Origin of the sequence: Anaeromassilibacillus sp. 1001302B_160321_C8 (genome assembly GCF_015554745.1) — a bacterium.
Classification (GTDB): Bacteria; Bacillota; Clostridia; order Oscillospirales; family Acutalibacteraceae; genus Anaeromassilibacillus; species Anaeromassilibacillus stercoravium.
On sequence record NZ_JADNJD010000008.1, the window covers coordinates 1 to 115,343 of the forward strand.

107 protein-coding genes, 5 tRNA genes and 1 pseudogene (1 of these 113 running past the window's edge) are annotated in these 115,343 nt (G+C 52.5%); 84 read left to right on the top strand and 29 right to left on the bottom strand.

Annotated elements, in window-relative coordinates; translation table 11 throughout:
- The first annotated feature begins 287 nt into the window (after positions 1 to 287).
- Positions 288 to 797: a pyridoxamine 5'-phosphate oxidase family protein gene (locus tag I2E77_RS06960; RefSeq protein ID WP_087229083.1), complete on the top strand. Its 510-nt coding sequence runs from the start codon at positions 288 to 290 to the stop codon at positions 795 to 797.
- Between the two features lie 80 nt (positions 798 to 877).
- Positions 878 to 2,203 (top strand): MATE family efflux transporter, encoded by a 1,326-nt coding sequence (locus I2E77_RS06965; RefSeq protein WP_191362518.1) that lies wholly within the window; start codon positions 878 to 880, stop codon positions 2,201 to 2,203.
- Positions 2,204 to 2,494: 291 nt separating this feature from the next.
- Here I2E77_RS06965 and I2E77_RS06970 read toward each other — a convergent pair whose 3' ends face one another.
- Genes I2E77_RS06970 through I2E77_RS06980 form a run of 3 tightly spaced genes read right to left on the bottom strand, consistent with a single transcriptional unit; the run spans position 2,495 to position 4,373 of the window.
- Complete coding sequence (locus I2E77_RS06970; protein WP_172749486.1) at positions 2,495 to 3,124, bottom strand: ABC-2 transporter permease; 630 nt, start codon at positions 3,122 to 3,124, stop codon at positions 2,495 to 2,497.
- Positions 3,124 to 3,990 carry an ABC transporter ATP-binding protein gene (locus I2E77_RS06975; RefSeq protein WP_195450917.1) on the bottom strand — a complete coding sequence of 289 codons (867 nt, stop codon included), beginning with the start codon at positions 3,988 to 3,990 and terminating at the stop codon, positions 3,124 to 3,126. Before I2E77_RS06975 ends, I2E77_RS06970 begins: the two co-directional genes overlap by 1 nt.
- 8 nt (positions 3,991 to 3,998) lie before the next feature.
- On the bottom strand, positions 3,999 to 4,373 hold the full coding sequence (locus I2E77_RS06980; RefSeq protein ID WP_087229071.1) for a GntR family transcriptional regulator: 375 nt from the start codon (positions 4,371 to 4,373) through the stop codon (positions 3,999 to 4,001).
- 189 nt (positions 4,374 to 4,562) lie between these two features.
- Here I2E77_RS06980 and pyrE point away from each other — a divergent pair, with 189 nt between their 5' ends.
- The 8 genes from pyrE (at position 4,563) to I2E77_RS07020 (ending at position 13,971) form a co-directional block, all read left to right on the top strand.
- Positions 4,563 to 5,144 (top strand): orotate phosphoribosyltransferase, encoded by a 582-nt coding sequence (pyrE, locus tag I2E77_RS06985; RefSeq protein ID WP_191362464.1) that lies wholly within the window; start codon positions 4,563 to 4,565, stop codon positions 5,142 to 5,144.
- A 131-nt stretch (positions 5,145 to 5,275) separates the two neighbouring features.
- Entirely contained in the window at positions 5,276 to 6,070 is a 795-nt protein-coding gene (locus I2E77_RS06990) for a JAB domain-containing protein (RefSeq protein WP_195450918.1), read from the top strand.
- 10 nt (positions 6,071 to 6,080) lie between these two features.
- Positions 6,081 to 8,042: an excinuclease ABC subunit UvrB gene (gene uvrB / locus I2E77_RS06995; protein WP_087229065.1), complete on the top strand. Its 1,962-nt coding sequence runs from the start codon at positions 6,081 to 6,083 to the stop codon at positions 8,040 to 8,042.
- A gap of 22 nt (positions 8,043 to 8,064) precedes the next feature.
- The gene (gene uvrA / locus I2E77_RS07000; RefSeq protein WP_087229062.1) at positions 8,065 to 10,890 is read left to right on the top strand and encodes an excinuclease ABC subunit UvrA; all 2,826 of its coding nucleotides are present in this window, start codon (positions 8,065 to 8,067) and stop codon (positions 10,888 to 10,890) included.
- Between the two features lie 169 nt (positions 10,891 to 11,059).
- The gene (locus I2E77_RS07005; RefSeq protein WP_087229059.1) at positions 11,060 to 11,614 is read left to right on the top strand and encodes an RNA polymerase sigma factor; all 555 of its coding nucleotides are present in this window, start codon (positions 11,060 to 11,062) and stop codon (positions 11,612 to 11,614) included.
- A complete protein-coding gene (locus I2E77_RS07010; RefSeq protein WP_087229056.1) occupies positions 11,611 to 12,315 on the top strand; it encodes a DUF4367 domain-containing protein in 705 nt (234 codons plus the stop codon). The genes I2E77_RS07005 and I2E77_RS07010 overlap by 4 nt, the downstream gene beginning before the upstream one ends.
- 276 nt (positions 12,316 to 12,591) lie before the next feature.
- On the top strand, positions 12,592 to 13,359 hold the full coding sequence (locus tag I2E77_RS07015) for an EFR1 family ferrodoxin (RefSeq protein ID WP_279323486.1): 768 nt from the start codon (positions 12,592 to 12,594) through the stop codon (positions 13,357 to 13,359).
- 348 nt (positions 13,360 to 13,707) lie between these two features.
- Positions 13,708 to 13,971: a hypothetical protein gene (locus tag I2E77_RS07020; protein ID WP_195450920.1), complete on the top strand. Its 264-nt coding sequence runs from the start codon at positions 13,708 to 13,710 to the stop codon at positions 13,969 to 13,971.
- Positions 13,972 to 14,061: 90 nt separating this feature from the next.
- Here I2E77_RS07020 and I2E77_RS07025 read toward each other — a convergent pair whose 3' ends face one another.
- Complete coding sequence (locus I2E77_RS07025) at positions 14,062 to 14,436, bottom strand: hypothetical protein (protein WP_087229051.1); 375 nt, start codon at positions 14,434 to 14,436, stop codon at positions 14,062 to 14,064.
- A 215-nt stretch (positions 14,437 to 14,651) separates the two neighbouring features.
- Between I2E77_RS07025 and I2E77_RS07030 the strand changes: the two genes are divergently transcribed.
- A complete protein-coding gene (locus I2E77_RS07030; RefSeq protein ID WP_195450921.1) occupies positions 14,652 to 16,076 on the top strand; it encodes a spore germination protein in 1,425 nt (474 codons plus the stop codon).
- A 511-nt stretch (positions 16,077 to 16,587) separates the two neighbouring features.
- Here the strand turns inward: I2E77_RS07030 and I2E77_RS13915 are convergent.
- The 3 genes and pseudogenes from I2E77_RS13915 to I2E77_RS07040 form a co-directional block, all read right to left on the bottom strand.
- Entirely contained in the window at positions 16,588 to 17,028 is a 441-nt protein-coding gene (locus I2E77_RS13915) for a hypothetical protein (protein WP_191521137.1), read from the bottom strand.
- 36 nt (positions 17,029 to 17,064) lie between these two features.
- Positions 17,065 to 17,607: pseudogene (locus tag I2E77_RS14270) on the bottom strand (hypothetical protein); the annotation flags it as partial.
- 230 nt (positions 17,608 to 17,837) lie between these two features.
- Entirely contained in the window at positions 17,838 to 18,470 is a 633-nt protein-coding gene (locus I2E77_RS07040) for a hypothetical protein (RefSeq protein ID WP_087229042.1), read from the bottom strand.
- Positions 18,471 to 18,809: 339 nt separating this feature from the next.
- Here I2E77_RS07040 and I2E77_RS07045 point away from each other — a divergent pair, with 339 nt between their 5' ends.
- The 4 genes from I2E77_RS07045 (at position 18,810) to I2E77_RS07060 (ending at position 21,661) form a co-directional block, all read left to right on the top strand.
- Positions 18,810 to 19,310 (top strand): HD family phosphohydrolase, encoded by a 501-nt coding sequence (locus I2E77_RS07045; protein WP_191395552.1) that lies wholly within the window; start codon positions 18,810 to 18,812, stop codon positions 19,308 to 19,310.
- A 167-nt stretch (positions 19,311 to 19,477) separates the two neighbouring features.
- Positions 19,478 to 19,960 carry a hypothetical protein gene (locus I2E77_RS07050; protein WP_191395551.1) on the top strand — a complete coding sequence of 161 codons (483 nt, stop codon included), beginning with the start codon at positions 19,478 to 19,480 and terminating at the stop codon, positions 19,958 to 19,960.
- 146 nt (positions 19,961 to 20,106) lie between these two features.
- Positions 20,107 to 20,424, top strand: a complete 318-nt coding sequence (locus tag I2E77_RS07055) for a hypothetical protein (protein ID WP_087229039.1) — start codon at positions 20,107 to 20,109, stop codon at positions 20,422 to 20,424.
- Positions 20,425 to 20,560: 136 nt separating this feature from the next.
- Positions 20,561 to 21,661, top strand: a complete 1,101-nt coding sequence (locus I2E77_RS07060; RefSeq protein WP_087229036.1) for a DUF362 domain-containing protein — start codon at positions 20,561 to 20,563, stop codon at positions 21,659 to 21,661.
- A 73-nt stretch (positions 21,662 to 21,734) separates the two neighbouring features.
- Here I2E77_RS07060 and I2E77_RS07065 read toward each other — a convergent pair whose 3' ends face one another.
- The 3 genes from I2E77_RS07065 to I2E77_RS07075 form a co-directional block, all read right to left on the bottom strand.
- Positions 21,735 to 21,914, bottom strand: coding sequence for a hypothetical protein (locus I2E77_RS07065; protein WP_087229033.1), 180 nt, complete (start codon positions 21,912 to 21,914; stop codon positions 21,735 to 21,737).
- Between the two features lie 166 nt (positions 21,915 to 22,080).
- Positions 22,081 to 22,314: a hypothetical protein gene (locus I2E77_RS07070; RefSeq protein WP_191362398.1), complete on the bottom strand. Its 234-nt coding sequence runs from the start codon at positions 22,312 to 22,314 to the stop codon at positions 22,081 to 22,083.
- A 68-nt stretch (positions 22,315 to 22,382) separates the two neighbouring features.
- Entirely contained in the window at positions 22,383 to 23,555 is a 1,173-nt protein-coding gene (locus I2E77_RS07075) for a glycosyltransferase (protein WP_195450923.1), read from the bottom strand.
- A gap of 279 nt (positions 23,556 to 23,834) precedes the next feature.
- On the opposite strand from I2E77_RS07075, the gene hprK reads away from it, so the two are divergent.
- From hprK to I2E77_RS07135, 12 genes are all read left to right on the top strand, one after another.
- Entirely contained in the window at positions 23,835 to 24,806 is a 972-nt protein-coding gene (gene hprK, locus I2E77_RS07080; protein WP_442858893.1) for an HPr(Ser) kinase/phosphatase, read from the top strand.
- Between the two features lie 148 nt (positions 24,807 to 24,954).
- Positions 24,955 to 25,707, top strand: coding sequence for a phosphatase (locus I2E77_RS07085; RefSeq protein ID WP_191395548.1), 753 nt, complete (start codon positions 24,955 to 24,957; stop codon positions 25,705 to 25,707).
- A gap of 27 nt (positions 25,708 to 25,734) precedes the next feature.
- Positions 25,735 to 26,643, top strand: coding sequence for a UDP-N-acetylmuramate dehydrogenase (gene murB, locus I2E77_RS07090; protein WP_191395547.1), 909 nt, complete (start codon positions 25,735 to 25,737; stop codon positions 26,641 to 26,643).
- Between the two features lie 67 nt (positions 26,644 to 26,710).
- Positions 26,711 to 27,568 (top strand): RNase adapter RapZ, encoded by an 858-nt coding sequence (rapZ, locus tag I2E77_RS07095; RefSeq protein ID WP_191362394.1) that lies wholly within the window; start codon positions 26,711 to 26,713, stop codon positions 27,566 to 27,568.
- Positions 27,569 to 27,614: 46 nt separating this feature from the next.
- The gene (whiA, locus tag I2E77_RS07100; RefSeq protein WP_087229016.1) at positions 27,615 to 28,541 is read left to right on the top strand and encodes a DNA-binding protein WhiA; all 927 of its coding nucleotides are present in this window, start codon (positions 27,615 to 27,617) and stop codon (positions 28,539 to 28,541) included.
- 37 nt (positions 28,542 to 28,578) lie between these two features.
- Complete coding sequence (locus tag I2E77_RS07105) at positions 28,579 to 32,061, top strand: DNA polymerase III subunit alpha (protein ID WP_195450924.1); 3,483 nt, start codon at positions 28,579 to 28,581, stop codon at positions 32,059 to 32,061.
- Between the two features lie 161 nt (positions 32,062 to 32,222).
- On the top strand, positions 32,223 to 33,191 hold the full coding sequence (gene pfkA, locus I2E77_RS07110) for a 6-phosphofructokinase (protein ID WP_087229010.1): 969 nt from the start codon (positions 32,223 to 32,225) through the stop codon (positions 33,189 to 33,191).
- A gap of 170 nt (positions 33,192 to 33,361) precedes the next feature.
- Positions 33,362 to 33,437, top strand: a tRNA-Trp gene (locus I2E77_RS07115).
- A gap of 3 nt (positions 33,438 to 33,440) precedes the next feature.
- A tRNA-Asp gene (locus tag I2E77_RS07120) sits at positions 33,441 to 33,517 on the top strand.
- A gap of 4 nt (positions 33,518 to 33,521) precedes the next feature.
- Positions 33,522 to 33,597 (top strand) — tRNA-Thr (locus I2E77_RS07125).
- 79 nt (positions 33,598 to 33,676) lie between these two features.
- Positions 33,677 to 34,576, top strand: coding sequence for an SIR2 family protein (locus I2E77_RS07130; RefSeq protein ID WP_191362391.1), 900 nt, complete (start codon positions 33,677 to 33,679; stop codon positions 34,574 to 34,576).
- Between the two features lie 152 nt (positions 34,577 to 34,728).
- Entirely contained in the window at positions 34,729 to 35,175 is a 447-nt protein-coding gene (locus I2E77_RS07135) for a hypothetical protein (protein WP_191441471.1), read from the top strand.
- A gap of 118 nt (positions 35,176 to 35,293) precedes the next feature.
- Here I2E77_RS07135 and I2E77_RS07140 read toward each other — a convergent pair whose 3' ends face one another.
- Positions 35,294 to 35,476 carry a hypothetical protein gene (locus I2E77_RS07140; protein ID WP_195450925.1) on the bottom strand — a complete coding sequence of 61 codons (183 nt, stop codon included), beginning with the start codon at positions 35,474 to 35,476 and terminating at the stop codon, positions 35,294 to 35,296.
- An 82-nt stretch (positions 35,477 to 35,558) separates the two neighbouring features.
- Between I2E77_RS07140 and I2E77_RS07145 the strand changes: the two genes are divergently transcribed.
- Positions 35,559 to 35,813 (top strand): hypothetical protein, encoded by a 255-nt coding sequence (locus I2E77_RS07145; protein WP_191362390.1) that lies wholly within the window; start codon positions 35,559 to 35,561, stop codon positions 35,811 to 35,813.
- 7 nt (positions 35,814 to 35,820) lie between these two features.
- On the opposite strand, the gene I2E77_RS07150 is transcribed toward I2E77_RS07145, so the two are convergent.
- Positions 35,821 to 36,036 carry a hypothetical protein gene (locus I2E77_RS07150; protein WP_191362389.1) on the bottom strand — a complete coding sequence of 72 codons (216 nt, stop codon included), beginning with the start codon at positions 36,034 to 36,036 and terminating at the stop codon, positions 35,821 to 35,823.
- A 123-nt stretch (positions 36,037 to 36,159) separates the two neighbouring features.
- On the opposite strand from I2E77_RS07150, the gene I2E77_RS07155 reads away from it, so the two are divergent.
- Positions 36,160 to 36,807 (top strand): rhomboid family intramembrane serine protease, encoded by a 648-nt coding sequence (locus tag I2E77_RS07155; RefSeq protein ID WP_195450926.1) that lies wholly within the window; start codon positions 36,160 to 36,162, stop codon positions 36,805 to 36,807.
- Between the two features lie 99 nt (positions 36,808 to 36,906).
- A complete protein-coding gene (locus I2E77_RS07160) occupies positions 36,907 to 37,293 on the top strand; it encodes an SH3 domain-containing protein (RefSeq protein WP_195450927.1) in 387 nt (128 codons plus the stop codon).
- 57 nt (positions 37,294 to 37,350) lie between these two features.
- Here I2E77_RS07160 and I2E77_RS14090 read toward each other — a convergent pair whose 3' ends face one another.
- Together I2E77_RS14090 and I2E77_RS07165 are read right to left on the bottom strand one after the other, a co-directional pair.
- Positions 37,351 to 37,485, bottom strand: coding sequence for a hypothetical protein (locus I2E77_RS14090; protein ID WP_275532216.1), 135 nt, complete (start codon positions 37,483 to 37,485; stop codon positions 37,351 to 37,353).
- Between the two features lie 57 nt (positions 37,486 to 37,542).
- Positions 37,543 to 38,793: a glycosyltransferase gene (locus I2E77_RS07165; RefSeq protein WP_195450928.1), complete on the bottom strand. Its 1,251-nt coding sequence runs from the start codon at positions 38,791 to 38,793 to the stop codon at positions 37,543 to 37,545.
- A 244-nt stretch (positions 38,794 to 39,037) separates the two neighbouring features.
- On the opposite strand from I2E77_RS07165, the gene I2E77_RS07170 reads away from it, so the two are divergent.
- The 7 genes from I2E77_RS07170 (at position 39,038) to I2E77_RS07200 (ending at position 47,097) form a co-directional block, all read left to right on the top strand.
- Entirely contained in the window at positions 39,038 to 40,192 is a 1,155-nt protein-coding gene (locus I2E77_RS07170; RefSeq protein WP_191520981.1) for a glycosyltransferase family 4 protein, read from the top strand.
- Between the two features lie 24 nt (positions 40,193 to 40,216).
- Positions 40,217 to 41,281: a glycosyltransferase gene (locus I2E77_RS07175; protein ID WP_087228982.1), complete on the top strand. Its 1,065-nt coding sequence runs from the start codon at positions 40,217 to 40,219 to the stop codon at positions 41,279 to 41,281.
- A gap of 17 nt (positions 41,282 to 41,298) precedes the next feature.
- Complete coding sequence (locus I2E77_RS07180; RefSeq protein ID WP_191448385.1) at positions 41,299 to 42,495, top strand: glycosyltransferase; 1,197 nt, start codon at positions 41,299 to 41,301, stop codon at positions 42,493 to 42,495.
- Positions 42,496 to 42,567: 72 nt separating this feature from the next.
- Positions 42,568 to 44,028 carry a UDP-N-acetylmuramoyl-L-alanyl-D-glutamate--2,6-diaminopimelate ligase gene (locus I2E77_RS07185; RefSeq protein WP_191405517.1) on the top strand — a complete coding sequence of 487 codons (1,461 nt, stop codon included), beginning with the start codon at positions 42,568 to 42,570 and terminating at the stop codon, positions 44,026 to 44,028.
- A 44-nt stretch (positions 44,029 to 44,072) separates the two neighbouring features.
- Positions 44,073 to 45,449, top strand: coding sequence for a UDP-N-acetylmuramoyl-tripeptide--D-alanyl-D-alanine ligase (locus I2E77_RS07190; protein WP_195450929.1), 1,377 nt, complete (start codon positions 44,073 to 44,075; stop codon positions 45,447 to 45,449).
- 307 nt (positions 45,450 to 45,756) lie between these two features.
- Entirely contained in the window at positions 45,757 to 46,446 is a 690-nt protein-coding gene (locus tag I2E77_RS07195; RefSeq protein WP_243252558.1) for an NlpC/P60 family protein, read from the top strand.
- Between the two features lie 234 nt (positions 46,447 to 46,680).
- Positions 46,681 to 47,097, top strand: coding sequence for a hypothetical protein (locus I2E77_RS07200; RefSeq protein ID WP_087228969.1), 417 nt, complete (start codon positions 46,681 to 46,683; stop codon positions 47,095 to 47,097).
- 293 nt (positions 47,098 to 47,390) lie between these two features.
- On the opposite strand, the gene I2E77_RS07205 is transcribed toward I2E77_RS07200, so the two are convergent.
- A complete protein-coding gene (locus I2E77_RS07205; RefSeq protein WP_087228966.1) occupies positions 47,391 to 47,630 on the bottom strand; it encodes a hypothetical protein in 240 nt (79 codons plus the stop codon).
- Between the two features lie 102 nt (positions 47,631 to 47,732).
- Positions 47,733 to 47,999 carry a hypothetical protein gene (locus I2E77_RS07210; RefSeq protein WP_087228964.1) on the bottom strand — a complete coding sequence of 89 codons (267 nt, stop codon included), beginning with the start codon at positions 47,997 to 47,999 and terminating at the stop codon, positions 47,733 to 47,735.
- 311 nt (positions 48,000 to 48,310) lie between these two features.
- Between I2E77_RS07210 and I2E77_RS07215 the strand changes: the two genes are divergently transcribed.
- A complete protein-coding gene (locus I2E77_RS07215) occupies positions 48,311 to 48,622 on the top strand; it encodes a LysM peptidoglycan-binding domain-containing protein (protein WP_087228962.1) in 312 nt (103 codons plus the stop codon).
- Positions 48,623 to 48,689: 67 nt separating this feature from the next.
- Here the strand turns inward: I2E77_RS07215 and I2E77_RS07220 are convergent, their stop codons facing one another.
- Positions 48,690 to 49,286, bottom strand: a complete 597-nt coding sequence (locus I2E77_RS07220; protein WP_087229571.1) for a GNAT family N-acetyltransferase — start codon at positions 49,284 to 49,286, stop codon at positions 48,690 to 48,692.
- 390 nt (positions 49,287 to 49,676) lie between these two features.
- Here I2E77_RS07220 and I2E77_RS07225 point away from each other — a divergent pair, with 390 nt between their 5' ends.
- From I2E77_RS07225 to tuf, 23 genes are all read left to right on the top strand, one after another.
- Complete coding sequence (locus tag I2E77_RS07225) at positions 49,677 to 50,570, top strand: DUF5685 family protein (protein WP_191362381.1); 894 nt, start codon at positions 49,677 to 49,679, stop codon at positions 50,568 to 50,570.
- Entirely contained in the window at positions 50,563 to 51,189 is a 627-nt protein-coding gene (locus I2E77_RS07230) for a J domain-containing protein (protein ID WP_087228957.1), read from the top strand. Before I2E77_RS07225 ends, I2E77_RS07230 begins: the two co-directional genes overlap by 8 nt.
- Positions 51,186 to 51,728, top strand: a complete 543-nt coding sequence (locus tag I2E77_RS07235; protein WP_237966327.1) for a hypothetical protein — start codon at positions 51,186 to 51,188, stop codon at positions 51,726 to 51,728. The genes I2E77_RS07230 and I2E77_RS07235 overlap by 4 nt, the downstream gene beginning before the upstream one ends.
- A gap of 172 nt (positions 51,729 to 51,900) precedes the next feature.
- Positions 51,901 to 52,785 (top strand): MurR/RpiR family transcriptional regulator, encoded by an 885-nt coding sequence (locus I2E77_RS07240; protein WP_087229568.1) that lies wholly within the window; start codon positions 51,901 to 51,903, stop codon positions 52,783 to 52,785.
- Positions 52,757 to 54,007 carry an NAD(P)/FAD-dependent oxidoreductase gene (locus tag I2E77_RS07245; RefSeq protein ID WP_191362380.1) on the top strand — a complete coding sequence of 417 codons (1,251 nt, stop codon included), beginning with the start codon at positions 52,757 to 52,759 and terminating at the stop codon, positions 54,005 to 54,007. Before I2E77_RS07240 ends, I2E77_RS07245 begins: the two co-directional genes overlap by 29 nt.
- 12 nt (positions 54,008 to 54,019) lie before the next feature.
- The gene (cmk, locus tag I2E77_RS07250) at positions 54,020 to 54,685 is read left to right on the top strand and encodes a (d)CMP kinase (RefSeq protein WP_191362379.1); all 666 of its coding nucleotides are present in this window, start codon (positions 54,020 to 54,022) and stop codon (positions 54,683 to 54,685) included.
- 67 nt (positions 54,686 to 54,752) lie between these two features.
- Positions 54,753 to 55,379 (top strand): lysophospholipid acyltransferase family protein, encoded by a 627-nt coding sequence (locus I2E77_RS07255; protein ID WP_191362378.1) that lies wholly within the window; start codon positions 54,753 to 54,755, stop codon positions 55,377 to 55,379.
- A 54-nt stretch (positions 55,380 to 55,433) separates the two neighbouring features.
- Positions 55,434 to 56,033: a lysophospholipid acyltransferase family protein gene (locus tag I2E77_RS07260; protein ID WP_191362377.1), complete on the top strand. Its 600-nt coding sequence runs from the start codon at positions 55,434 to 55,436 to the stop codon at positions 56,031 to 56,033.
- A gap of 180 nt (positions 56,034 to 56,213) precedes the next feature.
- Positions 56,214 to 58,211, top strand: coding sequence for a bifunctional 4-hydroxy-3-methylbut-2-enyl diphosphate reductase/30S ribosomal protein S1 (locus I2E77_RS07265; RefSeq protein ID WP_191362376.1), 1,998 nt, complete (start codon positions 56,214 to 56,216; stop codon positions 58,209 to 58,211).
- A gap of 132 nt (positions 58,212 to 58,343) precedes the next feature.
- Positions 58,344 to 58,991 (top strand): sporulation protein YunB, encoded by a 648-nt coding sequence (yunB, locus tag I2E77_RS07270; RefSeq protein ID WP_191441858.1) that lies wholly within the window; start codon positions 58,344 to 58,346, stop codon positions 58,989 to 58,991.
- 144 nt (positions 58,992 to 59,135) lie between these two features.
- Complete coding sequence (gene ligA / locus I2E77_RS07275) at positions 59,136 to 61,115, top strand: NAD-dependent DNA ligase LigA (RefSeq protein ID WP_195450931.1); 1,980 nt, start codon at positions 59,136 to 59,138, stop codon at positions 61,113 to 61,115.
- 129 nt (positions 61,116 to 61,244) lie between these two features.
- Complete coding sequence (locus I2E77_RS07280) at positions 61,245 to 62,504, top strand: diaminopimelate decarboxylase (protein ID WP_195450932.1); 1,260 nt, start codon at positions 61,245 to 61,247, stop codon at positions 62,502 to 62,504.
- Between the two features lie 162 nt (positions 62,505 to 62,666).
- Positions 62,667 to 63,113 carry a DUF2975 domain-containing protein gene (locus I2E77_RS07285; RefSeq protein WP_087228937.1) on the top strand — a complete coding sequence of 149 codons (447 nt, stop codon included), beginning with the start codon at positions 62,667 to 62,669 and terminating at the stop codon, positions 63,111 to 63,113.
- 29 nt (positions 63,114 to 63,142) lie between these two features.
- Entirely contained in the window at positions 63,143 to 63,349 is a 207-nt protein-coding gene (locus tag I2E77_RS07290; RefSeq protein WP_087228936.1) for a helix-turn-helix domain-containing protein, read from the top strand.
- 28 nt (positions 63,350 to 63,377) lie between these two features.
- On the top strand, positions 63,378 to 64,985 hold the full coding sequence (locus I2E77_RS07295; protein WP_191441502.1) for a DUF4153 domain-containing protein: 1,608 nt from the start codon (positions 63,378 to 63,380) through the stop codon (positions 64,983 to 64,985).
- Positions 64,986 to 65,057: 72 nt separating this feature from the next.
- On the top strand, positions 65,058 to 65,630 hold the full coding sequence (locus I2E77_RS07300) for a chromate transporter (protein WP_087228930.1): 573 nt from the start codon (positions 65,058 to 65,060) through the stop codon (positions 65,628 to 65,630).
- The gene (locus I2E77_RS07305; RefSeq protein ID WP_087228927.1) at positions 65,627 to 66,190 is read left to right on the top strand and encodes a chromate transporter; all 564 of its coding nucleotides are present in this window, start codon (positions 65,627 to 65,629) and stop codon (positions 66,188 to 66,190) included. Before I2E77_RS07300 ends, I2E77_RS07305 begins: the two co-directional genes overlap by 4 nt.
- Before the next feature lie 360 nt (positions 66,191 to 66,550).
- Positions 66,551 to 70,294, top strand: a complete 3,744-nt coding sequence (gene rpoB, locus I2E77_RS07310) for a DNA-directed RNA polymerase subunit beta (RefSeq protein WP_191395561.1) — start codon at positions 66,551 to 66,553, stop codon at positions 70,292 to 70,294.
- Between the two features lie 18 nt (positions 70,295 to 70,312).
- The gene (gene rpoC / locus I2E77_RS07315; RefSeq protein WP_191395532.1) at positions 70,313 to 73,855 is read left to right on the top strand and encodes a DNA-directed RNA polymerase subunit beta'; all 3,543 of its coding nucleotides are present in this window, start codon (positions 70,313 to 70,315) and stop codon (positions 73,853 to 73,855) included.
- Between the two features lie 261 nt (positions 73,856 to 74,116).
- On the top strand, positions 74,117 to 74,545 hold the full coding sequence (gene rpsL, locus I2E77_RS07320) for a 30S ribosomal protein S12 (protein WP_054324206.1): 429 nt from the start codon (positions 74,117 to 74,119) through the stop codon (positions 74,543 to 74,545).
- Positions 74,546 to 74,717: 172 nt separating this feature from the next.
- On the top strand, positions 74,718 to 75,188 hold the full coding sequence (rpsG, locus tag I2E77_RS07325) for a 30S ribosomal protein S7 (protein WP_191362370.1): 471 nt from the start codon (positions 74,718 to 74,720) through the stop codon (positions 75,186 to 75,188).
- Between the two features lie 45 nt (positions 75,189 to 75,233).
- The gene (fusA, locus tag I2E77_RS07330) at positions 75,234 to 77,315 is read left to right on the top strand and encodes an elongation factor G (protein ID WP_087228914.1); all 2,082 of its coding nucleotides are present in this window, start codon (positions 75,234 to 75,236) and stop codon (positions 77,313 to 77,315) included.
- 105 nt (positions 77,316 to 77,420) lie between these two features.
- Entirely contained in the window at positions 77,421 to 78,623 is a 1,203-nt protein-coding gene (tuf, locus tag I2E77_RS07335) for an elongation factor Tu (RefSeq protein ID WP_087228911.1), read from the top strand.
- A 99-nt stretch (positions 78,624 to 78,722) separates the two neighbouring features.
- Here the strand turns inward: tuf and I2E77_RS07340 are convergent, their stop codons facing one another.
- Together I2E77_RS07340 and I2E77_RS07345 are read right to left on the bottom strand one after the other, a co-directional pair.
- A complete protein-coding gene (locus I2E77_RS07340) occupies positions 78,723 to 79,631 on the bottom strand; it encodes an SDR family oxidoreductase (protein ID WP_195450933.1) in 909 nt (302 codons plus the stop codon).
- 130 nt (positions 79,632 to 79,761) lie between these two features.
- The gene (locus I2E77_RS07345; RefSeq protein WP_195450934.1) at positions 79,762 to 80,433 is read right to left on the bottom strand and encodes a hypothetical protein; all 672 of its coding nucleotides are present in this window, start codon (positions 80,431 to 80,433) and stop codon (positions 79,762 to 79,764) included.
- Between the two features lie 62 nt (positions 80,434 to 80,495).
- Here I2E77_RS07345 and I2E77_RS07350 point away from each other — a divergent pair, with 62 nt between their 5' ends.
- A complete protein-coding gene (locus tag I2E77_RS07350) occupies positions 80,496 to 81,245 on the top strand; it encodes a nitroreductase family protein (protein WP_087228902.1) in 750 nt (249 codons plus the stop codon).
- Between the two features lie 379 nt (positions 81,246 to 81,624).
- On the opposite strand, the gene I2E77_RS07355 is transcribed toward I2E77_RS07350, so the two are convergent.
- Positions 81,625 to 81,807: a hypothetical protein gene (locus I2E77_RS07355; protein WP_191520971.1), complete on the bottom strand. Its 183-nt coding sequence runs from the start codon at positions 81,805 to 81,807 to the stop codon at positions 81,625 to 81,627.
- Between the two features lie 179 nt (positions 81,808 to 81,986).
- On the opposite strand from I2E77_RS07355, the gene I2E77_RS07360 reads away from it, so the two are divergent.
- The 3 genes from I2E77_RS07360 to I2E77_RS07370 all read left to right on the top strand — a co-directional run bounded on the left by I2E77_RS07360 (position 81,987) and on the right by I2E77_RS07370 (position 86,061).
- The gene (locus I2E77_RS07360) at positions 81,987 to 82,781 is read left to right on the top strand and encodes a M15 family metallopeptidase (protein WP_195450935.1); all 795 of its coding nucleotides are present in this window, start codon (positions 81,987 to 81,989) and stop codon (positions 82,779 to 82,781) included.
- A 118-nt stretch (positions 82,782 to 82,899) separates the two neighbouring features.
- Positions 82,900 to 84,357, top strand: coding sequence for a glutamate--tRNA ligase (gltX, locus tag I2E77_RS07365; RefSeq protein WP_195450936.1), 1,458 nt, complete (start codon positions 82,900 to 82,902; stop codon positions 84,355 to 84,357).
- Between the two features lie 15 nt (positions 84,358 to 84,372).
- Entirely contained in the window at positions 84,373 to 86,061 is a 1,689-nt protein-coding gene (locus tag I2E77_RS07370) for a glutamine--tRNA ligase/YqeY domain fusion protein (protein WP_087228889.1), read from the top strand.
- Positions 86,062 to 86,242: 181 nt separating this feature from the next.
- Here I2E77_RS07370 and I2E77_RS07375 read toward each other — a convergent pair whose 3' ends face one another.
- A complete protein-coding gene (locus I2E77_RS07375; protein WP_087228886.1) occupies positions 86,243 to 87,259 on the bottom strand; it encodes a biotin--[acetyl-CoA-carboxylase] ligase in 1,017 nt (338 codons plus the stop codon).
- A 180-nt stretch (positions 87,260 to 87,439) separates the two neighbouring features.
- Between I2E77_RS07375 and I2E77_RS07380 the strand changes: the two genes are divergently transcribed.
- From I2E77_RS07380 to I2E77_RS07405, 6 genes are read left to right on the top strand one after another with little or no spacing between them, the layout of a single operon-like run.
- Complete coding sequence (locus I2E77_RS07380; protein WP_087229560.1) at positions 87,440 to 87,637, top strand: DUF951 domain-containing protein; 198 nt, start codon at positions 87,440 to 87,442, stop codon at positions 87,635 to 87,637.
- 45 nt (positions 87,638 to 87,682) lie between these two features.
- Positions 87,683 to 88,765 carry a peptide chain release factor 1 gene (gene prfA / locus I2E77_RS07385; protein WP_191395526.1) on the top strand — a complete coding sequence of 361 codons (1,083 nt, stop codon included), beginning with the start codon at positions 87,683 to 87,685 and terminating at the stop codon, positions 88,763 to 88,765.
- A gap of 12 nt (positions 88,766 to 88,777) precedes the next feature.
- The gene (locus tag I2E77_RS07390; RefSeq protein WP_087228881.1) at positions 88,778 to 89,803 is read left to right on the top strand and encodes an L-threonylcarbamoyladenylate synthase; all 1,026 of its coding nucleotides are present in this window, start codon (positions 88,778 to 88,780) and stop codon (positions 89,801 to 89,803) included.
- Positions 89,796 to 90,389 (top strand): dephospho-CoA kinase, encoded by a 594-nt coding sequence (gene coaE, locus I2E77_RS07395; RefSeq protein ID WP_195450937.1) that lies wholly within the window; start codon positions 89,796 to 89,798, stop codon positions 90,387 to 90,389. The genes I2E77_RS07390 and coaE overlap by 8 nt, the downstream gene beginning before the upstream one ends.
- Positions 90,390 to 90,403: 14 nt before the next feature.
- Complete coding sequence (locus I2E77_RS07400; RefSeq protein WP_195450938.1) at positions 90,404 to 90,994, top strand: lytic transglycosylase domain-containing protein; 591 nt, start codon at positions 90,404 to 90,406, stop codon at positions 90,992 to 90,994.
- The gene (locus I2E77_RS07405; RefSeq protein WP_195450939.1) at positions 90,987 to 92,402 is read left to right on the top strand and encodes an aminopeptidase; all 1,416 of its coding nucleotides are present in this window, start codon (positions 90,987 to 90,989) and stop codon (positions 92,400 to 92,402) included. Before I2E77_RS07400 ends, I2E77_RS07405 begins: the two co-directional genes overlap by 8 nt.
- A 165-nt stretch (positions 92,403 to 92,567) precedes the next feature.
- Here I2E77_RS07405 and hydF read toward each other — a convergent pair whose 3' ends face one another.
- The 5 genes from hydF to dtd form a co-directional block, all read right to left on the bottom strand.
- The gene (gene hydF / locus I2E77_RS07410) at positions 92,568 to 93,758 is read right to left on the bottom strand and encodes a [FeFe] hydrogenase H-cluster maturation GTPase HydF (protein ID WP_195450940.1); all 1,191 of its coding nucleotides are present in this window, start codon (positions 93,756 to 93,758) and stop codon (positions 92,568 to 92,570) included.
- Between the two features lie 70 nt (positions 93,759 to 93,828).
- Positions 93,829 to 95,247 carry a [FeFe] hydrogenase H-cluster radical SAM maturase HydG gene (gene hydG / locus I2E77_RS07415; RefSeq protein ID WP_191395521.1) on the bottom strand — a complete coding sequence of 473 codons (1,419 nt, stop codon included), beginning with the start codon at positions 95,245 to 95,247 and terminating at the stop codon, positions 93,829 to 93,831.
- Between the two features lie 49 nt (positions 95,248 to 95,296).
- The gene (gene hydE, locus I2E77_RS07420) at positions 95,297 to 96,256 is read right to left on the bottom strand and encodes a [FeFe] hydrogenase H-cluster radical SAM maturase HydE (protein ID WP_191405280.1); all 960 of its coding nucleotides are present in this window, start codon (positions 96,254 to 96,256) and stop codon (positions 95,297 to 95,299) included.
- On the bottom strand, positions 96,253 to 96,510 hold the full coding sequence (locus tag I2E77_RS07425) for a TM1266 family iron-only hydrogenase system putative regulator (RefSeq protein WP_087228861.1): 258 nt from the start codon (positions 96,508 to 96,510) through the stop codon (positions 96,253 to 96,255). The genes hydE and I2E77_RS07425 overlap by 4 nt, the downstream gene beginning before the upstream one ends.
- A 235-nt stretch (positions 96,511 to 96,745) precedes the next feature.
- The gene (gene dtd, locus I2E77_RS07430) at positions 96,746 to 97,222 is read right to left on the bottom strand and encodes a D-aminoacyl-tRNA deacylase (protein ID WP_195450941.1); all 477 of its coding nucleotides are present in this window, start codon (positions 97,220 to 97,222) and stop codon (positions 96,746 to 96,748) included.
- Positions 97,223 to 97,413: 191 nt separating this feature from the next.
- Here dtd and I2E77_RS07435 point away from each other — a divergent pair, with 191 nt between their 5' ends.
- The 11 genes from I2E77_RS07435 to spo0A all read left to right on the top strand — a co-directional run bounded on the left by I2E77_RS07435 (position 97,414) and on the right by spo0A (position 106,683).
- Complete coding sequence (locus tag I2E77_RS07435) at positions 97,414 to 97,911, top strand: HD family phosphohydrolase (RefSeq protein ID WP_195450942.1); 498 nt, start codon at positions 97,414 to 97,416, stop codon at positions 97,909 to 97,911.
- Between the two features lie 214 nt (positions 97,912 to 98,125).
- Positions 98,126 to 98,199: transfer RNA gene (locus tag I2E77_RS07440), tRNA-Gln, on the top strand.
- A gap of 1 nt (position 98,200) precedes the next feature.
- Positions 98,201 to 98,277, top strand: a tRNA-Pro gene (locus tag I2E77_RS07445).
- Positions 98,278 to 98,922: 645 nt separating this feature from the next.
- Positions 98,923 to 100,065 (top strand): spermidine/putrescine ABC transporter ATP-binding protein, encoded by a 1,143-nt coding sequence (gene potA, locus I2E77_RS07450; RefSeq protein WP_087228852.1) that lies wholly within the window; start codon positions 98,923 to 98,925, stop codon positions 100,063 to 100,065.
- Positions 100,055 to 100,873, top strand: coding sequence for an ABC transporter permease (locus tag I2E77_RS07455; RefSeq protein WP_191362353.1), 819 nt, complete (start codon positions 100,055 to 100,057; stop codon positions 100,871 to 100,873). Before potA ends, I2E77_RS07455 begins: the two co-directional genes overlap by 11 nt.
- Positions 100,870 to 101,688, top strand: coding sequence for an ABC transporter permease (locus I2E77_RS07460; protein WP_191405279.1), 819 nt, complete (start codon positions 100,870 to 100,872; stop codon positions 101,686 to 101,688). The genes I2E77_RS07455 and I2E77_RS07460 overlap by 4 nt, the downstream gene beginning before the upstream one ends.
- On the top strand, positions 101,685 to 102,890 hold the full coding sequence (locus I2E77_RS07465; RefSeq protein WP_330608915.1) for an ABC transporter substrate-binding protein: 1,206 nt from the start codon (positions 101,685 to 101,687) through the stop codon (positions 102,888 to 102,890). The genes I2E77_RS07460 and I2E77_RS07465 overlap by 4 nt, the downstream gene beginning before the upstream one ends.
- 108 nt (positions 102,891 to 102,998) lie before the next feature.
- Entirely contained in the window at positions 102,999 to 103,286 is a 288-nt protein-coding gene (locus I2E77_RS07470; RefSeq protein ID WP_087228846.1) for a hypothetical protein, read from the top strand.
- A 117-nt stretch (positions 103,287 to 103,403) separates the two neighbouring features.
- A complete protein-coding gene (locus tag I2E77_RS07475) occupies positions 103,404 to 104,282 on the top strand; it encodes an aldose 1-epimerase family protein (protein ID WP_195450943.1) in 879 nt (292 codons plus the stop codon).
- 259 nt (positions 104,283 to 104,541) lie between these two features.
- Complete coding sequence (gene spoIVB / locus I2E77_RS07480) at positions 104,542 to 105,807, top strand: SpoIVB peptidase (protein ID WP_195450944.1); 1,266 nt, start codon at positions 104,542 to 104,544, stop codon at positions 105,805 to 105,807.
- A 117-nt stretch (positions 105,808 to 105,924) separates the two neighbouring features.
- Complete coding sequence (gene spo0A, locus I2E77_RS07485; protein ID WP_087228838.1) at positions 105,925 to 106,683, top strand: sporulation transcription factor Spo0A; 759 nt, start codon at positions 105,925 to 105,927, stop codon at positions 106,681 to 106,683.
- 104 nt (positions 106,684 to 106,787) lie between these two features.
- Here spo0A and I2E77_RS07490 read toward each other — a convergent pair whose 3' ends face one another.
- Entirely contained in the window at positions 106,788 to 107,207 is a 420-nt protein-coding gene (locus I2E77_RS07490) for an acyl-CoA thioesterase (protein WP_191405276.1), read from the bottom strand.
- Between the two features lie 344 nt (positions 107,208 to 107,551).
- On the opposite strand from I2E77_RS07490, the gene I2E77_RS07495 reads away from it, so the two are divergent.
- Positions 107,552 to 113,785 (top strand): putative Ig domain-containing protein, encoded by a 6,234-nt coding sequence (locus I2E77_RS07495; RefSeq protein WP_195450945.1) that lies wholly within the window; start codon positions 107,552 to 107,554, stop codon positions 113,783 to 113,785.
- A 73-nt stretch (positions 113,786 to 113,858) separates the two neighbouring features.
- On the top strand, positions 113,859 to 114,077 hold the full coding sequence (locus tag I2E77_RS07500; RefSeq protein ID WP_195450946.1) for a hypothetical protein: 219 nt from the start codon (positions 113,859 to 113,861) through the stop codon (positions 114,075 to 114,077).
- Positions 114,078 to 114,331: 254 nt separating this feature from the next.
- Here the strand turns inward: I2E77_RS07500 and I2E77_RS07505 are convergent, their stop codons facing one another.
- Entirely contained in the window at positions 114,332 to 115,006 is a 675-nt protein-coding gene (locus tag I2E77_RS07505) for a PepSY domain-containing protein (protein WP_191362351.1), read from the bottom strand.
- 93 nt (positions 115,007 to 115,099) lie between these two features.
- On the bottom strand, positions 115,100 to 115,343 hold the final stretch of the coding sequence (aguB, locus tag I2E77_RS07510; RefSeq protein ID WP_191405273.1) for an N-carbamoylputrescine amidase. It continues 632 nt past the right edge of the window; only the last 244 of its 876 coding nucleotides appear in the window; its start codon lies beyond the right edge, outside the window; the stop codon is at positions 115,100 to 115,102.

The window sequence follows — 115,343 nt, forward strand, 5'->3', positions numbered from 1 at the left end:
CCTATGAAGGCTCTGTCCTTCTACTTTTTTATTTGCTTTTACTTGCTCTTCTGTCCAACATGTATTGTAGCTCTACAATCAGTCCATAGGATAGCCGAAGGATAGAATTGACATGCAAAGAAAAGCATGCTATAATATCCTGGCATAAATGGACGCTGTTTGCCGCCGGGTAAACAATCAAGCATTGATCTTCCGTATCGTTAGGCCATAGAAGATACGGAAGTCAATGCTTTTGTTTTGTCAGAAGAGCGGGGATTAGGTATCAGGCTGGAAAGGGATGAATCGCTATGTTTCGAGAAATGCGCAGGAACGGGCAAGAGCTGCCCTTGGAAGAATGTACAGCTATCTTAAATCGGGGGACTTCTGGTGTACTGGCCCTTTCGGGGGATGACAATTATCCGTATGCGGTGCCGGTCAGTTATGCCTACGATGGCTATAAGTTGTACTTCCATTGTGCAAAAAGCGGCCATAAGATCGATGCCATCCGGCGAAACGCGAAAGCGTCTTTTTGCGTGATTGACCAGGACCTCGTTGTGCCGGAAGAATATACTTCCTATTTTCGGAGCATCATTGCCTTTGGAACGATTCGCATTCTGGAGGACAGCCAGGAAAAGCGGGAGGCTATCGAAAAGCTCGCGGTCAAATATGCGCCAGATGACAATGATGCCCACCGTCAGGCGGCCATTGACCGGGATTGGGTTCCTTTATGTATGCTGGAAATGACCATCGAGCATATGACCGGAAAAGAAGCGAAAGAACTTATAAAAGAAAAACAGCAAAGGAACAAATCTTGCTGATGAACCCGCCGGGGTTTTTCTTGTGCAATAGGCCTGCGTAGCACAACGTGGGCCTTTATTTTTTATGGAGGTTATCCGGAATGGTGAAAACAAATTGTTTTAAAGAATTCGCAAAATATGTATCGTTGAATGTGATGGGGATGATCGGCCTATCGTGTTATATATTGGCCGACACATATTTTGTATCGCAGGGGCTTGGCACATACGGGCTTACAGCTTTGAACCTCGCAATCCCCATATACAGTTTTATCCATGGCAGCGGTCTGATGATCGGCATGGGAGGAGGTACAAGATATTCCATTCAAAGAAGCCAACGGGATCAGCAGTCTGCTAACCGTACCTTCACCAATGCGGTTTACCTTGCGGCCCTATTTGCTGTGTTGTTCGTATCGATAGGAGTTTTCTTTTCAGGGACAATTGTAACGCTGTTTGGAGCTGATGAGCATGTTTATGCGATGTCAAAAACCTATTTGCAGGTCATTCTCCTATTTGCACCTGCTTTTTTGATGAATAATGTATTGCTGTGCTTTGTCCGTAACGACGGGGCGCCACAGCTTTCAATGGCCGCGATGATTGGCGGAAGCCTCTCCAATGTCGTGTTGGATTGGGTGTTTATTTTCCCTTGCCAAATGGGAATCTTTGGGGCGGCTTTTGCAACCGGCCTTGCCCCGATCATTAGTATGATGATCCTGTCCCCTCATTTTATCAGAAAGAACAATCAGTTTCACTTTGCAAAGTGTATGCCCGAAATACGGCGGTTTGTAAGGATTTTGTCCAGCGGTGTTCCATCGTTGGTGACGGAAGTCTCGTCCGGTATCGTTATCATTGTATTTAACTCGATCCTATTGAACTTGGCAGGAAATGTTGGCGTGGCGGCATATGGTGTGATTGCAAATCTATCTTTGGTCATTATTGCCATCTATACAGGGATTGCGCAAGGCATTCAACCAATTATCAGCAGCAATTACGGAGCCAAAAATACCCGAAATATCAAGTTGATCCTAAAATATGCCATGACAACCATGCTGATCCTTTCGGTTTTGATTTACGTGACCGTATTTTTGGGAGCTTCACAAATTGCAGGCATCTTTAACAGCGAAGGGGACGCTGTGTTGCAAAACATTGCCACAGAGGGGATGCGGCTCTACTTTACCGCCTGCCCGTTCGCAGGGTTTAATATCCTAATTTCGATCTGCTTTACTTCTACAGAGCACCTACGCCCTGCACATATGATTTCCCTGTTGCGTGGTTTTTTGCTCATTATCCCAATGGCGTTTTTGCTTTCCTGGCTTGCGAATATTTACGGTGTTTGGTGTGCTTTCCCAACGACAGAACTGCTGGTTGCGGCAATAGGGTTGCTATTTTACATTGCTATTCAGAAAAAGCAGAAGTTGGCCAACATCTGAGAAGAATTATAAATGCGCTCGTTTCTAAAGTCATAAGATGCAGTGGAAACCACATAGAAGTGCACGTTCCCACCGGAGGAATGGCAATGTTGTAAGATAGAAGGTAAGTCATGAATTGCCCAACCAATTGCTAACAATATAAACGCACTGCGTCCAACGGAATTTGCAGGTTCCGTTGGACGCAGTGCGTTTGTGCCATATTTTTTCCAATGTAGATTTACGTTTTTTGGCGTCCCCCGGTGTAAGGGGAAAGCGAAGGCAACGCGCCCGAGGATGGGTGGGTTCCGTTGGTTAGAAATCCTTGTGTGTGTAAATTGCCTTGGAAATGAAATAGGAGGGGAAAAGCAGTAGGATACCAAAGACAGGAAACAGTGCTAACATATTCATGATGGTTGCTTCGTCCACGGAGGCGATGGCGGGCAATTGGCCTTGGAGCAAGACTGCAAGGCAGGTAGGTATAAAAACCAAAACCATGAAAATGATGCGGGAACGTTCAGCGCCAAAACGGTATGTCAGTGGCAGCAAGACGGCATTCATACAGCACGCCAAGCCAACAGATGCTAGAAAGGTAAGGGTGACTTCCAGGGACCATGTTTCGCTGCGGATGAGTAAGGCAACAACTGCAGCGATGGCAGAAAAGGCGGCCCCGATCGCAATCAGGATCGAAGAGGAAAGGTATTTAGACAGGACAATACGCCGCTTAGCCGGTGGGGTACATAGTACGTATACATCCCATTTGGCTGTGTCGTCGAGGGCAAACGTACCCAGGATGAGAATCGAAAAGGCGATTGGTATCATAGCCATCCCAGCGGAAGCGCCCATACTCGCGCTGAAAACAATCACCAGGAATGCGAGAATCAGCATAGTGGTTCCCATACTCCTTTTTATCAGCAGAAGATCCTTTTGAATCAAACCGATCATCATTTTTCCCCCTTCACATGAAATAGCATGATTTCTTCCAGGCTAGCGTTGTCGACCAAAAGCTCCGGATAGAGGTGGCGAACGGCGGCTTTGTTGTTGACCAGTATTTCGCAGCCAAAAGGCCCTGTGCGCTGTTTGACAATCCATTTAGGGTCGATGCGTTTTCGCTCGCTTGCGTTGCACTTTACAATGCCATGGCTATCCAGTAGGTCGTCTTTCACGCCGCTGAATACCAGCCTTCCTTGGTGTAGGAAGGTGACATAGTCGGCAATCTTTTCCAAGTCTCCGGTAATGTGAGAGGACATTAGGATCGTGCGTTCCTCGTCTTGGATAAAGTCAAAAAAGATGGAGAGAATTTCGTCACGGACCACTGGATCAAGGCCGCTGGTAGGTTCATCCAACAGCAAGAGCTTGGGATGATGTGCAAGTGCAGAAGCAATAGAAAGCTTCACCTTCATGCCGCGCGAATAAGTTTTGATCGGTTTATCCGCGGGCAATTGGAAGCGTCTGAGGTATTGCTGGAACAGGTTATCGTCCCATTTTTGGTATAGGCTTCGTAGGATTTTTGCAATGTCGGCCGGTGAAAACAATTCGTGGAAATGGTTTTCGTCGAACACGACACCAATTTGTTGCTTAATCGCTCCTTCATCACGGATATTGTCCAGTCCAAAGAGCTTTATAGTTCCTGCGTCTCTCCGCATCAAATTTAAGATTAATTTCAAAGTAGTGGTTTTTCCAGCGCCATTTTCACCAATTAGCCCCATAACGCTGCCATAAGGAACTTTGAAGTTCAGATGATCCAGAGAAAATTCACTGGCGTCATAGCGTTTTGTTAGGTCTTGTACTTCTAAGCAAAGCTTTTCCATAGAATCACTCAGTCCTCTCCATATAAAATGAGCAGGGATTCCTGCAATTCTTCCAATGAAATGCCATAGTTTTTAGCACTTTCTACTGCCTTTGCAAGGGAGTCCTCAACGATGCGGCGTTGTTGTTCCCGCAGAAGGTCGGGGTTTTTGGCTGCTACAAAGCTTCCTTTTCCCACCACGGTACATAAAAATCCCTCCCGCTCCAATTCTTCATAGGCCCGCTTGGTTGTGATAACACTGATGCGCAGCTCTTTTGCAAGAAGCCGCATCGAGGGAAGAGCCTCGCCGTCCTGAAGGGCGCCGTTCAGAATGAGGTTCTTAATCTGCGTGACCAATTGTTCGTAGATGGGAATGCCGCTCGAATTGCTGATATGGATTTCCACGCGACCCCTTCTTTCTGTTATATTGTATATGTACTATATATACAATATAACACGAAGGGGCGTTTGTCAAGGGGGAAAATGCATATTCCCTTTTTTCCAACAGGAAAGGATAAAAAGCTTCCCAAATTCAATCTTTTGGTATATAATAAGAACATAATTTCTATTGATCAGGAAAAGGAGAAGATTGCTATGATTACGCAGGAAAGAGTTTTGGAAATTTTAAAAGAGGCCGGCGTACTGCTGGAAGGCCATTTCCGCCTGACTTCTGGACGTCACAGCAATAAGTATTTGCAGTGTGCAAAAATATTCCGTAACACAAAATATAGCGAAGAACTCTGTGGCGCGCTGGCGGAGCAGTATCAGAACGATGGCGTAGAAGTCGTGATCGGGCCGGCGATGGGCGCGGTTCAGATGGCATATGAGGTAAGCCGCCCGCTCAAGTGCGAGAACTATTTCACCGAACGGGACGAAGAGGGGAAAATGGCCCTGCGCCGTGGGTTTGTTGTGAACCCGGGCATGAAAGTCCTAATTGTGGAGGATGTGGTGACCACAGGTGGTTCGGTTCGCGAGGTCATTGATTTGGTGAAGGCTGCTGGCGGCGTCGTGGTTGGCGTCGGGTCGATTGTGGACCGCACGGGCGGGAAGATCGACTTTGGCGTACCATTTAAGTCCGTCATTTCTATGGAAGTGGAGTCCTGGGAGCCGCAGGATTGCCCGCTTTGCAAAGCAGGTGCTGGCGAGCCAGTTAAGCCCGGAAGCCGGAAAGTCTGAGTAGCAATATCGATATCTTCCGATCTCATAAAAAGTGGCAAGACCGGCATGTTGTCCGGTATGTTATGAATCGGCCAGCGGAATGGAACCTGGTTTAAAATCGAATGAGAGGGAGAAAAGAGGGGCAATATATGGAAGCAGAGAAGAAGCGGAAACCGAGTTCTAAAAATATCCATGACGGACATCGGGACCGGATGCGGGAACGGTTCCTAAAATCCGGCTTTGAAGCTTTTGCCCCTCATGAAAAAATTGAATATCTACTCTTTGCCTGTAACCCGCGGGGAGATACAAACCCTTTGGCGCATGAGTTGATCCGGCGGTTTGGCTCTTTTTCCGGAGTGCTGGATGCACCGTATGAGGAGCTGCTTGAGGTCGACGGCGTGGGGCCAGTTGCGGCTGCCTTTTTAAAGATGCTGCCACAGGCGTTTCGCTGCTACGAAATGGACCGGGAGTCAGGGCGCGTCCGTATGTACGATTACCAGGATATGGCGCGCTACCTGATGAAACGATATGTGGGCCTTTCTCAAGAAGTGGTGGTCTTGATGCTTTTGGATAGCTCTGACCGCGTGATTTATTGTGACATCGTCAGCGCGGGAACCGCTGTGACGACCAACATTTATATACAGGACATTGTAGCGTTGGCCGCCCGTTACCGGGCGGTCTATGCGGTGTTGTCGCACAATCATCCTAGCGGCAGTGCCCTGCCGAGTCCGCAAGATCTCCACATCACCTCGCGCGTTTTTGATGCCCTGAAAGAGATTGAAGTCTTGTTGATTGACCATATTATTATTGCCGGACGGGACTTTACCTCTCTGAAAGAAAGCGGCATTATGGCCCACCTGTTTTCAGATGAGAGACAACCGCGGGTATCCCTTCGGGCGGCGGACAGCGTGCGGGAAGGGAAAGAGCGAACCAATACCAAATAGGAGCAGAAATATGGATTTTAAATTGGTTTCGAAATATCGACCGACGGGAGACCAGCCGAAAGCGATCGGCCAATTGGTGGAAGGGCTGCTTCATGGTGATAAGGAGCAGACGCTGCTGGGAGTTACGGGCTCCGGAAAGACCTTTACGATGGCCAACGTGATCGAACGGGTCAACCGTCCAACGCTGGTGCTGGCGCACAACAAGACGCTCGCTGCACAGCTGTGCTCGGAGTTCCGGGAGTTTTTTCCGGAAAATGCGGTTGAATATTTTGTCTCCTATTACGATTATTATCAGCCAGAGGCGTATATCGCCACAACCGATACGTATATCGAAAAGGATTCCGCCATCAATGATGAGATCGATAAACTCCGCCATTCTGCGACGTCAGCGTTGTCCGAGCGCCGCGATGTAATCATTGTGGCTAGCGTATCCTGCATTTATAGTTTGGGCGATCCAATTGATTACCGCACAATGGTAATTTCTTTGCGCCCAGGGATGCAGAAAAGCCGGGATGACCTTCTGCGGAAGTTGGTGGAAATCCAATACGAGCGAAACGATATCAATTTTATCCGCAACAAGTTCCGTGTGCGGGGCGACGTCGTTGAGATTTTTCCCGCGCAGTCGAATGACACCGTCATCCGTGTGGAATTTTTCGGGGACGAAATTGACCGGATTACGGAGATCAATGCCCTGACAGGAGAGTTTAGGGCGGAATTAAAGCACGTTGCCATCTATCCGGCATCGCACTATATTGTGCCGCGTGAGAAGATGCAGCGCGCAGTGAAAGAAATTGAAGCCGAGATGGAAGAGCGCGTGAAATTCTTTGAAGCGAATGGAAAGCTGATCGAGGCCCAGCGCATCCGGGAACGCACGCAGTACGATATGGAGATGCTCTCGGAAATCGGCTTCTGCAAAGGCATTGAAAACTATTCCCGCGTGCTTTCTGGGCGTGCGCCGGGAAGCCAGCCCTGCACTCTGCTGGACTATTTTCCGGAGGACTTTCTACTCTTTGTGGACGAGTCCCATGTCACGCTGCCACAGGTGCGCTCTATGTATGCAGGGGATCGGGCGCGCAAGCAATCGTTGATCGACTATGGATTCCGGTTGCCCTCCGCGTATGACAACCGGCCGTTGAATTTCGATGAATTCTATGCTCATGTCAACCAGGCGATCTTTGTCAGTGCCACACCGGGGGATTTTGAAAAGGAAAAATCCGCTCAGATCGTCGAGCAGGTGATCCGCCCGACCGGGCTTGTAGATCCTGAGATTATCGTAAAGCCGACAGAGGGCCAGATCGACGACTTGATTTCCGAAATCAATCTCCGCACAGCGAATCATGAGCGCGTACTGGTGACGACCTTGACCAAAAAAATGGCGGAGGATCTTTCCGCCTATTTGGAAAATGCAGGGATTCGTGTGCGTTATATGCACCACGACATTGACACGGTGGAGCGCATGGAGATCATCCGGGATTTGCGCCTCGGTGAATACGACGTTTTGGTGGGGATCAATTTGCTCCGTGAAGGTCTGGATATCCCAGAGGTGTCGCTTGTAGCGATTTTGGATGCCGATAAGGAGGGCTTCCTGCGTTCAGAGCGCTCCTTGATCCAGACAATCGGCCGTGCGGCGCGCAATGCCAAGGGGCAGGTCATTATGTATGCGGATTCCGTGACGCCTTCAATGGAAATGGCAATCCGCGAAACGGAACGCCGCCGTGCGATTCAGATGAAATATAATGAAGAGCACGGCATTGTGCCAAAGACCATTGTGAAAAAGGTCAGTGAAGTCCTGGAAATTTCCACACATAAGGACGACGCGAAACCAAAGAAAGGAAAGCGCTTGACAGCAGCAGAGCGGAAACAGCAGATTGAACAGCTGACGCGCGAGATGAAGGCGGCAGCTAAATTGCTGGAATTCGAACATGCGGCATATCTGCGCGATAAGATTAAAGCCCTGCAATCCGGCAAATAGTGCGTAATGGAAAGGAATCGCTATGGTAGCAAAAAATATTTTTATAAAGGGTGCGCGGGAGCACAACCTCAAAAACATCGATATTGAAATTCCACGCGATGAGCTGATCGTTTTTACAGGACTTTCCGGTTCCGGAAAGTCCTCCCTTGCGTTTGACACGATCTATGCAGAAGGGCAGCGCCGCTATGTTGAGTCGCTCTCCTCCTATGCGCGCCAATTTTTGGGACAGATGGAGAAACCGGACGTGGACTACATCGAAGGGCTGTCCCCCGCGATTTCCATCGATCAGAAGACTACCTCGAAGAACCCGCGCTCCACGGTTGGGACGGTGACGGAAATTTACGACTATCTGCGCTTGCTTTATGCCCGGATCGGCGTGCCCCATTGCCCTATTTGCGGCCGGGAGATCAAGCAACAGACGGTCGATCAGATCGTCGACCAGGTGCTCCGCATGGAGGAGGGGACTAAAATCCAGGTGCTCGCCCCAGTGGTGCGTGCGCGGAAAGGGGAGCACGTGAAGGAGTTTGAGGCCGCACGCAAAGGCGGATTTGTACGTGTACGTGTGGATGGAATCCTTTACGATCTTTCTGAGACCATTAAATTAAAAAAGAACAACAAACATACGATCGAAATTGTGGTGGACCGCCTGGTAATTAAGCCTGGAATCCATTCCCGCCTAGCGGATTCGATTGAAACAGCGGCCTCCCTGGCTGGGGGAATTGTGGTCATCAGCACACCGGAGAAAGATTATACCTTCAGTCAAAACTACGCTTGCCCAGAGCACGGCGCAAGTATCGAAGAGCTGACCCCCCGGATGTTCTCCTTTAATAACCCGTATGGGGCCTGCCCCAAATGTACCGGATTGGGGGTCTTTATGAAGATCGACCCGGACTTGGTGTTGCCGAATAAAGCCCTGTCCATCAACCAGGGCGGGATAAAGGGCAGCGGCTGGGCAATGGAGGGCAGCACCATTGCCACGATGTATATGCATGCGTTGGCAAAGCACTATCATTTTTCCTTGGATACGCCGATTGAGGAACTTCCGCCAGAAGTGATTGATATTTTGCTCTATGGGACCAAGGGTGAGAAGATCAAATTGGAACGCCGCAACGAATATGGTAGCGGAACCTATATGACGGAGTTTGAAGGGATTATCAACAATTTGGAGCGCCGTTTCCGGGAGACGCAGAGCAGCTGGATCAAAGAAGAAATCGAAACCTATATGAGTGCGATTCCCTGTGACGCTTGCCATGGCAAGCGCCTTTCCCCGATGAGCCTGGCGGTGACTGTGGGCGGCATCAATATCGCCGATCTCTGCGAAAAATCGGTTGCACAGGCTTTGGATTTCGTCAACCATTTGGAGCTCAGCGCACGCGACACCATGATCGCGGCAGCTATTCTCAAGGAGATCAAGAGCCGCTTGGGATTTTTGCAGAGCGTGGGATTGGAATACTTGACGCTTTCCCGTTCTTCCGGGACGCTTTCCGGAGGCGAGAGCCAGCGTATCCGCTTGGCAACCCAAATCGGTTCCTCTTTGACGGGGGTATTGTATATTCTGGATGAGCCAAGCATCGGCCTGCACCAGCGCGATAATGATAAGCTATTGGGGACATTAAAACATTTGCGCGACCTTGGGAACACCGTCATCGTCGTTGAGCATGATGAAGACACCATGCGCGCAGCGGACCACATTGTGGACATTGGGCCAGGAGCAGGAATCCATGGCGGCGAGGTGGTCTTTAATGGAAAGCCCTCAGAGATTGTGGATTGTGCGCAATCCATCACTGGGCAATATCTCAGCGGGCAAAAAAAAGTAGAAGTGCCGGAGAAACGCCGCAAAGGGAATGGGAAAAAGCTACGGATCATCGGTGCCGCACAAAATAATTTGAAAAACGTTTCGGTGGATATTCCGCTTGGAAAATTTGTCTGTGTTACCGGGGTGTCCGGTTCAGGCAAATCCTCTCTAATCAATGAGATCTTATATAAATATCTGGCCTCCAATTTGAATGGAGCCAAATGCCGCCCCGGGGCGTTTAAACAGATTAAAGGGATCGAGGCGCTGGACAAGGTGATCGAAATCAACCAGGCCCCAATTGGGCGGACGCCGCGTTCCAACCCGGCCACGTATACGGGTGTCTTTACCGACATTCGGGAGCTCTATGCTTCGACGCAGGATGCAAAACTGCGCGGCTTTACGTCCGGACGCTTTTCCTTTAATGTCAAGGGAGGCCGCTGTGAGGCATGCCAAGGCGACGGCATCATCAAGATTGAGATGCATTTTTTGCCGGATGTCTATGTCCCCTGTGATGTGTGTAAGGGAAAGCGCTATAACCGTGAAACATTGGAGATCAAATATAAAGGCAAGAGCATCTATGATGTCTTGGAAATGACAGTCGAGGAAGGCTTGGAGTTTTTCTCCAGTCTTCCGCGGATTGCGCGCAAGCTCCAGACCCTTCAGGATGTCGGGTTGGGCTATGTCAAGATCGGCCAGCCTGCTACGACTCTCTCCGGAGGAGAAGCACAGCGCGTGAAGCTGGCCACAGAGCTGAGCAAACGTTCCACTGGACGGACCATTTATATTCTCGATGAACCCACGACCGGCCTGCATATTGCGGATGTCCATAAGCTGATCGATGTGCTGCAGAAACTGGTGGATGCGGGGAATACGGTGGTTGTGATTGAACACAACCTTGATCTCATCAAGACAGCGGATCATATTATTGATTTGGGGCCGGAAGGCGGAGACAACGGCGGGACCATTGTTGCAACTGGGACACCGGAGGAGGTTGCAAACATGGAAGGCTCCTATACAGGGCAGTACCTGAAAAAAGTGTTAGCAAGGGAATAAGCCTATTTTTATATGTAAATTAGCAGGCTCTGTGTGCCGGATTGGCGACACAGGGCCTATTTTCTATTTTAAGGGAAAAGTAAGTTTAACATCAAGAAATTTGGCTAATTTTGGGGAATATTATGGTATAATAAAACTATAATGCTTATATTGATGGGAGGTGTGTTCAATGCTTGCAATGTTATTATTGTTAATTGATTCAGAGGAAGATCAGCGGAAATTTGAAGAATTGTACCATCGATATAAACAGCTCATGTTTCATGTATCTAGAGACTATTTTCATACGGAATCTGCCGTAGAAGATGCTGTCCAGGAGGCTTTTATCCGCATTATCAAAAATTTTTCGAAAATAGGAGAAATAAATTGTCCCCAAACGAAACATTTTATCGTTATAGTAGTTAGAAGCACTTGTATTGATTTACTACGGACTGGGAAAGGAGAGGGGGTGGCAATTCCTTGGGAAGATGTTCCGGAGGTAGAAGCTCCGGAGAATCTCAGGCCGGGTGCAAAATTAGAAGAGAAAGAAGCGTATGGCCAGCTTGTGGATGTGCTTCGCTCTCTTCCACAGACCTACCGGGATGTGATGACCTTACGGCATTTACAAAAATTGCCGCTCAATCAAATTTCCAGCATTACGGGTTTTTCCGTTGATTATGTAAAGAAAATTTTACAGAGAGGAAAGAAAAAACTTGAGAAAGCGCTGGAGGAAATGGAGGGAATATGATCCATTTAAGCGACGAGCTTTTAGAGAGAGCTCTTGCAGAAATTAGACAAGAAGAGTTAAATAATTTGCCGTCGGATGAAGAACTTAAAAATAAATACAGCATTCCAAAACGATTTGATCGAAAAATCCTTCATTTAATCCGTGATGAACGCCGCTCACCATGGATGCGTAACCTGACGCACTATGCAAAGCGTGTGGCTGTGTTTTTCCTCGCTCTATTGATTGCTGCAGGTACCACGATTATGACGGTCAGCGCAGCACGAGAGTGGTTCTTTAAAGTGATATCGCAAGTGTTCCCAACACATACACAGATTGACTTTACCCCTGCTGAATCCCTACAGGAGGAAATACCCTTTGTGGCGCATGCTCCGGAGTATATACCAGATGGCTATACGATGGACGGGGAACCCTTTATTCGGGAGCCGAACCGCCTTGTGCGCATTGCGTACAGAAATGAGGACGGTGGATTGATTCGGTTCAACCAGATGTTTAAAGGTGGGACGAAAGTTGACACAGAAGATGCTTATACAGAGACGTTCCAGCTGAACGGACATGACGCCTTGTATATCCAAAAAGGGGAAACCCAGATGTTATATGGGTATCTTGATAATGCACTATTCTTTTTGTATGTCCGTGACCCTGATCTCACAAAGGATGATGTGCTTGCAATCGCACAGAGCATTGCACCCATAGATGGATAAGGGGTTGTTTCTGGGGCTACGTTTTCTTAAAAAATTCGATCTTTCTTCAGAAAACGTTCACATTCATACCGTATACTAAAGACAATCCAATAAGGGATATAAAATTGTTTGCAAGTTTCTTTTTCATAAATTCTTCCTCTAAAAAGCCGCCCTGTGTTTGCAGGGCGGCTTTTCCATGCGAAAAGGAAATTTTGAAAGTTACAAGCAGGGGGTTTGACACATTCTCACAAAAGCATTACACTGAACATATATAGCAAAATGGAAAGGGAGATACAGATGGGAAAAATTTGGTGTATATATTTTAGTCCGTCAGGAACGACCAAAGTGGTTATGGAGCGGATTGCCGCTAAGATGGACGGAGAAAAACATACATGGGATCTGCTGAAGGAGCCGGATGTAACACCCAAAACATTGCAACCGGAAGATGTGCTTCTGGTTGGTGTACCGGTATTTTCAGGGCGTATCCCCACCCCATGTATCCCTATGCTACAATCCCTAAAAGGGGCCCAGACGCCGGCGATCGCAGTTGCGGTTTATGGAAACCGTGATTATGACGACGCTTTATTGGAATTGAAGAATATGCTTGAGGAGCAGGCATTTTGGGTTATCGGTGCAGCAGCAGTGGTCGCGCAGCATTCGATCTTTACAAAGGTCGCTGCGGGGCGCCCGGATGCGGAGGATCTCGAAAAATTGGATCTATTTTCCGCGGGATGTATCGAGCGGTTACAGAGCGGCCGGATGAATTGGAAAGAATTACAGGTTAAGGGGAATAAACCCTACCGGGAGATCTCAAATGTTCCCATGAAGCCTTCCGCAGATACAACTTGTACGTCGTGTGGCCTTTGTGCACGGCTCTGCCCAGTTCATGCGATTGATCCGGCCAATCCAAGGAAGACCGATCAAACACGCTGCATCTCCTGTACGGCTTGTATTGCCGCCTGCCCACAGGGGGCCAGGCATTTTCCAAAACTTATGTTTGTTCCGGCGAGCGTGGCCTTTGAAAAAAAGTGTGCAATCCGTCGTGAACCAGAATGGTTCTTATAAGGAGAAGAGTTTATACGCCTAAGTCACCAGCCATAGGTTCCTTTGTGGGATGTTGGTTGCCTCTCCTATGAGAAAAAGTTACTGCATAAAAGCACGGAAGTCTTGAACCGAATCCGTGAAATCGGACAATAGACAAAACGCCCCCTGATGTAGGAAAATAGAAGTACTACATCAGGGGGGATGTTATGGGGAGAAAATGGGAAAAGGGAAAATCTTCTTCCAGTTGTCCAGGATTGTAGGCGAAAGAAAAAGTTGGAAAAGAAATAGCGAAAGAATTGGGTTTGCAGAGTAAACAAGTAGGAAAAGATCTACTCTGCCATACACGGCGCGAGCAATGCGGGGGTGCTTATGGCTATCGCTGGATGTGGTTGTGGCGGAAACGTCAAAACATTTACAAAAATCCAAAGTGCTTTGTATCACGCAAAAAGTATAATCGGCTGTCCGGAATGCGGCGGCATAGGAAATGGGTTCAGATGGGCCAGCAATACATCCATACAAGAATCGATGAAGCGGCAGTTTTGGGCGGGGAAAGCCAACACCAAATTTTGCAGCCATGAGCGCATTCAACTAAAAATTGGAGTGGCGCCGCTGCCGCTGCGCCACTCCGCTTAGAGCTTTATTTTCCTACACCAACTGGCTGGGCGCTTTTGGCTGTCCGTGTAGTTCAGAGCAGTTCTATCTCTTCCAAAGGCGCTTTTATACTTATTCTACTCTAGAAATCAGTTGGCAATATACGTAAACATTTTGGATCTTTTTGGCTTCATTCCCCTTATCAGTTCGGATAATAGGCTGCGTTTCCGAAGGAGTCACATAGAGCTTAAATACAATACCTTCCTGCCCTAGATGCATGTCCCGGATACGCTTATATTGGAAATCGCGTTTTTTAATACCAAGATAATCAAAAATAATTTCCTCGATATCCAAGTTTGAGAAGCATTTTAAAATGTCCTCCTGCGGATGCAACTCAATAATTGCTTTGGCCTCTTCGAATGTGACATCGGTACACTTGAAGGTTCCGTGATTTACAACGGTCATCATTGTGTTGTTATCCAGCAACAAGAGTGGGTTGGACGACATAACGCAACACTCCTTTTCCTATTCATGTCTGTTAAAAATAGTATACGTGTTTTTGAGGATATTGTCAATAAAAGTTGAAAAGATGCCTTTATGAATTATATGGATAATTTATAATTATTTTTATGGCACAAACGTGTGCAAATGATGGTTCTCTATACATAACGATTCCCATCTTCCACATACTATAGAGATCAAAGAACCGGGAGGCGGGAAATTTGAAGAAGGAAACACTTTCCTCGAAATATGAAGATAACCGTCAGATTCTAAATGAGCGGCTCCGGCTATCCGAAAATTTTGATCTGATTGGAAGGGAAATTCGCGTGGCGGGAAGGAGAGCGGTCCTCTATTTTATTGATGGCTTTACCAAGGATGATATCATGGAAAAGCTAATGGAATATCTTATGGCCTTAAAATCGGAAGATCTGGAAGGGATCGATACTTCCCAAGAATTCGCGAATGCATTTATCCCTTATGTGGAAGTAGATTGCGAAGAGTGCTGCGACAAAATTACAACAGGAATTTTGTCTGGGACTATTTGCCTGCTAGTACAGGGGTTTAATCAGGCGATGATGATCGACGCACGGACTTACCCGGCAAGAGGGGTGAGCGAGCCGGATGACGACCGTGTTCTGCGCGGTTCACGGGATGGGTTTGTAGAGACGTTGGTCAATAACACGGCGCTAATCCGCCGCCGAATCCGAGATCCAGATCTGACGATGGAGATCGTGCAGGTTGGGACCAAGTCCAAGACCGACATTGTGCTTTGCTATATGGCACACATGGTTGATTCAGGAATATTGGACACTGTGCGGAAAAAGTTGGAGCAGGTGCAAATTCATGCCTTGACTATGAATCAGGAAAGCCTGGCGGAATGCTTGGTCAAACCCAAATGGTACAATCCATTTCCAAAGGTGCGCTATTCGGAGCGGCCGGATGCAGCGGCGGCAAGCATTTTGGAAGGGAACATTGTCATTTTGGTGGACAATTCCCCATCTGCTATGGTCTTACCAACCTCCATTTTTGATTTTATACAAGATACAAACGATTACTATTTTCCTCCCCTCATCGGGACCTACTTACGTACGGTTCGCATAATTGTGTTCCTTTTGACGCTCATCCTCACCCCAACTTGGTATCTCTTAGAATGCAACCCGCAATGGATACCAGAGTGGTTGGGGTTTATCCGTATAGAAGAACCCAATGGGGTGCCGATTGTTGCGCAGTTGCTGCTTATTGAATTTATTATTGATGGCTTAAAATTGGCATCGTTAAATACGCCCAGTGTTTTGAGCAATTCATTCAGTGTGGTGGGAGCACTGGTATTAGGCGATTTTGCGGTACAAGCGAAGTGGTTTGTCCCAGAAGTGGTGCTTTTTATGGCATTTGTCTCGATTGCAAACTTTACGCAGCCAAGCTTTGAACTGGGATATGCCTTTAAACTATTTCGCGTTTTAATATTAATATTGACAGCCATATGGAATGTATGGGGATATATCGCGGGATTAGTGCTTATGTTTGTAGCGCTTATTTCTAGTAAGACAATTTCAGGGAGAGGCTATCTGTATCCAGTCATCCCCTTTAATGCGCAGGCCCTTTCCCGTCTATTGGTGCGCAGGAGAATCAGTAATCACAACACATAAAAGAATGAAAAAGCGCGGCCAAACGGTCGCGCTTAAAAGAAAGGAGGGCATGAAGTAAAATGAATAAAATCCTACCATATATAGAAACCTCTGGGAACATCCGAAAGAGTTGTCGCGCAATTTTTCGGATGTCGGAAGAGGAATTGCTGATGGTCTGTCGAGTCTATGGACCGGTATTCCGTCCGTCCATAGACTGTAACAGCTTTTTTCAATGTCTATAGTATACAAGTGGATTGTGTACGAGGTTTGAATGAAGTGCGAAACCTCCGTTAAGAATCATGGACGAACTTATGAATAAATCTTGCAATCCCTGGCAAAAGGCGTTTTGCCAAGCAAGAGATAAAAAAAGAAGCCGCTCCAGCAGCATTTTACTGGAACGGCTATGCCCGCAAAGAGAAAGGGCGCCCTTATTATAACAAATCCCCAGCAAAGACTGCAATGGAAATTTGTGGCTTCTGCTGGTAGTTTTTCTAAGCTACCAGCAAAATGGAGGTTCTTGCGGAGAGATGGGTCAGGAAGTGGCACCCAAACGTATGACGGTCAAAGTGCTGTCGCTGAAGATAAACCCTGCATCATCGACAAAAACTTGCAGCGTTTTGGGGGCAGATGTCACTTGGAATGATACGTGGAAAGATACGGTATCAACCTCACGGGAAGAAGAGAAGGTGTGGCTAGCAACGGCGCCAGGAACTGGTTGGCCACCCTGATAGAGATGAACGGAAACTGGCGCAGGTATAGAGATACCCGGAGCCGCCTTGATTGTTGAATGGAAGGCGGCTTGATAGATCCCAGGCTGATTGATTTGTACCTGAGAGGAACAAGGGGAATGGGAAATTGCCAAGCCGACAACCAAGGGCGTCTCTTGGAATATGAGCGCTTCCCCTTTGGTAGTGATCTGTTGGGTGCCATTCAACGCGGTAAGGACATCCGGTACATCATTTTTTCCAGACAAGCCCCGTGGGATGACAAAATCAAATACGGCATTTTCCGGCGTTCCAGAGTTGGTGACAGCGGCATTGCTGCCAGGCTCCCCAGAAGTAACACTTCCAACGGCAATAGTGGCAGCGGCTCCGGGTGCTCCAGTGGATCCAGATGGCCCTGTCGCTCCGGTAGCCCCTGTTGGCCCGCTCGGTCCAGTGGGGCCGGATGGCCCGGTAGCCCCTGTTGGCCCGCTCGGTCCAGTAGGGCCGGATGGCCCGGTAGCCCCTGTTGGCCCGCTCGGTCCAGTGGGGCCGGATGGCCCGGTAGCCCCTGTTGGCCCGCTCGGTCCAGTAGGGCCGGATGGCCCGGTAGCCCCCGTTGGCCCGCTCGGTCCAGTAGGGCCGGATGGCCCGGTAGCCCCTGTTGGCCCAGTAGGTCCCGAAGGTCCAGTAGCCCCAGTTGGTCCGGTACTTCCAGTAGGCCCAGTTAAACCACGAGGCCCTTCAAGTCCCTGCACCCCCTGGATTCCCTGCGGCCCAGTGGGTCCAGTTGGACCGCGTTCTCCGGTCGGCCCGGTTGGGCCGGTGGCGCCAGTTGGGCCAGTAGGTCCTGGTATTGAGCAAGGGACGCAGCAGGGTGGAGGAGGACAACAAGGCGGTGGACAACAGGAGGGATTGCAGCATGCATGATGGAGCTCTTCGTTTGGATAAATTTTCATGCTCTTTACCTCCGAGCAAAGATTTGGAATATTCCAAATACATCTTATGCCGGGGAGCATGGAGTGGACACAAAAAACCGCGCCGGAAAACCTCCCGGCGCGGTTTTCAGATCAACTTAGATTTAAGAGCTGACCTTTGCTTTGGCTACCTGCTTATCAATATATTCCTGTAACGGACGTTCTTTCAGATTGATGGTCATCTTTGTCGAGTCAGATTTATGCAACGACATAATCACCGCAGTTCGATCGTCGGATTTGGTAGAGGTGATGTCGAAGGTACCGTCTGCATTGTCTGGCTTTACAAAGCAGACCGTGCAATAATAGTCATCCTTCAGATACTGTCCAGCGGTTGCTTCCGAAAGATCGTTGAGTTCCTTATTGGATAAATTCGTAGGATCTTTGGTCACAACGAACATGGCGCGATTCCCATAGATGCGCTTGTACACGCCATCTTGGAAAGTAAAGTTCTCGTCCGTTTGGGTGTATTTTTTCGAATTTGCACCTTGACCGGCATTGGTATTGTCAACCGTTGGTGTGGTCGACGAGGGATCGGTCGAAGTTGCATCCTCACCGGATTCATCGGTAGGGGTGGTAGGTTCCGCCTCAGAAGAAGACTCTACTTCAGAGGAGGACTCCGATACCGAGGAAGACGACTCCATTTGAGAGGAAGAAGAACCTTCATCGGAGGTGGTACAAGCAAACAACGTACATGTAAGGGCTGCAATCATGATGACAGCAATCCATTTTTTCATCATATTCCTTCACTCCTTGAAAAAATTTTAACTCATGATAGCACGCGCTAAATAGCAAGTCAACTGGGGGTTATTGGTTCAATAGAGAAAATGGGACGCTCGTTTCTAAAAGGATGCCCGGTTTTCCTAGAAAAATTCGATAATTGTAAAAAAAGTGAAAACAAGTGAAATTGCGTATTATAGAACACATTTGTTTCTAATTAGAAATAAATGCGGAATCTTACAGGTTTCTTACGTTTGCCTTAAAAGACTTTAAAATCGCCCCGATCGTGCTTCTTTTTGTGGTATACTCCGTTTGTATTTGACAAAGTAGGTCAGATAGATAGGAGGAGTTTGAGATTCATGTGGAACTTAGAAAATCGTGCGGCTTTCCGTGCATGTGTCACAGACCTTTTAAACAACCCGGAAGTACAAAAGATGAGAGAGATCCGGCAGCATGTGCAGGATGCCAATTGTTTGCAGCATTGCCTGTTTGTAGCATATTTAAGTTTTTTGTTCTGCCGGAAATTTCATTTGGATGCTGCTTCGGCGGCGCGCGGCGGTTTGCTGCATGATCTATATTTGTATGATTGGAGGACACACGAGGGGCATCACATGACGATGCATCCGATCACTGCGCTGGTAAATGCCACGCATCTCTTTACCCTAAATGACAAGGAAAAGGATATTATCGTGAAACATATGTGGCCACTGACCCCTGCACTTCCCAAATACGCAGAAAGTTTTGTCGTCAGTACAGCGGACAAGCTGTGCGCATTGGCGGAAATTTTCCATATTTATCGTTGGCTGCGGGTAGGGGAACATTTGGATTTCCAGCCCAACAAACATGCCAAAGCGCTTTGACCGGCGATGAACAGTTCTTTTCAAAGGACATAACCGGAATGGCTGGTAGACGTGCGGGGAATGTGCTATAATCATCACAAAGTTTTGTTTTTTTGGAATCCCGTTTGGATGGTTTAGGAGCCCTTTGGGGTGAAGAAACCACGTGTGATGAATTTGGAGGACGGATCATGCAGGAGATTGAGAGAAAATTTCTAATCGAAGAATTTCCAGACTTGCCGCTGTTGGAAGAAGCGGAGGCCTTTCAGGGGTATTTATCTGTGGAGCCGGTTGTCCGAATCCGCAAAAAGGTCTCAAAAGAAAAGACCAGCTACGTGCTCTGCTTCAAGGGAAAGGGACGGCTTTGCCGGAAAGAAATTGAGCTGGATCTGCCAAAGGAGACGTTTGATGAGCTGGAAGAGCTTTTGGAAATTCCCATGATCCGCAAAGAGTACCGCGTCTATGCGCTGGGGGATGGACGCCGGTTGGAATGCAGCTGGGTGGATCGCGGAGAACCGACGGCCTTCCTCTATGCGGAAGTGGAATTTCCTTCGGTGGAAGAGGCGCTGGCGTTCCAGCCTCCGGAATGGCTGTCCAATGAGGTGACAGAGGACTCTTATTACAGCATGAGCCAGTATTGGATGCGAAAAAAGGCGTCCCTACTGGGAAAATAAAAGATTTTGTTAGTTGACGGGCACCGGCGAGACGGATGCCCGTTTGCTTTTGAATCTCTATGCACTGCCTGGGATTCTCTGCATATTTTGGAAGTATGAAAAATCCAGGGAGATCGCTTCGGACTTTCGAAGGGAGGAACATCCACATGGTTGATGGAAAATACAGCATCGTCATGCAAACACCCATGGGGCCGGTGAATGGAACGTTGACACTTAAGACCGACGGGGAGCGTCTCAGCGGCATACTGGAGGCGATGGGCGGCCGGCATCCGTTTACGGGCGGCACGGTGCGGGGGGATGAATGCACCTTTACCAGCGTGTTCCAAACGCCGTTGGGCAAAATACAGCTTTCCGTCAAAGGGTTGATTCAAGGGGATGCTTTCCGTGCGACTGCCCGTACACAGATGGGGGTTATCACGGCTCTGGGGAAGCGCGTGCATTCCGGCGGCCAAAGGAAGGGATAAATTTTTAAATGTCCTAGGCAATGCCATTGTCAAGCAAACATGAGTTTGTTATAATAATAAAACTGATCGATGGAGTATTTGGCCAAGATGTGGCCCCCATGTTCGTGCATGGCGAAAAGACAAAGGAGGAAAAAACATGGAGAAAGCAAAGGTATATTTTACGGATTTCCGGGCCAGTTTAAACCAAAACCTTTTGCAAAAGTTGGAGAAACTGGTGGTAAAAGCTGGTATTGAACAGCTGGATTTTCAAAATAAATTTGCAGCGATTAAAATCCATTTTGGCGAGCCGGGTAACTTGGCCTATTTGCGTCCCAATTACGCAAAGGTGATCGTGGACCTGGTGAAGCGCAACGGCGGCCGCCCATTTTTGACGGACTGCAATACGCTCTATGTGGGGCGCCGCAAGAATGCGCTGGATCACCTGGACGCCGCCTATGAGAACGGCTACAACCCCTTCGCGACCGGCTGCCATGTCATCATTGCAGACGGCCTGAAGGGTACGGATGAAGCGCTTGTCCCGGTTCCGGACGGGAAATACGTGAAGGAAGCAAAGATCGGCCGTGCCATCATGGATGCAGATATTTTCATAACATTGACGCATTTCAAGGGCCACGAGGCAACGGGCTTCGGCGGCACCTTTAAGAACATCGGCATGGGATGCGGTTCCCGCGCCGGTAAGATGGAAATGCACAGCAGCGGAAAGCCGTTTGTCGATCAGGAGCTCTGCGTCGGATGCGGATCGTGCCAGAAGAACTGCGCGCATTCCGCGATCACGATCACGGACCGGAAGGCCAGCATTGACCACAACAAGTGCGTGGGCTGCGGACGCTGCATTGGCGCCTGCCCGATGGACGCCGTAAAATCGCCGGACGACGAGGCAAACGACATCCTCAACAAAAAGATTGTGGAGTATTCCGCGGCGATTCTCCGCGAGAAACCCAATTTCCACATCAGCCTGATCTGCGATGTTTCGCCGTTCTGTGACTGCCATGCGGAAAACGATGTGCCGATCATTCCGGATGTCGGCATGCTGGCCTCTTTTGACCCGGTGGCCTTGGATATGGCCTGCGCGGATTTGTGCAACCAGCAGCCTGCAATGGCGGGAAGCGTCATCGACGGGAAGCCTGTACACGACCACTTCGATGCAACCCATCCGACGACCAATTGGCGCGTCACCATCGATTATGCAGAGGAGATGGGCCTTGGCACCCGCAATTATGAGCTGATCCGTATTTAAATGAAAGACAGAAAGGTACGCCCGGACATCGCTGAAAAGCCATGTCCGGGCGTATTTTTTGCATCCGGTGATTTTACGATTCCAATTTGTTATCCAGATAGGTGGCGAGCACCTCGAGGTCGGATACCGAATGGATATCCGCAGCCCGGCGGTTGAGCTCTTCCTTTACCTCCAGAGGGAGGGAATCGAAGTAGTTAGCCGCCGAGATATCCCCGTTGATGCCCTTGTTAAAGCCGCCATATCGGTTGTCCATGAAAACACCTCCGCAATGAAATTCGTATGCAGGGCATACGGATTCCCATCGTTCACCGGGATCAAACGCATCAATCTATGCAAATACAAGCGTAGGTGCATTCAATGCCGGTGGACTACTAGTATATGCAGAAGGGTTCCTGGGATCACAAGGGAACTGCTGGAAGTCAGCCCGCGTGTTCGGCGGGCGTCGGGTTCAACAAGGACAGCACGTCGTCGACCGTCCTTCCCGAACGCTGTATGGCGTCATAGAGCGCGTTGATTTCCGCCTCGCGCTTGGCGTTCAACAGTTCTTTCCGTTTTTCTTCCAATTCAATGATGGTTTTCTTCCAGCGGGTAATCTGGGCATCCACCTTCATAATTTCGGTATCAAAGTCGATCCCCCTGCGGGCACGGGCCATGAAAAACATCTCCTTCTTCGTTTTCCATAGTATGGCTTCGAAAAAGGAAATCTATGCAGGGAAATGGGTCAACTTTGCGTGTGACGGCCGAGCGCCATTTCGTAGCAGGAGACAAGCGCCTTTGCCTGGTTGAGATCGGTCAGGCTGGCGGCAGTCTTGCTGACAAGCTTACGCATCAGGAGCTCCCCATCCGCGTCGAGCTGCGCAAGCTTTTTGACAATATCTCCCAGTTCGTCGGGCGTTTCATAGGAAAAGCCGTTGACACCGCTGATGATCAGGTCCGCGTTTGCGCTGGCTGGCCGCAAAATGACCGGCAAGCCGCTGGCAATGGCCTCGATCGGGGCAGCCTCCATGGTGATCGAATCCGAAGCGCTGACAAACGCCTTGCACACGGAAAAACACAGACTCAAATCGTCCCGCGTCAGGCTGCCGGCAAAAAAGACCTTGTCGCCAACCCCCAAGACGCGCGCCCGCTCGTGAAGCTCTGCCGCGTCCGGACCGCTGCCCACCAATATGAGCCGCAGATCGTCCCGGAGCGCGACAGCCTTGCTCCAAAAAGCGAGAAGGTCATCCACCCGGTTTTCCGCGCTGAGGCGCCCGGAAAAGACGAACCCCACTTTCCCGTCCGTCAGATGGAGCCGCGTGCGCATACTTTCCTTGGAAGGGTCGTCCAAGGGGCGGGGGCAAAACCGCTCCGTATCCACGCAATAGGGGATTGTATGGATTTGGCAGGGAAACAATGCTTGGACGGCTTTCGCGCATTTTTTGGAAGCGGTTGTAATGACATCCGAGCCGGATAGGATTTTTTTCAACAGTGTTTGGCCCTGCCGCTTGTTGAATAGTACCGCGGGCCGGTTGGCGCCGTATCCCTCTAGAACGTCCTGCAATTCGTGTATGGTGCACACGACCGGCAACTGGTGCTTTTGCGCATATTTGAGGCCAATACCGCCAATCTCTGTAAAAGTCTGAATATGAATCAAGTCCGGCGAAAATGCTTCGATCATCGGCATGAGGCCCGGCAGCTTTGAAACGCGAGCACTCTGGCCAAAGAGGCTGGCGCTCGGTTTCGCAGGGCAGCAAAGGATGCCGTCCTGCTCGTAACAGTCGTCGGTTTCCGGGTCCGTTGTGACGATCAAGACCTCATGGCCCAGTTTGACCAACCCTTCTGCCAGTAGGGACACGTGGGTGGCCGAGGCGCTCGCCTGGGAGAGGTAGGCTTCTAAAAACAGTGCTATTTTCATGTTTAACCATCCCTATATCGATTCTCTTTCCGATTTGGTTCGGAAAGACCGTTGAACGAAATGTACGTTCATTAAACAATATGACATCATTATAGCATATTCTCCGCCCTCTGGGATAGAAAATCCTCCATATTATTTTAGGGATTTCCCTTTAAACTTCTCCAGGATTGATATATAATAATAACAGAGATTTTTATGGATGGCGCCAGGCCATCGGACCGATGGCAGCTTCTGGGAGGAGGTTGTCGATTGGAAAAGAAAAGGAAAGCAGGTGTATCTATGATGCCAACCAGTCAATTTCGCGTATCCCTTTCCAAAGTGATGCAGGAACTTTCTCTGGATGTCATTAATATGTGCGGCGACCCGGATAAAATCATGATCTCCTCCATGGACGTCAACCGTCCTGGTTTGGAACTGAACCGGTTCTTTGATTACTACGATACAAGCCGAATTGTTATTTTCGGCAACGCGGAGACGGCGTTTTTGGCGTCGATGGACCCGGCGGAACGCGCCAAGGTCCTGGACGAGCTGTTTTCGCAGAAGCCGCCGGCGGCGATTATTGCGCGCGGCCTGGAGCCGGCCCCGGAGCTGCTGGAGGCGACCAAACGGAATGATGTGCCGTTGCTGAGCACGCAGGAAACCACGTCCAGCCTGGTGGCGGCGTTGGTGCAGTTCATGAATGTGGAGCTGGCGCCCCGCATCACGCGCCACGGCGTGCTGGTGGAGGTGTACGGCGAAGGAATTCTTCTGGTGGGCGACAGCGGCGTCGGCAAAAGTGAGACCGCGATCGAACTGATTAAACGCGGCCATCGCCTGATTGCGGACGACGCGGTGGAGATCCGCCGCGTTTCTGCGAAATCCCTGGTGGGTTCCGCGCCGAAGAATATCCGCCATTTTATCGAACTGCGCGGCATCGGGATCATCAATGCCCGCCGGATCTTTGGTATGGGCGCGGTCAAGGTGACGGAGAAGATCGATATTGTCATCAACCTGGAGATTTGGGACAATAAAAAAGTCTACGACCGCATGGGCATCGACAGCGAATATACGGAGATTTTAGGCATTAAGGTCCCGGTGCTGACCATCCCGGTCAAGCCCGGCCGTAACCTTGCGATCATCATAGAGGTGGCGGCTATGAACAACCGCCAGAAAAAGATGGGCTATAACGCTGCGACGGAGCTCTTGGCCAGCTTGGGCATGGACGTCTCCACGCTGCAAGAGGATGAAAAGAAGCTCGAATTGGATCTATAAGAGGGCTTGATGCCGGTGGCGCGCAGCGGTTTGGATGCCGTCCCAGCGAACGGTTTCCGAATACAGCGATCAAAGAATTTCTCATACGGAGGCGGTTCTATTGCGCAGGACCGCCCCGTACATTTTATTGCATATGGAGCAGAGAACAATGAACATTATTGCAGATACCCATTGCCATACCCTGGCGTCCACCCATGCATACTCCACGCTCAGCGAGATGGTGCATGCGGCGGCTGTAAAAGGGCTGTACGCCATTGCGATCACGGATCACGGCGTAGCGATGCCAGGCGCCCCGGGAAAGTGGTACTTTCAAAATTTGGTGGTTGTTCCGCATAAGCTGGAAGGGGTTCTGGTCCTGCGCGGCGAGGAATGCGACGTGGTGGACTATGATGGGAATACGGACCTTCAGGACAGCGATGTGGACAGCTTGGATTGGATCGTCGCCTCAATGCACGATCCCGCCATGCCCAAGGGGCCGCATTCGGTAGAAGCCATTACAAACGCGTGGCTGAACATTGCCAAGAATCCGCATATCCAGGTCATCGGGCACAGCGGTTCCGCACAATTTCCGTATGACTATGAGCGCGTTATCCCGGAGTTTGGGCACAACGGCAAGCTAGTGGAACTCAACGAAGCGACGTTCAGCAACCGCCGGAGTTCGGTGGAAAACTGTGTACAGATCATGCAGCTCTGCAAGAAGCATGCGGTGCCAATTGTCGTCAATACGGATTCGCATTTTTCCGCCCGTGTGGGCTGCTTTGAAAATTCTCTGCGCCTGCTGGAAGAATTGGATTTTCCGGAAGAGTTGGTGGTCAATTCCAGTGTCGAGCGCTTTAACGCCTATCTGAGAAAATATACCCAGGTGTATCAGGACCCGCTGTTGGAGCTGAACCTGCTTTGATACCATGTTTTGTGAGGGAGGAGCACGATGAACCAAATTGACATGCTTGGGAGAAAAGCCCTGGCCTTTGGGTGCAGTGTCGCCTATGAGGAGCCGATGAGCCGGCACACCACTTTTAAGATCGGCGGGCCCGCGGATCTCTTTGTCACAGCGCACAATGTGGCAATGCTGTCCGATTTCCTGCGGGAAGCGAAGGAAATGGACGTGCGCGTCCTGATGATTGGAAATGGCTCCAACCTGCTGGTGAGCGACGAAGGAGTCCGCGGCGCCGTCGTATATTTGGACGATGCGTTTTGCGATATCCACCAGCGCGGCGAAACGGAGCTCGTATGCGGGGCGGGCGTTTCCCTGGCGGGCCTCTGTAATTTTGCCAAAAGCCGTGCGCTCAGCGGGCTGGAATTTGCCTGGGGCATTCCAGGCATGGCCGGCGGGGCGGTCTATATGAATGCAGGCGCTTACAATTGCGATATGAGCAGCGTCGTGTCGTCGGTCAGCCATGTTGCGCCGGATGGGACGTTTGGCATTTTATCCGGGGAATCGCTGCAGTTCGGCTACCGGCACAGCGCCTACATGGAAAACGGCTGCACAATCGTTTCCATGACGTTGGAATTGCAGCGCGGGGATGCCGATCAGATTGCCCTCCTGATGGAGGAGCATTACAACAGCCGAAAGGCGAAACAGCCTTTGAATAAACCCAGTGCCGGCAGTGTGTTCAAGCGGCCGGAGGGCCATTATGCGGGCGCATTGATCGAACGGTGTGGACTTAAAGGGCGCCGTGTGGGCGGCGCTGCCGTCAGCGAAAAGCACGCGGGCTTTATTGTGAATTTGGGAGGCGCCACCTGCAAGGATGTTTTGGAATTGATTGCGATCATTCAGGAGACCGTGCGCAGGGAGACGGGGGTTTCCCTGGAATGCGAGGTGCGGCTGGTATCTTGACCGGGCCGAAGGCCGCCCAGCGGCATTTCGTACCCCGGATGTTTAGCAGGAAAGGATGCGAGTTTTCATGGAATTTTTAATCGTCACAGGCCTATCCGGGGCGGGAAAATCCCGGGCAGTGGATGCTTTGGAGGACATCGGATTCTATTGTGTGGACAATATCCCTCCAAAGCTGATTCCCACCTTTTACGATCTGTGCGCCAAAGCGGGGAATACCTTTTCCCGTGTTGCGGTTGTCACCGACATCCGTGGGGGCGATATGTTCAGCAGCCTGTTTGAGACGCTGGATGATTTAAAAAATGAGGACAAGCATTACCGCATCTTGTTCCTGGACGCAAACGATTATGTGCTGATCAACCGCTTTAAAGAGACGCGCCGGAAGCATCCGCTGGCAGAGAACAACCTCGGCTCGCTGGAGCAGGCGGTCAAGCTGGAGCGCGAGATTTTGCGGCCGGTCCGGGAGAAGGCGGATTACATCATCGACACGTCGTTCCTCTCCCCGGCGCAGTTGAAGGAGCGCATTTCCAACCTGTTTTTGGGCGATTCTTCGCAGGCGTTGATGGTCCATTGCGTATCCTTTGGATTCAAGTATGGAATCCCTACCGAGGCAGACCTGGTCTTTGATGTGCGCTGCCTTCCCAATCCGTTCTATATCGAGGAACTCAAGCACCTCACCGGGCTGGACGAACCGGTGTACTCCTATGTGATGAAATGGGAGCAGACCAAGGGGGTTGTCCAGCGCTTAATCAGCCTGATTGACTATATGCTTCCGCTTTACTGCGACGAGGGGAAGAGCCAGCTGGTCATCGCAATCGGCTGTACGGGAGGCAAGCACCGTTCGGTGGCGTTGGCGCAGCTGTTATACGACCATCTGTTGGAAAACGGGCACCGGACAAGCGTCAACCACCGGGACATCCAGAAATAATCCCAGCCGGTCTATAAAAAGCCCTGAGTGAAAAGGCGGTGAAATCGTGTCGTTCGCGGCAGATACCAAAAACGAAATGTGTAAATCGGTACCGCAGCGCTCCTGCTGCAGCAAGGCGGAGTGCTACGGTTTACTTTTGTTTGGCAGAAGCTTTTCGCGCGCTTCGGTCTGCATGGTGACGGAAAATGCCGCCGTTGCTCATCGGGTGGCACAGCTTGCAGCGCAGGTGGCGGGCGTCATTGTGGACTTGCGGAGCTCCATCTCCCGCAGGAAGGAAAATCGGAATACCTTTTCCGTTACGGTGGAGGGGGACGATCAAAGGAATCTCCTGCTGCATACCTTTGGCCATGAAGCGGGGGAGATCAACCTGCGCATCCACCGGAAAAACATCGTCTGCCCGGAGTGCTTGGCGTCTTTTCTGCGCGGAGCCTTTTTGTGCTGCGGGACTGTGACGGACCCAAACAAGGAATACCATTTAGAGTTTGTCGTCCCATATAGCAATCTGGCAAAGGACCTCTTGGTGGCCCTACAGATGTGCGGTGTGGAGCGCTTGCAGCCCGGGCTGACCAACCGCAAAGGCTCGTTTGTGGTTTATAGTAAGGGGATGGAACAGGTGACGGACCTGCTGACCTATTTGGGCGCTCCTGCGGCCGCCATGGAATTGATGCAGGTAAAAATGCTGAAAGAGGTCCGCAACCAGATCAACCGCCGGACCAATTTCGAGACGGCGAACCTGGATAAAACCGCGTCGGCTGCCGCGCGGCAGGTGCTGGCCATCCAAAAGATTGCGGAATCCACCGGATTGGGCGAATTGCCGGAGGAGCTGCGGGAGTTGGCGGAGCTGCGTTTGCAGAATCCAGAGATGTCGCTGCGCGAGCTGGGAGAGTCGCTTTCGCCGCCGCTGAGCAGGTCCGGCGTCAACCACCGTTTACAGCGCATTGTGGACTTGGCGGAGACCCTGCCGGAGCGGTGAGGTATCCCTTTAAATAAATGGGAAAGGAGGAATTTGCATGTTTGCACATCTGCATTTGCATACAGAATACAGCCTTCTGGACGGCGCATGCCGGATCAAACGCCTGTTGGATACGGCGGCGGAGCGGGGCGACCGGGCGGTCGCGATTACGGATCACGGCGTAATGTATGGCGCCGTGGACTTTTATAAGGCGGCCAAAGCGCGCGGGATCAACCCGATCATCGGCTGTGAAGTATATGTTGCCCAGCGTTCCCGGTTTGACAAGACGCGAGAGCTCGACTCGGAACACCGCCATCTGGTCCTGCTCTGCGAGAACAACACCGGCTATCAAAATTTGGCGGCGATGGTCTCCAAAAGCTGGATTGAGGGATTCTACAGCAAGCCGCGCGTCGATTTTGAGCTCTTGGAGCAATATCATGAGGGGTTGATTGCCCTGTCCGCATGCCTGGCAGGGGAGGTCCCCCGGGCGCTGGTGGCCAACGATTATGACCGCGCAAAAGAGGCCGCCTTGCGCTATCGAGAGATCTTTGGGGACGGCAATTTCTTTTTGGAGCTGCAAGACCATGGGATTCGGGAGCAGAAGCTGATCAATCCGGCGTTGATCCGCCTGTCCAAGGATACGGGCATTCCATTGGTTGTGACAAATGATTGCCATTATATCCGGCGTGAGGATAGCAAGATGCACCATATCCTGCTGTGCATCCAGACGAACCACACGATCGAAGACAAGGACGGCATGGAATTCGCCTCGGATGAGTTTTACTACAAGTCGGAGGAGGAGATGCGCGCCCTGTTCCCCGGCCATCCGGAGGCCGCGGACAACACCTGGAAAATTGCGGAGCGCTGCCACGTGGAATTTGAGTTTGGCAAGACAAAGCTCCCGCATTTTGATACGCCCAATGGGCAGGAGAACACCGCCTATTTCCGGGACAAATGTTACGAAGGGCTTCATAAATACTACGGGGAGCATCCGGAGCAGTCGATTGTTGACCGGCTGGAATATGAGCTCGCCACCATCGAAAAGATGGGATATGTCAACTATTATCTGATCGTATACGATTTTGTCCGCTATGCGAAGAGCGTCGGCATTCCGGTGGGGCCTGGGCGCGGTTCCGGCGCGGGAAGCTTGGCGGCCTATTGCATCGGCATCACGGGTGTCGATCCCATACGGTACAACCTGCTGTTCGAGCGGTTCCTGAACCCGGAACGGGTCAGCATGCCCGATTTTGACATCGACTTCAGCGACGAACGCCGCCAGGAGATGATCGACTACGTCGTGCGCAAATACGGCAGTGACCACGTGGCGCAGATCGTTACCTTTGGCACCATGGCGGCGCGCGGCTCCATCCGCGACGTTGGGCGCGCGATGGCGATCCTCTATGCCACGGTGGACGGCATTGCAAAGCTGGTACCCATGGAGTTGAATATCACGCTGGAAAAGGCGCTGAAGGCCTCGCAGGAGCTGCGGCAGCGGTACGACACCGACCCCCAGGTGCATGAGTTGATCGACATGGCCCGTCAACTGGAGGGGATGCCGCGCAACGCCTCCACCCATGCAGCGGGCGTTGTGATTACAGACCGGCCGGTGAGCGAGTATGTCCCGCTCGCAAAGAACAATGATTCCATCGTTACGCAGTACACCATGACCACCTTGGAAGAGCTCGGCCTTTTGAAAATGGACTTTTTGGGACTGCGTAATCTCTCTGTGATCCACGACGCGCAGGAGATGATCCGCACCAAAGTCCCGGATTTTCAGATTGAAAATATCGCATTAGACGACCCGAAGGTCTTCGACATGCTGTCCACTGGCTCCACGGACGGGGTATTCCAGTTTGAATCCGGCGGGATGCGCAGCGTGATTATGCAGCTTAGGCCGGAGCGTTTGGAGGACTTGATCGCGGTGATTTCGCTGTACCGCCCTGGGCCGATGGACTCCATCCCGCGGTATATCGAGTGCCGCCATCACCCGGAGAAGGTGCAGTTCCGCCACCCGCTGCTGCGGGATATTTTGGACGTCACCTATGGATGCATCGTCTACCAGGAGCAGGTGATGCAGATTTTCCGGAGCCTGGCGGGGTATTCGCTCGGCCGCGCCGATATTGTCCGCCGCGCCATGAGCAAGAAAAAGGCGGACGTCATGGAAAAAGAGCGGCAGATCTTTATCTATGGGCTGGTAAATGAAGACGGCACCGTGGAGGTGGACGGCTGTATCCGCCGCGGCGTAGACGAGGAGACCGCCAAGGCGATCTTCGGCGAGATGGAGAGCTTTGCCTCCTATGCGTTTAATAAATCGCATGCCACGGCCTATGCGCTCTTGGCCTATCAGACTGCATGGCTGAAGTGCTATTATCCGCAGGAATACATGGCCGCACTGCTCACCAGCGTTTTGGATATGACCAACAAGCTGTCCGCCTATATTGCTGAGTGTATCCGCCTGGGCATCCACGTGTTGCCGCCCCATGTGAATCTCAGCCGGAATGGGTTTACCGTCGACGGGAAGGACATCCGCTTTGGACTGCTGGCCATCCGGAATCTGGGCAAGGGCTTTATCAGCGGCTTGTTGCAGGAGCGCGACCAAGGCGGTCCGTTCACCTCGTTTTATAATTTTTGCAAGCGGATGTACGGAAAAGATTTGAACCGCCGGGCACTGGAAAGCCTGGTGAAATGCGGCGCATTGGACAATCTGGGCTATAACCGGCGGCAAATGCTGGAGAACGTCGCTTCCGTCCTCGAATCCCTGGAGGCGGACAAACGCCGCAATGTGGATGGGCAGCTCGGCTTTTTTGATAGCTTGGCGACGCGATCCGCAGAGGAAGAATTCGTGATTGGGCCCATGGCGGATCTGAGCATGGCGGACAAGCTGGCAATGGAAAAAGAGGTGACCGGCATGTATCTCTCCGGCCATCCCATGGCGGAATACCTGCCGGCGTATGAACAACTGCATGCGGCAAAGACCGGGGAACTCCTGGATGAAGATACAGGCCGCTATCACGACGGCGACCATGTGACACTGCTGGGCATTCTCACAAAGGTGCGCTTAAAGGTGACCAAAAATAACAGCACCATGGCGTTTGTCACCGTGGAGGACATGTTCGGCTCGATCGAAGCGCTGGTATTTCCCAATACGCTGACGCAGTATGCGGCGCTGATCACGGAGGGAAGCGTTGTGCAGATGCGCGGGCGGGTGAGCATGCGCGAGGATGAGGAGACGAAGCTCGTATGCGAGCAGGTGCTTCCCGCGCCGGACAAGGGTCGCATAGGGGATCATCCGCCCCCGAAGAAGAAGTCCAAACGTCCGGGGTTGTATTTGAAGGTTCCCAGTAAGGAAAGCCCGCTGTATGAGAAGGCCAAAAAATATATTCTCGTATTTGACGGCCCCACACCCCTATACGTCTATTTTGAAGATACCAAAAAGCTGATGTTGGCCCCGACCTCGATGCGCGTGGATGTAAATGACGTGCTTTTGCGGGAGCTTTGTAAGGTTTTGGGCAAGGCAAATGTTGCTTTTGTGAAGGAATGAGTGAATTTTCCATATAGCGGATTCATTTATCCATATTTATGTCTTGATTAGTTCTTACAAAATACGCTATAATAGGGATAATTAGACAAAGAATCCTGTTTCAGCGTCAAATGGACGCGGCATTCTGAAATCAGTAGATTTTCTTTTAGGAGGATACGGTTATGAGTATGAAAAAAATTGGCGTGTTGACGAGCGGCGGTGACGCACCGGGCATGAATGCAGCAGTGCGTGCGGTAGCGCGTACTGCGTTGACTTCCGGTATGGAGGTTCTGGGCATCCGCAGAGGTTATCAGGGCCTGCTGAGCGGCGATGTGTTCGAAATGGATCTCCGCAGCGTGTCGGATATCATCCACCACGGCGGCACGATGCTGTATACAGCTCGCAGCAAGGAATACAATACGCCGGAAGGCGTCCAGAAGGCGGCAGATATGTGCCGGAAGCTGGGCATTGAAGGGGTTGTAGTCATCGGCGGCGACGGTTCCTTCCGCGGCGCGCGTGACCTGACGGGCGCGGGCATCCCCTGTGTCTGCATCCCGGGCACGATTGACAACGACGTTGCCAGCAGCGAATACACCGTCGGCTTTGACACGGCTATGAACACGGCTGTGGATATGGTGGACCGTCTGCGCGACACGACCGAGTCCCACGACCGCTGCAGCGTTGTGGAGGTTATGGGCCGCCGTTGCGGAGACCTGGCTCTGCTGGTGGGCATTGCTGTGGGGGCAACCGTGATCCTGGTGCCGGAGGTTCCGTTTGACTTCCAGAAGGATATCATCGACCGTATGCAGTTTACCCAGAAGACCGGCAAGAAGCACTTTATCATTGTTGTTGCCGAGGGCGTCGGCGGTGTGACCGAGTTGGCTCATAAGATCGAGGAGAGCACTGGTATTGAGACCCGTGCAACTGTGCTCGGCCATGTGCAGCGCGGTGGTTCCCCGACGTTGCGCGACCGTGTGGTGGCCAGCGAAATGGGGTATAAGGCGGTAAAGCTGCTGGAGAGCGGCCGTAGCAACCGCGTCATTGTTGTTCGTGAGGGCAAAGTGGTGGATCTCGACATCACAGAGGCGTTGGCGATGAAGCGTCCCTTTAACAAGGAACTCTATGATATTGCGCTGAAGATTTCCATCTAAAGCAGCCTACATAGGAATGTACTGGGCGGGCGAAAACGGCTTTCGGATTCGCCCGCCTACTCTTTCCTTTATCTGGCTGAAATTTTTTAAAAAAGTTTGCGAAAAACTATTGACAGTTTGTGTAGAAAATGCTAGAATTAATCTCGCGCTTGAGAGTACCGCAAAGAAATAGGGGTATAGCTCAGTTGGTAGAGCAGCGGTCTCCAAAACCGCGTGCCGAGGGTTCAAGTCCTTCTGCCCCTGCCATACGGCTCGGTAGTTCAGCTGGTTAGAACGCTAGCCTGTCACGCTAGAGGTCGACGGTTCGATCCCGTTCCGAGTCGCCACTTTGCTGCTATGGCTCAGTCGGTAGAGCACATCCTTGGTAAGGATGAGGTCACCAGTTCGATTCTGGTTAGCAGCTCCACAAAAAATCCAGGAACCATTTTAGGATCCTGGATTTTTTGCTATTTATATTAAAAAATTGGAGATAGGGGGACAGGCAGATGGCGAGTGCAATTTTTGTCGGCAATGGTTTGAACCGTTGTTATCCGGTCTTACATTCCTGGGGCGGTATGTTGGACAGCCTGGCGGAACGGCTAGGGGTGACAGGGAAAAGCAACGCCTCCTTTTCCATGGAATTCGAGCGCATCGCGAATGCTGCGTTAAAATCCCGCTGCTTTACGGGGGATAGGGCATTTTGGCAAATGAAATCCGATATTGTGGGGCCCATGCTGGATCCCCAGAAAAAGCCGCAGCTGCTTCAGAAGCGCTTGATGGATTTGCCGGTCCAGGAGCTCCTGACGACCAATTACGACTATATGCTGGAATATGCGGCGGACCCTCATTTTTTCGAACATGGGGTAAAGTCCGGGAGTGCGGAAATCCGGTATAGCCTTTTCCGCAAGCAGGCCGCCGGCGGGAAGACCATCCGCCACATCCATGGGGAGGCAAAGGCTCCCTCGTCCGTCTGCCTGGGGTTTGAACATTATGCAGGCGCCTTGGAAAAGCTGCGCAGCCTGTTGCTTGCGCATGAAAAGGGTGCTAGGGATGTGGTGTTGTTCAATCTTCTGCGGGGAAACCGGGAAAGCACCGGCAGCTTTGCAGAGCTCTTTTTTACCCATGACCTATTTTTTGTGGGGTATGGCCTGGATCGGGTGGAGATGGACGTTTGGTGGCTGTTGACCTACCGGGCTTTTTTGATGAATGCCAATTACCGTGGAATGGCTCCTTTTGTAAAAAATCGGATTGTGTTCTATCGGGTGGGAACGGAGACGGAAAGCTTTTTACAATTATGTTCCCTGTTGGACAGTCTGAATGTAGAAGTCGTTTGCATGGAACCGCCGGAAGGAAATTACGAAGCAGGCTATTTACAGATATTAGAAGAGATTCAAGGGCAGCTGTGAAGCTGCCTTTTTTCGAAACCGATCCGGCGAGGGGATGAAGCTGGACCTCCTTGGATGGAAATGGAAAATTTTTGGAAAATACTTGAAGATTCTGGGAGATTCCTGTATAATCATCTATCGCACGACTTTAAAATTAGGAAGGGACTGTTATTGTGGACGAGATCGAACAAATTTACTCCGGAGAGCTCTACCGGCCGTTTCTTCTTTACTGCGAACGGCATCATTACAAAACCATGGCGGATCTGGCGCGATGCCGGTTTGACCAGCTGGCGGCCTCAGAGGGACTTCCGCCGCGCTTGGTGAGCCGGATTAAGACGATGTTCCTGATGTATGTCAAACAGCACACGGAGGCATTCTTGATCGACCGTAGGGCGTCCAAGCCGGCTGCAGCGCAGCAAAAGGCGCAAACAACCTCCAACTTGGAAGGGGAACTGGAGAATTTCTTTAAACAAAATCCAGACCGTTTGATCCGTATGCCGGAGGTTACAAAAGCACTCAGCGGAAAGGTGAAGCGCAGCGAGGTCTTGGACATCTTGGAGCGTTCCGATTGGTGCAAAGTGGTGGATGGGACCACCTTCTTCTATTCTTCGGGATGTTGATCGATTCCCACACAGAGAGCTGTTTTGGCTCTCTTTTTTCTTTTCTGCGCAAGTGCTGTTGCGCAACGAAGAGGCCCTCTTTCCAAAGTTCGGGAAAGAGGACCTCAGGCGCCGGTGCTTATGTTTGGGATTCGGGCCTTGTAGGTGGATAGAAAGAAGGGAAGAAGGAGTCCGGCGATTCTTTAAAGCGTTTTACAAGGTCGTCTTGGAGCGTCCCAGCGGTCTTTGGCTTGCGCATCCACGAGGGTTCCGGGTTTTCTTTTGGGTTCATACAGTGGTACACATTCATTTTTACAACCATGATTCACACCTCCATCCATAGTTTATTCGGCAGGGATGGATTGGTGTCCAAAACGAACAAAAGGAGAGTAAGGGAGATATCTATGAAGCGGTATTTTTTCAGGGCACACAAATGGGACGCAGTGAACGGCCTGTTTGGCGGGCAGAAGGACTTTGATCCACGCCGTTATGAAACGTATGAGGAATTGGAGGTTGTACAACAGGACGACGGCCGTTTCTCGGTATGGGGGAATTTTGCAGAGGACACGGACCTGTTGCGGGATACCCGCAAGGACACACAGGGGCTTTTCGCCGCAGTTGCGGCTCTCGCGGACGAAGTGGTGGTCGAAGAGGATTGACGGACATTTAAACAGGCCCGGTTTCACGGAGAAGTTGGATTTTTTCCATAGTAGCGTGGTACTGTTGGAGCTGTTCCCGCAATACGGCCAGCTCAATCTTGGAATCTTGGTCCACGGCGGATAAAAAGGAGTCTTCCAGCAGATGGATGTTCCTGGCACAGCGGAATTCCATCTGGTGCAGCGCCTCACAAATGTTTTCCAAGTCGGCGTTGTTTAGCAGCATCACCATACCTCCTTTTCAGACAGATTTGTCGTTAGTATGTCCGGCATGGAGAAGAATACTGCAATTGCTTGTATGAACAGGGCCATTTTGACCGAGACTTGAAGGATAAGGAAGGTGTTATCCATGAAATGGCTCAGTCAAATGGAACGCAAATTTGGGCGCTATGCAATACCGCATTTGATGTATATCCTGTCTGGAATCATGTTGGCCGTGTACTTGATCGACCTCTTTTTTCCCGGCACGCCGATGCAGTCCCTGCTGGCTTTGGACATGGATCTAGTCGCGCGGGGACAGATTTGGCGTTTCCTGACCTTTCTCTTTTTACCGCCTTCCAGCTCGCCGCTGTGGGTCCTTTTGAACCTTTATTTTTATTGCCTGTTGGGAAATGCGTTGGAGAAGGAATGGGGCACGTTTCGCTTGAATTTATTCTATCTGAGCGGAATTCTCGGGAGCGTTTTGGCCGCGCTAGTCACCGGCTACGGCGTGAACCAGTATTTAAACTTGTCGCTGTTTTTGGCGTTTGCGGCGCTTTACCCCAATTTTGAATTGCTGCTGTTCTTTGCCGTCCCGGTCAAAGTGAAATATCTGGCGGTGATCAATCTGCTTTACAGTGCCGGTTCGTTTTTCTACGGGGATTGGGCATCTAGGGCCGCTATCCTGATGTCCCTGCTCAATGTCCTTCTCTTCTTCGGCGCGGACCTCTTCCATTGGGTCAAACGAAAGGCAGACTACTGGATGATGCGGCGGAATTTCCGGAAATATCACTGGTAAAGGAAAGTTTTGGAATTTTTGTATAAAATCGGTTGCGTAATTCTGGCTTTTGGTGGTATAATCTGTTTGAATCTTATAGAAAATGTGAGGAGGCGTTTTATGAAACGGGTTTTCTGTCTGTTGCTGGCGGTAAGTCTCTTTTTGCTCACCGGCTGCTTTGGAAAAAGTGAAGGGGAAGAGACTTCTTCTGAAAATCCCGCGCCTACGTCCTCCACGGTGGGAGAAGGGGATTCTAGTTTCATTCCTGCGTCTTTGCCACCATTGCCGGATGTACATCTGACGATTGGAAAGATTGTCAACATCATTGAGGGGAGTTATGCCAACGTGCGCAGCGCCCCGGACCAAAACAGCGAACCGATTGGACGTGCATACCCAGGGGACGCTTTCCTAGTGGACCCGCTGGGGAGTTCTGGCGACTGGGTCAAAGTTACCTATGAGGGGCAGAGCGGCTTTATTTTTCAGGCATACATTTCTGTAGAGGAATAAAGCAGGACAGGCTCTTGAAGCAATAGGAGCTTTGCCGACAATACAAAAGAGGCATTCCTACAATAAGCACTTTTCGGAGTGGCGCAGGGCGAAAGCGGCGCTGTTCCATTTTTCCTGGAAGAGATCGCGCCTGCAAAACAGCATATAGCGGTCCTTCTGATCGAAATTAGCAATCCCCCTGATGTAGTTCATTCTGCTACATCAGGGGGATTTTGCGATGGGCGTATTTTTTTGAGTTTGTTTGATAAATCAGGGACGGATGGCTTCGGCAAAACGGGTGAAGTTCCGCTCCCCGAAGAATTGTTCTTCCCAGACTTTGCGGCAATTGGCGCGCAGGGCCTGCCGTTGTTCCTGTGGAAGGCGGGAGAACGCCACAATTTGCTCTGCCAAAACATTTGGTGCAAACTCCATGGGAAGCAAAAAGCCGGTTTTGCCGTCTTGGACAATCTCGGAGGTACCGCCGACGTCGGTGGCAATGGCCGGGATCCCAAAGGAACACGCCTCCATGATGCTGACAGGAAGCCCTTCCGAGCTGCTGGTGTTGATAAAGAGGTCTGCGGGGTGTTGCTGATAATAGCGCATGAGCGCCTCGTTTTGAATGGGCCCGGCAAGCTGGCAGTCCATAAAACTGAGATGCTCCTTCGCATAGGCTTTTAAGGCGTCGAGGCCGTCCCCGCCGCCGAAGTGCGTCCAGTGCAATTTGAGGCCGCTGTCCTCCAAGAGGGATAGGGCTTGCGCCAAAAGCTCTACGCGTTTCACTGGGGAAATATGGCAGCAGCTCACGATATGCAGCTCGTCCCCTTGCGGCTCCGGGGAGAGGCCGAAATCGCGGGTGCCGAGGTATGCGGTCTCCACCTTTGTCTGGTAAGCGGGGTAGCTTTTTTTCAGAAGGTTACTCCCGTTGGCGGAGCAGGGGTAGACGCGGTCCAGATGCTCCAGCAGATAGGGGCGCAGCGGGAGATAGCCGGTTGCGTTGCGGTCCGCATAAAGGTCGTACCGGTGCGCACGGCTGACGGCCCGTTTTGCCTTTGCCCCGCAGTGGTCCCGCAGGCGGACGGCGGCAAGCGCGATGTCGTAGAACCAGTAGCTGTAAAAGGTCACGCCGTCGTATTGCTCTAAGTTGCAATCGGCCAGTTTTTCGGCCACTGCACGGTAGACGGCTTCAGATTTAGCCAAAAAGTAGGTCAAAAAGCCCCGGCGCTTCAGGGAGCCTTTGACGGCGGCGCGCTCTTCCGGGCCGGCGTATCCACGGCAATTGGTAAACGGCAAATAGGAGAGCGCCGCTCCCGGCAGCGCCCGTTTGATGCGGGAAGCAGGAATGTGTAAAATGGTAGCGTTGGCTGGGACAGAACGGGTTTGTTCCGGTGCATCGGAGGTGCTGGTAGCGGCGATGACGAGGCGGTCAAAGGCCTTGGCCAGCAGGGGAACCTCGTCCTCGATAAATTCTTCCCCCTTGTCAAAGGGGTAGGTTTTGGTCAGGAGAACCAGACAGGTCTTCATGAACAATGCCTCCATTCAAGATCTATGCAAGGTTTGTCACGCTTCCAATGTTTAAGCGTACGGTGTGGATCGGCGTTTTATTGCCCCGCAGGGCTTCGTCTTTTCCTCTGACTATAGTATACTATAATCAAAGGAAAATCAAAGGCTTTCTACTTGCCCTCCCTGGGGCAGGATGGTATAATTTGTACAATCAATATGGAAAATAGAGAAGGGATGATTCCCCGGAAAGAAGGCTTTGCCATTCATGAAATTGCTGTATCTCACCTTCCAGGAGGACGCGCCGCTCTACCTCGGCGTTACACGGAAGATTCGCGGGCAGGCGTCCGCGTTTCAAAAGCTTGGCTATGAGGTGACTTATACCCTGTGGCGGGAGAAGACATTTTGTTTCTGCGGTGAGGACCGCCACGAAGTACAGATCGGGCCGGGCCGCGTGATGAAGCAGTTTTTCCAAATTGCAGCGGACTATGTGGCTGCGCACCGGTTCGACGTCCTGTATATCCGCCTGGACCGGATCAGCTTTGATGTGATTCATCTTTGCAAAGCCGCCCGAAAAGCCGGAACCCGGCAGATCGGGGTGGAAATCCCCAATTATCCCTATTTGAAGGATTACGCGCGAAACATTCAATACGCCAAGGGGATCAAAGCGGGCGCAACGACAGCGGTCAAGATTGCGGCCAATATTGCAGCGGACCGTCTCTCCGGCCTCTCTTTAAAGGGGCTGGTCGATGGCGTTGTGCTCTATGGGAACCATGCAGACCACTTCTTCGGTGTAAAAGCAATCAATGCGGACAACGGCATCGATACGGATTCCATCCCGGTGGTTGCGCCGAAGCCGGAAGGGGAACCCATCACTATGTTGGGGGTGGCCGGGACGCTGTGGTGGCAGGGATACGACCGCATCCTGCGCGGCATGCAGGCGTACCGGGCGTCCGGCGGGCGTCATCCGCTGCGCTTTGTGCTGGTGGGCGGCGACCGCACCGAAATGCCGGGATTCCTGGCGCAAGTGAAATCCCTTGGCCTGACGGAGGACGTGCTGTGCCCGGGCTTTCAAACGGGTGACGAGCTGAACCGCACCTACCGTACAGCGGATGTGGGGATTTCCACACTGGGATGCTACCGGCGTGGGTTGACCCGCTGTTCCTCGCTGAAGGCGAGGGAATATGCCGCGGCGGGATTGCCGTTCCTCTACGCATATGACGACGACAGCCTCACCGGTAAGGAGCCGTTCGCGCTCCGTGTGCCGAATGACGATACACCGGTGGATATGGAGCAATTGATTGCATTCGTTGAGCGCTGTAGGCGGCAGGCGGATTGCAGCAGACAAGAACGAACATTTGCAGAAGAACAATACGATTGGAAGGCGATGATGCAGCGCATCCTTGCGTTCCTCGGTGCATAAGGGAATCGGAAAGGAGGCTTTTACGTGCCGAAGGTCAGTGTGATTGTACCGGTTTACAATGTGGAAGACTATTTGGAACAGTGCGTAAAAAGTATTTTGTCCCAAACTTTAGAAGATATAGAGGTTTTGCTTGTAAACGACGCTTCGACGGACGGGTCGTTGAAGGTTGCCCGCTCCTTTGAAACGGACAAGCGGGTGCGTGTCCTGGAGAAACCCCACGGCGGGTTAGGGGATACGCGCAACTATGGTGTGGCGCGCGCTACGGGCGAGTACCTCGCCTTTATCGATTCCGATGACTGGGTGGACCCGGAAATGCTGGAAACCGTCTATGCGGCGGCAAAGGAGCAGGAGGCCGACCTGGTGGTGTTTAACTATATGCGCGAAAACCTGATCGATGGGGAGAGCCGCGCGTGCAGCGTGCCATTGCAGGCGGGCGAGTCGGATGAAGAGCGCAACCGGGCATTGTTGGAAGAATTGATCGGCCCATCGGTGAGCGGGAGTTCCTGGCGCACCACGGAGATGCTGGGCTGTGCATGGCGCAGGCTCTACCGGCGTGCCTGGTTTGTGGAAAATCATCTGGCGTATTTCAATGAGCAGGAGATCATGCTGGAGGATCTGCCGGTGTCCATTATGGCGCATACATTGGCCAAGAAGATCGTCTTTGCCAAAGGCGCTTATTATCACTACCGTTACAACCCGGAGTCCCTCAGCACCCGTTACCGTCCGCACAAGATGGAAATGATGACGAAGTGCTACCAGGTTGTGCAGAAATTTCTGAAACAACAGGGGATGGATAAGCAATACCGGGAACGCCACTTGGCTTGGCTGCTCCGCAATGCAGCGCATTCTGCGCTGGTGAACTGCTTCAGCCCGCACAACCCTGCGGACGCCAAGCAGCGCAAAGCGGAGGTGAAGGGGATCTTGGAGACCCCGCTGTTAAAAGAAGCGGCGGCTTCTTCCTATCTGTTGGGCGGGAATCGGTCCGATCAATTGATCTTGCGGGTGATCCGCACGGGGAATCCGTCGATGGTCTATGCATTTTATCGCTTCTATAGCCATATGCTGTTCCGTGATACGCAAAAAAAATAACCGGAGGAGGGGTCGTCATGTCCCAGAAAAAACAGGTGCTTTTTATCAATTACAGTCTGCACAGCGGTGGGATTGAGAAAAGCCTGGTGACATTGCTCTCTCTGTTCGATTTTACAAGATATGATGTTGATTTGCAGCTTTTTGCCAATGAAGGGCTTTTTCTGGACCGCGTCCCGCCCCAGGTGAACTTGCTTCCGCCCCTTTTCCCGGCGGAATATAAGCTGAATATCCGCAAAGCACTGTTTGCCTTGGTAAAAGGCGGCCACCCACTGGCGGCAGTCTGCCGCTTGCTGGTGACCTTTGCAGGGAAAACCCCCGGTGGGATGGGGGATCGCCTGGCACGCATGTGGAAAATTGAAAAGCACTTTGTGCATCCGGCCTGCAAAGAATACGATGCGGTGGTGGCCTTTATGGAGGGGCAGCCCATCTATTATGCGGTCACCAAGGTGCAGGCCAAGCGGAAGATCGGGTTTATCCACGGGGACTACAACGCTATGGGGCTGAGCCAGGATTTCGACCGGCCCTATGTGAAGCAGCTGGACGCGCTATGTACGGTCTCAGAGGGCTGTAAGATGGCGTTGGAGGATAATTTCCCGGAGTTCCGGGAGAAATTCCATGTGGTCTATAACATCCTCTCCGCGCAGTTCCTGCGGAAAATGGCGGAGGCGCCCGTGGATTTTGGGGACCGCTATTCGGGCAGCCGTGTGTTGTCCATTGCGCGTCTCTCCGTACAGAAGGGGTTAGACCTCGCCTTGCCCGCGGTTGCTTCCCTCCGCGAGAAAGGGCTGGAATTCCGCTGGTATATCATCGGTGTCGGTCCCGAGGAGGCCGCTTTGCAGGAGCAAGCGCGCTCCCTTGGCATCGAGCAGGACGTCTGCTTCCTGGGGGAACAGGCGAATCCTTATCCGTTTCTGCGGGCCTGCGATGTGTATTTGCAGCCGTCGCGCTTTGAAGGGAAGTCCATTGCCGTGGACGAGGCAATGGTGTTGTGCAAGCCTATTTTGCTGACGGATTTCTCCACAGCAGCGGATCAGGTGACCTCCGGGGAAAATGGCTTGATCGTCCCCATGACGCCGGAAGGGATTGCGGAAGGCCTGGAAAAGCTGTTGACCGACGGAGAGCTGCGGCAGCGCTTCCACGACGCCTTGGAAGCAGAGGACTATACAAACGAAAACGAGATCGAAAAGGTATATTCACTGATCGGCTCGGAATAAACATAATTGTTTCCAATAGAAACAATGAACGATGGAAAGGAAGCGCCCTTTTGGACGCATCGGGGAAAGGTTATGCTTTTAAAAGATTTACTGGAAGGGTTGGAATATCAGAGTTCCGGCAGTACGGAGTTGGAAATCTCCGATCTCATTTATGATTCGCGCAAGGCAAAGCCTGGATGTGCGTTTATCTGCCTGTGTGGGGCGAACGCAGACGGCCATCGCTATGCACAGCAGGCGGTAGAGGCAGGAGCCGTGGCGGTGATAGCGCAGCATGGGGTGGAGGTATCGGGGGCCACCGTCGTATTGGTGGAGGATACCCGCTATGCGCTTGCCGTGCTCTCTGCGGCGTATTTTGGGCATCCCGCGAAGGATCTGCGTGTTGTGGGCCTTACGGGGACGAAAGGAAAGACCACCACCTCGTATATGATCCGTTCCATTTTGGAGGATGCGGGGATCAAGACCGGCTTGATCGGCACCATCGGTACGGTGATTGGCGATCAGGTGATTAAGACGGAGAACACAACGCCGGAGTCGTATGAAGTGCAAAAATCCCTCCGCCGGATGGCAGACGAGGGGTGCGGGGCAGCAGTGATCGAAGCTTCCTCCATCGGCCTGCGGGATCACCGGGTGTCCGGTTTCACGTTTTCCATCGGCTTGTTTACGAATTTTTCGCCCGACCACATTGGGGGAAATGAACATAAGAGTTTGGAGGAGTACCGCGCATGCAAGGCGATGCTGTTCCGCCAGTGCGAGCTGGGGATCGTCAACATCGACGATGAAAATTGGAAGGCCATCACAGAAGGGCACACCTGCCAATTGGAGACCTATGGTTTCCATCCGGAGGCGCAGCTGCGTGCCAAAGGGGAGCGCTTACTCTCCCGCCCCGGCTATTTGGGGGTGCATTTTGAATTGGATGGGCCCTATCAGTTCGGCGTGGATGTGGATATCCCAGGGCATTTCAGCGTGTATAACGCGCTGGCAACCATCGCGGTTTGCCGTCACTTCGGCGTAACCGAGGAGAACATCCGGCGCGGTTTGAATGCGGTCAAGGTGAAAGGGCGTGTGGAGCCGGTCAAGGTGCCGGGAAATTATACGCTGTTGATCGATTATGCGCACAACGCCGTCAGCATGGAGAACATCCTGGAAACGCTGCGGGAATATCATCCAAACCGGCTGATCTGCCTGTTTGGAGCGGGCGGCAACCGGGCGCGCTCCCGCCGGTATGAAATGGGGGAGGTCAGCGGGCGGCTGGCGGACCTTTCCGTAGTGACCGCCGACAACTCCCGGTTTGAGGATGTCATGGACATTATCTCGGATATCGAAGTGGGGCTGCACAAAACAGACGGGAAGTATATCGTGATCCCGGACCGCAAAGAGGCCATCAAATATTGCATGGACCACGCGCAGGAGGGGGACATTATTGTCCTCGCTGGCAAGGGACATGAAGATTATCAGGAGATCAAAGGGGTCAAATACCATCTGGACGAACGGGAAGTCGTTGCGGACATTTTAAAAGAGGAAGGGTTGTCCTGAATTTGGAACGCCCTAGAACATCCAAGAGAAAAGGAGGCAGAACCATGAAGATGACGGTGGAAGAAATTCGTAGAGCCTGTGGAGGGAAACTTCTGTGTGGGGACCCGGAAGCGGTTGTGACTTCTGTGAGCACCGACAGCCGGAAAATAGAGCCCGGCGCACTGTTCGTCCCCATCAAAGGGGAACGGACCGATGCGCATGCATACATCACGGCGACATTTGCGGCCGGCGCGGTGGCAACCCTGACAGAAGAACATACGGAGATGGAGGATTCCCATGCTTGGATCCGGGTCCCCAATACCCTTTCCGCGTTGCAGCTGATCGCCACCGCATACCGCCAGCGGTTTTCAATCCCGGTGGTCGGCGTGACGGGAAGCGTCGGGAAGACGACGACGAAAGAGATGATCGCGCTTGCCCTTTCTGCGGAAAAGAAGGTTATGCGTACGGAAGGAAACCACAACAGCCAGGTCGGATTGCCGCTGACGATGTTCCGTCTGGAGCCGGAGCATGAGGTCGCTGTTGTGGAGATGGGGATGAGCGATTTTGGCGAAATGAGCCGTCTGGCGGAGATCGCAGCGCCCAATTGTGCGGTGATCACCAATATCGGGATTTCCCACATTCAGCAGCTTAAGACACAGCAGAACATCCTGGGGGAAAAGCTGCATATCATCGATCGTTTTCAGGAGGATTCTGTCTTGTTTTTGAACGGAGACGACCCCATGCTGGCGGGCTTGCGGGGAAAGCTCCGGGTAAAAACGCGGTACTTTGGGATGCAGCCATGGTGCGATGACCGCGCCGAACAGATCGCTTTCCACCCCAATGGGGTCCGGTTTGTCTTCCGAACAAATGGGATTGCACAGGAAGTGGATCTGCCCGTTTTGGGGCTGCACAATGTGACGAACGCACTGGCCAGCCTTGCGGTGGCACATTTCCTTGGAGTGGATTTGGAAAAAGCGGCTAAAGCCCTGCAGGAGTATCAGCCCCTTGCTATGCGGCAGCAGCTGCACCGCCATAAGGGGATCACGGTCATCGACGACTCGTACAATGCAAGCCCGGATGCACTCAAAAGCAGCTTGGATATGCTGGAAAACCTGCGGGAACAGGATGGGCGTTGCATTGCGGCCCTGGCGGATATGCTGGAGCTCGGTGCCCTGGAGCACCGCGCGCACTTTGAGGTGGGCGCTTACGCAGCCGGAACCGGCGTGGATGCATTGGTGACGGTTGGAACGCGTGCGGCGGCCATTGCAGAAGGGGCGCGTTCTGTCAAACCGGAAATTCCCTGCCATGTTTGCGCTTCCAATGAGGAAGCGGTAGAGGTCTTAAAGGGGCTTCTTCGCTGCGGGGATGTTGTTTTAGTAAAGGGGTCCCGCGGGATGCACACCGATGAAATTGTGAAAAAGCTCTTGGAATATCTTGGCTAAGGGATTTTGTCCCTATTGTTTTACCGCTGGTAACATTTTTGTTACTTTCTAGCTCGGAAAACCTGCGTAAAAGATGGATTCTTCCCGTCTTTTGCGCAGGTTTTTATATGTTTTTGAGGATTTTCTCCCTCCAACTGGTTACAATTTGTAATTTTTTTCATGAAAGGGCTTGTCATCCAGTATAATCTGTGCTATACTGTAACCAATTTGTTACAGATTGTAATTTGTATGTAAAAATTGTTACATACTCGAATAAAACGGACAAGCTGTTTCCGCGGGAAGCGGCAGAAAATTGGAGGGGTTACCATTGAATCGGATAAACCGGAAATTTTTGCTTTTCTTTACGTTGCTGTTTGCAGCGCTGACGATTACAGCATCGTTTGGACACAGTGTGACGGCGCAAGCAGCGGAGGAAAAAACCGGCGTGTGTTTGGTGGATCATGTCCTTTTAGCATATAAGAATGGCTGGAAATACCGCAGCGGTTGCTATGGACAGTTCGTGGGAAATAAGCGTGCGAGCGATTGTTCCGGTTTGATTAAATCCTACCTTTGGTGGCAGGGAGAGGGCCAGAATCCAAATCCGGGATCGATGTCGGTGGCTGGCAGCTCCGGTGCGATGCTCCAGAGTGCCGAGGTTTCCGGAGACATCAATTACAATGATCCTTCCTCTCTTCCGCGTATCCACGGCTTGATCCTCTATCAGCCTGGCCATGTAGGGGTTTATGTTGGAAACAATATGGCGATTGATAATCGAAGCTCCGGGGAAGATATGAAATATGAAGAGGTCTTCGGGCGTAGAAACATCAAGTGGACAAAGTGGTTTAAGCTTCCCCAGATTACATATCCGACGACGGGATGGGCTACATATGATGGGGACAAGTACTATTATGAAAACGGACAATATGTGATCAACACGATCCGCATTATTGATGGTATTTCTTATACATTCGGTGAAGACGGAAAGATTGTAGAGCAAAAGCCATATGTCGCTTCATAAAGGGAGGGAATAATCCTCTGCAAAGAGAATCTCTTTGCAGAGGATTATTTTGTTTTGCATTGTTTCAACAAAGTACCGGTTGTTTTTTTATCTTCCATTGTTTGAATCATATGTCAAAAATAGGTTTTCATAAAAATATGAATAAATTTTAAAAAAGGATTGCCCTAGTTTGTCCACTTTTGCAATTTTTTGTCGTTGTTAATAGATGTATCAATTTTAAAGGAGGCAGTTCCTATGTTTAAGAAATTCGCAGCCGTATTTTGCGCATTCTGCATGATTGCCAGCGTTGGTACCAACGCGATGGCCGTGGCAGAAGTGCAGCCCGATGAAGTAAGCGCGATTGAGATCCAGCCCCGCTACACTTACGCAGACTATGTAGACAGTTGGCTGGATGTCAGCGGAGGCACCGCTTATGTAGAGGCGGAAGCGGCAGGTAAGTCCAATGTAACCAGTATCCGTTTGACTGTTACGCTTCAAAAGAAGAGCGGCAGCAGCTGGTCGTCTGTCCGCAGCTGGACAGAGTCGGATTCCAGCGATTTTGTAAGCCTCTCCAAGGAGTTGTCCGTTTCTTCCGGAACGTATCGTGTGAGAGCAACAGCCGTCTTCAACGGTTCTGAAACGGTCACGGTTTATAGCAACACAGCACCGTAAGCTACCGATCTTTTATTTAAGACCGTCTAACGGATTTTGGATCAAAATAATTCCATGCGGATTGTTTTGATGGTGTCTTTCCAGCCGCGGGACTACAGTGGCTGGAAAGTGGGTTTCTGTTTTGTACCAGCGGAGCAAGCTCCGTAAAATCTTGCCTACATGCATTTACCAATACAACCAAACGAGAGGGCCGCCCTTCCCCGGGCGGTCCTAGTTTTTTGTCATAAATAATATAAAAAATACCGCTGTAGCGTTTTAACACTACAGCGGTATAGGTCTTTATGGGTGAATTTTTATCGATTGCCGATCATATAATTCAGGAACATGCTCTCATCTTCCGGATTTTCCACCTTCAACTCAGCGGAAACCTTGGAGCTTTTTGCTCCATCCAAGAGAGCCCGAACACCATACAACTGGCACAGCTTGCTTTTCAGGTTGAGGGTGTTTCCATCCTCTGTTACCAAATATACATTTCCTTGTGCTTTATCAAGAAGGTCAAGAAGCTTTTGAATATCGATGTCGTAAAGTTTCATAGTTACTCCCTCCAATGAATTTATAACTTGGGTCTATTATACCATGTAAACTACAGAATTACAATGTGAATGATAGACAAGATTCCAAAGGTTAATCCGCCATTATGTCTTAGTCCACCCACTTACTTTTGCGCAGCGGGACATCCAATAACGGCAAAACATTTCTTCATCTTCTTTGTCTTCAACGATAATTTCAGGAGAGATTTTGTTATCTTTTGAATCCTCGAGCAGCATCTTAATGCCATACAGCTGTGCCAGTTTGCTGTTCATTCCAAAAGAGACGCCCTCTCCCGTAACTAGATAAATGTTCCCTTTTGCATGTTCAAGCAGGTTCACAAATTCACCCACGCTAATGTCGTATAGTTTCATGTTTCCCTCCTTGTAGTTTACATAAAGGATTATATCATACATGTTGCATAATTGCAAGCCTAATTCTTTGTGCAATATTTAAAATCCTGTAAAAAATTGGTAAAGGAATTGTGTATTATTGAGAGATAGGCTCCCACTTGCACACTTTTGCTTCATTGGGTTAAAGTATGCGGGCAGCGCCAAGCATGCTACAGGATTCTTTCGATACGTTATCAAAAGGCGAGAAAAACGGGTAATCACATTCACTTCTTGTCCTTGTAGCACATAAGATGGAGTGGCGTTTTTTATAATCAGTAAAGGAGAGAGTTTTCATGCCATCAATTGTTTATACAGTAAGAGAGGGAGATACCCTTTGGAATATCGCAAAAGCTTATGGCACGACTGTCAACGATATCGCCCGATATAATGGAATTGTCGAAACCGATGTGATTTATCCTGGACAGAGACTGCGGATTTTTGTCCCGGAGGAGAGCACACCGAAATGGTATGTCGTCCGTCCCGGTGATACCTTGACAAAAATTGCGGAGAAGTTTGGGACAACAGTGCAACGCTTGATGTGGCTCAACGATATTTCCGACCCGAATCTGATCTATCCGAGGCAGAGGCTGCGGATCCGTCCGTAAGTGCTTTTACGGCGGCTAGACATAGAAAATCCCCGCTCCATAGATCCTGATGGGGCGGGGTTCTCCTTTAAGAGTTTTTAGAATACGGGTAAACCTTTTCACTTAGCGGTGTACGGCATTCGCCTACCGAGGCAGAGTTTTGGCTGTACAACATTACAATTTCCCACATATCACGGATGAACGTGCGGTACTCTTCCTCAGTAATTGGCTTTGGCCAGCTTAGGATCAACAGCTGATGCGGCGTACAACCCTTTTGATAGGAGGGATGAATATAATAATATCCGTTGTAGTGAAAGCCCAGCCGCTCGTAAAAGCTTTTTCTCCGAATGGATATGTCGTCGATCGGCGGGTCGATCTCTAAAACGATCTTTTGGTTCCGTTTGCAGAATTCTTCTAGGCACCGGGAACCGATACCGCTACCCCGTAGGCTAGGTTCAATGGCAAGATGCTCAATATATTGAAATCCGCTCAATTCCCAATAAAATATTAAGCCGCAAAACTGTTCCCCCTCCCAGATGGTTTCACAGAAAAACCTTGGGTCAGCTAGCGCACGGATGTGGTCATCCAGGGAACGCTGTTCCTTCTCTGGGAAACTCACCTGATATAGAGAAAATGCCTTTTGAAATATGTCGTCCTTTTGGTCCATGTGCCGGATAAATTTCATAATATTCTCGTCCCTTCTATGTTGATGGATTAATTTCTTCATATGGTTTTGGAGCAGACCATTTCCATTCTAGCATATGCCTTGTAAAAAGTCACGGTTCCATGTTTGAAAGGGGAGAGAATCCTTGGCCGTTTAAGAAAACTGGAAGAAAACGCCAATTGATATCAATTCAGAAAATCAGACACGGCGGCAGCCGCCTTGCTTTGCTAAACAGAGAAAAATTTACATATTGTTAATTAAATACTGATGGAGGATATAGTAGAATACTAACGAGTCCAATTTATAGAATTTCGAATGAAAATCGAAAAAACGCGGCGAGGTTCCCTTTGAAATTGGCACGTGGATAGCGGGCTTTGCTTGCAGGTAAAATGCCTATAAGGGGGTGGCCTTGTGTTTGGATATGTCCGGCCTCAGAAGTCTGAGTTACGTGTGCGCGAATATGAAGCATATCGGGCGGTTTATTGTTCGTTATGCCGGCAGCTTGGAAAGAGCTATGGGATGTTCGCAAGAATGACGCTCAGCTATGACTGTACCTTTTTCGCATTGTGGCTGATGGCGCTGCACAAGAAATGCTTGGGTTTTCGAGAAGGCCGTTGCGTGGTGAACCCTCTCAAGAAATGTGGAGCTTGTATAGGGGGGGGAGACGAACTCCGTCTGGCTTCTGCGTTATCGGTGATTATGGTTTACCAAAAGGTGCGGGATAATATTGCAGATGACCGTTTTTTAAAGCGTATGAAGTCCTACATGGTACTCCCGTTTGTCTCCCAAATGCGCAGGAAAGCCGCAAAGGACTATCCGGAGCTGGACAAGATCGTGGCCTTGGCGATGATGGAGCAGGCGGCTGCGGAACAAAATCCAGGGCAGAGTATTGACTTTTATGCAGAGCCGACCGCGAAGATGATGGAGCAGGTTTTCGCCTTTGGTGCGGCTGCCCCGGAACTGAGCCCCGAGGACCGTCTTGTGCGGCAGGCGGGGTATTTTTTAGGCCGCTGGGTCTATATTATAGATGCGGCGGACGATTTGGAAAAAGATTTATATGAAGGAGCATTTAACCCTTTTATCATTAAGGAGCAGTTGCAGCCCAACTGTCCGACGGAACGGCTGAAAGAAGTCAAAGAGGAAGCAAACCGGATTTTAAATGCGACGCTTTCCCAGCTGATCGCAGCAGTCAACTTGATGGACCTTGAGCAGCTCGGCGCGATTGTTTCCAATGTGATGTTTCTCGGCTTGCCGGAGATGCAGCGAGCAATCCTGTTTGAGAAGGAGAAAGAAAAGCATGTCTGACCCGTATAAAATTCTTGGGGTACCTCCCACTGCAACGGACGATGAGGTCAAAAGTGCTTACCGGGCACTGGCAAAAAAATATCATCCCGATAATTATGCCGGCAGCCCTGTTGCAGATCTCGCGGATGAGAAGATGAAGGAGATCAACCAAGCGTATGACACAATTATGGCCCAACGCAAAGGACGCACAACAAGTGGTGCGCAGCAGACGGGGTGGGGTTATACAGGATATTCCTCCTATGCCAATCCTAGGTCCGGTTTTAATGATGTGCGAAACTTGATTATGACCGGCCGGATTGCGGATGCAGAGCAGATTTTGAATGGTGTCCCTGCGGAAGGGCGCGATGCAGAATGGCATTTTCTGAAAGGGACCGTATTGTATAAACGCGGCTGGATGGAAGAGGCATACAATCATTTTTCAAGCGCCTGCCAGATGGACCCCAATAATATGGAGTACCGGGCGGCAATGAATCAGGCGATCAACCAACGCAATGGCGTTTACGGCGGATACAACCCGAATGTCCAGACCGTGGGTGGTTGTAGCTTTTGTGATATTTGCGCAACGGCAATTTGCTGTGATGCTTGTTGTAATCCGTATGGTGGGGGCGGCTGCTGTTGAGAAACAATACCATAAAGCTGGCGTTCAGCAGTATGCTGGCTGCATTGAGCACGGCGCTGATGTTTATGACCAATTTGTTTCCCGCTGCATCCTATACGCTTCCAGCGATCGCGGGGGCTTTGATGATGCTGACGGTGATCGAACTGGGCAAGAGATGGGCTTGGCCATCGTTTGTAGTGTCGGCTGTATTATCGTTTTTGGTGGTAGCCGATAAAGAGGCGGTCGCGATATTTGTCCTCTTTTTTGGATATTATCCCATTCTAAAAGCAAATTTCGAACAGCTCCCCAAGCGGTTGTTCAGGTGGCTTGCCAAGTTCCTTTTGTTCAATGTAGCGATGGTTGTGGAGTTTTTCCTCTCCATCCATTTGCTGGGCGTGCCGGAGGAAAGCTTTACGGTTTTTGGCGTGTATCTCCCTTGGGTCTTCCTGTTGGTCGGGAATGTGGCGTTTTTGCTGTACGATTATTGCCTTTCCTGCTTAGTCATCGTCTATTGCCAGCGGATGCATAAAAATGTACAACGGTGGCTTAGGCTGAAATAAAGCTTGATTTTTCAAAATTTTGGTCTTAATATAGAGTGGAACCGTTTTCGCCCTGTGGGCGGCGAAAACAGCTCCACTATTTTTTGCATGATTTGTGGAGGTTGCCGTCGTTTTCTGCATGCGATCGGGCGGCAAATCCGATAAAATACACCGCTCGGAGATGGGATTTGAAATGAATAACTTGTTGACCGCCAGAATTCAAAACAAAATGACCAGTTTTTCGAAAGGCCAGAGACTGATTGCAAAATATATACTGGAGCATTATGACAAGGTGGCGTTTATGACAGCTGCCCGCTTGGGTGCTACGGTTGGCGTGAGCGAATCGACCGTAGTGCGTTTTGCCACGGAGATCGGTTACACAGGATATCCGGAGCTGCAGCAGGCCATGCAGGAGATGATCCGGAACAAGCTTACCTCGGTCCAGCGCATGGAGGTTACGGCCAACCGCATCGGGGACAACGATATCCTCGACTCGGTATTCAACCAGGATATCGACATCATCCGGCGGACCATGGAAGAGACCTCCCATGAGAATTTCTATAAGGCGGCGGACGCGATCTCTTCCGCGCGGAAGATCTATATCTTGGGCGCGCGCAGCTCCTTGGCGCTGGCGACGTTCCTTTCGTATTACATGCACCTGCTGTTTGAGAATGTGCTTCTGGTGCAGTCTACCAGCGAGGGGGAAATCTTTGAACAGATGATCCGCATCGATGAAAACGATGTAGTGATCGGAATCAGCTTCCCGCGGTACTCCCGGAAAGCGGTCAAGGCGATGAATTTTGCCCGCAAGCGTGGGGCGAAGGTGGTTGCGATCACAGACAGCACCTTGTCCCCGTTGGCAGAACCTGCCGACTATCTGCTTTTGGCGCGCAGCGATATTGCCTCCATTGTCGATTCCTATTGCGCGCCGCTCAGCTTAATCAATGCCCTGATTGTCACCATTGCCCTGAAAAAGTCCAATGAGGTCAAAAAGGTCTTCCAGAACCTGGAGGACATCTGGGATGAATACGGAGTTTACGAAAAGGTGGATGAACACAAGAGTGAGCCAAACGTATGATGCGCTGGTGATCGGCGGCGGAGCGGCCGGGATGCTCGCCGCAGGGACGGCCGCGGCCCGTGGACTGCGGACCTGCCTGGTGGAAAAGAATGCACGGCCCGGCCGGAAATTGATGATTACCGGCAAGGGCCGCTGTAATGTAACAAACGATTGCGATGTACAGGAGCTGATCGCCTCGGTCCCCTCCAACGGGCGTTTTTTATACAGCGCGGCATCCGCGTTTCCCCCACGGGATGTGATGGCTTTCTTTGAAGCGCAAGGTCTCCCTCTCAAAGTGGAGCGGGGAAACCGCGTGTTTCCGACATCTGACCACGCGGTTGATGTCGTGGATACGTTGATCCGGTACATGAAGCGCAGTGGTGTGGAAATGCTAACCGGGGAAGCCAAACAACTGCTGTTGGAGGATGGCACGGTGCAGGGGGCGGAGCTGCAGGGCGGCGCACGCATTTTGGCCCGGAATGTGTTGGTTGCGTGCGGCGGTGTGTCGTATCCAGGGACGGGCTCCACGGGGGATGGCTATGCGTTTGCACGTCAGGCTGGCCATATCGTCACGCCGCTGCGCCCCTCGTTGGTGCCCTTGGTGGCCGCCGGGACGGACTGTCCGGAGATGATGGGACTGTCGCTGAAAAACACGGCGATCCATGTCTGGGACACGAAAAAAAAGAAAGAGATTTACCACGATTTTGGGGAGATGCTTTTCACGCATTTTGGCCTTTCCGGCCCGATGGTCCTGAGCGCCAGCGCGCACATGCGCGATATGGCGCCTGACCGGTACCGCGTGGTGGTGGACTTAAAGCCGGCGCTGCGCCCGGAACAGCTCGATGCGCGCCTCCAGCGCGACTTTGAAGCGAATAAGAACCGCGATTTTTCCAATGCGCTTTCTGCACTGTTGCCGCGCAAGATGATTCCCGTGATGGTGCGCCGTTCCGGTATTGCACCGGACACGAAGTGTAATCAGATCACCCGCGAGCAGCGGCGTGCTTTTGCGGAGCTTTTGAAGGCATATCCTGTGGAGATTACGGGATTCCGGCCGGTGGAAGAGGCGATTGTCACCTCCGGCGGCGTATCCGTGAAGGAGATCAACCCGAAGACCATGGAGTCCAAGCGTGTGGCGGGGTTGTACTTTGCCGGGGAAGTGATTGACGTAGACGCCTATACCGGCGGATTTAATTTGCAGATTGCTTTTTGTACCGGCCGCCTCGCGGCGAATTCCATGAGTTAGGGAGGATATACGATGATTGCAATTGCCATTGACGGCCCGGGCGGGGCTGGGAAAAGCACGATGGCCCGCGCTTTGGCCAAAGAGCTTGGATATATCTATGTGGATACCGGGGCGCTCTATCGGGCGATCGGCCTGTATATGAGGCGGAAAGGCATCCCCACGACCGACTTTGCGGCGGTTGCCGGAAATCTGGGAGGCGTGGAGGTCCGGTTGGCCTTCCGCGATGGGGAACAGCGCGTGTTCCTTGCGGAAGAAGATGTTTCCGACGCCATCCGTACGCAGGATATTTCGATTGCAGCTTCCAATGTCTCCGCTGTCCCGGAGGTGCGCGCTTTCCTGTTTGACTTGCAGCGGGATCTCGCAAAGAAAAACCATGTGGTTATGGATGGCCGGGACATCGGGACGGTTGTCCTCCCGAATGCACAGGTTAAGATTTTCTTGACGGCTTCTCCCGAAGAGCGCGCCCAGCGCCGCTATTTAGAGCTTCGGGAAAAAGGCTTAGAAGCCGAGTATGACCAGGTCCTGACGGAGCTCAAGCAGCGCGATTACGATGATTCCCATCGCGCGGTTGCGCCGCTTGTCCCGGCGGAAGACGCCATTATGGTAGACAGCACCGGCTTAACGCGGGAGCAGGCTTTCCAGCGCCTTTTGCGCACTGTTCAGGATAAGATTTCTTAAACGGCCGTTTTTCCAGCGAAGATGGCCAAAACAACACCGGGGTTTCCCGGAGATCGGTGGTTTGAAAATGAAGCGTACGCCTCTTTATGTATTTGCGAGGGCAATTGCGGCAAAGGTGACCTTTCCGTTTGTGCCCTATACCGTTAAGAATAAAGAACGGTTCCCGAAAGAGGGCAGGGTGGTGGTTTGCTGTAACCATTTGTCCAACTCCGACCCCGTGCGCTTATCCTGTTCCCAGAGACGGCAGATTTTTTATATGGCAAAGGCGGAACTTTTTCAATTTAAGCCCTTTGGATTTATTCTGAAAAAGTTGGGTGCTTTTCCTGTGCAGCGCGGCAAGGGGGATGTCGAGGCGATCGACGCCGCTGCGGAGCTGTTGCATGAGGAATGCGCCATAGGGGTATTCATCGAGGGAACACGTTCCAAGGACGGTGAGTTGGGAAAACCAAAAGCGGGTGCCGTGATGCTTGCCTACCAAAACCAGGCCCCGATCTTGCCGGTTTGTATCACGCCGGTCGGCAGTAAAAAGCCCCGGCTGTTTCACCGTACGATCATTTCCATTGGAGAACTTATTCCCTGCGAACAGCTGGGCATTCAAGAGGGTACCGGTGTGGAATTTCGGAATGCCAGCCGGTTGGTGATGGACAAGATCCGGGAATTGCGGGAGCGCGATTTGCGGGAGATGCAAAAATAATGTTTCTCTAAGAGCGTGAAGGCATGGGTACATAAATCGTAAGGGGGCCCGGCTATGTCTGTCTATCCATTTTGGAGGAAGCTTTTGGCGCCGGTCGGGAAATGGCTGTTCCGTCTGCAGATAGAGGGAACGGAGAATATCCCAAAGCAGGGACCGTTCATCCTTTGCAGCAACCACCGGTCGGTGCTCGATCCCTTTTTTATGGCGGTAGCGGTTCCCCGAACGATCCGTTTTATGGCAAAGTCCGAGCTTTTTGAGGATCACGGCCGCTTTGCGCGCTGGCTTTTGTACGTCTTTGGCGCATTTCCCGTGCGAAGGGACAAAGGGGATGCGGAGTCGGTGCGGACGGCGGTTCACATTTTGCAGGACGGCGGTGTGGTCGGGATTTTTCCGCAGGGCCGCTGTGTGTTCGATAATTCCCCTTTTCAGCCGAAGGCGGGCGCGGTGTTGGTGGCAGCGAAGGCGCAGGCCCCGATTTTGCCGGCCTGCATTTTTTTCAAGGGGCGTATCCGTCCTTTCAAACGCGTTGTAGTTCGGTTTGGGGAAGTCCTTTCGATACAGGCGCTCGACCTTGCGGACGGTTCGCTTCGACATGTACGCGGGGCGGCGGGGCGATTGGCAGAAAAAATTAACGGTTTGCTTGAAAGAAATTGAGCTTTTGCGTTGTATTATCAGTGATGGCGGGAGAGCGTTCCAAAAAGAAGTTTCTTTTTGGAAGGAAAACAGGCTTCTTTTGGGATCGCGCAGAGACGCCTTTTTCCCGTGAAAGGGTTCATAATTGGAGCGGGGCCGGGTAAACTTTTTGTAAGACCGGCCGGACAGGAGGACGGATTTTTGAAGGTAACCGTAGCAAAATCGGCCGGTTTCTGCTTTGGCGTGAACCGTGCGGTTCAGATGGTATTTGCATTGTTGGATGCGGGGAAACAGGTGTGTACCCTGGGCCCGATCATTCATAACCCGCAAACGCTGCAGGAGCTGGAATCCCGCGGCGTCCAAATCGTGGAATCACCGTCCCAGACGCCGCAGGGTGCGACCCTAGTCATCCGCTCGCATGGGGTATCGGAGGCTGTCCTAGAGGAGATCCACCGCTTAGGGATCGCTTATGTGGATGCCACCTGCCCTTTTGTAGCCAAGATTCATAAAATTGTTTCGGAGGCCTCTGCAAAGGGACAAACCGTGTTGATTGCGGGAAATGCCACCCATCCGGAGGTGGAAGGAATTCGGGGCCATTGCCAGTCCTGCTATGTTTTTAAAAATGCAAAAGATTTGGAAGATTTAACGAATAATTTTCCAGATTTAAAAAATAAACCGGCATGTTTTGTCGCACAGACGACTTTTAGCGTGGCGGAATGGGAAAATTGTTTGGAAATCATAAAAAAGGTATATACAAATGCCACAATTTTTGATACAATATGTAATGCTACTGCAAAGCGTCAATCTGAAGCGGTCGAATTGTCCGAGCATTGCGATGCGATGATCGTCATCGGCGGCAGGCAAAGTTCAAACACTGCGAAACTCCGCGATGTTTGTAGGCAGAACTGCACTACATATCTCATCGAAACAGCGGAGGAGCTTCCGCTGTCGGCTCTGAAGGGAGCCGCTTCCGTTGGCATTACTGCCGGTGCCTCAACACCGGCAAGCATTATAAAGGAGGTACTAGTTACCATGTCAGAAATTATTGAAAACGCAGGTGCGAATTCAACGGAGAATGCCGATACGAGCTTTGAGGAGATGCTTGAAGAATCCCTCAAAAGTTTAAATACAGATGAGAAGGTACACGGTGTGGTTGTCGGCATTGCCCCCAACGAGGTCTATGTAGATGTTGGGAGAAAGCAGGCCGGATTTATTCCGGTTGCCGAGCTGTCTGCTGACCCGAATGCAAAACCCGAAGATCTGGTAAAAATCGGCGACGAAATGGACCTCCTGATCATGCGCACCAACGATCAGGAAGGTACGATCATGCTTTCGAAGAAGCGTCTCGACGCAGCAAAGGGCTGGGAAACCGTCGCGGCTGCAGAGGAGAGCCAGGAGATTCTGACCGGTGTTGTAACCGAAGTGATTAAGGGCGGCGTGATCGCTGTGACCAACGGCGTGCGCGTGTTTATCCCCGCTTCCCAGGCAACGGCGTCCCGCAACGATCCTCTGGAGGATCTGCTGAAGAAGGAAGTCCGCTTCCGCATCATCGAGGTCAACCGCAACCGCCGCCGTGCGGTCGGTTCCATTCGTTCCGTCCTCAAGGACGAGCGCAAGGCTCTGGCGGACAAGTTCTGGGAGACCGCAGAGGTTGGCAAGGAGTACACCGGTGTTGTGAAGTCCCTGACCGCTTATGGCGCGTTTGTGGACCTGGGCGGCATCGACGGAATGATCCATATCTCCGAGCTGTCCTGGAGCAGAATTAAGCATCCGAGCGAGGTCGTCAATGTGGGCGACACCGTAAAGGTATACATCAAAGGTCTGGACCGCGAGAAGGGCAAGATTTCCCTGGGCTACAAGCGTGCAGAGGACAACCCGTGGGAGATCCTCAAGCGCGAGTATCCGGTCGGCACGGTTGCGGATGTCACCGTGGTTGGCATGACCACCTTCGGTGCGTTCGCAAGAATTATCCCGGGCATCGATGGCTTGATTCATATCTCTCAGATTGCGGATCACAGAATCGAGAAGCCGCAGGATGTGCTGAAGATCGGCGATGTGGTCAAGGCGAAGATCACCGACATCGACTTCGAGAAGAAGCGCGTCAGCCTTTCCATCCGTGCGTTGCTTGAGCCGGCGGCTGCTGAAGAAGAAGCGGCTGCTCCTGCACAGGAAGAAGCTCCGGCTGCGGATGCAGAATAAGTTTTTAAAATTTTTCGGGCACAGAGGGATGTTTTCCCCCTGTGCCTTTTTGTTTCTCTGAAATCAGAAAAAGTCTGCACAGCTTTTTTCCTTTTGCGTATGATGGAAAAGAAGCAAAAGGAGGGATGCGCCGTGAGACGATGGAGAAGAAGCAGGCCGCACCGCCACAGACGTGGCGGTTGGATTGGGAAGGCGGTGGCTATCGTGGCACTGTTGGGCGCAATCTTCCTGTTTTTGGATTGGAGATTGCATCCGGTCGTCGAATCCATGGTGACCAATCAGGCGCGGATCACCTCGGTGGAGGCGATTAACGGGGCGGTCATGGAGGAATTGACTGCAAATTCCGTCTCCTACACAGACTTGGTGGACATCGAGCGCGCAGAGTCCGGGCAGATTTTAGCGGTTACGACCGACATGAATCAGATGAACCAACTCAAAGCATCGATCTTGCAGAGAGTGCAGGAACAACTGGGGGAGCATTTGGACACCGGTGTGCCGTTGGGAACGCTGCTCGGCAGTGAACTTCTGCATGGGCGTGGGCCCAATATCCCTGTGCGACTGTCCCTTTCCGGCAATGTGACGGCGGATTTTGAGAGTACATTTGAATCGGCGGGGATTAACCAGACGAAACACCGCATCTGCCTGCGGGTGCATGCCAGTATCTATTCGTTTTTGCCGCCCGCCTACAATGGCACGACCGAGATTACAACCGATATCCCTGTGGCGGAAACGGTGATTATTGGGGAAGTCCCTCAGTTGATGGCGAATATTCAAGCATAAATTTTCCCAACATCCCTTTACGTGTATAGACTGGATGGAGTATAATCAAACTAATCGAAAACGGGCCGCCGGGCGGGATACGCCGGCGGCCTCTTTGACGGCGGGTGCGTGGAAAATGCTCGCGCAAAAGAAGGAGAAAAAGCCATGGAAGAACAAGCGGTAAAGCAGCAGATGCAAGAGTTGATCGCACAGATCAACTATCATAACCAAAAATACTATGTGGAGGACGCTCCGGAGATCGATGATTATGAATACGATATGCTGTACCGGCAATTGCAGCAGCTGGAAAACGACCATCCGGAGTGGATTCAACCCGATTCTCCCACCCAGCGCGTGGGCGGTGCGCCCTTGAACACCTTTGAAAAGGTGGAGCATGAGGTCCCTATGGAAAGCCTGCACGATTCCTTTTCCGAGGAAGAGCTGATGGACTTTGACCGCCGGGTGCGCGAGGTCGTGAGCGATCCGGTCTACATTGTGGAGCCAAAATTTGATGGGCTATCCGTTTCCCTGGAGTATCGCGACGGCCTCTTTGTGCGCGGTTCCACCCGCGGGGACGGCCTGGTGGGAGAGGATGTCACTGAAAATTTGCGGACGGTCCGGACCGTGCCTTTGAAGCTGAGCCGTCCGGTTCCGTATTTGGAGGTGCGCGGCGAGGTTTACATGTCGCATGAGAGCTTTTTCAAGTTGGCAGCGCGCCAGGAGCTCAACGATGAAAAGCCCTTTAAAAACCCGCGCAATGCGGCGGCGGGTTCTCTGCGTCAGAAGAATCCGCGGATCACCGCGACACGGACCTTGGACATCTTTGTATTCAATGTGCAGCAGGTCTATGGGGAAGAACTGCATTCCCACAAGCAATCGCTGGACTTTTTGAAGGAGCTAGGCTTCCCGGTGCCACCCTCTTACAAAGCTTGTCCTACCATGCAGGAGGTCATTGAAGAGGTACGCCGCATCGGGGAACTGCGCGGTTCCCTGGGATATTCCATCGACGGCGCTGTCGTAAAGGTGGACGACTTCTCGCAGCGTTCCCTTTTGGGGAGCACGGCAAAATTCCCCAAATGGGCAGAGGCGTTTAAATATCCGCCGGAGGAGAAGGAGACAAAGCTCCTGGAAATCGAAATCAATGTCGGGCGCACGGGCGTCTTGACGCCGACCGGGATCTTTGAGCCGGTCACGCTGGCAGGCACAACCGTCAGCCGCGCGACGCTGCACAACCAGGACTTCATCACAGAAAAAGACATCCGCATTGGGGACACGGTTGTCCTGCGCAAGGCGGGGGAGATTATCCCGGAGGTGGTCTCCGTGGCCGCGCACAACCCGGAGGCGGAGCCCTACCGTATCCCGGAGGTATGTCCCTCCTGCGGCGGGCCGGTCACCCGCGAAGAGGGCGAGGCCGCTATACGCTGCACAAATCCGGAGTGCCCCGCACAGCTGGTGCGCCACATGATCCATTTCAGCAGCCGTGACGCCATGGACATCGACGGGCTGGGCCCGGCGTTGATCGAACAGTTGGTGGAGCGCGAGCTGGTGGCTTCCCCGGCGGACCTTTACCGCCTGACCCAGCCGCAGCTACAGGAGCTGGAGCGCATGGGGGAGAAGTCCTCGCAAAATCTGCTGCAAGCCATTGAACGGAGCAAGGAAAACGACCTCTACCGGCTGGTTTACGCCTTGGGCATCCCGCACATCGGCCTGAAAGCTGCCAAACTGCTGGCCGCCCATTTTGGCAGTATGGATGCCATCTTCCAAGCGAGTGCGGAGGAGATTGCCGCGATTGACGGCTTCGGCGGCATCATGGCGGAGAGTATCCGGCAATTCTTCGATCTTTCCAGCACCGCGCACTTGATTGGGCGCCTGCGCGATGCGGGAGTGAACCTGCTGAGCAAGACCGTGGTGAACGATACCCGGTTTGCGGGAAAGACCTTTGTCCTAACGGGGACGCTCCCGACAATGACGCGCGCGGAGGCTTCGGCGGTGATCGAAAAGCTCGGCGGGAAAGTGAGCGGCAGCGTTTCGAAAAAGACCAGCTATGTCCTTGCGGGAGAGGAGGCCGGAAGCAAGCTGACAAAAGCACAGCAGCTCGGCGTTCCGATCCTCACAGAGGAGGAGTTCCTCCAGATGGTCGATTGACCGCGCATATTGCTTTATGCGGCTTGACTTGACAAAAAAACAAATCTTTTTTATACTGTAAACGTCAATTTTGAAAGTTAATCTGCGCTAACTTGCGGCGCGGAAATGAATGAGGAAAGTGGGAGCCAGATGAAAAAGCCATTTGTCACCAATGAACAATTGCAAAAAATTGTCGAAGAATATCCGACGCCGTTCCACCTGTATGACGAGAAGGGCATCCGCGAGCGTGCACGCAATCTCCAGAAGGCATTCGCATGGAACAAGGGCTTCAAGGAATATTTTGCGGTAAAGGCGACGCCGAATCCGTTCATTTTGAAGATTTTGCAGGAGGAGGGCTGCGGCGTCGATTGCTCCTCGCTGACCGAGCTGATGATGTCCGAAGCGTGCGGCTTCTCCGGAAGCGACATCATGTTTTCCTCCAACGACACGCCGGCTCAGGACTTCCAGTATGCGGCAAAGCTGCATGCGACGATCAACCTCGACGACTTCACCCACATCGACTTTTTGAACAGCCTGGTGGGGATCCCGGAGACGATCAGCTGCCGGTACAACCCGGGCGGGAAGTTTGCAATCAGCAATACGATCATGGACAACCCCGGCGATGCGAAGTACGGCTTTACCAAGGAGCAGATGATCGAAGGCTACAAGAAATTGCAGGGATTGGGTGCAAAGCATTTTGGCATCCACGCCTTCCTGGCCAGCAACACCACGACAAACGAATACTACCCCACCTTGGCGCGCATTTTGTTTGAGCTGGCGGTGGAGCTGAAAGAAAAGACAGGGGCCCATATTGCGTTTATCAACCTTTCCGGCGGCGTGGGAATCCCATATCGCCCGGAGCAGCAGGAAGTGGATATCCTGGCCGTGGGCGAGGGGGTACGCAAGGCGTATGAAGAGGTCTTGGTTCCCGCCGGAATGGGCGACGTGGCGATCTTTACAGAACTAGGCCGCTATATGCTTGGGCCGAACGGCTGCCTGGTGACGAAGGCCATCCATGAGAAGCACATCTACAAGGAGTACATCGGAGTGGACGCCTGTGCCGCCAATTTGATGCGCCCGGCGATGTACGGCGCGTATCACCACATCACGGTGATGGGCAAGGAAGACCAGCCCTGCGACCACCAGTATGATGTCACCGGGGGATTGTGCGAGAACAACGATAAGTTTGCCATCGACCGTATGCTGCCGAAGATTGACATGGGGGATCTGCTTGTTTTCCACGATACCGGGGCGCATGGTTTCTCGATGGGATACAATTACAACGGCAAGCTCCGCTCTGCGGAGGTCCTTCTGAAGGAGGATGGGACCACCCAATTGATCCGCCGCGCGGAAACGCCGAAGGACTATTTTGCCACCTTTGATTTTACGGGATTGTTCGACCAATATTGAGTTTGTCTTTCCAAATTTTATACGCATTGCAACTGCCCGCGGGTTTCTGCGGGCTTTTCTTTTTGAATATCAGTATAAATTTATTGAAAAACGATAAAAATATATTGCAAAACGATTTCAAGCGTGCTAGAATAGAAGCAGAAAAACAAAGGAGGAACCGCGATGTGGACGAAATCCAAATCTCTTATGTTGTCCATCTTCTGCACCAGGCTGTTTTTGGTATTGTTGGTGGCTGGGGTGATCTTTGCCCCGCAGATCGTGGCCTGGTACTTTGGGGAATCGCCGGACGCACAAGCCATCCATCTGGCGTTCCGGATTACGATTTACTGCTGTGCGGTACCCGGCCTATTTCTGCTTCTGTGTTTACACCGCCTTTTGCGCAATCTTCGCCGGGAGAGGGTGTTTGAGCAGGAGAACGTCACGCTGCTGCGGGCAATTTCCTGGCTGTGCATTGCAGTGGGGGTGGTGACCCTGGTTTCCGGCTTTTATTACACGTCGTTTTTTCTGGTGGCGGCTGCGGCGGCCTTCTGCGGGCTGATTGTGCGGGTGGTCAAGAATGTATTTGAACAGGCCATTGAGATTAAGACGGAAAACGATTACACCATTTGACGCCCACGGGCGATGAAAGGAAGAGCGACATGCCGATTGTTGTCAATCTGGACGTCATGATGGCCAAGCGGAAGATTTCGGCGGGAGAGTTGGCGGAGAAGGTCGGGATCACCCCCGCAAACCTGTCGATCTTGAAAAACAACAAGGCCAAGGCGATCCGGTTTTCAACCCTGGAAGCGATCTGCCGCGCGCTGGACTGCCAGCCGGCGGATCTTCTGGAATATCGAGAATCTTAAGAAACATACGGAAAGGAGCATCGAACAAATGCATATGGAACCGAATCATGAGGGCGCGGCAAGCGTACCCCAAACCACTGGTGCGTCCATTTTGCCGGCGGAACGCGTCTATCAGGACCCTTCGGCGCCTGCCGGCCTCAAGGACAAAAAAGAACCGTCGATTCCCTTCACAGGGGTGGATGCCTGCTTTGCGATCCTGGCACTGGTGTGCGGATATCTCTTTGTCTGGCTGGTAAACCCACTGGCGCTCTTAGCGCCGTATTCCCTCGGCGTAGGCGTTACAATCTTCGCCGCCTGTTTCTATACGACGGCCTTACTCTACATGCGGAAACAGAAGATCTCGCCGCCCAAGAGCAGCTATGGCTGGTTGGGGCTTTCCATGGTCTCCGCACTCTACTTTGCGCTGTTCTCAAATGGAGTGCTGAAATTTTTCAACCTGTTCTTTTGCATGATCGTGACTGTGTATTGGATTGCAGCGGCGTGCGGCTCCCGGCTGGAACCCTCCCTCGGTCGGTTTGTTGTGCCGGACCTGCTGGATCAATTGTTTCGGATTCCCTTTTCCAATTTTACTTGCGGCCCCAAGATTTTGCGCGGTGCAGCGGGCAAAAGCCGCCGGAGCAAAAATGCGCTGGCGGCTGTCTTGGGCATTTTGGTGGCGATCCCCCTCGTCATGGTTGTGGGGACGCTGCTGACAAGGGCGGACCAAACCTTTGCGCGGATGGTGCAGGAAATGACCGCGGAATTCGGGGAACGGTTGCTGGAGTTCCTGCTGCGGCTGCTTCCGGCGGCGCTGGTGGGATGCTATTTCTTTGGAATGTTCTACGGAAACCTGCAAAAGCGCTTCGTAGCGGTCCGCGGGAAAGAAGATGTGGAAAAAGCCCGTGAGAAGCGCCGCAAGCTGCCGCCCGCGATGACGGTCACGGTCCTGGCGCTGCTCACCGGAGTTTACCTCCTGTTCTTTGGCGCACAGGCAGCCACCCTGTTTTCTGCATTTGCGGGCGTGCGTCCGGAGGGGCTTACCTATGCCGAATATGCCCGCCAGGGTTTTTTTGAGCTCTGCGGGGTGGCGATGATCAATCTGGCGGTGTTGGGAGGCGTGCGCCTGTTCACCGTGAAAAAGGGAGAAACACCGGTGCGCCCGCTGGTCGTGTTCTCGGTATTGCTCTCCGCGGAAACCCTTCTGTTGATTGTGACGGCTCTGAGCAAGATGGTCTTATACATCCAACAGTATGGATTGACCCTCCTGCGCGTGTACACCAGCTGGTTTATGGTTCTGCTGTTCATCGTTTTTGCCATCGTGATCGTCGCGCAATTTCGCAGAGTTAATCTGGCCAAGGCATTGGTGCTCGCCTTTTCCATCTGCTTTTTGCTCCTGTGCTACAGCAATGTGGACGGCCTGATTGCACGGTACAACATCGGCCGCTATCAGGCGGGGACACTGGATTCGGTGGACCTCGAAGCCCTATATGCCACGCCGGAAGCCTCCCTGCCCTATGTCAAGGAGCTCTACCAGGAGACGGACGACCCGGCCTTGCGCGCTGAGATCCGCAACTATTGGGGCGGTTTTGGGCAGTACGACGTCCCGTTCCACGAACAGAATTTGGAGCATTTTCTAGCACAAGAAAACACGATTTAACCAAAATGGCATTGTTTGCCGGGCCTTCCCAAGATATAATGAAAGAAAACATGGAAATGGGAAGGGTATAGGATGGAACAGGAATCTCTTGGACGGCGGTGCGCGGCGCTGTTTGTCACCTTTTTGAAGATCGGCGCGTTTACCTTTGGGGGAGGCTATGCTATGATCCCGCTGATCCAACGGGAGACGATTGAGTCGCGCCATTGGATTGACGATCAGGATCTGCTGGATATGTTAGCGATTGCAGAGTCAACGCCGGGGACCATTGCGGTCAATTCCGCTACGTTTGTCGGTTACCGTGTGGCGGGGTTCTTAGGGGCCCTTTTTGCCACGATCGGTGTGGTGCTGCCTTCTTTTCTGGTCATCCTGCTCTTGGCAGGGGTCTTGGAACAGTTTAAGGAGCTGAAATATGTCAGCTATGCCTTTGAAGGTGTTCGCGCCGGGGTAGCTGTGCTGATTATAAACGCGGTTTTTAAATTGTCCAAACAATGCCCGAAGAATGTGTTTGCGATCGTGGTGGCAGCAGCGGCCTTTATCTTGGTGGCACTGTTCAGCCTGAACGTGATTGTTGTGATTATATGCGCTGCGGTTGCCGGGATTGCCTTTCAGCTTTGGCAAAAGCGGAAAGGGGGAGAGGCGCCGTGATCTTGCTGCATCTGTTCCTAACGTTCTTTAAAATCGGGCTTTTCACCATCGGCGGCGGATATGCGATGATCCCGCTGATTCAGGAGGAGGTCCTACAGAACCACTGGCTGAGCTTCACGGATCTGATCGACTTTATTGCGGTGAGCGAATCCACACCAGGGCCGTTTGCGGTGAATATCGCAACGTATATCGGTGCGGAGACGGCGGGGATTTTGGGAGCGGTCTGCGCGACGGCCGGTGTCGTGCTGCCGTCCTTTCTCATCATCCTGCTGGTGGCAAAGTGGTTCTTGTCCATGCAGGAAAACCACTTTGTCCAGGGGGCGCTGTATGGTCTGCGGCCCGCCGTAGTGGGGTTGATCGCGGCGGCGGCATTTTCCGTCTGTACGACCAGCTTCTTTCCAGAAGGAAGTTTCACTGCGGTCAATTGGATTGGTGTCTGCATTTTTGCATTGGCGCTGGCACTGTTGCTCTGGAAAAAGCCGCACCCGATCCTGTTGATCCTATTCTCAGCAGGACTGGGGATTGTATTTTGTACCATACAGGAGCGATTCATCGCTTGAATAACAGAAAAAGGCCGTCCCGGAGCTCCGTTTGGATACGCCGGGACGGCTTTTTTTGTAAAGAAGATGGGGAAAACCTTCGAGAAAATTAGAGCTTTTGTACAGAAAAGCAGGTGGAAAGTTTGTATCTACATAAAAAAACAAAAAAGTCAAGGTAAAACCACAAATTACCTTGACAAACACTATATATTGTTATAAAATATTAAACTGCATCATCATGGAAAGATATACGCATATCCATGCTTGCTTATCATATCACAACTCCCCCAAAAAGGCAAGCCCCTCTTGCAAGAGAGTTGTGTTTCCCATTATAGATGCCACAATCAGGATGGTAAATTTTTGAATGGAGTGATTGAGCCAATGGTGAATGTCAAACCGGTACAGGTCGGCAAAAATGTCCGCATGAGCTTCTCGCGCATTGACGAAGTGCTGGATATGCCCAATCTGATCGAGGTCCAGAAAAATTCCTATAAGTGGTTCCTGGACGAAGGCTTAAAGGAAGTTTTTAAAGACGTCTCAGGGATTACGGACTATACGGGCAATCTGGTCCTCGATTTTGTGGACTACAAACTGGATGTCGACAAGCCGAACTATAGCGTGGAAGAGTGCAAGGAGCGCGACGCCACCTATGCGGCTGCACTCCGGGTGACCGCCCGCCTCTTGAACAAGGAGAGTGGAGAGATCAAGGAATCCGAGGTCTTTATGGGCGATTTCCCGCTGATGACGGAAAGCGGCACCTTTGTGATCAATGGCGCGGAGCGCGTCATCGTATCCCAGTTGGTTCGTTCTCCCGGCGTCTATTACAAGATGGAGTATGACAAGACCGGCAAGGAATTGTTCAGCTCCACCGTTATTCCGAACCGCGGCGCGTGGCTGGAATACGAAAACGACGCCAATGATGTGTTCTATGTCCGCATCGATAAGAACCGCAAGATCCCCGTGACAGTCTTTATCCGCGCTCTGGGTTTGGGCAGTGACGAGGAGATCCGCGAGTACTTCGGCGACGACGACCGCATCAACGCAACCATCGAAAAGGACCCCTGCAAGAACATGGAAGAGGCGCTCTTCGAAGTCTATCGGAAGCTGCGCCCGAGCGAGCCCCCCACCATTGAGAGCGCACAGTCCCACATCAACGGCCTGTTCTTTGACGCGCGCCGTTACGACCTCTCCCGCGTGGGCCGCTACAAATACAACAAAAAATTGAACCTTGCGGGCCGCATCACCGGACAGCAGCTCTCCCGCCCGATCGTCAACCCGCTCACCGGCGAGCTGATGGCGGAAGAGGGCCAAGTCGTTTCCCGTGAGCTGGCAAAAGAGATCGACGACGCCGGCGTCAGCGTGGCCTATGTCACCGTGAACGAGCGCGAGGTCAAGGTCATCTCCAACGGCATGGTGGATATTCAGAAGTTCGTGAATTTTGATGCAGCTGCGGAGTGCGACATCAACGAGCGCGTTCGTTTCAGCGTCTTGGCGGAGATTCTCGGCGAGTGCGGAGACGACGAGGAAGCGCTCAAGGACGCGGTCCGTTCCCGCAAGGACGAACTGATCCCCAAGCACATCATCATCGACGACATTTTCTCGTCCATCAACTATATGAACTGCCTGGCGGTTGGGCTGGGCACGGTCGACGACATCGACCATCTGGGAAACCGCCGCATCCGCTCGGTGGGCGAATTGCTGCAGAACCAGTTCCGTATTGGTTTTTCCCGTTTGGAGCGTGTTATTCGCGAGCGCATGACCCTGCAGGCGCAGGACCTGGAGGTCCTGACCCCGCATTCGCTCATCAACATCCGTCCCGTGGTGGCTGCGATCAAGGAATTCTTTGGCTCTTCGCCGTTGTCCCAGTTTATGGATCAGACCAACCCGCTGGCGGAGCTGACGCATAAGCGCCGTCTTTCCGCGTTGGGTCCTGGCGGCCTTTCCAGAGACCGCGCCGGATTCGAAGTTCGCGACGTACACTACAGCCACTATGGGCGCATGTGCCCAATTGAGACGCCGGAAGGTCCGAACATCGGCTTGATCTCCTATCTGGCCACCTTTGCCCGGATCAACCAGTATGGCTTCATCGAGGCGCCTTACCGCCGGGTGGACAAGGAGACGGGCATCGTCACCAACGAAGTGGTCTACATGACCGCCGACATGGAGGACGAATACATCGTTGCGCAGGCAAACGAACCGCTGGATGAAAACGGGCGCTTCCTGCATACAAAGGTCAATGCCCGTTCCCGCGACGAGTTCGTCGAAGTGGAGCGCGAGCGTGCGGACTTTATGGACGTGTCTCCGCGGATGGTTGTTTCCGTGGCAACGGCAATGATCCCCTTCCTGGAGAACGACGACGCAAACCGTGCACTGATGGGTTCCAACATGCAGCGGCAGGCGGTTCCGCTGCTCAAGACGGAATCCCCGATCGTGGGCACCGGTATGGAATATAAGGCGGGCGTTGACTCCGGCGTTTGCGTGCTGGCAAAGCACGCCGGCGTGGTGCGCAGCGTCAGTGCGGATGAAGTCCGCGTGACACGCGACGACGGCGAGATCGATACCTACCACATCATCAAGTTTATGCGCTCCAACCAGGGAACATGTGTCAATCAGGTTCCGGTGGTCAGCGTAGGCGACCGCGTCCAGGAGGGCGACGTCATCGCAGACGGGCCGGCGACCAAGGACGGCGAGATCAGCCTCGGCAAAAATGCCCTGATCGGATTCATGACCTGGGAAGGTTACAACTACGAGGACGCGGTTCTGATCAGTGAGAAGATCGTCCGCGACGACGTCTATACGTCCATCCACATTGAAGAATACGAGACCGAGGCCCGCGATACAAAGCTCGGGCCGGAGGAGATCACCAGAGATATTCCGAACGTCAATGAAGACCTCCTGCGCGACCTCGACGAAAGCGGTATCATCCGCGTGGGCGCAGAAGTGCGTGCGGGCGATATCCTGGTCGGCAAGGTTACGCCGAAGGGCGAAACGGAGCTGACTGCGGAAGAGCGCCTGCTGCGCGCGATCTTTGGCGAAAAAGCCCGCGAAGTGCGCGATACTTCTCTGCGCGTGCCCCACGGCGAATACGGCATCGTGGTCGATGTCAAGGTCTTTACCCGTGAGAACAGCCACGACGAGTTGAGCCCCGGCGTCAACAAGGTTGTGCGCTGCTATATTGCCCAGAAGAGAAAGATCTCCGTCGGCGATAAGATGGCGGGCCGTCACGGAAACAAGGGCGTTGTGTCCCGCATCCTGCCGGTGGAGGATATGCCGTTCCTGCCGGATGGCACGCCGCTCGATATTGTGTTGAACCCCCTGGGCGTTCCGTCCCGTATGAACATCGGTCAGGTTTTGGAGGTACACCTCGGCATGGCGGCCAAGGCGTTGGGCTGGAAGATCATGACGCCGGTTTTCGACGGCGCACATGAGGACGACATCCGCGAGTGCTTTAAGCAGGCGGGGATGCGTGAGGACGGCAAGATCATGCTGAAGGACGGCCGTACAGGTGAATATTTCGACAACCCGGTCACAGTCGGCTATATGTATTACCTTAAGCTGCATCACCTGGTTGACGATAAGATTCACGCGCGTTCCACGGGCCCGTATTCGCTCGTTACGCAGCAGCCGTTGGGCGGCAAGGCGCAGTTCGGCGGCCAGCGCTTCGGCGAGATGGAAGTTTGGGCGCTGGAGGCATACGGCGCTGCTTATACCCTTCAGGAGATTCTGACGGTCAAGTCGGACGACGTGGTCGGCCGCGTCAAGACCTACGAGGCGATTGTGAAGGGACAGAATATCCCGAAGCCGGGTGTTCCGGAGTCCTTCAAGGTCTTGATCAAGGAATTGCAGTCCTTGGGACTGGACGTCAAGGTGCTTGACAAGAACAACGAAGAGATCGATCTCAAGCAGAACTTCGACGACGATGACGACATGGGCTTCACCCCCTCGGACGATCTGTTCGACGAGCCGACCGTGGAGGATGGAGAACTGGACGGTTATTCGACGGAAGAACATGAGGACGACGACCTCTTCGGCGGGGACGATTTCCCGTCCGATGGGGACGACGACCTCTTTGAAAAGGAGGAACCCTTTGACATTTCTTCTGATGTAGACGGCGAGCAGGAATAAAGAGAAGGGGGTCACAAAATGGAATTCAACGAATTTGAATCAATAAAAATCGGGCTGGCTTCGCCGGATAAGATCCGGGAGTGGTCTTATGGCGAGGTCAAGAAGCCGGAGACGATTAACTATCGTACCCTAAAGCCGGAGCGCGACGGCCTCTTCTGCGAACGCATTTTTGGACCGCAGAAGGACTGGGAGTGCCATTGCGGAAAGTATAAGCGCATCCGCTATAAGGGCAAGATCTGCGACCGCTGCGGCGTAGAAGTCACGCGGTCCAAGGTCCGCCGCGAGCGTATGGGCCACATTGAGTTGGCAGCGCCCGTATCGCACATCTGGTACTTTAAAGGAATCCCCTCCCGTATGGGTTTGATTCTGGATATATCCCCCCGTATGCTGGAAAAGGTGCTCTACTTTGCCCTGTATATCGTCACAGATCCCGGCAATGTCCGGGAATTGCAGAAGAAGCAGCTCCTGACGGAGAAAGAGTACCGCGATCTGCGGGAAAAGTATGAGGATGACTTCCAGGCCAGCATGGGCGCGGAGGCGATCAAGACCCTGCTGGAAGAGATCGACCTGGAGAAGGAGTCCACAGAACTCAAGGACGAATTGGCGACGGCTTCCGGCCAGAAGCGTGTGCGCATTTTGAAGCGCCTGGAGGTTGTGGAGGCGTTCCGTCTCTCCGGCAACCGCCCGGAGTGGATGATCCTCGACGTGGTACCGGTTATTCCGCCGGACATCCGCCCGATGGTCCAGCTCGACGGCGGCCGCTTTGCCACCTCCGACCTGAACGACCTCTATCGCCGTGTTATCAACCGCAACAACCGCTTGAAGCGCCTGTTGGAACTCGGTGCGCCGGATATCATTGTCCGCAACGAAAAGCGCATGCTGCAGGAGGCGGTTGACGCTTTGATCGACAACGGCCGCCGCGGCCGTCCTGTGACGGGCCCGAACAACCGCCCGTTGAAGTCCCTCTCCGACATGCTGAAGGGCAAGCAGGGACGTTTCCGCCAGAACCTGTTGGGCAAGCGCGTGGACTACTCCGGCCGTTCGGTTATCGTGGTTGGGCCGGAATTGAAGATGTACCAGTGCGGCCTGCCGAAGGAGATGGCGCTGGAGCTGTTCAAGCCCTTTGTGATGAAGCGCTTGGTGGAAACCGGCGCCGCTGGCAACATCAAGGCGGCAAGAAAGGCGGTCGAGCGCGCAAAGCCAGAGGTGTGGGATGCGCTGGAAATCGTCATCAAGAACCACCCGGTGTTGCTCAACCGTGCGCCGACGCTGCATAGACTGGGCATCCAGGCGTTCGAACCGGTCCTGGTGGAAGGCCGCGCCCTGAAGCTCCATCCGCTGGCATGTACGGCGTATAACGCGGACTTCGACGGCGACCAGATGGCTGTGCACGTTCCGCTGTCCTCCGAAGCGCAGGCGGAGGCCCGCTTCCTGATGCTGGCGGCTGGCAACCTGCTCAAGCCTTCCGACGGACGTCCGGTGACGGTTCCGACGCAGGACATGGTCCTGGGTTCCTATTACCTCACCTTGGAAAAGGACGGCGAGCCGGGCGAAGGTAAAGTCTTCCGCGACTTCGACGAGGCGATTATGGCATATGATGCGCATATCGTCGGCCTGCACGCGAAGATCAAGGTCCGCCGCACCATGGAGATCGACGGCAAGATGGTTTCCCGCCTGGTGGATACCACGGTGGGACGCATGATCTTTAACCGCCCGATCCCACAGGACCTCGGCTTTGTGGACCGCTCCGATCCGGAGAACCGCTTTAAGTTTGAGATTGAATTCCTGGTTGGCAAGAAGCAGCTGGGAAAGATTATTGATAAATGCATCAAGGTACACGGCGTTCCGAAGACCTCGGAAGTGCTGGACGCGGTGAAGGCGCAGGGATATAAATATTCCACCAAGAGCGCCATCACAGTTGCTGTCTGCGATGCAACGATCCCGCCGCAGAAAAAGGAGATCATCTCCGAGGCGGAAAAGAAGATCGACCTGGTCACCGATCAGTTTAAGAACGGTTTGCTTTCCGACAGCGAGCGTTACAACGCCGTACTGAAGACTTGGGAAAAGGCGACCAACGATGTAACCGACGCCCTGCAGAAGGGCTTGGACCGCTACAACCCGATTTTCATGATGGCGGATTCCGGCGCTCGTGGTTCCATGAGCCAGATCCGTCAGCTCGCGGGCATGCGCGGCCTGATTGCAAACACCTCCGGTAAGACGATCGAGATCCCGATTCGTGCAAACTACCGTGAAGGCTTGAACATTTTGGAATACTTCATTTCCTCCCGTGGCGCCAGAAAGGGCTTGGCAGATACCGCTCTGCGTACAGCGGACTCCGGTTACCTGACCCGCCGTCTGGTTGACGTCTCGCAGGATGTCATCATCCGCGAAGAGGACTGCGGTGCAACCGACGGCCTGGAGGTCTTCGATATTAAGGAAGGCAAGGAGTCCATCGAGTCCCTGCACGAGCGTTTGATCGGGCGTTACCTGGTGGAAGACTTTGTCGATCCGGAGACGGGTGCCGTGCTTGTTTCCAAGGACAAGATGATGGACGACAACGATGCGGACATCATTGTTGGGCACGGCGTGGAGCGCATCAAGGTGCGTTCGATCCTGAATTGCCGCGCGCGCCACGGCGTCTGCAAGAAGTGCTACGGCGCAAACCTGGCAAACGGCCAGCCGGTCACGGTCGGCGAGGCGGTCGGCATCATCGCGGCCCAGTCCATCGGCGAGCCTGGTACGCAGTTGACCATGAGAACGTTCCACACCGGCGGCGTCGCCAGCGCAGAGGATATTACACAGGGTCTTCCCCGCGTCGAAGAGCTGTTCGAAGGCCGCAAACCGAAGCATTTGGCCATTATCAGTGAGATTGGCGGCCGGGTGACGTTTGAGGACATCAAGAAAAACCGCCATGTGGTCGTGACCGATCAGGAGAGCGGCGAGAGCAAGTCCTACCTGATCCCGTTCGGCTCCCGGATCATCGTCAACGAAGGCGATGTGATCGAAAAGGGAACCCGGATCACCGAAGGTTCGGTCAACCCGCACGATGTGTTGGCCATCAGCGGCACGCATGCCGTGCAGGATTACTTGATCGAAGAAGTGCAGCGTGTTTACCGGATGCAGGGCGTTGACATCAACGACAAGCACATCGAGGTCATCGTGCGTCAGATGATGAAGAAAGTCAAGGTCGAAGATCCGGGCGATACAAAGCTGCTGCCCAGCTCTTTGGTGGAAAAAACCGAGTTTGAAGTGGAGAATCAGATTGTCCGCGAGCGCATTGCCGCCGGAGAGACCGATCTCCGCGAAGCGACCTGTTCGCCGACGCTGCTCGGTATCACAAAGGCGTCTTTGGCAACCGATTCCTTCCTCTCCGCAGCTTCCTTCCAGGAGACGACCCGCGTGCTCACCGATGCTGCAATCAAGGGCAAGGTGGACCCGCTGCTCGGCTTGAAGGAAAACGTCATCATCGGCAAGCTGGTCCCGGCCGGTACGGGCATGAAATGCTACAGTGGCGTCGAGATTCAGCATGAAGGTGAGGACTTGACAAATCAGGCCATTTAGCGCTATAATATTCAATTGTAACGGTGGGCTGGAGAAGATTCTTCCAAATGCTACAGTTTGTGGAAAGGATGAATAAAATCCGCAGGAAATGCTGGGGAAATTCAGCATATTTTGCCCCCGTGTTGTGAAGTTTATAAAAATTTATCCTGTTCCAGGAATTCCTTTTCTGGAACAGGATAAAATTGTGTTTAATCCCTTTTTATTTGGTGTTTAGCGGTTTTCCGCTTAACATATATTAACTTTTATGTGAGGAGGTGTCGTATGCCAACATTTAACCAGTTAGTTCATACTGGCCGTGAGGTAAGCGAAAAGAAGGCGAAGGCTCCTGCACTTTTGAAGGGTTGGAACTCCAAGAAGCGCATTGCGATCGATCAGGATTCCCCGCAAAAGCGTGGTGTTTGCACGTCTGTTAAGACGGCTACCCCGAAGAAGCCGAATTCCGCACTTCGTAAGATTGCCAGAGTAAGGCTCTCCAACGGAATCGAAGTCAGTGCGTATATCCCTGGCGTGGGCCACAACCTGCAGGAGCACAGCGTCGTGATGATCCGCGGCGGCCGTGTTAAGGACCTGCCTGGCGTTCGTTATCACATTATCCGCGGTACGCTGGATGCGCAGGGCGTTGCCAAGCGTATGCAGGCTCGTTCCAAGTATGGTGCGAAGCGTCCGAAGGCTGGTAAGGCTACAAAGTAAGCCGGCCCCCACACTCTAATTTGACAATATCCGAACGGCTGCATGTAAAACATGAATGACAATGCAGCGGCGTTTTATATAGATTTTCTATAGCGGACGCCTCTGTATTGGCCAACGGGAGTTTGTCGCTTTCGAGTACCTATGATATCATTCTGTGAAGGAGGGAAGTAAAGTGCCAAGAAGAGGAAATATCGCAAAACGTGATGTTTTGCCCGATCCGCTTTACAATTCGAAGCTTGTAACTCGTCTGATTAACAATGTCATGTACGACGGCAAGAAGGGCGTTGCCCAGAAGATTGTCTATGGTGCATTCGACATTATCCGTGAAAAGACCGGCAAAGAGCCGCTGGAGGTCTTTGAGCAGGCGATGGAAAATGTCATGCCGCAGCTCGAAGTCAAGGCCCGCCGTGTTGGCGGCGCTACCTATCAGGTGCCGATGGAGGTCCGTCCAGAGAGAAGACAGACCCTGGGCCTGCGCTGGATGACCAACTATTCCAGACTCAGATCTGAAAAGACCATGAAGGAGAGACTTGCTGGCGAGATCCTTGATGCTGTTAATGGTGCTGGCGGTGCTGCCAAGAAGCGCGATGATACGCACAAGATGGCAGAGGCTAACAGAGCTTTCGCACATTACAGATGGTAATCGGCGCAAGCTGTCAACTATTCTCAGAACTTTAAGGAGGAAACTATGCCAAGGCAGGTATCACTCGAAATGACCCGCAATATCGGTATCATGGCGCACATCGATGCCGGTAAAACAACGACGACAGAACGTATTCTGTACTATACGGGTGTTAACCATAAGATCGGCGAGACGCACGATGGCGCTGCGACGATGGACTGGATGGCGCAGGAGCAGGAGAGAGGCATCACCATTACCTCCGCTGCAACAACCTGCTTCTGGAAGGGCCACCGTATCAACATCATCGACACCCCCGGCCACGTGGATTTCACCGTAGAAGTGGAACGTTCCCTGCGCGTTTTGGACGGTTCGGTAACCGTTTTCTGTGCAAAGGGCGGTGTTGAGCCCCAGTCCGAAACCGTTTGGCGTCAGGCGGAAGAATACCATGTTCCGCGTATGGCGTACGTCAATAAGATGGACATCATGGGCGCTGATTTTTATAATGTCGTCAAAATGATGAAGGAACGCCTCAAGTGCAACGCCGTTCCGATTCAGCTTCCGATCGGCAGTGAAGATACCTTCCGTGGGATCATCGACCTGATCGATATGAAGGCCGACGTCTACTATGACGACATGGGAAAAGATATGCGCGTCGAGGATATTCCGGAGGATATGCGTGATATCGCTGAGGAATATCACAATGCACTGCTTGAGCATGTCGCTGAGCAGGACGACGAGCTCATGGAGAAATACCTCTCTGGTGAAGAGCTCACGAAGGAAGAGATCGTCCGTACGATCCGTAAGTCCACGATTGCCAACACCATGGTGCCGGTAACCTGTGGTACTTCCTACAAGAACAAGGGCGTGCAGAAGCTCCTGGATGCAATTGTCGATTATATGCCGGCCCCGACCGACATCCCCGCAATCCGTGGTACAAACCCGGAGACCGGCGAGGAAGAAGACCGCCATGCATCCGACAGCGAGCCGTTCTCTGCGCTTGCGTTTAAGATTGCGACCGACCCGTTCGTTGGAAAGCTGTGCTATTTCCGTGTGTACTCCGGCACATTGAGTGCAGGCGCCACGGTTTACAACTCGGTGAAGGATACCAATGAGAGAATCGGCCGTATTCTGCAGATGCACGCGAACCACCGCCAGGATATCGACATTGTCTACGCAGGTGATATTGCCGCGGCAATCGGTGTGAAGAACACCACCACGGGCGACACCCTGTGCGATGAAAAGCATCCGGTTATTCTGGAGTCCATGGAATTCCCGGAGCCGGTTATCCGTGTGGCTATTGAGCCGAAGACAAAGGCTGGCCAGGAGAAGATGGGCATTGCGCTGGCAAAGCTGGCGGAAGAGGACCCGACCTTTAAGGCATATACCGATGAGGAGACCGGCCAGACGATCATCGCCGGCATGGGCGAACTGCACCTGGAAATCATCGTAGACAGACTTCTGCGCGAATTCAAGGTGGAAGCGAATGTCGGCAAGCCGCAGGTTGCTTACAAGGAGACCATCCGCAAGCTGGCGGATGTGGATACCAAGTATGCAAGACAGTCCGGTGGTAAAGGCCAGTATGGTCATGTTAAGATTAAGATCGAGCCGAACCCGGAAAAGGGTTACGAGTTCGTCAATGCAACGGTTGGCGGCGCGATCCCGAAGGAATACATTCCTGCAGTCGATCAAGGTATCCAGGGAGCAATGCTCTCCGGCGTACTGGCTGGCTACAACGTTGTGGATGTAAAGGTTACGCTGTATGATGGTTCCTATCATGAGGTTGACTCCTCTGAAATGGCCTTTAAGATCGCCGGTTCCATGGCGTTTAAAGAGGCTATGAAGAAAGCTGACCCAGTGATTCTGGAGCCGATCATGAAGGTTGTTGTTACGGTGCCTGAGGACTATATGGGCGACGTTATCGGCGACCTGAACGCCCGCCGCGGTATGATCCAGGGCATGGACGCCGTTTCCGGCGCACAGCAGATCACCGCGATGGTCCCGCTGTCCGAGATGTTTGGTTATGCAACCGACATGCGTTCTAAGACGCAGGGCAGAGGCCAGTATACGATGGAGCCCGACCACTATGCAGAAGTTCCGAAGTTTGTTTCGGATTCCATCATCAGCGAACGCGGGAAAAAGGCTGAATAAGTTACAAAATGTGCTTGATTTTTCGCCATGTCCTTGGTAAAATGATAGCATAGTTCTAACTTTAAAAAATCTCTGATCTGTATTATAAAAAGGAGGAGAATCCCAATGGCAAAAGCAAAATTCGAAAGATCCAAACCGCATATTAACATTGGCACCATCGGCCACGTTGACCATGGTAAGACCACGCTGACCGCTGCGATCACGAAGGTCCTCAACCTCGAGGGCGACGCAGAGTTCGTCGATTATGCAAACATCGATAAGGCTCCTGAAGAGAGAGAGCGTGGTATCACGATCAACACGGCGCACGTAGAATATCAGACCGCGACCCGTCACTATGCACACGTTGACTGCCCCGGCCATGCTGACTATGTTAAGAACATGATCACCGGTGCTGCTCAGATGGACGGCGCTATCCTGGTTGTTTCTGCTGCTGACGGCCCGATGCCGCAGACCAGAGAGCACATCCTGCTCTCCCGTCAGGTTGGCGTGCCGTATATCGTTGTGTTCATGAATAAGGCGGATCAGGTTGACGATCCGGAGCTGCTCGATCTGGTCGAGATGGAAATCCGTGACCTGCTGAACGAGTATGAGTTCCCGGGCGACGACACCCCGATCATCCGTGGTTCCGCTCTCCAGGCTCTGGAGTCCGATTCCAAGGACCCGAATGCACCGGAGTACAAGTGCATCCATGAGCTGATGGACGCTGTCGATAGCTACATTCCGACTCCGGAGCGTAAGTCCGACCTGCCGTTCTTGATGCCTGTTGAGGACGTATTCACCATCACCGGCCGTGGCACCGTTGCAACTGGTAGAGTTGAGCGCGGCATGGCAAAGGTTGGCGAAGAAGTCGAGATCATCGGCTTGACCGAAGAGCGCAAGAAGACCGTTATCACCGGCCTTGAGATGTTCCGTAAGGTCCTCGACTTTGCTGAGGCTGGCGACAACGTCGGTGCTCTGCTCCGTGGTATCCAGAGAACGGAAATCGAGCGTGGACAGGTTCTCGCAAAGCCGGGCACCATTCATCCGCACACGAAGTTCCGCGGCCAGGTTTACGTCCTGACGAAGGATGAAGGCGGCCGTCATACTCCGTTCTTCAACAACTATCGTCCGCAGTTCTATTTCAGAACGACCGACGTTACTGGTGTTATCAGCCTGCCGGAAGGCACCGAGATGTGCATGCCTGGCGATAACGTCGAGATGGACGTTGAGCTGATCACCCCGATCGCTATCGAGGAAGGCCTCCGTTTCGCTATCCGTGAAGGCGGCCGTACGGTTGGTTCCGGCGTTGTTATCAAGATCAACGAATAATTTCTTTCTTGCTTAATAAAGGGCTTCATCCGTGTGGGTGAGGCCCTTTTTGCATATTCGCTCCGATCCCCTTCTCATGAATGCGCTTTTCGGTTGGAATCAGCCGTTTAAAATGGTTCCTCCATCCGGATGCAAGACCTGTCCCGTCATATAGCTTGCGTCGTCGCTGGCCAGGAATACGTAACAAGGTGCAACTTCAAAAGGCTGGCCGGCGCGCATCATCGGGACCTGTGAGGTATAGGTTCCAAAGGTTTCCACTTCACGTGCAGAATAGGAGGCGGGGATCAGAGGGGTCCAGATTGGCCCGGGGGCAACGCCGTTGACGCGGATACCACGTTCCACCAAGCTTAGGGAAAGGGAACGTGTCAGCGCCAGAATGGCCCCCTTTGTGGCGCTGTAGTCCAATAGTTCCGGGCTGCCTCTATACGCGGTGACGGAAGTCGTATTGATGATGGAGCTGCCCGGTTTTAAATAGGGCAGTGCTGCTTTTATCATATAGAAGAACCCATAGACATTGGTGCGGAATGTCAAATCGAGCTGCTCTGCGGAAATATCCAGGATGCTTCTTTGGACGAATTGAACCGCATGGTTGTTGACTAAAACATCGATTTTTCCGAAGCAATGCATTGTTTGCCGGACAATTTCCTGGGCGACGGCTTCTTTTTTTAGATCTCCGGAGACCACAAGACATTTACGCCCCAGTTTTTCCACATGTTGCTTAGTTTCCTGAGCATCACGGTGTTCGTTGAAATAGGCGATGACGATATCCGCGCCCTCCCTGGCAAGGGCATAGGAGACCGCACGCCCGATGCCGCTGTCTCCTCCGGTAATAATTGCAACCCGATCTAGGAGTTTCCCGCTCCCCTTCTGTTCCGGGTTTTCTGAGATGGGGCGCGGGTCCATGAGAAATTCGGCGCCGGGCTGATTGTATTGGTGTTGCGGCGGGAATGGAATGGGAATTTCCTTGCATTTGGTTTCACGTTTTATGTATGGATATATGGGGATCATGGGAATACCGCCTTTCTTGGATATTGCGTGCCGCTGGTGTGAGCCACTGTTTTTATAGAATATTCTGCTGGAAGGTGAATCATGCCGGAAAGGGGATGGGGATACATCCGATACAGGCAATTGGTATCATTCATTCTTCCATCCCATATGGCTCTTCCTGGCTCAGGTTTTTACTTAAAAATGTGCGGAAGCATCCCATCAAGAAATCAGCCTTGTGCTTTCGGTAATATCGGAAGAGGAAAGGAAGCCATAGGAGGCTTCCAACCAGGCAAACAATCATATCCTGCATGGTATCGGATACGCCCGTCAAGGCCACTTGCTGTGGATCACAGGGAAAAAATAAGCCGACCAGATATTCGCCGATCTCCCATAATCCGGCAGCCGCCATCGATGCGGAAATGGAGAAAATGGCTACCAAGGGGAAATCCTGCTGCTGCACCCGCCGGCCGTGTTTCAAGATATAGAACAGTACCACGCCCAGAAAGGTTCCGAAGGTACCCGACAGAGTATGCATCACTTTGTCGTACAACGGGATAAAATGGTATCCCTGCATGGCGAGCCCCACAACGTAGGCCAAAAAACTGAACCCGTAGAGAAGAAAACGAAACTGGTAGACGGGGACAAGGCCGCATACACGCTCAAAAGCGGCTGGCAGTAAGAGGAGAAGAATCCCTCCCAGCCCCAAGGTCGCATAATAGAGTCGCCCATTCGCCAGATAGTATGTGATGAGGCAAATGCTGAAGATCAAATAGAACCCCACGAAATAGATATTCAACTTTTGGTACCAAATTTCTTTTTCCATAAGATCCTCCATGTTAGCCTTTTTGGTTGAATATCCATATGCATAAAGAGGAGAGTGAACCAATGGATAATCCCATTTTACAGAGCCTTTGGGATCGAAAATCGACGCGTGTTTTTTTAGAGAAACCGATCACCAAGGAGGCGCAGGAGATTATTTTAGGAGCTGCTATGCAGGCGCCGACCGCCGGAAATCAAATGCTATACACTATTTTGCAGATCACCGATCAAAATTTGAAGGAACGCCTAGCGGAAACGTGCGATCACCAGCCATTTATCGCCAAAGCACCGCTGGTGTTGGTGTTTTTGGCGGATTTTCAGCGCTGGTACGACGCATTTGTATTTGCGGGATGTAATCCCCGTCTGCCGGCGGAAGGCGACCTGATGTTGGCTGTAGCCGACGCGTGCATCGCCGCCCAGAACAGTGTCGTAGCGGCGCAAAGTTTGGGAATCGGTTCCTGCTATATCGGTGACATTTTGGAGCAGGTAGAAATCCATCGAGAGCTGTTGGATTTGCCCGATTACGTGATGCCTGCCGCAATGGTGGTCTATGGGTATCCGACGGACCAGCAGCAAAACCGAAAGAAACCGGAGCGTTTTGCTCCGGCGTATATTGTCCAGGAGAACCGTTATCACACATTCTCTGCGTCCGAACACGAAAAATGGTTCTGTGAGCGTGCGGAGCGTGAAAAGCAGACGGATTTTTCGTATCCATCCTATATGGATGCGTTTTGCAAACGAAAGTACCTATCTGCATTTTCCAGGGAAATGTCGCGTTCTGTGGCGGTCTATTTGGAAAAATTTAAACATTCCTAAAAAGCAGAAGAATCCGCATGTGTAGATGCACGATGCGGATTTTTCTTTTCCGGTTTGCGTTTATTCGTTCCCTTTGGGACATATTGGCCGGCACAATTTGTAATGCTCTTGATACGCCGCCTTTGTGCCGGATAACAGTCCAAGCTGTTCGCCGATTACTTGGAATAAGTTACCGAGCAAAGCCAAGTCTTCTGGCGGACATTCCTGTGCAAGCTGGAAAGCGATGGCAGTCCCGGCGGCGATTAGTTTCTCTCCATAGCAACAATCGTTCATTGATCCCACCCAAAATAGAAGAAAATAGGATACAGCGTTTCGGACGTTCGCCCCTTTTTGTAGTTCGCTGTATGCCAGTCTATGAAATGGATGGGAATTGGTGCGGTCAGCCCTGTGCGGAATGGTCGGCCAAGTGGTCTACAAAGGCTTGCATCTCCTGTTTGGAATGAATCTGATGGGTATGGTCGATAACCATACGCTGCTCTTCATCGGTAAGCGCACAGAAGCGCTGCATGGCTTCGGAGCGCTGTGCCAAGGCCATGCCAAAGCCGAGCGGTAAATCTTCCATGGTTTTTCCTCCTATCTGCATAAGTGGTACTAGTGTTTACGGAAAAGGGGCAAAACATGAAGGTTCCGGATTGTCAAAACCTGGCTATCCAGCAAAAGCGGTATGATTTCCCTGCTTCGTGTAACAATAGTTTTGGGAAATACACCCGCAAAGCTTGAAGAACAGGGATGAAGCAATCAATGAGAAAAAGAAAATCCAAAGTAAAGATGTTTTTTCTTTCCGTTGGAGCCTTGGTCGCCGCAGCCGTCACCACAGCGGCAGTGAGCACCGTTTTTATTTTTACTATGGAACAGGCTTCGGCAAAACCGGAAGAAGCCCCGGCAGTATCCGAGGTCGAGAGCGAACCGGCCTTCTCGTCCGCACAACCGCCGAAAAGCGGGGCGGCACAGGCAAATGCAAAGCCGGAGGAATCCCCGGCGGAAGACGACCGGATCGTGCTAGTCAATTATGCGGAAACCATGCCGGAGGATTTCCACCGGAATATTGTCAACTTATACGGCGTGGATGTGGATGAGCGCATTGTGGAACCATTTCAACAGATGCAGGCGGCTGCCCAAGCGGACGGCGTCTCACTGTGGATTTCCTCCGGGTATCGCAGTGTACAGCGGCAAAGCGAGTTGTTTGATCGGGCGGTAGAAGAAAATCTGGGCAATGGGATGGGGCAGCAGCAGGCGGAGGCAGTCGCGGCGCTTTCCGTGGCGCGGCCGGGATGTAGCGAGCACAACACGGGGTTGGCAATTGATTTGAACGGCGTCCGGGAGGATTTTGATACCACCCCCGAATACGAATGGCTGACGGAACACGCGGCGGAATATGGATTTATCCTGCGCTATCCGGAGGATAAACAGGAGATCACGAAAATTCGCTTTGAACCATGGCATTATCGCTATGTAGGGGTGGAACACGCGAAAGCGATGCAGGAACGCCACTTTTGCTTGGAGGAATATGTGGAATACCTGGAAAATCAACGTTGAAATCCTGTGTATATTTGGTATAATAAAAGAATTGAGACGCCGGAGGATTCCTTCGGACGTGAGGGGCGCGCTGGATAGTTTTCCGGCGCGCCGATCAAAAGGAGAGGCGGATTTAGGAATGCAAAACGAGACAGTGAGAACACGGTTTGCGCCGAGCCCCACAGGGTTTATGCATGTGGGAAATCTGCGTACGGCGCTGTACGAATATTTGATTGCCAAGTCCATGGGCGGCCAATTTGTGCTGCGCATTGAGGATACCGATCAGGAACGTCTGGTGGAGGGCGCAGTCGATGTGATCTACCGGACGCTCGACCAGGTAGGCCTGAAGCACGACGAGGGCCCGGATGTTGGCGGCGATTATGGCCCGTATGTCCAGAGCAAGCGCAAGGATCTCTATAAGCCCTATGCGGAGCAGCTGGTCCGGGAAGGAAAGGCGTACTATTGCTTCTGCACCAAGGAACGCCTGGACGCTCTGCATGAAGCGCAGGAGGGCGGCGGATACGACCGCCATTGCCGCGATCTTCCCCAAGAAGAGGTGGACAGGCTCCTGGCTGCTGGGACGCCCTATGTCATCCGCCAAAAGATGCCGGTCGAGGGATCCACAACCTTCCACGACGTTGTATATGGCGACATTACCATTGAAAACCGCGAGCTGGAGGACCAGATCCTTTTGAAATCCGACGGCTATCCTACATACAATTTTGCAAATGTCATCGACGATCACTTGATGCACATCACGCATGTGGTGCGTGGGTGCGAGTATCTAACCTCGACGCCTAAGTACAACCTGCTTTACGAAGCATTTGGCTGGGATGTGCCGACCTATGTGCATCTGCCCCTGATTATGGGCAAAAACGAGGACGGCAGCGTGTCCAAGCTTTCCAAGCGGCACGGTGCAACCGGCTTTGCCGACTTGATGGCAGAGGGGTATCTCCCGCAGGCGATCACCAACTACATTGCACTGCTGGGATGGTGTCCGAAAGAAAACCGCGAGCTGTTTACGCTGCCGGAATTGGTGGAGAATTTCTCCATCGAGGGCATCAGCAAATCGCCGGCGGTATTCGACTATGACAAGCTGACATGGTTTAATGCGGAATACATCCGCGCCATGACACAGGACGAGTTTATCACGGCGGCAATGTCGTATTTCCAGCAGGTATTTGGCGACAAGCAGATGAATTGGGAGGTATTGGCCTCCATTTTGCAGCCTCGTGTGACCAAGTTGACGGAGATTCCGGGGATGATCGGTTTCTTCCAGGAGCTGCCGGAGTATTCGGTCGATCTCTTTGTCAATAAGAAGAGCAAGACCAATTTGGAGAATTCCGTCACGATGTTGGAAGCCGCGATCCCGGAGCTGGAAAGCGTATCGGATTGGCAGTTGGATACCATCCACGACCAATTGATCGCCTTGGCACAGCGCTTGGAGGTTAAGAACGGCACTTTGCTCTGGCCGGTCCGGATCGCAGCGGCAGGAATGCAGGTGACACCGGGCGGCGCGATGGAGATTTTGGCCATTTTGGGCAAGGAGGAATCCCTGCGCAGGCTGGAAATTGGGTTGGAGAAGCTGAAGAAATAAAGAGGAGATGGCAACATGAGCGACGAGATGAAGAAGCCAGGGGAGACCGAAGGCTGGAGCAATTTTATCCACGACTTTATTGACGAAGATATCGCCGAGGGAGGCCGCTATGCGGGCCAAACCGTGCATACCCGCTTCCCGCCGGAGCCGAATGGCTATTTGCACATCGGCCATGCCAAGGCCATCTGCATTGATTTTGGCACAGCGGAGAAATACAACGGCGTTTGTAACCTGCGCATGGACGATACCAATCCCACCAAAGAGGATGTGGAGTATGTCGATGCGATCAAAGAAGACATTGCGTGGCTGGGATTCTCCTGGGAGGATCGGTTCTATTATGCATCCGATTACTTCCCGAAGATGTATGAGGCGGCGGTACAGCTGATTCAAAAGGGCTTGGCGTATGTCTGCGAGCTGACGCCCGAGCAAATGCGCGAAAACCGCGGCGACCTGACGCATCCTGCGGTCAGCCCCTATCGCGACCGGCCGATTGAGGAAAGCCTGGACCTCTTTGCCCGCATGAAAGCGGGGGAATTCGAGGACGGGAGGATGACGCTGCGCGCGAAGATCGACCTGGCCTCTGGAAACTTTAACATGCGCGACCCGGTGATTTACCGGATCAACCACTTGCACCACCATCGGACGGGCGACCGTTGGTGCATTTATCCGATGTACGATTTTGCCCACCCGATTGAGGACGCCTTGGAGGGGATTACCCACTCCCTGTGCACCTTGGAATTTGAAGACCACAGGCCGTTGTACGATTGGGTGATTGAACATGTCGACCTTCCCGCAAAACCGCGGCAGATCGAATTTGCACGTTTGGGAATCGACCATACGGTGATGAGCAAGCGCAAACTGCGCAAGCTGGTGGAAGAGCACTATGTCTCCGGTTGGGACGACCCGCGCATGCCCACGCTGTGCGGCCTGCGCCGCCGTGGATATACGCCGGCGTCCATCCGCAATTTCTGCGAGCGCATCGGCGTTTCCAAGGTGAACAGCACCGTGGAATACGGCTTTTTGGAGCACTGCCTGCGGGAAGACCTGAACGAGCACGCACAGCGTGTGATGGCCGTCCTGCATCCGGTCAAACTGATTCTCACCAATTATCCGGAGGGGCAGACGGAGACCTTTGAGGTGGAAAACAATCCCGGAAAGCCGGAGGATGGAACCCGCACGGTTTCCTTCTCCCGTGAGCTTTGGATTGAGCAGGAGGACTTTATGGAAGAACCCGTAAAGGGTTATTTCCGTTTGTTCCCGGGCAACGAGGTGCGCCTAAAGACCGCCTACGTCGTGCGCTGCACCGGCTGCAAAAAGGATGCGGACGGTAATGTAATCGAGGTCTATGCGGAATACGACCCGCAGACCCGCGGCGGCAATACGCCGGATGGCCGGAAGGTCAAGAGTACCATTCACTGGGCGGACGTTCAGACCGCTATCGATGCGGAAATCCGTCTCTACGGCAATCTGTTCTCCGTACCGGATCCGGATGCGCACGACTTCCTGGAAGTGCTCAACCCCGATTCCTTGGAAGTGCTCACCGGCTGCAAGGTGGAGCCCTGCTTGGCGCAGGCAAAGCCCGGCCAGTCCTTCCAGTTCATGCGGCAGGGATATTTCTGCGCGGATAACCGCGACAGCACCCAGGAGCATCCTGTGTTCAACCGTTCCGTCTCCCTGAAAGACGGCTTTAAACGGAAATCATAAGAAAACAAAAATCGGCCCATTGCAGCCTAGTAACACTGCGATGGGCCGATATGTTTCTAGCAAAAAAGAGAGCATGCACAAGACAACCATCTATGGGAAACTTCATACGTCTATTTCCTTGCGATGGGCTGAATATCCCGAGACACATTAAAAAGGTACATTGCGTCTTTTTCACGCGGGATCAAGCACGTTTCGAGCCTTCCGGATTCGGAAGATGTTCCCCATAGATTCCCTGGACAACGACCTCCCCGGCGTTGATGGATATGCGGCCGCCTCCATCCCGCTCCACGATCAATTCACCGGAGGGGGAGACGTCCACCGCCATTCCTGTCTGCTGCTCACTGTTCCAGAAGAAACCCACGCGGCGGTTCAGGGAGACACAGAGGGATTTATACTCGTCAAGAATCTCCTGGAAGGCGCTGCCTGCCTTGGCGTTCAGCAACAGGGATTCCAGCTCCTCCAAGACGGCGCGCAGTATGGCGGCGCGTGGGAACGCGCTTCCGGCTTCGATCCGCAGGGAGGTGGCCTTTTCCGCCAATTCCGCGGGGAAGGCTTCCGTATTGGCGTTGATTCCAATGCCCAAGACCACGTATTCCACCCGCTCGATTTCCGCAGCCATCTCGGTCAGAATGCCGCAGACCTTGCGGCTTCCAATGACCACGTCGTTCGGCCACTTGAGCTTAGCCGCACATCCGGTCACAGAGCGGATGCCCCGGCAGACCGCAATGCCGGCCAAAAGGGTGATGCTGCTGATTTCCGACGGGACCAGGCTTGGCCGCAGCAAAACGCTGAACCAAATCCCCGTGCCCGCTGGGGATTCCCATGTGCGGCCCAAACGTCCTTTGCCGCCCGTCTGCCGTTCCGCGAGGAACACACTGCCGTCCGGTGCGCCGCATTGCGCTTGCCGTTTGGCCTCTTCGTTGGTGGAATCTACCTCTTGCAGCGCAACGATGTTTTTGCCGATTGCCCGCGTATGTAATCCACAGCGGATCTCCTCTGGGGTGAGGACGTCGGGCGATGCGGTCAGGCGATACCCCCGGTTCGTGGCCGAATCAATGGCATAGCCGGATTCCCGCAGAGCAGTAATGGCTTTCCAAACGGCCGCGCGGGAAACGCCCAGCGTTTCGCTGAGCTGTTCACCGGAGAGATACCCCTCGGTCTGGCGAAGGCGTGTTAAGATTTCCTCTTTTGTGTTCATGGAACCCCTGCTTTCTATCAAGCCTATTTGAGAAATAGTATAGCACAAAAGGGAAGCTTCTGCACGCGCTGGCGGCGTTGGGAGAGAATCCCAAAAAAACATTGTCTGTTTTGTGGGATTGGTGCTATAATATATTCTCGAACGCATGAAAATCACTTGAGAATGGAGGTGCGGATGCAGATGGATGTGCGTCCTGGCGACCGTTTACAGATGAAAAAACCGCATCCGTGCGGCGGCAAAGAATTTTTGGTCTTGCGGGCCGGCATGGATTTTAAGATCCGCTGCACCACCTGCGGCCATGAGGTTATGCTGCCGCGATTGAAATGCGAGAAAAACATTAAGAAAATCATTCGGGAAAACACAGGGGACGAACTCTAGCTCCTTTGCCTGTAAAATGTAATTGATTTGCAAAGGAGAATGGATATGTTTGAAAATATACAGGTGTTTGAGAAGCGCTATGAAGAGCTGAACCAAAAACTCTGCGACCCGACCATTTTGGCGGACCCGGCTGTCTATGCGGAGCTGATGAAAGAGCACAAGTCCATCACCCCGATCGTCGAAAAATATCGCGAATATAAACACGCGGAAGATTCGGAAGCGGAGGCGTTGGCCCTGCTGGAAGAAAGCGGCCTGGAGAAGGAATTGCGGGAATTGGCGGAGCAGGAACTGGAGCAGGCAAAAAAGGATATCGCCCGCACGTCGGACGAGTTGAAAATCCTTCTGCTGCCGCGCGACCCCAACGACGAAAAGAACGTCATCATGGAGATCCGAGGCGGTGCAGGCGGCGAGGAGGCGGCGCTCTTTTCCGCAGTCCTATTCCGCATGTACAGCATGTATGCCGAGCGCCACGGCTGGCAGACGGAGCTGCTCAACGTGAATGAGACGGAGCTCGGCGGCTATAAGGAGATCAGCTTTATGATCTCCGGCGACGGGGCATATTCCCGCTTGAAATACGAGAGCGGCGTGCATCGCGTACAGCGCGTGCCGGAAACGGAAACGCAGGGCCGCGTGCATACGTCCACGGCGACCGTTGCTGTGCTTCCCGAAGTGGACGACGTCGAAATCGAGATCAATCCAAAGGATTTGCAGATCGATACCTTCCGTTCCAGCGGCGCGGGCGGCCAGCACATCAACAAGACGTCGTCCGCCATCCGGATCACGCATTTGCCCACGGGCATGGTGGTGGAATGCCAGGACGAGCGCAGCCAGTTCAAAAATAAGGATAAGGCGATGCGGGTGCTGCGGTCCCGGCTATATGAGATCGAGCAGGCAAAGCAGGATGCGCAGGTGGCGGCAGACCGCCGTTCCCAGGTGGGCACGGGCGACCGCTCCGAACGGATCCGCACCTACAATTACCCACAGGGCCGCTTGACCGACCATCGGATCGGCTTGACACTCTACCGCCTGGACGACATCCTCAACGGGGATCTCGATGAGGTGATCGACGCGCTTGTGGCGGCGGACCGTGCGGCCAAGCTTGAGCAGTCGGTGGAAAGCCAGGGATAAGGGGGCATAGATATGCAGACACAGCTTTTACAGGCGGATGCGCCAGGTGCAATCCAAACGGCCGCTGCCATCCTGCAAAACGGCGGCTTAGTCGGCATTCCCACGGAGACCGTCTACGGCCTGGCGGCCAATGCATTGGATGGGGCAGCGGTGGCAAAGATTTTTGCCGCGAAGGGCCGCCCGATGGACAATCCGCTGATTGTGCACATCAGCCATTTTGAACAGATTTATGACCTGGTGCGCGAAGTACCGGAAGCAGCCAAAAAGCTGGCCGAACAGTTTTGGCCGGGTCCATTGACCATCATTCTGCCTAAATCGGCCCGCATTCCAGATGAGGTGAGCGCAGGGCTGGATACCGTCGCGGTGCGGTTCCCCTCCCATCCGGTAGCGCGTGCAGTGATCGACGCGGCGGGTGTGCCGCTTGCCGCGCCCTCTGGGAATCTCTCCGGGCATCCGAGCCCCACGACAGCGGCCCATGTGATGAACGACATGGACGGAAGGATTGAAGCCGTGTTGGACGGCGGCCCATGCTCCGTCGGGGTAGAATCCACCGTGGTGACGCTTGCTGAACAGCCGCCGCGCCTTCTGCGCCCCGGCGGGATTACGTTGGAGCAGCTTCGAGGGGTGCTCGGCCAGGTGGAGATGGACGATGCGGTCCTTCACCCTTTGGCGGACGGAAAGCGCGCCGCTTCCCCTGGCATGAAATATAAACACTATTCCCCAAAGGCAAATGTGATTATTTTGGACGGTTCCTTGGAACACTATATCGACTACGTCAACACACATGCAGGGGATGGTGTCGCGGCGCTGTGCTACGATGGAGAGGACAAAGCGCTTCAGGTGCCGTCGATTTGTTACGGCGGGGAAGAGGACTGCGGCGAACAGGCGCGCGAGCTGTTTGACGCACTGCGGGAGTTGGACGAGCAGCTCCATGCAAAGACCGTCTATGCACGCTGCCCGGAGCCGGAGGGCGTGGGGTTGGCGGTATACAACCGTCTGATCCGTGCCGCGGGATTTGAGGTGATCGACGTTGGATAAGCCTTTTGTGATCGGCCTGACCGGTCCGACCGGCGCGGGGAAATCCACCGTAGCGGCGGCGTTTGCCTCGCTTGGCTGCGATGTGATCGACTGCGACCGCGTTGCGCGGGAAATCACCGATACCCCCGCATGCCTTTCGGCGTTGCAGGACGCCTTCGGAAGCGATATTGTGTCCAATGGGATTTTAAACCGTCCACTTTTGGCCGAACGCGCCTTTGCGGATGCGGTTTCCTCGCAAAAATTAAACGACGTCACCCATCCGCTCATCATGGAGGAGGTTCGCCGGCGCATTGCAGCCAGCGGCCGGGATATCGTCGTGGTGGACGCGGCGCTGCTGTTTGAGAGCGGGGCGGATGCACTCTGCCATGTCACGGTGGCGGTCGTAGCGGACCCGGCCCTGCGGATGCAGCGGATTATGCGGCGGGACGGCATCACAGAAGCGCAGGCGCGCGCCCGCATGGATGCCCAGCAGCCCAACGCATATTATACGGAGCGGGCTTCATATGCTATGGACGGGGGGATTGACGCCGCCCAGGTCCCGCAGGAGACAGAAAAATTGCTGCAAGTCCTGCTGTCATCCCGTTAAACGGAGGATTTCCCATGAGACGATCTGTAAAAACCATCCTTCTTTTGATTGTCCTGGTGGTCATAGGCGCGGTCGTATTGCGGCTGGGGCATGATTACTTTATGCGCACCGCCTATCCATTGGGATACAGGGAGATTGTGGAGGAAGAGGCCCGCACGCAGGGGGTTGACCCGGCCCTGGTGTATGCGGTGATGAAAGCAGAGAGCAATTTTGACCCGGACGCCACCTCGCACGCGGGGGCGCGGGGCCTGATGCAGATCACACCGGATACATTCGATTGGCTACAGACCAAACTGCGGGAAGGGGTTTCCTATACGGCGGATGACCTCTATACGCCGCGGGTCAATATCCGTTATGGGTGTAAATTTTTACAGATTTTGCAGGATGAATATACCGAACAGGTCACTGCACTCAGTGCCTATAATGCGGGCATGGGGACGGTGAACCGTTGGCTAAGCGATCCCAGCATTTCCGAGGACGGCGTGGAGCTGAACCGCATCCCCTATCCGGAGACGGAACGGTATGTAAGCGCTGTGCTGCGGAATTATCAAACATACAGGGAACTCTATGAATTTGATGAAATAGGAGGAACATTTCATGGCTAAGAAAAAGGAACAGGTGGATGTGGAGCAGCTCCGCGAGGAATTGCTGATCTGCCGCAAAAATGGATACCAGAAGCTCTCCGATGATCGCGTAAAGAAGGCGGATGCCTTCTGCGAGGATTATAAGGTATTTCTGGATCACAGCAAGACCGAGCGCGAGGCGGTGAAGTCCGCCATTCTGCGCGCGGAAAAAGAGGGCTTTGTGGCGTTTGATTCCAAAAAGACCTATAAGGCCGGGGACAAGGTGTATTACAACAACCGGGGCAAGGCATTGATTCTGGCTGTGATCGGCAAAAACGGCTGCAAGGACGGTGTCCGCATTGCAGCGGCGCACATCGACTCCCCGCGTCTGGACCTCAAGCCCCATCCGCTCTATGAAAAGGACGAGCTGGCGCTCTTCAAGTCGCACTACTATGGCGGGATTAAGAAGTACCAGTGGACAGCCATCCCGCTTTCCATGCACGGCTTGGCCGTTCTGAAGGACGGCACGCATGTGGAAATTCGTCTCGGCGAGGAACCCGGCGAGCCGCAGTTCTGTGTGACCGACCTGCTGCCGCACCTCGGCACCGAGCAGATGTCCAAGACGCTCAACAAGGCGATTGAGGGAGAAAATCTGAACATTCTGGCTGGCAGCCGGCCGGTGCGTGCGGACGAAGGGGACAACCTCTTCAAGCTGAATACCATGCGGTTGATTCATGAGAAATACGGGATGACGGAAGAGGATTTCGTCTCCGCCGATATTGAATTTGTCCCGGCATTCAAGGCGTCGGACGTCGGTTTTGACCGCAGCATGGTCGGCGGATACGGCCAAGATGACCGTGTCTGCGCGTACCCGTCCCTGATGGCGGTGCTGAACGCCAAGAATCCGCAGCACACCATTATCACGGTTCTCGCGGACCGTGAGGAGATTGGCAGCGACGGAAACACGGGCCTGAATTCCGAGTTTATGCGGTACTTCATCGCAGATCTGGCCCAGGCGGAGGGCTTGGAGCCGCGTCATGTACTCAGCAAGTCCAAGTGCCTTTCCGCAGACGTCACAGCGGCGTACGATCCCACCTATGCAAGCGCTTATGAGAAGACCAATTCTACTTTCCTGAACAACGGCATTGGAATGAGCAAATACACCGGTTCCCGCGGGAAGAGCGGCACTTCGGAGGCTTCGGCGGAGTTTGTTGCAGAGATCCGCAGCCTTTTCGAAGAGAACGATGTGCTTTGGCAGATCGGCGAGCTGGGCAAGGTCGATGGCGGTGGCGGCGGAACGGTCGCTATGTTCATTGCCAACCTGAATGTGGATGTGCTCGACGTCGGCGTACCGGTGCTTTCCATGCACTCGCCGTTTGAAATTGTCTCGAAGACGGACATCTATATGACCTACAAGGGGATTAAGGCGTTCTTCGAGTCTAAAGTGTAAGGAAAGGGCCGTTGCGCTGCCCGGTTTTTAAAAGGGTTTAGGTGAACGCTAAGCTCTAAATAGATCAACCCCCTGGGTTCCATCTGAACACAGGGGGTTGATGGGAAAGAGAAGGAGCTCCATTTCTCTATGAAATGGAGCTCCTTCTCTTTGGGTGTATGGAAATCACAGTGTGATGGAATCAAGGATGCCGTTTAGTTTGGCCAGAAGGACGCCATAATTGGTGATGGGGACCTGCGCTTCCTCTGCACGCGCAATGCGCGAGAGCAAATATTTGCGGTTGAACATACAGCCGCCGCAATGGACAATCAGATCGTAGGGGGTGAGGTCGTCCGGGAAATCCGCGCCGCTCACCACCTGAATGTCCATATCCTTTCCATACTTTTTGCGCAGAAGATTGGGAATCTTCACACGCCCGATATCCTCGCTCAACGGGGCATGGGTACACGCTTCCGCGATGAGCACATGGGATTGGCTGTTCAGCCGTTCCACGGCTTGCGCCCCGCGCACATATGCGTCTAAATCGCCCTTGTAGGCGGCAAATAGCACGGAAAAGGAGGTCAGTTTACTCTCCTTTGGCGCCTTCTCATAGACCGTTTTAAAAGCCTGGGAATCGGTGATGATGAGATCCGGCGGCGCTTTCAGCGCGGCCAGTGCGCCCTCCATCGTGTCTGGCGTCACGTTGATGGAGATACAGCGGTTGTCCAATAGGTCGCGGATGGTCTGCACCTGTGGGAGGATCAGCCGCCCTTTGGGGGCTTCGCTGTCCTGGGGCATCACCAGCATCACCACGTCGCCGTCCTTTACCAGGCGTCCGGTAATGCTCTCCGCACCATATCCCTCCGGCAGCGCGCGCGTCAATTCCGCCAGCAGTGCAGGGATCCCCGTGCGGTCCACGGCGCTCACCGCCAAGGGGGAGAGGGAGAGTTCGGTCCGGATGCGCTCCATCAGCGGAGCGGGGTCCTGTAAATCGCTCTTGTTGACCACGGCGATCACCGGGACGCCGCTGCTTTTGAGCGCTTCCAGCCAGGACTTTTCCAAGGAAAAATCTGTGTCGCTGAATAGCATAATGGCAATATCGGCTTTGGGAAGCGTTTCGCGCGTCTTCTGCATGCGCAGTTCTCCCAGCGCGCCTTCATCGTCAAAACCGGCGGTGTCGATAAATACGCAAGCCCCCAACCCGCGGACCTCCATCGCCTTGTAGACCGGGTCGGTCGTTGTGCCGGCGATGTCCGATACCAACGCCACCTGCTGGTTGGTGAGTGCGTTAATCAACGAGGATTTCCCGCTGTTCCTTCTGCCATAGATGGCGATGTGCAGCCGGTTCGCATTTGGGGTTTGGTTGAGATTGTTCATAAGAATCCTCCTACAGAGATCAAGTCCGTATCGCGGTTGCGCTCCGGCTGTAATCCAGACGCAAACGGGATTAGAAGCGGAAATCGCGAAGGCCCTCGTCGAGCCCATGGAGATTCTTGAGCGCGATTTCGCGCACTTTGTCGTTGGGAATGGTCTGGACTTCCTTCTCGATCATCTCCAGGGCCAGGCGCTTTGTCTCCGGGCTGGCATAGTCCTCTGCATATTCTTTCAAGGTCATCAGGGCGTTGGGAAGGCAGCAGTTCTTAATCTGCCCGGCCTTCACAAGGGTCATAAAGCGGTCACCCGTGCGTCCTTCGCGATAGCAGGCCGTGCAGAAGCTCGGGATATAGCCCAGCTTCAGCAACCAGTTGACAACTTCGTCCAGCGTGCGGTGGTCGCTCACTTCGAACTGGGCGGAATCCTCTTCCATGCGGTCCTCCTCAGCATAGCCGCCGACGCTGGTGCGGGAGCCGCCGCTGATTTGGGATACGCCGTATTTGATGACCATTTCGCGGGTGCGCTGCGATTCGCGCGTGGAGACGATCAGGCCCGTATAGGGGACGGCGATACGCAGGATGGCCACGATCTTCTGGAAGAGCTCGTCGGAGATGGCGTTGCTGAAGTCGTTCACGTCGATGTCATCCGCATTGCGCAGACGGGGGACGCTGATCGTGTGCGGCCCGACGCCATAGACCGCTTCCAGGTGTTCAGCGTGCATCAGAAGGCCGACAAAATCATAGCGGTACAAGTTCAAGCCAAACAGGACGCCGCATCCCACGTCGTCGATGCCGCCCTGCATGGCGCGGTCCATCGCTTCGGTGTGGTAGGCGTAGTTGCTCTTCGGCCCTGTGGGATGCAGCTTTTCGTACTGCTCCTTGTTATAGGTCTCCTGGAACAGGATGTATGTACCGATGCCTGCCTCCTTGAGTTTGCGGTAATTTTCCACCGTGGTCGCTGCAATATTGACGTTTACCCGGCGAATGGCGCCGTTTTTATGTTTGATGGAATAGATCGTCTTGATGCTCTCCAGAATGTATTCGATCGGGTTGTTGACAGGATCTTCGCCGGTTTCCAGCGCCAGGCGCTTGTGGCCCATGTCCTGCAGCGCGATGACCTCGCGGCGGATCTCCTCCTGCGTCAGCTTTTTGCGCGCGATATGGCCGTTTTTCTTATGATAAGGGCAATAGGTGCAGCCGTTTACACAGTAGTTGGAGAGGTACAGCGGTGCGAACATCACGATGCGGTTGCCGTAGAACTCCTGCTTGATCTTGGTAGCCTGCGCAAAAATGCGCTCCAGCGCGTCCTTGTCCTCGCAGGCAAGCAGGACGGCCGCTTCCCGGTGCGTCAATCCCTTGAGTTCGTCGGTCTTGTCGATCAAGCGGTTGATCAATTCCAGGTTGTCTTTGTTTTCGTCCGCATAGCGGAGCGTATCGCGAATTTCTTGATCGTCGATAAATTCGGTTGCAATGGTGGACTTTGGATTATACATATTCCATCTTCCTTTCAATCAGTTGAAATCCATACAGAAAAATTTGAAATTATACAGGCGTCCGCTGCATCGAACGGATTTCCGCTTCGGTTTCACGCCGGCCGGTGCGGATATCCACATCGGAAAAAGACGCCGGATAGATTTGGTAGAGTTTTTTGAGGTTGTTGGGGGTCACTTTGCGCATGATGACGTTGGCGCCGCAGGAGAAGACGTTCTCCTTTTGCGCGCCGTCCAACACGCCGAGGGCGGTCGTAGCGGGAAGATTGGCCTTTGGAAGCAGCAGGCGCGCCAATGCCACAGCGCGCTTGGTCAGTTCCGTACTGCCGTGCGGTGCATCGCGGAGGGGGGTGTCCGGATGGGGGATAAACGGGCCGATCCCCGCCATGTCGCACCCGATGTCCTGCAAGAGGAGTAGATCCCCCGCAATCGTAGACAGCGTCTGCCCAGGAAGCCCGATCATAAAGCCTCCACCGGTCTCATAGCCGAGCTTTTTTAACGTTCGCAGGCACGCCACGCGCGCGTCCAGGGAGCTGTCGGGGTGCAGGGAGGCATAGAGCGCTGGGTCGGATGTTTCGTGTTTAAGCAAATAACGGTCCGCGCCGCAGTCCCGCCAGTACCGGTAGACGTCTTCCGGAAACTCCCCACAGCTCAGTGTGATGGCCATGCCGGTTTTTTTGATCTGTTTGACGATGTCGCCGATCCGATCCGGCGTATACCAGGGATCCTCGCCCGATTGCAGGACGATGGTTTTGTAGCCCGCCCGGGCAGCTTCCTGTGCGGTGGCGATCATATCACGTGGGTCCATACGAAAGCGGGTGAGTTTTTGATCGGTCGCATTCAGCCCGCAGTAGGTACACAGCCGTTTGCAGTGGTTGGAGAACTCCAGCAGTGCGCGGATATGAACCACATCGCCCACCGTTTCCCGGCGGAGCGCATCTGCCTGTGCGTAGATGTCGTGGAAATCCTCCAATGCGAGAAGCGACTCCAATTGTTCACGTGTATAGGTCATTCTGCCTGCCCAGCCTTTGAATAGATGGTTTTGACACTGAGGCCCTTGAGCATTCCCAGTTTGCCGGAAATAGTGCTGATGACATTCATCGGGGCGTCCACAGCAATGCTGATGATAGAGATCCCACGGCAGCGGTAGGGGATCCCCATGCGCCCAATGATATAGTCGCCGTATTCATGCAGGATATGATTGAGCGCTTCGACGCTCTCTATATCCTCCACCACGATGCCGATTAAGGCTACACGCTTTTCCATATCGTTTCCTCCCAGAAATCAAAAAGCTCCGCGCAAAAAAGCGCGGAGCTACCCTGATCCTTCAGTCATAACAACCGCCTTCTTTCTCGGGAAACCTCCCTCGTAAATCAGAACGTATTTGTGTTTTGGTCCATCCTCGCCCGCGGAAAGACTCCTTGGGGTAGGAAGTTTGTTTCATTCTACCAAGATTGCGAAAAAAAGTCAATAGACAGTAGAAAAACAATACAAAATTTGTCTATTTCAAATGAGAGCCGTTTCCCTTCGGCATGATCTCGTCCGTATCCAGCGGGATGGTGACGGGGCCGTCGTTTTCGATGGAGACGAGCATGTCCGCTCCAAATTCACCGGTGGCGGTGCGGATTCCCTGCGCCTGGATCTGCGCGATAAAACGCTCGTAAAGGGGGATGGCCTTTTCCGGGCGCGCTGCGCGGACAAAGGACGGCCGCCTTCCTTTCCGGCAATCGGCACAAAGAGTAAACTGCGAAACAATCAGCATTTCGCCTTGGATATCCAACAGAGAACGGTTCATTTTGCCTGCGTCGTCTTCAAAGATGCGCAGCCCTGCAATTTTATCCGCAAGATAATCGCATTCCCGTTCCGTATCCTCCTCCGATACGCCGAGCAGGACCATCAGTCCCTGCCCAATTTCCCCAACCATTTTTCCGTCGATTGTCACGCTGGAACGCTTGACGCGTTGGACAACTGCTTTCATAAAAGAAGTTCCTCCCTGCTACAAAGTTACTGTTATTGTAGACTGCAACGGAGAATTTGGCAAGTGCGGGCTCTTTCTGGTAAAAATTGCACGGAGTAGATTCGGCAAAAAAAGTAGCTTTTTTGCGTAGCGTTGTAGTATAATAGAAATGTTCGCGAATGGGTCGCTTTATTAAAAAGGAGTCTTAATCTATGTGGAATAGCAGCAATCGAATGCTTTTTCGTGCTTGCATTGCGGATTTGATCGATACGCCCAGTGTGCAGGCCATGCGAAATGTCAGCCAGCATGTGGATATCAACTGTCTGGAGCACTGTGTTTTTGTGGCATATGTGAGTTTCCTGATTTGCCGGCGCATGGGATGGGATTTTCGTGCGGCAGCGCGGGGAGGGCTGTTGCATGACCTGTTTCTCTATGATTGGCACCAAAAGGGAAGCCACCAAGGATTGCATGGGTTTACACATCCGGAGGCGGCGCTGCGCAATGCCAGCCAGATTTGTGTGTTGACCGAGGTCGAACAGGACATCATTGTGAAACATATGTGGCCTTTGACTTTGCGGAAGGTGCCAAAATATCGGGAATCGTTTGTAGTCAGCAGTGCGGATAAGATCTGTGCGTTGGCGGAAATGTTGCAGATCTATCGCTTGATGCGCGTGGCGAAAAAGCTAAATGTCTGTTGCAGCCAAGCGTGAGGAACGCTTGGCTGTTATAGCACAGAGATTGGCCGGTCGAGCGCAGTGGAAGTATATGAATTGGACCATTCGAAATCTCCAAAAATTGGACCTGCAAAAAAAATTCCATTTTTTTTAAAAAAAGACTTGCTTTTTTTGAAATGGTGTCATATAATAGTCAAGGCGATTCGCTCCAAGGGTTTTCAAAGAGAGTGAATTGTGGACAACTTCATAATGCGGAATTGTGTAATGGTAGCACGGCAGACTCTGACTCTGTTTGTGAGGGTTCGAATCCTTCTTCCGCAGCCATCGAGGTGTGGCTCAGTTTGGTAGAGCGCTACGTTCGGGACGTAGAAGCCGGAGGTTCAAATCCTCTCACCTCGACCAGTAAAAAGCCGAGTACAATCTGTACTCGGCTTTTTTGCGTCTTGATTTATAGGCTGTATGGCGCTGCTCGTTTGGTTATTTGTTCAGATAAAAGGCGGTTTGGTAGGCCAAAAATAGAGAGGATACGCTCTCGCAAAGTTTAAATGTAATCGGGATACAAAAGTCCTTATTGGCTGGCGAATCGGAAAGGCATTCATTCACATAATGTTTAGATTTGAAAATGCACATCCGCAAGAATAGACAAGAAAATCGAAGGATTTCGAAAAATCAAAAAGATAATTTAAAAAATCCGCGAATTTTACAGAAAAATACAATCATATATTGACAAATGACGGTTTTACTACTATATTAGATTCGTTGCGTTTGCATCTAATACGGCGCGATGCAAATGTCCGCGCGGCGTCCTGCGAAGGGTGCCTGCTTTTGCGGCGTTTGTATGGGGCCGGAGGGGATGGGGCAGGTTGCCGGCATTCCCGAACCGTCAGCCTCGCTTCATTGCCGCAGTCATGTTTGATTGTGAAAAATCCTTTGCGGAGGGCAATGGGAACGGCACGGCTGCGCTTGCGTTTAGTACCGTGAATCATTTTAATCGTTGTTCCGGCTTTCACGCAACGAATTTTACCGCAAAGGGGATGCACTTTTCCAATGGGAGAGACACCAATCATCGAATTAAAAAACATCGCCGTTTCCTTTGATGGCGAGGCCGTTCTGAAAGATTTCAATCTCCGTATCCGGGGAGGCGAATTTGTCACCCTGCTTGGTCCGTCGGGATGTGGAAAGACCACGACCCTGCGGATTGTCGGCGGCTTCGTTCATCCGGACCAGGGCGATGTTTTTTTCAATGGCCAGAAAATCAACGATGTTCCACCGCACAAGCGCGAGGTCAACACCATTTTCCAAAAGTATGCGCTGTTCCCGCATTTGAATGTTTATGACAATGTGGCGTTTGGAATGCGGGTCCATGGCAAAAGTGAAAAGGAAATCAAATCGACCGTGAAGAACATGCTGAACATGGTCAATTTGAATGGTTTTGCGCACCGCAATGTAAATCGCCTGTCCGGTGGCCAACAGCAGCGCGTCGCCATCGCCCGTGCGTTGGCAAACCATCCGAAGGTTCTTCTTCTGGATGAGCCGCTGGGCGCGCTTGACCTCAAGCTGCGCAAGGATATGCAGGCCGAGCTCAAAAAGATTCAGCAGCAGACGGGAATCACCTTCATTTTTGTCACACACGATCAGGAAGAGGCGCTTTCGATGTCCGATACTGTCGTGGTGATGGATAAAGGAGAGATTCAGCAGATCGGTTCTCCGCAGGATATTTATAACGAGCCAAAGAACGCGTTTGTGGCAGACTTTATCGGGGAAAGCAATATTTTGGACGGCGTGATGGTTGACGACTATCTAGCCGAGTTTGCGGGGCAAAGGTTCCGCTGTGTGGACAAGGGGTTTGCGAAAAACGAACCCGTGGATGTGGTCATCCGCCCGGAGGACATCGATGTGGTGGCGCCGGACGAGAGCCCCCTCTCCGGTGTGGTGACCAGCGTGACGTTCAAGGGCGTGCATTACGAGATCATTGTGGATGTCGCAGGGTTTAAATGGATGATTCAATCGACCGACTTCCAGGAGGAAGGCAGTAAGATCGGTTTGCTTTTACAACCCGACGATATCCATATCATGAAAAAATCGGAATATTCCGGAATGTTCGGAGATTATACGACGTTCAGCGATGAGATGGATGAGGATATCCTTGCATCTCAGAGGGAGGAGGCGGAAGAAGAGGATGAGATCTAAAACCGCTTCCATCCCATATGGAATTTGGATGGCTATTTTTATTGTTGTCCCCATGATTTTGGTGGTGATTTTCGCATTTACCGATAAAAGCGGCCGGTTCACGCTGGAAAATATCGCAGCTGTAGGACAGTATTCCAATGTTTTTTTGCGCTCCATTTGGCTGGGTGCAATCGCCACAGGGATCTGCCTGCTGGTGGGGTATCCGCTGGCCTATATCATCTCACGCACCGGCGCACGTGTGCAAAGCGTACTGGTGATGCTGGTGATGCTGCCCATGTGGATGAACTTTTTGCTGCGCACCTATGCGTGGATGACGCTCTTGGAGGACAACGGCATCATCAATACGGCGCTTGCCACGCTGGGATTGCCAAAGCTGCATATGATCAATACGTCCGGCGCGGTGGTGCTGGGCATGGTCTATAACTATATCCCCTATATGATCCTGCCGTTGTATTCCGCCCTGGCCAAGATGGACCATTCCGTCATCGAGGCGGCGCAGGACCTCGGCGCCAACCAACGCCGTGTGTTCACGAAAGTGATTTTCCCGCTCAGCATGCCAGGCGTCATTTCGGGGATTACAATGGTGTTCGTCCCCGCAGTGAGCACCTTCATCATCTCCAAGATGCTGGGCGGCGGATCAAACCTGTTGATCGGCGACCTGATCGACATGCAATTCCTTGGAAGCGCGTACAATCCCAATTTGGGGTCGGCTATTTCCCTGGTGCTGATGGTGCTCATCCTGATTTGTATGGGTATCATGAATCAGTTCGACGACGGCGAAACGCGCGGGGGAGGGCTGATGATATGAAAGTTGCATCGAAAGTATACACCTTCCTGGTTTTTCTTTTCCTATACGCGCCGATTTTTGTCTTGATTATTTTCTCCTTCAATGATTCGGATACAATGAGCCGTTCGGTATTTTCCGGCTTCTCGCTGCGGTGGTACGCCCGTCTGTTTGAAGACCGCATGATTATGGATGCGCTCAAAAATACGCTGATCATTGCGGTTGTTGCGGCCGCGGTAGCGACCGTACTTGGCACGGTTGCGGCCATTGGGCTCAATGGGATCCGCAACAAATGGGTCCGCCGCATGATGATGAATGTCACCAACCTTCCGATGGTCAATCCGGAAATTGTAACAGGCGTTTCCCTGATGCTCTTGTTCGTCTTTGTGGCCCAAAGCTTGGGAGGGCTTTCCCTCGGGATGTTGTCCCTGATTTTGGCGCACATTACGTTTTGTACGCCCTATGTGGTGCTGTCCGTCCTGCCAAAATTGCGGCAGATGGACCCACACCTCTATGAAGCGGCCCAGGACCTGGGCTGTGACCCGCGGCGGGCGTTTTTCAAGGTGGTCCTTCCGGAGATTATGCCGGGCATTGTGACTGGCATGATTATGGCTTTCACCCTTTCCATCGATGACTTTATCATCAGTTACTTTACAAGCGGCACCACCCAGACGCTGCCGATCTATATCTATTCGATGACCCGGAAGCGGGTAAGCCCGGAGATCAATGCACTTTCCACCTTGCTGTTTGTGGCCGTTTTGTTTTTGCTGGTGATTGTCAACCTGCGCCAGGCAAGGGACAAGCGCGCACAGGAGAGAAAGGAGGGCCTGGAACCGTGAGTTTCAAAAAGCGTTTTCTGGCTCTTTCTGCGGCGGTGCTCCTTTTGCTGGGCATGTCCGTCCCCGCTGGGGCTTCCTCTGAGGAAGAGGAACCGGCTGCACCGAAGCGCGGTGTCACCATCAATGTCTACAACTGGGGGGAATACATTTCCAACGGCGTGGAGGGGACGCTGGATGTGAACGCGGAATTCACCCGCCGCACGGGGATTGACGTGAACTACACCACCTTTGATACGAACGAATCCCTCTATTCCAAGCTGGCCGGCGGCGGGGCCAATTACGATGTGATTATCCCTTCGGACTACATGGTTTCCAAGCTGATCGAAGAGGGGTATTTAGAGAAGCTGGACTTCGATAACATCCCCAACTTCCAGTACATTGACGAGCAATACCGCAATCCCGATTACGACCCGACCAACGAATATTCCGTGCCTTACACTTGGGGTGTCGTGGGAATTTTCTATAATAAGAACTATGTGAAAGAAGAGATCAACAGCTGGAAGATCCTGTGGGATGAACAGTATGCAGGAAAGATTTTGATGTTTGACAACCCGCGGGATTCCTTTGGCATTGCGCAGAAACTGCTGGGATACTCCTTTAACTCCACGGACGAGCGCGAGTGGCAGGAGGCGGCCATGCTGCTGAAAGAGCAGAAGCCGTTGGTGCAGGCATATGTGATGGACCAGATCTTTGATAAGATGGCGAACGGCGATGCGTGGTTGGCGCCGTACTACGCGGGAGATGCGGCCACGCTTGTGGAGGATAACCCAGACATCGGTTTTGCGATTCCCACCGAAGAGGGGACAAACTTCTTCGTGGATGCACTCTGCATCCCAAAAGGGGCTGCTCATAAAAAAGAGGCCGAAGAGTACATCAATTTCCTCTGCGATCCGGAGATTGCCGCCGCAAATGTGGATTACATCGGCTATTCAACCCCGGAATCGGCGGCAAAGGAGTTGCTTCCGAAGGAGACCGTAGAGAACCCGATTTTCTATCCGCCGCAGGAGATTCTGGACAATTCCGAGGTGTTTGTCAACCTTCCGGAGGAAACCAGCTTACTGTTGGATTCCCTCTGGGCAGAGGTAAAGATGGGCGGTCCTGGAGAGACAGCCACGCTAGTGGCAATATTGGCAGGTTTTTTACTGCTCTATATTGGGATTGTCGTCTATAAAAAGATCAAGGCAAAGCGAGAATTGCAATAGATATATCCCCCGGCTTTGGCTGGGGGATTTCCATTTTGGAAAAGGCTTTCCGGCAGGATCCTGATTCCTGCCGGGTTAGAAGTCGTACGTTTGAAAGGATGGTACAACATGGAGCGATTGACCAAGAGAGAACTCCCTGAAAGCCCTTGGCGGGTAGAGCCCGCCGCAGTGGAGCGCACGGAATTCGGCTACAGTGGGACGGCAATCGAACGATTGGCCAAGTTTGAAGACATCTTGGAAGCGGTTTTGGAGGAGCAGGGGCGTTTAGGGCCGAAACTGGAACAAATGCGCATCGATGGAAAGACCCATTCGTATCAGTTTAAGGAAATGATGGGAAAAAAGCTGATGAATGCACATCTGTTGGCGCTTTTCAAAACACATGGGATTATGGACTGAGAAAGAGGATTGCGGTTTCTATAGGAGAATGATACAATAAGAGGGACAAGACGTGTAATGGGGCGTTTTCCGGCCGCCCAAAAGACGCGCGAAATTAGAGAAAGGGGAAGGAAGTATATGCGCACAAAGATTCAAAACAAAACTGCCAGTGCAGAGATCGAGTCCCTGGGTGCCCAGCTGATGAGCCTCAAAAATGCGGAGGGGACGGAATACCTCTGGCAGGGGAACCCTGCATTTTGGAGCAGCCGCGCGCCGGTGCTGTTTCCTACCGTGGGAAACGTACGCGGTGGGACAACGATTATCAATGGAAAGCCCTATGCGCTGAAGCGCCATGGGTTTGCTCGCAATCTGGAGCACTCGGTGTTGGATTCCGGTGCAAATTTCATTACGTATTCCCTCAAAGACTCAGAGGAGACAAGAAAGCTGTATCCGTTTGTCTTTGAACTGCGGGTCACTTACCGGTTGGTCGAAAACGGCCTTACAACGGAATTTGCGGTGTTTAACCGGGGGGATAAGGAGCTGCCGTTCGGGATCGGCGGCCATCCGGGATTCCGTTGCCCGCTGGTTCCGGGGGAGCGCTTTGAGGATTACCGCATCCTGTTCGAAAAAGAGGAGACGGCCGATTGCCCGACCATTGACATCCAGACAGGTTTGATCGACTTCCATAAGCGCCATACGGTTCTGCGCGGGGAGCGGGAGATCTCCCTGCGGCACGATTTGTTTGTCAACGACGCGCTGGTATTTGATGCGCTTGAATCTACAAAGGTGAAGGTGGTCAGCCGTGTTTCGGGCCGGGGAGTAGAGATGGATTTCGCTGGCTATCCGATGTTGGGCATCTGGTCGCCGTTGGGGGAGGCGCCGCTTGTTGCGCTGGAGCCCTGGGCGGGATGCGCGACGGCCAAGGATGAGGACGACGTGTTTACCCATAAACGGTATCTAAACGTATTGGAGCCGGGAGAGAGTAAAGTCTTCACCTTTACGGTCAAGCTTTTATAAAAATTTGAAATTTGGATAGATTATCCCTGCCATTTTACAGAAATTCCTGTAAAATGGCAGGGATTTTTGATGTACCTTCTCTTTCCCACAAAACCAATCCCATCCAAAAACCTCCTGAGAATGCCGTAAACCTGCGCCGCTTTGCCAAATTGTGACGGAATAAAAGAATATTGCTAACATATCTTTCACGCAGCGAGGCAAAGTAAGAGATGCCGGTTCGGATAAGAGCCGGCAGGCGGCGTCGAAGGAGGTGAGACCAATGAGACCGTCAAGGAAACATTATGGGAAATATCTGGTTTTTGCGCTGACCGTGACAACCGGTCTTTTGGTGAGTATGGTCGGCGTTGCGCGTTATTTTACCCCGAACGAATATTATGTGAAACGAGGAAACCAATTGCAGTGGGATTCACAGTGGATTTCCCTGGAAAACCCTTACAATGAAGGCGATTTGCCAGCGGGGACAGCGACTTCGTCGAACGAGACCTATCGTGCGGAGTTGATGCTCTTTCACACGGTTCCGGTTAAAACCGTGGACGTAAAGGTGGTGGAAGATCGGGAAGTAGCGCTTTGCGGCACACCGTTTGGGATCAAGATGTTTACCAATGGTGTGATGGTTGTCGGCGTGGCAGATATCCAAGGGGAAGACGGAACGGCGAATCCCGGGACGGACGCCGGATTGGAAGCGGGCGACATCATCACCGCTCTGAATGGGCAACCGGTTAACCGAAACGAAGAAATCGCACAGGCGATGGAAAAGAGCGCGGGAAAGCCTGTGAAAATTGCTTTTCTGCGCGAGCAGGAATCTATGGAGACGACGCTTCTTCCAGTCCGCTCCAAAGTAGATGGGACCTATAAGGCAGGCCTTTGGGTCCGCGACAGCACGGCGGGAATTGGTACGCTGACCTTTTACGATCCCTCCACGCAGGAGTTTGCAGGCCTTGGCCATGGAATCTGCGATACGGATACCACCGAGCTGATGCCCCTGCGCAACGGGGAGATCGTACCTGTTACCATCAATGGCGTGGTTAAGGGACAAAAGGGCGCCCCAGGAGAGCTGCGCGGATATTTCAATACGGATGTCCCCATGGGGACACTGCACGCCAATCTCGATCAGGGGGTCTACGGGCAATTGAATAGCGGCGCTGTGGAAGAACAAAAGCTGGCCGGGGATACGGTCTGCGTTGCCATGAAGCAGGAAGTTCAGGCCGGGGCCGCGCAGATTTTGACCACTGTGGACGGCGGCGAGCCGCAGTTTTACGATGCTGTGATCGAAAAAATTAGTTATCACGATACGGAAAGCAGCAAAAATATGGTCCTCCGGATTACGGACCCCACCCTTTTGAGCACCACCGGAGGCATTGTGCAGGGGATGAGCGGAAGCCCGATCGTCCAAGATGGCAAATTGGTGGGCGCCGTTACCCATGTATTTGTCAATGATCCGACACGCGGATATGGGATTTTTGCAGAGAACATGCTCGGCACCTGTCAGAGCGTGTTGGGAGAGGTAGAAACAACGGTTGCGTAAACGAATGTTTCCAGAGTATATTTCCCCCTAATAAGAAAAATATTTTTACAAGCTATTGCCAATTTTACCAATATATGGTATTATATCAGCACAATCAATCTATTAGGGGGATTTCGTATGGAAAAGCGGTTAAAGGTATTGGTTTCAAATGACAGTGTAGAATTTCAGCAAGAATGCGGCCAAGTTCTGGAGGATTCCGGGATGGAATTGATTTATACGCAAAAAGATGGCGTAAAATTGCTGGAGAAAATCGAAGCAATCCACCCCGATGTGGTCCTTGCCGATCTCTTCATGCCCCGTCTGGACGGCATCGGTGTGATGCATGCGGCGGACAAATTGGGACATCAAAAGCCATTATTTGTAATAATTTCCAATTTTACCAGCCCAACTTTAGAGCGTGAAGTGATGACCTCCGGCGCTGCGTATTTTGCGGTTTCTCCGTTTAATGCATCGGAACTTGCAGAACGCATCGTTCAGATTGTTGGTTTGACGGAAGGTGCCCTTCAACCGGAATCGGAGCCATCTTTGGAAATCCAAGTCACGGAAATTCTGCACCAGATCGGCGTTCCCGCCCACATCAAAGGATACCATTACCTGCGTGACTCCATTATCATGGCAATTGAAACACCGGAAATTATCAATGCGGTGACGAAGCAGCTCTATCCAAGTGTTGCAAAGAAATACGACACGACCAGCTCCCGCGTAGAACGCGCCATTCGCCATGCGATCGAGGTTGCATGGGACCGCGGCGACGTCGATATTCTCAACAGCTATTTCGGCTATACCATCCACAACACGCGCGGGAAGCCAACCAATTCGGAATTTATCGCAATGATCAGCGACCGTCTACGCCTGCATATGAAATCTGCCAGCTAAGTTGCGAATACTCGCTTTTTGGGGATAAGTTGTATTCAAAAAGGCCCTCTCTTCTGTGGAAATCGTCCACGAAGGGAGGGCCAAACTTTTTAAATTGGACAGTTTTATAGTTCTTTGATGGCTTCCATCTTTTGATAAAGCTCTGGAAAATGTTTTTTCATACTCATGGGGCGGAATGTTTTGGCGTTGACCCAAGCGTGGAGGGTGGAGCCGGTATTGATCGGCTTGTCCTCGCCCTGCTTGAAGACGCGGTAGGCAAAACGGATTCTGGATGGGGTCAATTCGGCGATGGATGTTTCGACCGTCAAGACGTCCTCATAGCGGGCGACTCCGATGTACCGGCAGCTGAGTTCCACAAGCGGCGTCATTACCCCCATGCGCTCCAATTCCGAATACGTGATGCCCGTCTCTTTAATGAGGTCCGTCCGGCCGATTTCATACCAAACCGGATAATTCGAATGGTGTACAATGCCCATCTGGTCCGTTTCCGCATAACGGACGACCACTTGGCTTTTGCTAATCATAGAATCCCTTCTTTTATCAATAATTTCAAGATTACGATCCGATTTTATCATATTTCCCCGTATGGAATCCAGTATAAAATCTATCATAAAAGTGATATTTCCTGTTGGATATTTTGTAAAGGGAGGTCCAAAAAGTAAATAGGAATCCGGCAAAAGATAATCGCATAATAAGAATATAGATTTATAAATATAATGAAATAATTATAATTATTGACTGTTTTACTATAATATGTTAATGTTTAACTGTATGAAAAGCTGGTAAAATATTTTTTACGAGGTCTCAAAAGAAAGGAGGTACTTGGGATCTCAACTTTGCGAATTTTTAAGAAGAAAGGGGAAATTGTATGAAAAGGTGGAAAAAATTTATCAGCTCCATACTCGCAATTGCCATAGCCACCAGTACCCTTCCAGCTTCTTTCGTATCCTTTGCACAGGATAATTCCTTTAAGATTGAAGCGGAGACGGGCTATATGGTGGACCGCGACGGCGAGAAGCTCGATCAGGCACCTGCAACGGATGATCAACATGCCAGCGGAGGGGCGTACTATGGTCATTTTGATGACGGTGCTGGCAGAGGGCTTATCCTGGAAAATGTATCCGAGACGGATGCAACATCGCTTTCCATCAAGTATGCTTCTTATAACCAAGGGACCTTCGATATTTATATCAATGCGTCCAAGGAGGCGTACCAACTAGCATTTATCGCTACGGGTGACTGGTATATGGACACCGGGAGAGAGGTTTCTGCGAACATAGAAATTCCGGCCGGTGCAACCATTAAGATTGTCCCCAGCCGGCCCGCCAATATTGATTACATAACGTTGGGGAGCCGGGCGGCGGACTCCGAGTTGATCGAAGCGGAAACAGGGTATATGGTCGACCGCAACGGCAATCAAATTGATCAAGCGCCTGCTACAGACGACCAATATGCCAGCGGCGGCGCCTATTACGGCCATTTTGATGAAGGCGAAGAGAAAGGGCTCGTGCTGGAAAATGTGACCAGCACCGCCAAAACGTCGCTTTCCATCAAATATGCTTCTTTCAATAACCAGGGAACCTTTGCCATTTATATCAACGATGAGGAAAGCGCTTACCAGCTTTCTTTCAGCGCTACGGGCGGTTGGTATATGAACACTGGAAGGGAAGCATCCGGCTGCATTGAAATCCCTGCTGGTGCAACCATTCGAATTGTCCCCAGCCGTCCTGCCAACATCGACTATATTGTCTTGGGAACCGAGACCGATCTTCCTGCCATTCCCAATGAGGATGACTTTGTCTTGATTGAGGCGGAGACGGGCTACATGGTGGATCGCGGTGGCAATCGAATCGACCAGGCCCCCGCGACCGATGACGAATATGCCAGCGGTGGCGCGTATTACGACCACTTTGACAGCGGCGAGCGCAAAGGTTTGATTTTGGAAAACAATACCGGTGAAGATAAGACTTCCATTGCGATTCGGTATGCTTCCAAAGGGTATACTGGAACCTTCGACCTCTATATCAATGATTCCAAAACCGCGCGCCAGCTCGCATTTACGTCGACCAGCGACTGGTATATGAATACGAGCAATATCGTTTCCGGCCGCATCGACATCCCGGATGGCGCAACAATTAAAATTGTCCCGAGCAATCCGGCGAACATCGACTATATCGTTCTCGGAAATGACGAGACGCTCCCGGTGATCCCAGAGGAAACGGTTTCCCGTGAGCAGGAGCTTGCCCGTCAGATGGAAACGGAAAGCATCGTCCTTGCCCAAAACGACGGCGTCCTGCCGCTCTCCGAGGACACCAAAATCGCGGTATTCGGAAGCGGACAGCTGGCGCCAGCCACCGGCGGTTCCGGTTCAGGAGCGGCCAACGGGGAATACACCTCCAACTTTATTGATGGGCTGTATGAACTGGGGATCGAACCGTATCAGGAGCTTTTGGAGTATTACGAAGAGCGCGTCCATTCCAACCGGGATATCGACCATGGCTGGGATACCAGCACAGAATATCCGGACGAATGGGGTACCCCTGTGTATTCCGGGACAAGCTGGTCGCACGCTGCAGGGGTCAATACGCCCGACGTCAAGTTGGATAACGGGGAAATCACCGACGACGGAATCGTCGCAAGGGCTGCGCAAGAGAGCGATGTCGCCATCGTCTACATCACCCGCACCACCGGCGCAGAAGAGATGGACCGCATCGAGCAACCGGGCGACTGGAACTTGAACGCATCCGAGCGGGTGCTTCTGGAACAGGTTTCGGACAAATTCGATCGGATTGTCGCCATTCTCAGCATCAATGGGCCGATCGAAATGTCGTGGGTGAAGGAATACGGCGTGGATGCCGTCATGATCTCCTATGCAAGCGGTTCCCAGAATGGGTACGCCATGGCGGACCTCGTTTTTGGCAAAGAGAACCCGAGCGCCAAGCTTGCGGATACCATTGTCGAGACTTATGACGAACATCCTACAGCGGATACCTTTGGCTACATTACATATTCGGAGATGGGTCTGGATGGCGAAGCCAACCATACTGCGTTTGGCGATGAGGACCCGATCAGCCCCTATCTGGAAAATATTTATGTCGGCTACCGTTACTTCGATACCTTTGGCAAAGAGGTGCTCTATCCCTTCGGAAGCGGGCTTTCCTATTCGGATTTTGCCTTTGAGGATATGGACGTCGGCTTGAACGCTGCGGACAAGAGCATCACCGTCAGCGCAACCATTGAAAACGTTACGGAGGATCCGTCCATTGTCCCCGGCAAAGAGGTAATGGAGGTCTACGTGTCCATTCCAGACGGGAAACTGGAACAGCCCTATCAGAAGCTGGTCGATTACGAAAAGAGCGAAGAGCTTGCGGCCGGCGAATCCCAGCGGATCTCCATCGATGTCCCGCTGAAAGACCTTGCCTCTTATGATGAGGAACGTGCTGCCTATATCCTCGAGCCCGGCACCTACTATTTGCGCGTCGGTTCCTCTTCGCGGGATACCCATATCGCAGGCGCGTTTACAATCGAGGATACCATCGTTGTCGAACAGTTGACCAATCAATTGGTCATGTCCGACGATGCAAAGGCGTTGTTTGAAGAAAAAGCATTGACAAAAGAGGGGGCGACCCCCATCACGTATGACGGCGAAGCGGAAGAGATGCAGAAGGCAGAGGCAGAAGCGTTTACCGTCACCGCAGACGATGTGGAGGTAAGCCTGGAAGCCCCCACAGTCACGGAACCAAGCTTCCGTGAGCTTCCGGAGGATGAACCGGTCCATAAATTCTCCGAAGTGCAGTCCGGGGATATTTCTCTGGAGGACTTTGTCGCGCAGATGACCGAGGATGAGCTCATCACCTTCCTGTCCGGCGGCAACTACCGCAAAGACGATGGTGTGGGCTATTCGGACGACAGCGGCATCCCGGAGAATTTTGCTTCCAAGGCTTCCGGCGTTGGCGGCGCAGGACAGACCCGCAACATCGAGCGCTTTTCCATCCCGTCCATCACCTTTGCCGATGGTTCGGCTGGAATTGGTTATAGTGCGATCCCAGGCGTCCGCGATAAAAACATCGGCTGGCCGCGCGCAGCGGCGATGGCCTGCATCTGGAACAAGGAACTTCTGCGGGAGTTCGCGGTCGAGATGGGCAAGGCGATGCTGGACATCAATGTCGATGTATGGCTGGCGCCGAGCATCAACTTGCACCGCAATCCTCTGGGAGGACGCGGCAACGAATACTATTCGGAGGACCCGATCCTTTCCGGCCTCGTTGCATCGGTCGTTGCGGAAGGTGTGGCAGAAAGCGGTGTGACAGTCTGCTTAAAGCATTTTGCTGGAAACGACCAGGAGTATTACCGCCGCGGCGTCATCAACGATACCACGGAACAGAATGGCACCAGCCGGGATGCCATCAACGTGATTGCCACCGAACGGACCTTGCGTGAGATCTATTTGAAACCGTTTGAGATGGCTGTAAAGACCGGCAAGGTCATGAATGTCATGTCCGCCTTTAATAAGATCAATGGACAATACTGCGCGTCCAATGAAGGCCTTCTCACCGATATTCTGCGCGGGGAATGGGGCTTCCAGGGCTTTGTAGTGACCGACTGGGGCGACTATGACGTCCTTGCGCATGAAGGGCATGCTTTGGCGGCCGGCAATGACTTGAACATGCCGGGCGGCCACAGCCGGTACTGGATTACAAATAAATACCGCGAGAGCTTGGCGGATGGCAGCCTGACGCTGGATCAGATGCGGCGCAGCGCCTATCGCCTGTTGAACACCATTCAATCGAGTGCACTTTCCTCCATGCCGGAAAAGCACAATTTTGCAAGCAATCTGTCGATTCAATCCACAACCTTGCCCGATGCAAAGATCGGGTTTGAATATTCGGAGAGCAAGGTCAACCCGTTGATTGCCGCTGGAGGGAAAGGCTCGCGCTATTCCTTCCAGGTTGCTGCGGATTCCCCGGCGCAATTGCCAGAGGGCATCACGCTGCGGCCGAACGGAGCGTTAACCGGCATTCCCGCCGCTGGGACGGAGGGAAGCTACGACATTAAATTCCAGGTCACGGATAATACCGGCGCCTCGGCAACCAAACAGCTTACCCTGACGGTGAACGGCGAGCTTTCTATTGCTCCGGAAGAACTGCCGGTTGTTGTGCTGAACGAAGCTTACGAACAGAAGCTCACCGCAAGCGATGCGCAGGGAAATCCCGTGGATGCGATTTTTACCACCACGGATGCTCTTCCCACTGGATTGACCCTTTCCGAGGATGGCACGATCCGCGGAACCTGCACCGATATTGGCGACGGGGGATTTGATATCACCATTTCGGTCGTTTCCAAGGACGGCAGCAAAACCGGAACGGTGTCCTATAAGTTGGACGCCATTTCGAGCACAGCGCAGATTGGCACGGAGTCCCTCGAAGATGCCGTTCCCGGCGAATTCTATAGCTTTGCGCTGTCGGCGGACGGGGGCGTCCAGCCCTATACCTGGGAAGTGAGCGCTCTGCCGGAGGGCTTCGTCCTGCACGACGGCGCCATCAAGAGCGGAAGATTGTCCGGAAAGGACTTCTTGGAGCAGACGGTTCCGGAATCTGCCGAAGGTGTTTATGAAATCGAGGTCAAATTGACCGATTCCATCGGCTACGAGGATACCAAGACTTTCCTGTTGAAGGTTGGAAACCCGGACGAAGAGGCCTTTGCGATCACGACCGGCTCCCTGGAAACTGGACGGGTTGGCGCCAGCTATGAAACGGTGTTGACTTCGATCAATGGGGAAGGGGATGTTCGCTATACCTTGGCGGAAGACAGTGATTCTTTGCCAGATGGAATGACTCTTTCAGAGGATGGAATCCTTTCCGGCACACCGTCCCTGTTGTCTTCCAATCTGTATCGCATCGTCATCCGCGCAACCGATGGGAGCGGCAGCACCTGCGATCGCACCTATTCGCTGTATATTGCGGGCCAGCTTACCGCCGATCCTGCCGCCTTCCAAGTGCTGAATGCATCGGAAGGAAAAGCGTTCAAGCAGAGCTTTTCCGCGACCGGTGGGTATAACAATGAGTACAAATTCGAACTGGCGGAAGGAAGCAGCGCACTGCCGGCCGGCCTGTCGATGACTTCCGACAGCTCCGGTATGACCATTTCCGGAACGCCAGAACCGGGAACCGCCGGTACGTATGAGCTCCTCATTTTGATGGATGCTGCGGAATTTGGAGGAAACCCGGTCACCAGCGTGATCCCCTACACGCTAGTTGTGGAGCCGGAGGAGATCAATCTGGCACTCGAAAAAGACGTCTATGCCAGCTCCTACATCGATATGCCGCCGGAATGGGCGGTCGACGGCAATATGGGCACCCGCTGGTCCTGCTACTGGCAGGATGGGGACGTTGACACGCCGTGGCTGACTGTGGACTTGGGCGCAGATTATGCTATCTACCGGGCTGTCATCTACTGGGAGACCGCACAGGCGAGCGAATACGTGATCCAGGTCTCGGACGACAATGAGACGTTCACCCCGGTGGACGTGGTCGGGCGTTCTCTCAATGGCAACACCCATACGTGGGAAATCGAGGCTACCGGACGCTATATCCGGATGCAGAGCATCAAAGCGGCTACGAAATGGGGATCGTCCATCTTTGAATTTGAGGTGTACGGCACTCCGGCGGAAGAAACGGATTATAGCATTGCTTCAAAAACCTATGCGATAGATGCAGAAAACGCCATTGTTTCTGGCATCCCGGCGAAGACGACCGCAGAGGATGTCCTGTCCGAATTGACTTGCCAGGCACAAGATGCAACGATTCAAATAGTTGATGCGTCTGGAGAAGCCCTAGATGGCGGTGGCATGGTTGCTTCTCAGATGAAGGTACAGGTTGTCGCTCACAATGAAGTCAGAAAGGAATATGTGGTTTCCGTGCTAGGCGATTTGGATGGATCTGGCGGCCCAAGTGAGGCGGCTATCGAACAAATCCAATCTTACATCCTCGGGGATGCTTCTTTGAATCTTCTCCAAGCATTGAGCGCGGATGTCAAGCCGGATGGAAAGATCAATGTGCAGGATCTTGTTTTGATAAAAAAATCGATCTTGCTCGGCCAATGACTCTTGCAAATCCTAGTTAGATAACCTTTAAATGGCCCCTAAGCCCCTTATACAAGGCTTGGGGGCCAGCTGAATGAAGCAGACCAATGACTATGCGGCGATTCCCTCTAAAATAGAACATCCAGATATGGAAAAAAGGCGGTATTCCGATCCCGTGCGAAGGGCACATAACCGGAATATCGCCTTTTCTTTTGAAGTTGATAGGAGAGAGGGCTGCTTTAAAAAGATCCTTGCTGTTTGTTGCTGGCACGCACGATTCCTTCCAGCGTGGCCAATCCATCGGATACCATGAGACCATTTCGTGGGATGGGCTCTTTTACATTGGCCCATCCATGTTCGTCCAGTTGTATACCGGCAATTTCCGGTTTATGATGGAATTACAAACGTAAAAACCGGCTTGCCTTAATCAAATCCGGACCTGTCCCCGGTTCTTCGTACCGCCGAAGAAGCAGGGAATGGCAAGAGATGTTCTGGCCTTGTTTGAACCGTTTATCTGGCTAAGGACAGCGCAGCGTTCGCCGTTTGCCAACAGTTGCAATTGATCGTTTAATCCCGAAGATCCGCGTTCCAATCGAAGATAATCCCTGTTTTGGGGTCCATTTCAAATTCATATTTCATATTGTTGTAGGACAGTTCACCCTCGTACCGGCCGCGGCCATCGCCATGTTCTTCCCAAATTTGAATCATATCTGGAGAGGCACCGGGAACTTTTGCTTGGATAATAGCACGGGCTTCCTCTAATGTTACGGCCTTTCCGCCAAGTGCGTCCAGCCATTGTTCATCAACCTCATAATCGGCCCCCACGATCTGACCACCGGAAATTGACACTTCGAAGTCGTAATCTCCATAATCAGTTTCAAATTCAATATCATAAATAGGGATGTCATGATCTCCGTCCCGCTCTATCTTTACATGATAAGCATCTTCCTCTGGAACACCAGCGTTGGCAAGGGCAATGGATAAGGCTTCTTCTTTGTCAATTGCTGAGGAGAAGATCTCTTCCTGCGAACCGCTGTTTCCTTCAAGTAGCACAGAACCGGCTGCTTCACTCTCAATAGAAGCATCATCTAGGGTAGATGGGATGTCCGATAAATTCACAGAGACAGGATTCCTTCCTGTATTTTGGAAGAATGTAGCCCCTTTTAGATGACAACCTGTAAAAGTGGTGGAAACGAAAAGAAAGGCTAGCGCTGTAACCCATATATGTTTTTGCTTGTTCATGAAATTCTCCCCTTACTCGTTCAATTGACCAGTAAAAGCAAAATAACCGGATGTACAAGTTTATGAGGCCACGCAACAGGCTGGAACAACTATTTATTCGCAGATCGCGCCATAGCACTCCGGCCGGCGGTCGCGGAACATCCCCCAGGAAAGCCGCGCCTCCCGGATCGCGGCAAAATCGTACTGTGCGCACAGCACGGCGTCGCCTTCGCGCCCGGCCTGCTGCAAAATGGCGCCGGTCTCGTCGGTCAAAAAACTGCTGCCATAAAATTGCAGTGCAGAAGTCTGCCCGCCGTTTTCGGGGCAAGGGGTGACACGTTCGAGCCCATAGCGGTTG

Bases quoted from the DNA above. Each gene is read 5' to 3' on its own strand.
- I2E77_RS07470 (WP_087228846.1), top strand. From the start codon at position 102,999: ATGGAGCGATTGACCAAGAGAGAACTCCCTGAAAGCCCTTGGCGGGTA.
- I2E77_RS07285 (WP_087228937.1), top strand. From the start codon at position 62,667: ATGTGGACGAAATCCAAATCTCTTATGTTGTCCATCTTCTGCACCAGG.
- I2E77_RS07015 (WP_279323486.1), top strand. From the start codon at position 12,592: ATGGGAAAAATTTGGTGTATATATTTTAGTCCGTCAGGAACGACCAAA.
- I2E77_RS07170 (WP_191520981.1), top strand. From the start codon at position 39,038: ATGAAATTGCTGTATCTCACCTTCCAGGAGGACGCGCCGCTCTACCTC.
- uvrB (WP_087229065.1), top strand. From the start codon at position 6,081: ATGGATTTTAAATTGGTTTCGAAATATCGACCGACGGGAGACCAGCCG.
- I2E77_RS06975 (WP_195450917.1), bottom strand. From the start codon at position 3,990: ATGGAAAAGCTTTGCTTAGAAGTACAAGACCTAACAAAACGCTATGAC.
- I2E77_RS07400 (WP_195450938.1), top strand. From the start codon at position 90,404: ATGAGACGATCTGTAAAAACCATCCTTCTTTTGATTGTCCTGGTGGTC.
- I2E77_RS07050 (WP_191395551.1), top strand. From the start codon at position 19,478: ATGCAGGAGATTGAGAGAAAATTTCTAATCGAAGAATTTCCAGACTTG.
- I2E77_RS07475 (WP_195450943.1), top strand. From the start codon at position 103,404: ATGCGCACAAAGATTCAAAACAAAACTGCCAGTGCAGAGATCGAGTCC.
- I2E77_RS07355 (WP_191520971.1), bottom strand. From the start codon at position 81,807: ATGGAAGATTTACCGCTCGGCTTTGGCATGGCCTTGGCACAGCGCTCC.
- I2E77_RS07350 (WP_087228902.1), top strand. From the start codon at position 80,496: ATGGATAATCCCATTTTACAGAGCCTTTGGGATCGAAAATCGACGCGT.
- potA (WP_087228852.1), top strand. From the start codon at position 98,923: ATGGGAGAGACACCAATCATCGAATTAAAAAACATCGCCGTTTCCTTT.
- I2E77_RS07495 (WP_195450945.1), top strand. From the start codon at position 107,552: ATGAAAAGGTGGAAAAAATTTATCAGCTCCATACTCGCAATTGCCATA.
- hprK (WP_442858893.1), top strand. From the start codon at position 23,835: ATGATGCCAACCAGTCAATTTCGCGTATCCCTTTCCAAAGTGATGCAG.
- I2E77_RS07370 (WP_087228889.1), top strand. From the start codon at position 84,373: ATGAGCGACGAGATGAAGAAGCCAGGGGAGACCGAAGGCTGGAGCAAT.
- I2E77_RS07055 (WP_087229039.1), top strand. From the start codon at position 20,107: ATGGTTGATGGAAAATACAGCATCGTCATGCAAACACCCATGGGGCCG.
- I2E77_RS07130 (WP_191362391.1), top strand. From the start codon at position 33,677: ATGGCGAGTGCAATTTTTGTCGGCAATGGTTTGAACCGTTGTTATCCG.
- I2E77_RS07045 (WP_191395552.1), top strand. From the start codon at position 18,810: ATGTGGAACTTAGAAAATCGTGCGGCTTTCCGTGCATGTGTCACAGAC.
- hydE (WP_191405280.1), bottom strand. From the start codon at position 96,256: ATGACCTATACACGTGAACAATTGGAGTCGCTTCTCGCATTGGAGGAT.
- I2E77_RS07260 (WP_191362377.1), top strand. From the start codon at position 55,434: ATGTCTGTCTATCCATTTTGGAGGAAGCTTTTGGCGCCGGTCGGGAAA.
- hydF (WP_195450940.1), bottom strand. From the start codon at position 93,758: ATGAACAATCTCAACCAAACCCCAAATGCGAACCGGCTGCACATCGCC.
- I2E77_RS07375 (WP_087228886.1), bottom strand. From the start codon at position 87,259: ATGAACACAAAAGAGGAAATCTTAACACGCCTTCGCCAGACCGAGGGG.
- I2E77_RS07435 (WP_195450942.1), top strand. From the start codon at position 97,414: ATGTGGAATAGCAGCAATCGAATGCTTTTTCGTGCTTGCATTGCGGAT.
- spoIVB (WP_195450944.1), top strand. From the start codon at position 104,542: ATGAGACCGTCAAGGAAACATTATGGGAAATATCTGGTTTTTGCGCTG.
- I2E77_RS07255 (WP_191362378.1), top strand. From the start codon at position 54,753: ATGAAGCGTACGCCTCTTTATGTATTTGCGAGGGCAATTGCGGCAAAG.
- hydG (WP_191395521.1), bottom strand. From the start codon at position 95,247: ATGTATAATCCAAAGTCCACCATTGCAACCGAATTTATCGACGATCAA.
- rpoB (WP_191395561.1), top strand. From the start codon at position 66,551: ATGGTGAATGTCAAACCGGTACAGGTCGGCAAAAATGTCCGCATGAGC.
- I2E77_RS07010 (WP_087229056.1), top strand. From the start codon at position 11,611: ATGATCCATTTAAGCGACGAGCTTTTAGAGAGAGCTCTTGCAGAAATT.
- I2E77_RS07425 (WP_087228861.1), bottom strand. From the start codon at position 96,510: ATGGAAAAGCGTGTAGCCTTAATCGGCATCGTGGTGGAGGATATAGAG.
- gltX (WP_195450936.1), top strand. From the start codon at position 82,900: ATGCAAAACGAGACAGTGAGAACACGGTTTGCGCCGAGCCCCACAGGG.
- I2E77_RS07150 (WP_191362389.1), bottom strand. From the start codon at position 36,036: ATGCTGCTAAACAACGCCGACTTGGAAAACATTTGTGAGGCGCTGCAC.
- I2E77_RS07500 (WP_195450946.1), top strand. From the start codon at position 113,859: ATGAAGCAGACCAATGACTATGCGGCGATTCCCTCTAAAATAGAACAT.
- I2E77_RS07105 (WP_195450924.1), top strand. From the start codon at position 28,579: ATGTTTGCACATCTGCATTTGCATACAGAATACAGCCTTCTGGACGGC.
- I2E77_RS07360 (WP_195450935.1), top strand. From the start codon at position 81,987: ATGAGAAAAAGAAAATCCAAAGTAAAGATGTTTTTTCTTTCCGTTGGA.
- pyrE (WP_191362464.1), top strand. From the start codon at position 4,563: ATGATTACGCAGGAAAGAGTTTTGGAAATTTTAAAAGAGGCCGGCGTA.
- I2E77_RS07040 (WP_087229042.1), bottom strand. From the start codon at position 18,470: ATGATGAAAAAATGGATTGCTGTCATCATGATTGCAGCCCTTACATGT.
- rpoC (WP_191395532.1), top strand. From the start codon at position 70,313: ATGGAATTCAACGAATTTGAATCAATAAAAATCGGGCTGGCTTCGCCG.
- uvrA (WP_087229062.1), top strand. From the start codon at position 8,065: ATGGTAGCAAAAAATATTTTTATAAAGGGTGCGCGGGAGCACAACCTC.
- I2E77_RS06970 (WP_172749486.1), bottom strand. From the start codon at position 3,124: ATGATCGGTTTGATTCAAAAGGATCTTCTGCTGATAAAAAGGAGTATG.
- I2E77_RS07340 (WP_195450933.1), bottom strand. From the start codon at position 79,631: ATGATCCCCATATATCCATACATAAAACGTGAAACCAAATGCAAGGAA.
- I2E77_RS07455 (WP_191362353.1), top strand. From the start codon at position 100,055: ATGAGATCTAAAACCGCTTCCATCCCATATGGAATTTGGATGGCTATT.
- I2E77_RS07075 (WP_195450923.1), bottom strand. From the start codon at position 23,555: ATGAAAATAGCACTGTTTTTAGAAGCCTACCTCTCCCAGGCGAGCGCC.
- dtd (WP_195450941.1), bottom strand. From the start codon at position 97,222: ATGAAAGCAGTTGTCCAACGCGTCAAGCGTTCCAGCGTGACAATCGAC.
- tuf (WP_087228911.1), top strand. From the start codon at position 77,421: ATGGCAAAAGCAAAATTCGAAAGATCCAAACCGCATATTAACATTGGC.
- I2E77_RS07180 (WP_191448385.1), top strand. From the start codon at position 41,299: ATGTCCCAGAAAAAACAGGTGCTTTTTATCAATTACAGTCTGCACAGC.
- I2E77_RS07490 (WP_191405276.1), bottom strand. From the start codon at position 107,207: ATGATTAGCAAAAGCCAAGTGGTCGTCCGTTATGCGGAAACGGACCAG.
- I2E77_RS07185 (WP_191405517.1), top strand. From the start codon at position 42,568: ATGCTTTTAAAAGATTTACTGGAAGGGTTGGAATATCAGAGTTCCGGC.
- I2E77_RS07390 (WP_087228881.1), top strand. From the start codon at position 88,778: ATGCAGACACAGCTTTTACAGGCGGATGCGCCAGGTGCAATCCAAACG.
- I2E77_RS07295 (WP_191441502.1), top strand. From the start codon at position 63,378: ATGCATATGGAACCGAATCATGAGGGCGCGGCAAGCGTACCCCAAACC.
- prfA (WP_191395526.1), top strand. From the start codon at position 87,683: ATGTTTGAAAATATACAGGTGTTTGAGAAGCGCTATGAAGAGCTGAAC.
- I2E77_RS07070 (WP_191362398.1), bottom strand. From the start codon at position 22,314: ATGGCCCGTGCCCGCAGGGGGATCGACTTTGATACCGAAATTATGAAG.
- pfkA (WP_087229010.1), top strand. From the start codon at position 32,223: ATGAGTATGAAAAAAATTGGCGTGTTGACGAGCGGCGGTGACGCACCG.
- I2E77_RS07205 (WP_087228966.1), bottom strand. From the start codon at position 47,630: ATGAAACTTTACGACATCGATATTCAAAAGCTTCTTGACCTTCTTGAT.
- fusA (WP_087228914.1), top strand. From the start codon at position 75,234: ATGCCAAGGCAGGTATCACTCGAAATGACCCGCAATATCGGTATCATG.
- I2E77_RS07025 (WP_087229051.1), bottom strand. From the start codon at position 14,436: ATGTCGTCCAACCCACTCTTGTTGCTGGATAACAACACAATGATGACC.
- rapZ (WP_191362394.1), top strand. From the start codon at position 26,711: ATGGAATTTTTAATCGTCACAGGCCTATCCGGGGCGGGAAAATCCCGG.
- I2E77_RS07240 (WP_087229568.1), top strand. From the start codon at position 51,901: ATGAATAACTTGTTGACCGCCAGAATTCAAAACAAAATGACCAGTTTT.
- I2E77_RS07460 (WP_191405279.1), top strand. From the start codon at position 100,870: ATGAAAGTTGCATCGAAAGTATACACCTTCCTGGTTTTTCTTTTCCTA.
- I2E77_RS06960 (WP_087229083.1), top strand. From the start codon at position 288: ATGTTTCGAGAAATGCGCAGGAACGGGCAAGAGCTGCCCTTGGAAGAA.
- I2E77_RS07200 (WP_087228969.1), top strand. From the start codon at position 46,681: ATGTTTAAGAAATTCGCAGCCGTATTTTGCGCATTCTGCATGATTGCC.
- I2E77_RS07065 (WP_087229033.1), bottom strand. From the start codon at position 21,914: ATGGACAACCGATATGGCGGCTTTAACAAGGGCATCAACGGGGATATC.
- I2E77_RS07060 (WP_087229036.1), top strand. From the start codon at position 20,561: ATGGAGAAAGCAAAGGTATATTTTACGGATTTCCGGGCCAGTTTAAAC.
- I2E77_RS07280 (WP_195450932.1), top strand. From the start codon at position 61,245: ATGAAAAAGCCATTTGTCACCAATGAACAATTGCAAAAAATTGTCGAA.
- I2E77_RS07220 (WP_087229571.1), bottom strand. From the start codon at position 49,286: ATGAAATTTATCCGGCACATGGACCAAAAGGACGACATATTTCAAAAG.
- I2E77_RS07345 (WP_195450934.1), bottom strand. From the start codon at position 80,433: ATGGAAAAAGAAATTTGGTACCAAAAGTTGAATATCTATTTCGTGGGG.
- cmk (WP_191362379.1), top strand. From the start codon at position 54,020: ATGATTGCAATTGCCATTGACGGCCCGGGCGGGGCTGGGAAAAGCACG.
- I2E77_RS07160 (WP_195450927.1), top strand. From the start codon at position 36,907: ATGAAACGGGTTTTCTGTCTGTTGCTGGCGGTAAGTCTCTTTTTGCTC.
- I2E77_RS07005 (WP_087229059.1), top strand. From the start codon at position 11,060: ATGCTTGCAATGTTATTATTGTTAATTGATTCAGAGGAAGATCAGCGG.
- I2E77_RS07505 (WP_191362351.1), bottom strand. From the start codon at position 115,006: ATGAACAAGCAAAAACATATATGGGTTACAGCGCTAGCCTTTCTTTTC.
- ligA (WP_195450931.1), top strand. From the start codon at position 59,136: ATGGAAGAACAAGCGGTAAAGCAGCAGATGCAAGAGTTGATCGCACAG.
- spo0A (WP_087228838.1), top strand. From the start codon at position 105,925: ATGGAAAAGCGGTTAAAGGTATTGGTTTCAAATGACAGTGTAGAATTT.
- I2E77_RS07405 (WP_195450939.1), top strand. From the start codon at position 90,987: ATGGCTAAGAAAAAGGAACAGGTGGATGTGGAGCAGCTCCGCGAGGAA.
- I2E77_RS07145 (WP_191362390.1), top strand. From the start codon at position 35,559: ATGAAGCGGTATTTTTTCAGGGCACACAAATGGGACGCAGTGAACGGC.
- I2E77_RS07085 (WP_191395548.1), top strand. From the start codon at position 24,955: ATGAACATTATTGCAGATACCCATTGCCATACCCTGGCGTCCACCCAT.
- I2E77_RS07190 (WP_195450929.1), top strand. From the start codon at position 44,073: ATGAAGATGACGGTGGAAGAAATTCGTAGAGCCTGTGGAGGGAAACTT.
- I2E77_RS06990 (WP_195450918.1), top strand. From the start codon at position 5,276: ATGGAAGCAGAGAAGAAGCGGAAACCGAGTTCTAAAAATATCCATGAC.
- I2E77_RS06965 (WP_191362518.1), top strand. From the start codon at position 878: ATGGTGAAAACAAATTGTTTTAAAGAATTCGCAAAATATGTATCGTTG.
- I2E77_RS07300 (WP_087228930.1), top strand. From the start codon at position 65,058: ATGGAACAGGAATCTCTTGGACGGCGGTGCGCGGCGCTGTTTGTCACC.
- I2E77_RS07140 (WP_195450925.1), bottom strand. From the start codon at position 35,476: ATGGTTGTAAAAATGAATGTGTACCACTGTATGAACCCAAAAGAAAAC.
- I2E77_RS07215 (WP_087228962.1), top strand. From the start codon at position 48,311: ATGCCATCAATTGTTTATACAGTAAGAGAGGGAGATACCCTTTGGAAT.
- I2E77_RS07210 (WP_087228964.1), bottom strand. From the start codon at position 47,999: ATGAAACTATACGACATTAGCGTGGGTGAATTTGTGAACCTGCTTGAA.
- I2E77_RS07165 (WP_195450928.1), bottom strand. From the start codon at position 38,793: ATGAAGACCTGTCTGGTTCTCCTGACCAAAACCTACCCCTTTGACAAG.
- I2E77_RS14090 (WP_275532216.1), bottom strand. From the start codon at position 37,485: ATGAACTACATCAGGGGGATTGCTAATTTCGATCAGAAGGACCGCTAT.
- rpsL (WP_054324206.1), top strand. From the start codon at position 74,117: ATGCCAACATTTAACCAGTTAGTTCATACTGGCCGTGAGGTAAGCGAA.
- I2E77_RS07230 (WP_087228957.1), top strand. From the start codon at position 50,563: ATGTCTGACCCGTATAAAATTCTTGGGGTACCTCCCACTGCAACGGAC.
- I2E77_RS07245 (WP_191362380.1), top strand. From the start codon at position 52,757: ATGAACACAAGAGTGAGCCAAACGTATGATGCGCTGGTGATCGGCGGC.
- I2E77_RS07290 (WP_087228936.1), top strand. From the start codon at position 63,143: ATGCCGATTGTTGTCAATCTGGACGTCATGATGGCCAAGCGGAAGATT.
- I2E77_RS07155 (WP_195450926.1), top strand. From the start codon at position 36,160: ATGAAATGGCTCAGTCAAATGGAACGCAAATTTGGGCGCTATGCAATA.
- I2E77_RS07020 (WP_195450920.1), top strand. From the start codon at position 13,708: ATGGCTATCGCTGGATGTGGTTGTGGCGGAAACGTCAAAACATTTACA.
- I2E77_RS07380 (WP_087229560.1), top strand. From the start codon at position 87,440: ATGGATGTGCGTCCTGGCGACCGTTTACAGATGAAAAAACCGCATCCG.
- murB (WP_191395547.1), top strand. From the start codon at position 25,735: ATGAACCAAATTGACATGCTTGGGAGAAAAGCCCTGGCCTTTGGGTGC.